At 64.2% G+C, this 115,343-nt stretch carries 100 protein-coding genes and 4 tRNA genes (2 of these 104 running past the window's edge); 40 read left to right on the top strand and 64 right to left on the bottom strand.

Going from position 1 to position 115,343, the window contains the following annotated elements:
* The 5 genes from tig to TZ53_RS19705 form a co-directional block, all read left to right on the top strand.
* Positions 1-494: the 3' portion of a trigger factor gene (gene tig, locus TZ53_RS19725; protein WP_044662443.1), read on the top strand. 1,120 nt of this gene lie to the left of the window's left edge; the window shows 494 of its 1,614 coding nt (coding positions 1,121-1,614); its start codon lies beyond the left edge, outside the window; the stop codon is at positions 492-494.
* A gap of 247 nt (positions 495-741) precedes the next feature.
* Positions 742-1,719 carry a glycosyltransferase family 2 protein gene (locus TZ53_RS19720; RefSeq protein WP_044662442.1) on the top strand — a complete coding sequence of 326 codons (978 nt, stop codon included), beginning with the start codon at positions 742-744 and terminating at the stop codon, positions 1,717-1,719.
* Positions 1,720-1,832: 113 nt separating this feature from the next.
* A complete protein-coding gene (gene clpP / locus TZ53_RS19715) occupies positions 1,833-2,468 on the top strand; it encodes an ATP-dependent Clp endopeptidase proteolytic subunit ClpP (protein ID WP_007685070.1) in 636 nt (211 codons plus the stop codon).
* A gap of 135 nt (positions 2,469-2,603) precedes the next feature.
* Entirely contained in the window at positions 2,604-3,872 is a 1,269-nt protein-coding gene (gene clpX, locus TZ53_RS19710) for an ATP-dependent Clp protease ATP-binding subunit ClpX (protein WP_007685071.1), read from the top strand.
* Between the two features lie 364 nt (positions 3,873-4,236).
* Positions 4,237-6,723, top strand: coding sequence for a TonB-dependent receptor (locus TZ53_RS19705; protein WP_044662441.1), 2,487 nt, complete (start codon positions 4,237-4,239; stop codon positions 6,721-6,723).
* Between the two features lie 48 nt (positions 6,724-6,771).
* Here TZ53_RS19705 and mtgA read toward each other — a convergent pair whose 3' ends face one another.
* From mtgA to TZ53_RS19690, 3 genes are all read right to left on the bottom strand, one after another.
* The gene (gene mtgA / locus TZ53_RS19700) at positions 6,772-7,467 is read right to left on the bottom strand and encodes a monofunctional biosynthetic peptidoglycan transglycosylase (protein WP_044662440.1); all 696 of its coding nucleotides are present in this window, start codon (positions 7,465-7,467) and stop codon (positions 6,772-6,774) included.
* A gap of 203 nt (positions 7,468-7,670) precedes the next feature.
* Positions 7,671-8,585, bottom strand: a complete 915-nt coding sequence (gene rpoH, locus TZ53_RS19695; RefSeq protein ID WP_044662439.1) for an RNA polymerase sigma factor RpoH — start codon at positions 8,583-8,585, stop codon at positions 7,671-7,673.
* Positions 8,586-8,660: 75 nt separating this feature from the next.
* The gene (locus TZ53_RS19690; protein WP_044662438.1) at positions 8,661-9,626 is read right to left on the bottom strand and encodes an RluA family pseudouridine synthase; all 966 of its coding nucleotides are present in this window, start codon (positions 9,624-9,626) and stop codon (positions 8,661-8,663) included.
* Positions 9,627-9,643: 17 nt separating this feature from the next.
* On the opposite strand from TZ53_RS19690, the gene TZ53_RS19685 reads away from it, so the two are divergent.
* Positions 9,644-10,045, top strand: coding sequence for a Mov34/MPN/PAD-1 family protein (locus TZ53_RS19685; RefSeq protein WP_044662437.1), 402 nt, complete (start codon positions 9,644-9,646; stop codon positions 10,043-10,045).
* 81 nt (positions 10,046-10,126) lie between these two features.
* Positions 10,127-10,780 carry a histidine phosphotransferase family protein gene (locus tag TZ53_RS19680; protein WP_044662436.1) on the top strand — a complete coding sequence of 218 codons (654 nt, stop codon included), beginning with the start codon at positions 10,127-10,129 and terminating at the stop codon, positions 10,778-10,780.
* On the opposite strand, the gene TZ53_RS19675 is transcribed toward TZ53_RS19680, so the two are convergent.
* The 4 genes from TZ53_RS19675 to map form a co-directional block, all read right to left on the bottom strand.
* A complete protein-coding gene (locus TZ53_RS19675; RefSeq protein WP_044662435.1) occupies positions 10,777-11,829 on the bottom strand; it encodes an NAD(P)H-dependent flavin oxidoreductase in 1,053 nt (350 codons plus the stop codon). The genes TZ53_RS19680 and TZ53_RS19675 overlap by 4 nt on opposite strands.
* 295 nt (positions 11,830-12,124) lie before the next feature.
* Positions 12,125-13,537, bottom strand: coding sequence for a type I glutamate--ammonia ligase (gene glnA / locus TZ53_RS19670; protein ID WP_025548834.1), 1,413 nt, complete (start codon positions 13,535-13,537; stop codon positions 12,125-12,127).
* Between the two features lie 96 nt (positions 13,538-13,633).
* The gene (locus tag TZ53_RS19665; RefSeq protein ID WP_007685085.1) at positions 13,634-13,972 is read right to left on the bottom strand and encodes a P-II family nitrogen regulator; all 339 of its coding nucleotides are present in this window, start codon (positions 13,970-13,972) and stop codon (positions 13,634-13,636) included.
* 242 nt (positions 13,973-14,214) lie between these two features.
* A complete protein-coding gene (gene map / locus TZ53_RS19660; RefSeq protein ID WP_025548831.1) occupies positions 14,215-15,045 on the bottom strand; it encodes a type I methionyl aminopeptidase in 831 nt (276 codons plus the stop codon).
* Positions 15,046-15,125: 80 nt separating this feature from the next.
* Between map and TZ53_RS19655 the strand changes: the two genes are divergently transcribed.
* Positions 15,126-15,887: a competence/damage-inducible protein A gene (locus TZ53_RS19655; RefSeq protein WP_025548830.1), complete on the top strand. Its 762-nt coding sequence runs from the start codon at positions 15,126-15,128 to the stop codon at positions 15,885-15,887.
* Between the two features lie 71 nt (positions 15,888-15,958).
* Here the strand turns inward: TZ53_RS19655 and TZ53_RS19650 are convergent, their stop codons facing one another.
* From TZ53_RS19650 to TZ53_RS19620, 7 genes are read right to left on the bottom strand one after another with little or no spacing between them, the layout of a single operon-like run.
* Positions 15,959-17,155 carry an acetyl-CoA C-acetyltransferase gene (locus tag TZ53_RS19650; RefSeq protein ID WP_044662434.1) on the bottom strand — a complete coding sequence of 399 codons (1,197 nt, stop codon included), beginning with the start codon at positions 17,153-17,155 and terminating at the stop codon, positions 15,959-15,961.
* A 25-nt stretch (positions 17,156-17,180) separates the two neighbouring features.
* Positions 17,181-18,335, bottom strand: coding sequence for an acyl-CoA dehydrogenase family protein (locus TZ53_RS19645; protein WP_044662433.1), 1,155 nt, complete (start codon positions 18,333-18,335; stop codon positions 17,181-17,183).
* Positions 18,336-18,360: 25 nt separating this feature from the next.
* Positions 18,361-19,185 carry a hypothetical protein gene (locus TZ53_RS19640; protein ID WP_044662432.1) on the bottom strand — a complete coding sequence of 275 codons (825 nt, stop codon included), beginning with the start codon at positions 19,183-19,185 and terminating at the stop codon, positions 18,361-18,363.
* Positions 19,182-20,390 (bottom strand): CoA transferase, encoded by a 1,209-nt coding sequence (locus tag TZ53_RS19635; RefSeq protein ID WP_044662431.1) that lies wholly within the window; start codon positions 20,388-20,390, stop codon positions 19,182-19,184. The genes TZ53_RS19640 and TZ53_RS19635 overlap by 4 nt, the downstream gene beginning before the upstream one ends.
* A 6-nt stretch (positions 20,391-20,396) precedes the next feature.
* Positions 20,397-21,413, bottom strand: a complete 1,017-nt coding sequence (locus tag TZ53_RS19630; protein ID WP_044662430.1) for an NADP-dependent oxidoreductase — start codon at positions 21,411-21,413, stop codon at positions 20,397-20,399.
* Positions 21,414-21,423: 10 nt separating this feature from the next.
* Positions 21,424-22,569 carry an acyl-CoA dehydrogenase family protein gene (locus tag TZ53_RS19625; RefSeq protein ID WP_044662429.1) on the bottom strand — a complete coding sequence of 382 codons (1,146 nt, stop codon included), beginning with the start codon at positions 22,567-22,569 and terminating at the stop codon, positions 21,424-21,426.
* Positions 22,570-22,601: 32 nt separating this feature from the next.
* Positions 22,602-23,783 carry an acyl-CoA dehydrogenase family protein gene (locus TZ53_RS19620; protein ID WP_044662428.1) on the bottom strand — a complete coding sequence of 394 codons (1,182 nt, stop codon included), beginning with the start codon at positions 23,781-23,783 and terminating at the stop codon, positions 22,602-22,604.
* Between the two features lie 267 nt (positions 23,784-24,050).
* On the opposite strand from TZ53_RS19620, the gene TZ53_RS19615 reads away from it, so the two are divergent.
* Both TZ53_RS19615 and TZ53_RS19610 read left to right on the top strand, forming a co-directional pair.
* The gene (locus TZ53_RS19615) at positions 24,051-25,277 is read left to right on the top strand and encodes a cytochrome P450 (RefSeq protein WP_044662427.1); all 1,227 of its coding nucleotides are present in this window, start codon (positions 24,051-24,053) and stop codon (positions 25,275-25,277) included.
* A 13-nt stretch (positions 25,278-25,290) separates the two neighbouring features.
* Positions 25,291-25,482, top strand: coding sequence for a ferredoxin (locus tag TZ53_RS19610; protein WP_025548817.1), 192 nt, complete (start codon positions 25,291-25,293; stop codon positions 25,480-25,482).
* Positions 25,483-25,604: 122 nt separating this feature from the next.
* Here TZ53_RS19610 and TZ53_RS19605 read toward each other — a convergent pair whose 3' ends face one another.
* On the bottom strand, positions 25,605-27,080 hold the full coding sequence (locus TZ53_RS19605; RefSeq protein WP_044663166.1) for an aldehyde dehydrogenase family protein: 1,476 nt from the start codon (positions 27,078-27,080) through the stop codon (positions 25,605-25,607).
* 10 nt (positions 27,081-27,090) lie between these two features.
* Positions 27,091-28,476 (bottom strand): MFS transporter, encoded by a 1,386-nt coding sequence (locus TZ53_RS19600; protein WP_044663165.1) that lies wholly within the window; start codon positions 28,474-28,476, stop codon positions 27,091-27,093.
* A 390-nt stretch (positions 28,477-28,866) separates the two neighbouring features.
* Between TZ53_RS19600 and TZ53_RS19595 the strand changes: the two genes are divergently transcribed.
* From TZ53_RS19595 to TZ53_RS19585, 4 genes are all read left to right on the top strand, one after another.
* Positions 28,867-31,920 (top strand): TonB-dependent receptor domain-containing protein, encoded by a 3,054-nt coding sequence (locus tag TZ53_RS19595; RefSeq protein WP_044662426.1) that lies wholly within the window; start codon positions 28,867-28,869, stop codon positions 31,918-31,920.
* Positions 31,921-32,238: 318 nt separating this feature from the next.
* Positions 32,239-33,582, top strand: a complete 1,344-nt coding sequence (locus TZ53_RS19590) for a UDP-glucose dehydrogenase family protein (RefSeq protein WP_025548811.1) — start codon at positions 32,239-32,241, stop codon at positions 33,580-33,582.
* 306 nt (positions 33,583-33,888) lie between these two features.
* On the top strand, positions 33,889-34,053 hold the full coding sequence (locus TZ53_RS27615) for a hypothetical protein (RefSeq protein ID WP_157009833.1): 165 nt from the start codon (positions 33,889-33,891) through the stop codon (positions 34,051-34,053).
* A 34-nt stretch (positions 34,054-34,087) separates the two neighbouring features.
* Entirely contained in the window at positions 34,088-35,233 is a 1,146-nt protein-coding gene (locus TZ53_RS19585; protein ID WP_044663164.1) for a glycoside hydrolase family 16 protein, read from the top strand.
* Here the strand turns inward: TZ53_RS19585 and TZ53_RS19580 are convergent.
* The 17 genes from TZ53_RS19580 to TZ53_RS19505 form a co-directional block, all read right to left on the bottom strand.
* A complete protein-coding gene (locus tag TZ53_RS19580) occupies positions 35,218-36,153 on the bottom strand; it encodes a glycosyltransferase family 2 protein (protein ID WP_044662425.1) in 936 nt (311 codons plus the stop codon). The two genes, TZ53_RS19585 and TZ53_RS19580, sit on opposite strands and share 16 nt — an antisense overlap.
* Positions 36,153-37,238, bottom strand: a complete 1,086-nt coding sequence (locus TZ53_RS19575; protein ID WP_044662424.1) for an acyltransferase family protein — start codon at positions 37,236-37,238, stop codon at positions 36,153-36,155. Before TZ53_RS19575 ends, TZ53_RS19580 begins: the two co-directional genes overlap by 1 nt.
* Positions 37,235-38,362: an endo-1,4-beta-xylanase gene (locus TZ53_RS19570; RefSeq protein ID WP_044662423.1), complete on the bottom strand. Its 1,128-nt coding sequence runs from the start codon at positions 38,360-38,362 to the stop codon at positions 37,235-37,237. Before TZ53_RS19570 ends, TZ53_RS19575 begins: the two co-directional genes overlap by 4 nt.
* A complete protein-coding gene (locus TZ53_RS19565; protein ID WP_025548804.1) occupies positions 38,359-39,327 on the bottom strand; it encodes a glycosyltransferase family 2 protein in 969 nt (322 codons plus the stop codon). The genes TZ53_RS19570 and TZ53_RS19565 overlap by 4 nt, the downstream gene beginning before the upstream one ends.
* Positions 39,327-40,283, bottom strand: coding sequence for a glycosyltransferase family 2 protein (locus tag TZ53_RS19560; protein WP_044662422.1), 957 nt, complete (start codon positions 40,281-40,283; stop codon positions 39,327-39,329). The genes TZ53_RS19565 and TZ53_RS19560 overlap by 1 nt, the downstream gene beginning before the upstream one ends.
* Positions 40,280-41,209, bottom strand: coding sequence for a glycosyltransferase family 2 protein (locus TZ53_RS19555; RefSeq protein ID WP_044662421.1), 930 nt, complete (start codon positions 41,207-41,209; stop codon positions 40,280-40,282). The genes TZ53_RS19560 and TZ53_RS19555 overlap by 4 nt, the downstream gene beginning before the upstream one ends.
* Positions 41,202-42,599 (bottom strand): O-antigen ligase family protein, encoded by a 1,398-nt coding sequence (locus TZ53_RS19550; protein WP_044662420.1) that lies wholly within the window; start codon positions 42,597-42,599, stop codon positions 41,202-41,204. The genes TZ53_RS19555 and TZ53_RS19550 overlap by 8 nt, the downstream gene beginning before the upstream one ends.
* Positions 42,569-43,858 (bottom strand): polysaccharide biosynthesis protein, encoded by a 1,290-nt coding sequence (locus TZ53_RS19545; RefSeq protein WP_044662419.1) that lies wholly within the window; start codon positions 43,856-43,858, stop codon positions 42,569-42,571. The genes TZ53_RS19550 and TZ53_RS19545 overlap by 31 nt, the downstream gene beginning before the upstream one ends.
* Complete coding sequence (locus TZ53_RS19540) at positions 43,851-44,675, bottom strand: WecB/TagA/CpsF family glycosyltransferase (RefSeq protein WP_025548798.1); 825 nt, start codon at positions 44,673-44,675, stop codon at positions 43,851-43,853. The genes TZ53_RS19545 and TZ53_RS19540 overlap by 8 nt, the downstream gene beginning before the upstream one ends.
* Positions 44,672-45,589 (bottom strand): capsular biosynthesis protein, encoded by a 918-nt coding sequence (locus TZ53_RS19535; RefSeq protein ID WP_037511814.1) that lies wholly within the window; start codon positions 45,587-45,589, stop codon positions 44,672-44,674. The genes TZ53_RS19540 and TZ53_RS19535 overlap by 4 nt, the downstream gene beginning before the upstream one ends.
* Positions 45,586-46,944 carry a GNVR domain-containing protein gene (locus TZ53_RS19530; RefSeq protein WP_007685675.1) on the bottom strand — a complete coding sequence of 453 codons (1,359 nt, stop codon included), beginning with the start codon at positions 46,942-46,944 and terminating at the stop codon, positions 45,586-45,588. The genes TZ53_RS19535 and TZ53_RS19530 overlap by 4 nt, the downstream gene beginning before the upstream one ends.
* Positions 46,941-48,368: an ATP-binding protein gene (locus TZ53_RS19525; protein WP_044662418.1), complete on the bottom strand. Its 1,428-nt coding sequence runs from the start codon at positions 48,366-48,368 to the stop codon at positions 46,941-46,943. Before TZ53_RS19525 ends, TZ53_RS19530 begins: the two co-directional genes overlap by 4 nt.
* Positions 48,365-49,180 (bottom strand): polysaccharide biosynthesis/export family protein, encoded by an 816-nt coding sequence (locus TZ53_RS19520; protein ID WP_025548792.1) that lies wholly within the window; start codon positions 49,178-49,180, stop codon positions 48,365-48,367. Before TZ53_RS19520 ends, TZ53_RS19525 begins: the two co-directional genes overlap by 4 nt.
* Positions 49,181-49,207: 27 nt before the next feature.
* On the bottom strand, positions 49,208-50,383 hold the full coding sequence (locus TZ53_RS19515) for a hypothetical protein (RefSeq protein ID WP_044662417.1): 1,176 nt from the start codon (positions 50,381-50,383) through the stop codon (positions 49,208-49,210).
* 301 nt (positions 50,384-50,684) lie between these two features.
* Positions 50,685-50,882 (bottom strand): hypothetical protein, encoded by a 198-nt coding sequence (locus TZ53_RS26900; protein ID WP_130029976.1) that lies wholly within the window; start codon positions 50,880-50,882, stop codon positions 50,685-50,687.
* 269 nt (positions 50,883-51,151) lie between these two features.
* Complete coding sequence (locus TZ53_RS27610; RefSeq protein WP_025548789.1) at positions 51,152-52,543, bottom strand: sugar transferase; 1,392 nt, start codon at positions 52,541-52,543, stop codon at positions 51,152-51,154.
* A gap of 281 nt (positions 52,544-52,824) precedes the next feature.
* Positions 52,825-53,058 carry a hypothetical protein gene (locus TZ53_RS19505; RefSeq protein WP_025548787.1) on the bottom strand — a complete coding sequence of 78 codons (234 nt, stop codon included), beginning with the start codon at positions 53,056-53,058 and terminating at the stop codon, positions 52,825-52,827.
* Between the two features lie 161 nt (positions 53,059-53,219).
* On the opposite strand from TZ53_RS19505, the gene TZ53_RS19500 reads away from it, so the two are divergent.
* The gene (locus TZ53_RS19500; protein WP_044663163.1) at positions 53,220-53,690 is read left to right on the top strand and encodes an Lrp/AsnC family transcriptional regulator; all 471 of its coding nucleotides are present in this window, start codon (positions 53,220-53,222) and stop codon (positions 53,688-53,690) included.
* Positions 53,691-53,761: 71 nt separating this feature from the next.
* Here the strand turns inward: TZ53_RS19500 and TZ53_RS19495 are convergent.
* The 7 genes from TZ53_RS19495 to TZ53_RS19465 all read right to left on the bottom strand — a co-directional run bounded on the left by TZ53_RS19495 (position 53,762) and on the right by TZ53_RS19465 (position 59,748).
* Positions 53,762-53,837 (bottom strand) — tRNA-Lys (locus TZ53_RS19495).
* Between the two features lie 38 nt (positions 53,838-53,875).
* A tRNA-Lys gene (locus tag TZ53_RS19490) sits at positions 53,876-53,951 on the bottom strand.
* A 124-nt stretch (positions 53,952-54,075) separates the two neighbouring features.
* A complete protein-coding gene (rodA, locus tag TZ53_RS19485) occupies positions 54,076-55,188 on the bottom strand; it encodes a rod shape-determining protein RodA (RefSeq protein ID WP_044662416.1) in 1,113 nt (370 codons plus the stop codon).
* A complete protein-coding gene (gene mrdA / locus TZ53_RS19480) occupies positions 55,185-57,254 on the bottom strand; it encodes a penicillin-binding protein 2 (RefSeq protein WP_044662415.1) in 2,070 nt (689 codons plus the stop codon). The genes rodA and mrdA overlap by 4 nt, the downstream gene beginning before the upstream one ends.
* Positions 57,251-57,778 carry a hypothetical protein gene (locus TZ53_RS19475; RefSeq protein ID WP_025550149.1) on the bottom strand — a complete coding sequence of 176 codons (528 nt, stop codon included), beginning with the start codon at positions 57,776-57,778 and terminating at the stop codon, positions 57,251-57,253. Before TZ53_RS19475 ends, mrdA begins: the two co-directional genes overlap by 4 nt.
* On the bottom strand, positions 57,775-58,692 hold the full coding sequence (mreC, locus tag TZ53_RS19470) for a rod shape-determining protein MreC (RefSeq protein ID WP_025550150.1): 918 nt from the start codon (positions 58,690-58,692) through the stop codon (positions 57,775-57,777). The genes TZ53_RS19475 and mreC overlap by 4 nt, the downstream gene beginning before the upstream one ends.
* Before the next feature lie 9 nt (positions 58,693-58,701).
* The gene (locus TZ53_RS19465; protein WP_007685698.1) at positions 58,702-59,748 is read right to left on the bottom strand and encodes a rod shape-determining protein; all 1,047 of its coding nucleotides are present in this window, start codon (positions 59,746-59,748) and stop codon (positions 58,702-58,704) included.
* A 146-nt stretch (positions 59,749-59,894) separates the two neighbouring features.
* Here TZ53_RS19465 and mutL point away from each other — a divergent pair, with 146 nt between their 5' ends.
* On the top strand, positions 59,895-61,667 hold the full coding sequence (gene mutL / locus TZ53_RS19460) for a DNA mismatch repair endonuclease MutL (protein WP_044662414.1): 1,773 nt from the start codon (positions 59,895-59,897) through the stop codon (positions 61,665-61,667).
* An 87-nt stretch (positions 61,668-61,754) separates the two neighbouring features.
* A complete protein-coding gene (locus tag TZ53_RS19455; protein ID WP_044662413.1) occupies positions 61,755-62,261 on the top strand; it encodes a hypothetical protein in 507 nt (168 codons plus the stop codon).
* 1 nt (position 62,262) lies between these two features.
* Here the strand turns inward: TZ53_RS19455 and TZ53_RS19450 are convergent, their stop codons facing one another.
* The 10 genes from TZ53_RS19450 to TZ53_RS19405 form a co-directional block, all read right to left on the bottom strand.
* Positions 62,263-62,727 carry a MaoC family dehydratase gene (locus TZ53_RS19450; RefSeq protein WP_044662412.1) on the bottom strand — a complete coding sequence of 155 codons (465 nt, stop codon included), beginning with the start codon at positions 62,725-62,727 and terminating at the stop codon, positions 62,263-62,265.
* Between the two features lie 51 nt (positions 62,728-62,778).
* Entirely contained in the window at positions 62,779-64,053 is a 1,275-nt protein-coding gene (locus TZ53_RS19445) for an alkaline phosphatase family protein (RefSeq protein ID WP_044662411.1), read from the bottom strand.
* A 46-nt stretch (positions 64,054-64,099) separates the two neighbouring features.
* Positions 64,100-64,624, bottom strand: a complete 525-nt coding sequence (locus tag TZ53_RS19440; RefSeq protein ID WP_025550154.1) for a DNA-deoxyinosine glycosylase — start codon at positions 64,622-64,624, stop codon at positions 64,100-64,102.
* A 6-nt stretch (positions 64,625-64,630) separates the two neighbouring features.
* Positions 64,631-65,731 carry a redox-regulated ATPase YchF gene (gene ychF / locus TZ53_RS19435; protein WP_025550155.1) on the bottom strand — a complete coding sequence of 367 codons (1,101 nt, stop codon included), beginning with the start codon at positions 65,729-65,731 and terminating at the stop codon, positions 64,631-64,633.
* A gap of 76 nt (positions 65,732-65,807) precedes the next feature.
* The gene (locus tag TZ53_RS19430; RefSeq protein ID WP_044662410.1) at positions 65,808-66,485 is read right to left on the bottom strand and encodes a DUF2490 domain-containing protein; all 678 of its coding nucleotides are present in this window, start codon (positions 66,483-66,485) and stop codon (positions 65,808-65,810) included.
* Positions 66,486-66,689: 204 nt separating this feature from the next.
* Entirely contained in the window at positions 66,690-68,318 is a 1,629-nt protein-coding gene (locus tag TZ53_RS19425) for an alpha-D-glucose phosphate-specific phosphoglucomutase (protein WP_044662409.1), read from the bottom strand.
* 122 nt (positions 68,319-68,440) lie between these two features.
* On the bottom strand, positions 68,441-69,010 hold the full coding sequence (gene pth / locus TZ53_RS19420; RefSeq protein ID WP_044662408.1) for an aminoacyl-tRNA hydrolase: 570 nt from the start codon (positions 69,008-69,010) through the stop codon (positions 68,441-68,443).
* A gap of 144 nt (positions 69,011-69,154) precedes the next feature.
* Positions 69,155-69,769, bottom strand: a complete 615-nt coding sequence (locus TZ53_RS19415; RefSeq protein WP_025550158.1) for a 50S ribosomal protein L25/general stress protein Ctc — start codon at positions 69,767-69,769, stop codon at positions 69,155-69,157.
* A gap of 122 nt (positions 69,770-69,891) precedes the next feature.
* Complete coding sequence (locus tag TZ53_RS19410; protein ID WP_044662407.1) at positions 69,892-70,776, bottom strand: TraB/GumN family protein; 885 nt, start codon at positions 70,774-70,776, stop codon at positions 69,892-69,894.
* A 1-nt stretch (position 70,777) separates the two neighbouring features.
* The gene (locus TZ53_RS19405; RefSeq protein WP_044662406.1) at positions 70,778-71,692 is read right to left on the bottom strand and encodes a TraB/GumN family protein; all 915 of its coding nucleotides are present in this window, start codon (positions 71,690-71,692) and stop codon (positions 70,778-70,780) included.
* Between the two features lie 179 nt (positions 71,693-71,871).
* Here TZ53_RS19405 and TZ53_RS19400 point away from each other — a divergent pair, with 179 nt between their 5' ends.
* The 3 genes from TZ53_RS19400 (at position 71,872) to ppdK (ending at position 77,682) form a co-directional block, all read left to right on the top strand.
* Positions 71,872-72,744: a glycine--tRNA ligase subunit alpha gene (locus tag TZ53_RS19400; protein ID WP_044662405.1), complete on the top strand. Its 873-nt coding sequence runs from the start codon at positions 71,872-71,874 to the stop codon at positions 72,742-72,744.
* A complete protein-coding gene (gene glyS, locus TZ53_RS19395) occupies positions 72,744-74,834 on the top strand; it encodes a glycine--tRNA ligase subunit beta (RefSeq protein WP_044662404.1) in 2,091 nt (696 codons plus the stop codon). The genes TZ53_RS19400 and glyS overlap by 1 nt, the downstream gene beginning before the upstream one ends.
* Before the next feature lie 145 nt (positions 74,835-74,979).
* A complete protein-coding gene (gene ppdK, locus TZ53_RS19390) occupies positions 74,980-77,682 on the top strand; it encodes a pyruvate, phosphate dikinase (protein WP_044662403.1) in 2,703 nt (900 codons plus the stop codon).
* A gap of 38 nt (positions 77,683-77,720) precedes the next feature.
* On the opposite strand, the gene TZ53_RS19385 is transcribed toward ppdK, so the two are convergent.
* Positions 77,721-78,218, bottom strand: coding sequence for a hypothetical protein (locus tag TZ53_RS19385; protein WP_044662402.1), 498 nt, complete (start codon positions 78,216-78,218; stop codon positions 77,721-77,723).
* A 139-nt stretch (positions 78,219-78,357) separates the two neighbouring features.
* On the opposite strand from TZ53_RS19385, the gene TZ53_RS19380 reads away from it, so the two are divergent.
* Both TZ53_RS19380 and TZ53_RS19375 read left to right on the top strand, forming a co-directional pair.
* Positions 78,358-78,434 (top strand) — tRNA-Arg (locus tag TZ53_RS19380).
* 145 nt (positions 78,435-78,579) lie between these two features.
* Positions 78,580-78,656, top strand: a tRNA-Arg gene (locus TZ53_RS19375).
* 28 nt (positions 78,657-78,684) lie between these two features.
* Here TZ53_RS19375 and TZ53_RS19370 read toward each other — a convergent pair.
* Positions 78,685-79,539, bottom strand: coding sequence for an endo alpha-1,4 polygalactosaminidase (locus TZ53_RS19370; RefSeq protein ID WP_262857313.1), 855 nt, complete (start codon positions 79,537-79,539; stop codon positions 78,685-78,687).
* A 620-nt stretch (positions 79,540-80,159) separates the two neighbouring features.
* Here TZ53_RS19370 and TZ53_RS19365 point away from each other — a divergent pair.
* From TZ53_RS19365 to pelF, 8 genes are read left to right on the top strand one after another with little or no spacing between them, the layout of a single operon-like run.
* The gene (locus tag TZ53_RS19365) at positions 80,160-84,455 is read left to right on the top strand and encodes a cadherin domain-containing protein (RefSeq protein ID WP_044662400.1); all 4,296 of its coding nucleotides are present in this window, start codon (positions 80,160-80,162) and stop codon (positions 84,453-84,455) included.
* Positions 84,456-84,471: 16 nt separating this feature from the next.
* Complete coding sequence (gene pelG / locus TZ53_RS19360) at positions 84,472-85,881, top strand: exopolysaccharide Pel transporter PelG (protein WP_025550062.1); 1,410 nt, start codon at positions 84,472-84,474, stop codon at positions 85,879-85,881.
* Positions 85,878-86,741 carry an endo alpha-1,4 polygalactosaminidase gene (locus TZ53_RS19355; RefSeq protein ID WP_170825558.1) on the top strand — a complete coding sequence of 288 codons (864 nt, stop codon included), beginning with the start codon at positions 85,878-85,880 and terminating at the stop codon, positions 86,739-86,741. The genes pelG and TZ53_RS19355 overlap by 4 nt, the downstream gene beginning before the upstream one ends.
* Complete coding sequence (locus TZ53_RS19350; RefSeq protein ID WP_044662398.1) at positions 86,738-88,477, top strand: hypothetical protein; 1,740 nt, start codon at positions 86,738-86,740, stop codon at positions 88,475-88,477. Before TZ53_RS19355 ends, TZ53_RS19350 begins: the two co-directional genes overlap by 4 nt.
* Positions 88,474-89,994 (top strand): hypothetical protein, encoded by a 1,521-nt coding sequence (locus TZ53_RS19345; RefSeq protein ID WP_044662397.1) that lies wholly within the window; start codon positions 88,474-88,476, stop codon positions 89,992-89,994. The genes TZ53_RS19350 and TZ53_RS19345 overlap by 4 nt, the downstream gene beginning before the upstream one ends.
* The gene (locus TZ53_RS19340; protein WP_044662396.1) at positions 89,994-90,941 is read left to right on the top strand and encodes a hypothetical protein; all 948 of its coding nucleotides are present in this window, start codon (positions 89,994-89,996) and stop codon (positions 90,939-90,941) included. The genes TZ53_RS19345 and TZ53_RS19340 overlap by 1 nt, the downstream gene beginning before the upstream one ends.
* A complete protein-coding gene (locus TZ53_RS19335) occupies positions 90,938-91,807 on the top strand; it encodes a hypothetical protein (RefSeq protein WP_044662395.1) in 870 nt (289 codons plus the stop codon). The genes TZ53_RS19340 and TZ53_RS19335 overlap by 4 nt, the downstream gene beginning before the upstream one ends.
* Entirely contained in the window at positions 91,804-93,297 is a 1,494-nt protein-coding gene (gene pelF / locus TZ53_RS19330) for a GT4 family glycosyltransferase PelF (protein ID WP_044662394.1), read from the top strand. The genes TZ53_RS19335 and pelF overlap by 4 nt, the downstream gene beginning before the upstream one ends.
* 9 nt (positions 93,298-93,306) lie before the next feature.
* On the opposite strand, the gene TZ53_RS19325 is transcribed toward pelF, so the two are convergent.
* From TZ53_RS19325 to TZ53_RS19285, 9 genes are all read right to left on the bottom strand, one after another.
* The gene (locus TZ53_RS19325) at positions 93,307-94,689 is read right to left on the bottom strand and encodes an HlyD family type I secretion periplasmic adaptor subunit (RefSeq protein ID WP_044662393.1); all 1,383 of its coding nucleotides are present in this window, start codon (positions 94,687-94,689) and stop codon (positions 93,307-93,309) included.
* A gap of 6 nt (positions 94,690-94,695) precedes the next feature.
* A complete protein-coding gene (locus TZ53_RS19320; RefSeq protein WP_083198865.1) occupies positions 94,696-96,408 on the bottom strand; it encodes a type I secretion system permease/ATPase in 1,713 nt (570 codons plus the stop codon).
* A gap of 187 nt (positions 96,409-96,595) precedes the next feature.
* Positions 96,596-98,047, bottom strand: coding sequence for a cobyric acid synthase (locus tag TZ53_RS19315; RefSeq protein WP_044662391.1), 1,452 nt, complete (start codon positions 98,045-98,047; stop codon positions 96,596-96,598).
* Positions 98,048-98,084: 37 nt separating this feature from the next.
* Positions 98,085-98,303: a hypothetical protein gene (locus tag TZ53_RS19310; RefSeq protein WP_025550071.1), complete on the bottom strand. Its 219-nt coding sequence runs from the start codon at positions 98,301-98,303 to the stop codon at positions 98,085-98,087.
* Positions 98,304-98,328: 25 nt separating this feature from the next.
* On the bottom strand, positions 98,329-99,612 hold the full coding sequence (locus TZ53_RS19305) for an N-succinylarginine dihydrolase (protein ID WP_044662390.1): 1,284 nt from the start codon (positions 99,610-99,612) through the stop codon (positions 98,329-98,331).
* Positions 99,609-100,628: an arginine N-succinyltransferase gene (locus TZ53_RS19300; protein ID WP_044662389.1), complete on the bottom strand. Its 1,020-nt coding sequence runs from the start codon at positions 100,626-100,628 to the stop codon at positions 99,609-99,611. The genes TZ53_RS19305 and TZ53_RS19300 overlap by 4 nt, the downstream gene beginning before the upstream one ends.
* Entirely contained in the window at positions 100,625-101,848 is a 1,224-nt protein-coding gene (locus TZ53_RS19295; protein WP_044662388.1) for a hydrolase, read from the bottom strand. The genes TZ53_RS19300 and TZ53_RS19295 overlap by 4 nt, the downstream gene beginning before the upstream one ends.
* Positions 101,849-101,911: 63 nt before the next feature.
* Complete coding sequence (locus TZ53_RS19290) at positions 101,912-102,811, bottom strand: DUF481 domain-containing protein (protein ID WP_025550074.1); 900 nt, start codon at positions 102,809-102,811, stop codon at positions 101,912-101,914.
* A gap of 44 nt (positions 102,812-102,855) precedes the next feature.
* A complete protein-coding gene (locus TZ53_RS19285; protein WP_044663162.1) occupies positions 102,856-103,341 on the bottom strand; it encodes an RNA pyrophosphohydrolase in 486 nt (161 codons plus the stop codon).
* Positions 103,342-103,535: 194 nt separating this feature from the next.
* Between TZ53_RS19285 and TZ53_RS19280 the strand changes: the two genes are divergently transcribed.
* Together TZ53_RS19280 and TZ53_RS19275 are read left to right on the top strand one after the other, a co-directional pair.
* Positions 103,536-104,912 carry a cryptochrome/photolyase family protein gene (locus TZ53_RS19280; protein WP_044663161.1) on the top strand — a complete coding sequence of 459 codons (1,377 nt, stop codon included), beginning with the start codon at positions 103,536-103,538 and terminating at the stop codon, positions 104,910-104,912.
* Between the two features lie 35 nt (positions 104,913-104,947).
* Positions 104,948-106,213, top strand: coding sequence for an SAM-dependent methyltransferase (locus tag TZ53_RS19275; RefSeq protein WP_044662387.1), 1,266 nt, complete (start codon positions 104,948-104,950; stop codon positions 106,211-106,213).
* A gap of 39 nt (positions 106,214-106,252) precedes the next feature.
* On the opposite strand, the gene TZ53_RS19270 is transcribed toward TZ53_RS19275, so the two are convergent.
* The 3 genes from TZ53_RS19270 to purF form a co-directional block, all read right to left on the bottom strand.
* Positions 106,253-107,194 (bottom strand): IS110 family transposase, encoded by a 942-nt coding sequence (locus tag TZ53_RS19270; RefSeq protein WP_044663073.1) that lies wholly within the window; start codon positions 107,192-107,194, stop codon positions 106,253-106,255.
* Positions 107,195-107,576: 382 nt separating this feature from the next.
* The gene (locus TZ53_RS19265; RefSeq protein WP_044662386.1) at positions 107,577-108,302 is read right to left on the bottom strand and encodes an SDR family NAD(P)-dependent oxidoreductase; all 726 of its coding nucleotides are present in this window, start codon (positions 108,300-108,302) and stop codon (positions 107,577-107,579) included.
* A gap of 81 nt (positions 108,303-108,383) precedes the next feature.
* Positions 108,384-109,844 (bottom strand): amidophosphoribosyltransferase, encoded by a 1,461-nt coding sequence (gene purF / locus TZ53_RS19260; protein WP_044662385.1) that lies wholly within the window; start codon positions 109,842-109,844, stop codon positions 108,384-108,386.
* A 200-nt stretch (positions 109,845-110,044) separates the two neighbouring features.
* Here purF and ccmC point away from each other — a divergent pair, with 200 nt between their 5' ends.
* The 8 genes from ccmC to TZ53_RS19225 all read left to right on the top strand — a co-directional run.
* The gene (gene ccmC / locus TZ53_RS19255; protein ID WP_044662384.1) at positions 110,045-110,767 is read left to right on the top strand and encodes a heme ABC transporter permease CcmC; all 723 of its coding nucleotides are present in this window, start codon (positions 110,045-110,047) and stop codon (positions 110,765-110,767) included.
* A 4-nt stretch (positions 110,768-110,771) separates the two neighbouring features.
* Complete coding sequence (locus TZ53_RS27215; protein ID WP_165363354.1) at positions 110,772-110,912, top strand: hypothetical protein; 141 nt, start codon at positions 110,772-110,774, stop codon at positions 110,910-110,912.
* Positions 110,909-111,355 (top strand): cytochrome c maturation protein CcmE, encoded by a 447-nt coding sequence (gene ccmE, locus TZ53_RS19250; RefSeq protein ID WP_044662383.1) that lies wholly within the window; start codon positions 110,909-110,911, stop codon positions 111,353-111,355. Before TZ53_RS27215 ends, ccmE begins: the two co-directional genes overlap by 4 nt.
* A 139-nt stretch (positions 111,356-111,494) precedes the next feature.
* Positions 111,495-113,435, top strand: a complete 1,941-nt coding sequence (locus TZ53_RS19245; RefSeq protein WP_044662382.1) for a heme lyase CcmF/NrfE family subunit — start codon at positions 111,495-111,497, stop codon at positions 113,433-113,435.
* Entirely contained in the window at positions 113,432-113,959 is a 528-nt protein-coding gene (locus tag TZ53_RS19240) for a redoxin family protein (RefSeq protein WP_025547425.1), read from the top strand. The genes TZ53_RS19245 and TZ53_RS19240 overlap by 4 nt, the downstream gene beginning before the upstream one ends.
* A complete protein-coding gene (locus tag TZ53_RS19235) occupies positions 113,956-114,366 on the top strand; it encodes a cytochrome c-type biogenesis protein (protein WP_025547423.1) in 411 nt (136 codons plus the stop codon). Before TZ53_RS19240 ends, TZ53_RS19235 begins: the two co-directional genes overlap by 4 nt.
* Complete coding sequence (locus TZ53_RS19230) at positions 114,363-114,998, top strand: tetratricopeptide repeat protein (RefSeq protein WP_044662380.1); 636 nt, start codon at positions 114,363-114,365, stop codon at positions 114,996-114,998. Before TZ53_RS19235 ends, TZ53_RS19230 begins: the two co-directional genes overlap by 4 nt.
* A gap of 142 nt (positions 114,999-115,140) precedes the next feature.
* Positions 115,141-115,343, top strand: the beginning of a protein-coding gene (locus tag TZ53_RS19225; RefSeq protein WP_044662379.1) for a potassium transporter Kup. 1,726 nt of this gene lie beyond the right edge of the window; only the first 203 of its 1,929 coding nucleotides appear in the window; the start codon lies at positions 115,141-115,143; its stop codon lies off the right edge, out of view.

Below are 115,343 nucleotides of genomic sequence, written 5' to 3'. Positions count from 1 at the left end.
ACCGCCTGATCATGCAGGCAGCCCAGCAGTACAGCCCGCAGGACCGCGAGCGCTTCGTGCAATATGTGCGTCAGGACCCGATGGCGGCCGCGCAGCTCCGTGCGCCGCTCTATGAGGACAAGGTGGTGGACTTCCTGTTCGAGAAGGCGGAGATCACCGACCGGGCCGTCAGCCGGGAAGAGCTGGAAGCCGCGATCGAGGCTGAGGACGGCGATCTGAAGCCGCACGTCCATGGTCCGGGCTGTGGCCATGATCATGACCATGATCATGACGAAAAGCCCAAGGCGAAGAAGGCTGCGCCGAAGAAGAAGGCTGCCGAGGCCGAGGAAGCGGCTCCGGCCGAGGCTTCCGCCGAAGAGGCCCCAGCCAAGAAGGCTCCGGCCAAGAAGGCCGCCGCCAAGAAGGATGAGGCCGTGGCTGAGGAAGCCGCTGCCGAGGAGAAGCCCAAGGCCAAGAAAGCTCCGGCCAAGAAGGCTGCCGCCAAGGCTGAATAAGGCCTTTTCGGTCTGACTGGACAAGCGCCCGGCTTCGCAAGGAAGCCCGGGCGCTTTTCATTTCGGGCGCGGCATGGCAGACGAAATGTTAATGAGGTCCGTTCATGTCGAGAGGGGGCAGGATCGGGGGAGTCGAACTCCTGCCAAGGCAGGATTCCAGTCCCGCCGTTTGAATTTGGGTCCTGCCTTCGCAGGAACATGCCGTGTTTCCGAGGTGATGCGGCGGCGCTAAAAAGGTTTCAGGTCGATGAAGGAATTTCCGGCAGTGGAAAGCGGGGAGGGCGTTGCCACGCCGAGGATCGCCGTCATCCTGCCCTGCTATAATGAGGCCGGCGCGATCGTTCGGACGGTGGGGGATTTCCGCCGGGCGCTCCCCTCCGCCGAAATTTACGTGTTCGACAACAACAGCACGGACGGCAGCCGCGAACTGGCAGCTGGGGCTGGGGCAATCGTCCGCCGCGTGGCGCAGCAGGGCAAGGGTCATGTGGTGCGCCGCATGTTCGCGGACGTGGATGCCGACATCTACATCATGGCGGATGGCGATGCGACCTATGAGGCTGCGGCCGCTCCAAAGATGGTGGCGGCAATGCTGGAAGACAATCTCGACATGGTCGTGGGCGCAAGGCGGAGCGAGATTGAGGAGGCCTATCGGCGCGGGCATCGCTTCGGCAATTGGGCGCTGACCAGCCTGCTCAAGCGGCTGTTCGGACGCAGCTTCACGGACATACTCTCCGGATACCGTGTCTTCTCCCGACGGTTCGTCAAGAGCTTCCCCGTCCTTTCCGCCGGGTTCGAGATCGAGACGGAGATCAGCGTCCACGCGCTGGAACTCGCCATGCCCGTGTCGGAGGTGGTCACCGCCTATGGCGCGCGGCCGGAAGGATCGGTCAGCAAGCTCAGCACCTATCGCGACGGCTGGCGCATCCTGCGGACGATCATCACCCTTTATCGCATCGAACGGCCGATCCTCTTCTTCGGCATCATCGCTGCCCTGCTGGCATTGACGGGACTGGTCCTGGCGGCGCCGCTGATCCTCACCTATATGAAAACGGGGCTTGTGCCGCGCTTTCCGACCGCCATATTGGTGACGGGCCTCATGATCCTCGCCACGCTTTCGGGCATGTGCGGCCTTATATTGGACACCGTGGTGCGCGGGCGGCGGGAGGTTCGCCGGCTTGCCTATCTCGCCTTCAAGGCGCCATCCGACTTCGCCCGGCGCGACTGATTGCGCCCCGTTCGGCCGGGCAAACAGACCGCGTTTCACGCGACCCCTTGAACAGTCCGCTTTTTGTGCCGATGTAGAGAACGGGCAAAAGCAACACACCCTGAAAGAGCAAAATGACCGATATCATGTCCGATCCCATGGCCGCTCTGGTCCCTATCGTCATCGAACAGTCGAACCGGGGCGAGCGCAGCTTCGACATCTATTCGCGCCTGCTGCGGGAGCGGATCATCTTCGTCACCGGCCAGGTCGAGGATCATATGGCCTCGCTGATCGTCGCCCAGTTGCTGTTCCTTGAGTCGGAAAATCCGAAGAAGGACATCTGGATGTACATCAACTCGCCCGGCGGGGTGGTGACGTCCGGCATGGCGATCCACGATACGATGAAATATATCCGTCCACAGGTGGGCACCGTGTGCATCGGCCAGGCGGCCTCCATGGGCAGCTTCCTGCTCGCGGCGGGCGAGCCGGGCAAGCGCATCGCGCTCAGCAACGCGCGCATCATGGTGCACCAGCCATCGGGCGGCGCGCAGGGCATGGCGTCGGACATCGAAATCCAGGCCAAGGAAATCCTGCGCATCCGCAGCCGCCTCAACAACCTCTACGTCCAATATACCGGGCGTTCGCTGGAGGAAGTGGAGCGTGCCATGGACCGCGATACCTTCCTGGAGGCGGAGGAAGCCAAGGCCTTCGGTCTGGTCGACGAAGTGTTCGACCGCCGGCCGGCCATGGCGGAAACCCCCGAGGGCTAAAACCTATGTTTACCGCACGCGCCCTTTTCTCCCCTTGTGAAACGGGCGCGTCGCGGTCTAGGATGATCCTAGGACCAGAATATCCCTCGGCATGGGGCGGCTGTTCGCCTCAAAAGAGGGAAGAGAGATTGGCGAATGACTAAGCTTACGGGCTCCGATTCTAAAAGCACGCTTTACTGCTCCTTCTGCGGCAAGTCGCAGCATGAGGTGCGTAAGCTGATCGCGGGGCCGACCGTGTTCATCTGCGACGAGTGCGTGGAACTGTGCAACGACATCATCCGGGAGGAGACCAAGGGCGGTCTCGTCGGCAAGAAGGATGGCGGCGTGCCGACCCCGCAGGAAATCTGCGATGTGCTGGACGATTATGTGATCGGCCAGAACCGGGCGAAGCGCGTCCTGTCGGTTGCCGTCCACAACCATTACAAGCGCCTCAACCACGGCACCAAGCCGGGCGAGGTGGAACTGGCCAAGTCCAACATCCTGCTGGTCGGTCCGACCGGCTGCGGCAAGACGCTGCTGGCGCAGACGCTGGCCAAGACGTTCGACGTGCCCTTCACCATGGCCGACGCGACCACGCTGACCGAGGCGGGTTATGTGGGCGAGGATGTGGAGAACATCATCCTCAAGCTGCTCCAGGCGTCGGACTATAATGTCGAGAAGGCGCAGCGCGGCATCGTCTATATCGACGAGATCGACAAGATCAGCCGCAAGGCCGAAAATCCGTCGATCACGCGCGACGTGTCGGGTGAGGGCGTGCAGCAGGCGCTTCTGAAGCTGATGGAAGGTACGACGGCTTCGGTTCCGCCGCAGGGCGGGCGCAAGCATCCGCAGCAGGAGTTCCTCCAGGTCGATACGACCAACATCCTTTTCATCTGCGGTGGCGCGTTCGCAGGCCTGGAAAAGATCATCGGCGACCGTCTGGAGGCCAAGTCGATCGGCTTCGGTGCTCATGTCGCCGCGCCCGAGGAGCGAAAGACCGGCGAACTGCTGCGCCAGAGCGAGCCGGAGGATCTGCTGAAATTCGGGCTCATTCCTGAGTTCGTCGGCCGTCTGCCGGTGATAGCGACGCTGGAAGATCTGGACGTGGCTGCGCTGGTCAAGATCCTGGTTGAGCCGAAGAACGCACTGGTGAAGCAATATGCCAAGCTGTTCGACATGGAGAATGTCGAACTCAGCTTCACCGACGATGCCCTGACCGCCATTGCCAAGAAGGCCATCGAGCGGAAGACGGGCGCGCGCGGGCTTCGCTCGATCCTGGAGGCCATCCTGCTCGACACCATGTTCGACCTGCCTTCGATGGAGGGCGTGGGAGAAGTGGTGGTCGACAAGGATGTGGTCGCCGGCAGCAAGGAGCCGATTCGCGTGTTCAGCGAAAAGGACAAGCGGGCCGAAGACGCGGCCTGACTTTCGCGCGCTGCAACAGCTTAAATCAGGGAGAGGCCAGCGAGTTTCGCTGGCCTTTTTCGCGTCTTAATATTGGCTCGGTAAAAATTCTTGCTGCGTTGCAAAATTGCACCACTGTCAAATAGCTGCTTCGAGAGCTCGATAAGTCTATATAAATCAATAGCTTGATATCATCTTGCAACGTCCCTTGTAAGCATTGTCCATGCTGCATGCGCGGCCGTCACGTGAATGCTGTTATATTGTAGTAAAATTGCAATCAGAGCATCACAGGGCCGTCGCCATCGGCCGCCACAGGCGGCGCCAGCTCCACAGAGCAAAATAAAGCAGGCGCGACGCGCCAAACTTTCAAAGGGACAAAAATCAGATGAAACAGCTTCTTATGTGTAGCGCTGCGCTTGTCGCCGTGGCTGCGCCCATTGCCGCGTTTGCGCAGTCGACGGGGTCGATCGACTTTGAAAATGAAATCGTTGTGACTGGCGCTAGTGTTGACAAGGGCCTAGGCGGCGTAATCGTACCTGATACCAGCAAGGCCAAGGCCGTGCTCGGCGCTGAGTTCATCCAAGCCCAGACACCCGGCCAGTCGATCAACGAGGTGATCAACCAGCTTCCGGGCGTTAGCTTCCAGAATAACGATCCCTTTGGTTCTGCTGGCGGCACCATGACAATCCGCGGCTTCGACGACAGCCGTATTTCCCAAACCTTCGACGGTCTTCCCCTCAACGACACGGGCGGTTACTCGATCTATTCGAACCAGCAGCTCGATCCTGAAATCATCGACCAAGTGAACGTGAACTTAGGTTCTACCGATGTGGACAGCCCAACGGCTGCTGCCAGCGGTTCAACGGTAAATTACCGTTCGATCACGCCAAGCGAAGATTTTGGCGCGAAGATGGTCGCTTCCGTTGGGGATTTCAGCTTCTTTCGTCTGTTTGGCATGGTTCAGACGGGCAATCTCACGCCGTGGGGCACTCGTGCATTCGTTTCTGCCAGCCGTGCGACAAACAATGCCATCTACGGCGGTATAGGTGAAATCGACAAGCAGCAATATAACGCCAAAATTTACCAGCCGATCGGCAGCAATGGCGACTTCATCTCCCTCGCCGGGCACTATAATGAAAATCGGAACAATTTTTTTGGCTCAGTTCCCTTGCGGGTAGACGGCGGGCGAGTGGCTGGCAGCGCGAGCGCCAACCGTTTTCCAATCACGAAGGATGAAAGCTTTTACGAAACCGCTCGTTGTACCATTCCGGCCGGAGTTACTGGTGCAGTCGATACCGCCAGTTCCTGTGGTTCCGATTATGAGTATCGATACAACCCGTCCAATACAGGCAACATCCGCATCAATTCACGCTTTACGTTGGCGGACGGACTGATCCTTACCGTCGATCCCAGCTACCAATATACAAAGGCGAACGGCGGCGGTACCAGCATCGCTTCTGAAGGTCTTACCCCGGCAAGCTCGGGCATTGCAGGCGCGGTCGGCTTCATTCAGGGTTCGTCGAGCTCAACCCAATATTATTTCGGGCGTGACCTGAATGGCGATGGTGATATGCGCGACACCGTTCGTGTTCATTCGCCCAGCCAGACGCAGACCCATCGCTATGGGTTGATCGCTTCGCTGCGCTACGATCTGGATGACAACAACACGTTGCGCGTGGCCTACAGCTATGATCGTGGCCGGCATCGGCAGACCGGCGAAGCGGGCTATCTTCAGACGATCGGCTTCGGCGCCGAACCTTTTCCCGTCAATCATCCGATCAAGGACGTAAACGGTGCGGCGGTGGAGAAGCGCAATCGCTTGTCCTATGCCATCCTGCATCAGGTTTCGGGTGAATATCGCGGCAAATTCAATGCCTTCACTGTCAATGTCGGGTTGCGGGCGCCTTTCTTCAAGCGCGACCTTAACAACTACTGCTTCACTCAGAGTGCGTCGGGCAACCTTCGCTGTTTCGAGCCGGGATCGTCGATCGAGGCTGCCTATGCGGTTGCGAACCCAACAGTGCAGGGACCGCAGCAGCGCATCTTCAAATATGACAAACTGCTGCCGAACGCTGGTTTCGTTTTCAACGCCAACCAGGCGCTGGACATTTTCGGCAACTATTCAAAGGGCCTCCAGGTCCCGGGGACCGACAACCTCTATCAGTCCTTCTATTACGATCCGGCAAATCCCAACGCCAATCCTTCGCCTGAAACAACGGACAATTTCGACCTTGGCATTCGTTATCGGACGGCTACGCTACAGGCGCAGCTGTCGGGTTGGTACACGATCTATAAGGATCGCCTCGCATCGGCTTATGATCGCGATCTGGACACCACCATCTATCGCAACCTGGGTCGTGTCGATAAATATGGCATAGATGGCAGCATTACATATCAGCCGATGCCGGAGCTGATGTTCTATGTCTTCGGTTCCTACCTAAAGTCGAAGATCAAGGATGATGTCGAACTGACGGCGACCACCCAGGCGCAAACCTCGGGGAAGCGTGAATCGGGTGCTCCCATCTATACGCTTGGCGGCCGCATTCAGGGCGAGATCGAAGGAGTTCGTCTGGGTGTTCAGGCGAAGCGCACCGGCTCACGTTATGTGAACGACCAGAACCTGCCGGTATTCCAGAACGGAGCGCAGGTCTATGGTGCCAAGGCGCCCGGCTATACGCTCGTCGATCTCGACGCGCGCTATTCGTTGGAGAAATTCGGTGCGCCCGGCGTCGCGGTTCAGTTGAACGTGACCAATGTGTTCGACAAGCTCTATGTGGGCGGTTTCGATGGCACCCTGTCGAATACGAGCATCACCTTCGCGCAGATTGGCGCGCCGCGGACCTTCGTGGGATCGCTGGTCGTCAGCTTCTAAGGTTTGGTACCTTATGGAAGAAAGGGCGCGGAGAGATCCGCGCCCTTTTCATTTCAGGCAGCTATCCAGCCCGTCGCGCTGGACAATACCGATGCGGGCGGTGATGCTGTTGCCATAGCGGCGGGTGAAGCCATGGGGGTCGATGGCTTCGCGCTTCTTGGGAAGAGGCAGGACTGCGGCGATGCGGGCGGCCTCTGCACGGGTCAGTCGCTGGGCGCCGTGGTGGAAATAGCGGATCGCGCCAGCCTGCGCGCCATAAGTGCCGATGCCGGTTTCCGCGACATTCAGATACACCTCCATGATCCGGCGCTTGCCCCAGATCGCTTCGATCAGGAGCGTGAACCAGGCCTCCAGCCCCTTGCGGACGAAACCGCCGCCCTGGAACAGGAAAACATTCTTTGCGGTCTGCTGGCTGATGGTCGATCCGCCGCGGATGCGGCCGCCGCTCGCATTGTGCCGCATGGCCTGAGCGATGGCGACGGCGTCGAAGCCATGATGGCTGCAAAAGCGGCTATCCTCCGCAGCGATGGCGGCGCGCGCCATGTCCGGGTCCATCTTGTCCAGGCTCATCCAATCCTTGGTGATGCCGTTGTGGTCCAGCAACATCGTCCATGTCACGGGCGGCGGCACGAAGCGATAAATCACCACCATCAACAGAGAGAGGGCAAGGAAACCACCGATGATCTTGAGGATGATCCCGATCCAGCGGGAGCGGCGGCGAGGGAAAGCGGACTTGGCGTTCATACTGCCGTGGTAGCGCGGATGCCGGGCGGTTCAAGATGGGAGAAGGCCACTCTTCGTGCCGACGAAAGCCGGGCTCATGACGCCAGGTGCACTTTTGCTGCCTGAGATCCCGGTTTCGCGCGGATCACGAATGATTATTGAGTGGGTAAGCGAAAAAAAGCCCCGGATTTCACTCCGGGGCTCCTTTGCGTTTTGCCATCCGGTCAGACAGCGGCGAGGCGGGAGATTTTGCCCAGCTTGTCGCCTGCAATCCGCATCATCGCCTTTTGCAGCTTCTCGAAAGCGCGGACCTCGATCTGGCGGACGCGCTCGCGGCTGACGCCATAGACCTGCGAGAGTTCCTCGAGCGTCTTGGGTTCCTCCGCCAGGCGCCGTTCGGCCAGGATATGCTTCTCCCGATCGTTGAGGTCGTCCATCGCCTCCACCAGCATGTCGTGGCGCAGTTCGCTCTCCTGCCGGTCGGCGACGCGTTCGTCCTGGAGCGGATCGGTGTCAGCCAACCAATCCTGCCATTGGCCCTCGCCATCCTCGCGCATCGGCACGTTGAGCGACGTGTCGCCGCCCATCGCCATGCGGCGGTTCATGGAGATGACATCCTCCTCCGTAACGCCCAGATCGGTCGCGATCTTCCTGACGTCGTCGGGGTGTAGGTCTCCATCTTCGAACGCTTCGATATTGTTCTTCATCCGGCGCAGGTTGAAGAACAGCTTCTTCTGCGCAGCGGTGGTGCCCATCTTCACGAGGCTCCAGGACCGCAGGATGAATTCCTGGATTGATGCGCGAATCCACCACATGGCATAGGTCGCCAGACGGAAGCCGCGATCCGGCTCGAACTTCTTCACGCCCTGCATCAAGCCGATATTGCCTTCGCTGATCAGCTCGCTGACCGGCAGGCCATAGCCGCGATAGCCCATGGCGATCTTCGCCACGAGACGCAGATGCGAGGTCACGAGCTGGGCAGCGGCCTCGGAATCCGCATGCTCGGCATAGCGCTTCGCGAGCATATATTCCTGCTCGGGCGTCAGAATCGGAAATTTGCGGATTTCCGACAGATAGCGGTTGAGGCTGGCTTCACCGCCCAGCGCCGGAACCGCGGGGACATTGCTTTTATCAGCCATGTCGTCACCTTTCCCTTTCATGCGCGGCGGGACCCAGAAGAGGCGTCCAAGGCGCCGTCGCAAACTTGTCCAAAACTATACGTGAAGCTCGCTTAACAGTTCCTGCATATCGACAGGGAGTTTGCTGTCGAAGCTGAGCGCCTCACCCGTTAACGGATGTATGAACCCCAGCCTTTTCGCGTGCAATGCCTGCCTTTCGAAACCCAGCGTTTCCAGTATCGATTTGAAACCTTTTCTCTCTCTACCGTAAACCGGGTCGCCGATCAAGGGGTGTCCCAGATGCGCCATATGGACGCGGACCTGATGGGTTCGTCCGGTTTCCAGCCTGCATTCAACCATGGCCGCGCTGCGCAGCCTTTCCATCGTCCGGTAATGCGTCACGGCATGTTTGCCGCGCCCTTCCCGATGAACCGCCATCTTCTTTCGATCGGCGTCGGACCGGCCGATCCATGTGTCGATGGTGCCCGTCGCCGGCTGCGGCACGCCATAGACGATCGCGGCGTAGAGCCGATCGATCGAATGTGCCTTGAACTGCTGCGCGAGCCCTTCATGCGCGCGGTCGGATTTGGCAACGACCAACAGCCCCGAAGTATCCTTGTCGATGCGATGGACGATGCCTGGCCGCGCCACCCCGCCGATGCCGGAAAGCTGGCCCTGGCAATGATGGAGCAGCGCGTTGACAAGCGTGCCGTCCAGATTGCCCGCCGCCGGGTGGACGACCAGGCCCGCCGGCTTGTCGATGACGATCAGGTCTGCGTCTTCATACACCACGACCAGCGGGATGTCCTGCGCCACGGCCTCGGCTTCGACGGGTGGCGGAAGGGCGATGGCGAAAGCCTGTCCCGCGGCGACCTTCATGGAAGGATTGGGAGATCGCGCACCCCCCTTGCCCGGGTCTTCCGTCACTTGGCCCTCGACGATCAGCGCCTTCAGCCGCTCGCGCGAAAGATCGGGAACCAGCTCGGCAAGCGCCTTGTCTAGCCGCATGCCAGCCTGCGCCTCACCGATTGTCGCTTCAATGATGGAAACCCCCGAACCCATTGGGTAGGAATGTAGGAATGAGGGTTGGGATTTCAAGAGGGCTACTGGAACAAATCATGTCCGAAGCGGCGGCGCACAGGCATGAGGTCTGCGGGCTGCTGCTGGGGAAGACGGGCCGGATCGAGGCGGTTCGGCCCGCCGCCAATGTCGCCGGCGATCCGGCGCGGCATTTCGAACTGGACCCGGTCGAACTGATCGCCGCCCATCGCGCGGCGCGGGCGGGCGGGGCGGCGATCGTCGGCCATTATCATTCGCATCCGGGCGGTCAGGCGGTGCCATCCGAAACCGACGCGGCCTGCGCGACGCCCGACGGCAGCCTCTGGCTGATCGTCGGGGGCGGCGCGGCCCGCCTGTGGCTTGCCAAGGCGGGGAGAGACGGACAGGTGCAATTTGTCGAGGCTTTGCTCGACATCATGTGAGTGAGGGTTGCATCGCGATGCAGGGCAGCGCATTAGCCGTTCATTCCTTCCTGTTCATTTCTCCGGCGGCAGCGAACCTTCATGACCAATCCGATCGACAGCATCGATTTTGCCAGCCTGCTCTGCTCGCGCCTTTGTCATGACCTTTTGAGCCCGGTCGGCGCGCTCAACAACGGGCTCGAGCTGATGGCGGACGAAACGGACCCGGAAATGCGGCAGCGTTGTCTGGACCTGCTGGCGGACAGCGCGAAGACCTCTGCGAACAAGCTGAAATTCTTCCGCCTGGCCTTCGGTTCGGCGGGCGGCTTTGGCGATGCCGTGCCGACGCATGAGGCGCGGGTCGCGATCGAGGGTATGTTCGCGGCTTCGGGCCGGGTGAAGATCGGCTGGCTGGTCGAGGACGACATGCTGGAAAAGCTGCCGGTGAAGGTGTTGCTGAACCTGGCGCTGATCGCGGGCGATGCGCTCGTGCGGGGCGGCCAGCTCGACATCGGGGCGGAAAAGCGGCCGGGCGTGACGGAGATCGTCGTGCGGGCGGAAGGGCCGAAACTGGTGCTTGATCCCGACCTGCGGGCCGCGCTGGCGGGGACTTTGCCGCCGGAGGGGCTGGCTTCGCGCACGTCGGCGGCTTGGATGGTGCGCACCCTGGTGACGAGCGTCGGCGGGGAGATTGCGCTGTCGCCTGCTGGCGAGCCGATCCTGCTGTTCGGGGCGTCCATTCCCGACGCGCGCTAAGCGCTTTCCTGCATTTCCCTCGCCAGAAGGCTGATCAGCTCGGCGGCGGGCAGGGCGCGAGCCAGCGGTGCACCCTGGCCGGCCCATTGCGCGCCAAAGCCGCCTTCGCCCTTGGCTTTTGCCGCGGCGTTCAGCGCTTTGCCCGCATCATAGGCGATGGGGTAGGCGGGCGGCTGCAATGCTGCCTCGGCGCCCCAGGCGGTGAAGCGATTGGCAAGGCAGCGGGCCAGGCGACCTGAAATGGCGCGGGTCATCGCGGTGTGATGGGCAGCGGGGCTCGTGAGGGCGGCGCGATAGGCTGCGTCGGCGCTGCTTTCCGTGCAGGCGATGAAGGTTGTGCCCAGTTGTGCTGCGACCGCGCCGAGGGCGAGTGCGGCACGAATGCCTTGCCCGTCCATGATGCCGCCCGCTGCGATCACGGGCAGGTCGCATTGGACTGCAAGCAGGCGAGTGAGGGCGAAGGTGCCGAGCTGGTCGTCAGGCGCTTCGGGATTAAAGGCGCCTCGATGGCCTCCTGCCTCATATCCCTGTGCGACTATGGCGTCGATTCCTGCTTCCCGCGCAGCCCGCGCTTCGGCCGGACTGGTGGCGGTTGCGAGGAGGAGGCATCCGGCTCGCTTGAGCGCTGCGATGCTGGTTGGATCGGGCAATCCGAAATGGAAGCTGACGACCGGCGGCGCAAGTTCGACCAAGGTGGCGAGCATTGCGTCGTCCTCCACGAAGCTGCGGTAGATTTCGCGCAGGCCGGTCGGAGGCTGGGCATCATAGGCCTGGAACAGTGGCGTCAGTGCAGCGAGCCAGGCCCCTTCCCTGACGGGGTCGCTGCGCGCGGGCCGATGGGTGAAAAGGTTGACGTTGAAGGGACCGCTGGTCTGGGCGCGGACGGCTTCTATCATGGCGCGGGCACCCGCCGCGTCGGTGGCGCCCACGGCAATGGAGCCAAGCGCTCCTGCATTGGAGACGGCTGCCGCCATGGCGGGCGTAGAGACACCGGCCATCGGCGCCTGGATGATGGGATGGGACAGGCCCAGCGATTCGATGATCGACATGGGATCGATTGTCGGAGTTTTGCGGCGGGCGGGCAATGGGCGGATCTGGGCTGAAGCTGAATTCGCTAATTGTCGCCATCAAGCGCATCATGCTTCTGCAAAGGCAGCGGAATGAGGCAAGTGGCTCATGAGGGCCCTGTCCGGCGCTTGAACACCGTTTGAGCTGTGCGTCGGCCTTCGGAGGAGCATGGCCCGGTTGGATCGGATAATGGCGTTCTGATTCCGTCCACATCCCAAATGAAAAGGGCCCGGTCGCCTGTGCGACCGAGCCCCTTTTTCAACAGTCCCGAATGGATCAGGCGCTGTAGTACATGTCGAATTCCACCGGCGAGGGAGCCATTTCCCAGCGGTACACTTCGGGCCACTTCAGTTCGAGATAGGCCTCGATCTGGTCCTTGGTGAACACGTCGCCCTTCAGCAGGAAGTCGTAGTCGGCGGCCAGCGAGTTCAGCGCTTCACGCAGCGAACCGCAAACGGTCGGCACCTGGCTCAGTTCTTCCGGCGGCAGGTCGTACAGGTTCTTGTCCATCGCGGCGCCGGGATGAATCTTGTTCTCGATGCCGTCAAGGCCGGCCATCAGCAGCGCCGAATAGCACAGATAGGGGTTGGCCATCGCGTCGGGGAAGCGGAATTCGACGCGCTTCGCCTTGGCGCCCGCGCCGTAGGGAATACGGCAGGAGGCCGAGCGGTTGCGGGCCGAATAGGCCAGCAGAACCGGGGCTTCGAAGCCGGGCACCAGACGCTTGTAGCTGTTGGTGGTCGGGTTGGTGAAGGCATTCAGGGCCTTGGCGTGCTTGATGACGCCGCCGATGAAGTAGAGGCAGGTTTCCGAAAGACCGGCATAGCCTTCGCCCGCGAAGAGCGGCTTGCCGCCTTCCCAGATCGACATGTGGGTGTGCATGCCGGAACCGTTGTCCTGCGCGATCGGCTTCGGCATGAAGGTCGCCGTCTTGCCATAGGCCTGGGCGACCATCTGCACGACATATTTGTAAATCTGCATGCGGTCGGCGGTCTGGACCAGCGTACCGAAGGTCAGGCCGAGTTCGTGCTGGGCAGCGGCCACTTCATGGTGGTGCTTGTCGCAGGGCAGGCCCATTTCCAGCATGGTCGACACCATCTCGGCGCGGATGTCGGTGCAGGGATCGACCGGCGCGACGGGGAAATAGCCGCCCTTGGCGCGCGGACGGTGGGCAAGGTTGCCGCCTTCATATTCCTTGCCGGTGTTCGTCGGCAACTCGACATCGTCGATCTTGAAGAAGGATTCATTATAGTCCGAGTTGAAGCGGACATCGTCGAACATGAAGAATTCGGCTTCCGGGCCGACATAGACGGTGTCGCCGAAACCGGCCGACTTGACGAAGGCTTCGGCGCGCTTCGCGGTCGAACGCGGGTCGCGGCTGTAGAGTTCGCCGGTGTCGGGTTCCACGATGTCGCAGAAGATGATGAGCATCGGCGTGGCGCTGAACGGATCGACATAGACGGCGTCCAGGTCGGGCTTCAGGATCATGTCCGACTCGTTGATCGCCTTCCAGCCTTCGATCGACGAACCGTCGAACATCAGGCCCTGGGTCAGTTCATCCTCGCCCAGCACCGAAGACACCATGGTCAGGTGCTGCCACTTGCCCTTGGGATCGGTGAAACGGACATCGACCCATTCGATCTCCTTTTCCTCGATCATCTTCAGGATGTCTTTAGGCGTGTTAGCCATGTGAACCTTGCCCTTCTTTCATGATACCCCCCCGAAGGGGTAAGTTGATGTGGTCAGCCGCCAGACCGCTGAAGCCGGCGAGAAGTTTGGTGAAAATCAGATGGCGTCGCTGTCGCGCTCGCCGGTGCGGATGCGCACCGCACCCTCGATATTGGAAATGAAGATCTTGCCGTCGCCAATGCGGCCGGTCTGCGCCGCGGCAGAGATCGCTTCCACCACCCGTTCGGCGAGCGAATCGTCCACCACGACCTCCAGCTTCACCTTGGGCAGGAAATCCACCACATATTCGGCGCCGCGATAAAGTTCCGTATGGCCCTTCTGGCGGCCGAAACCCTTGGCTTCGGTGACGGTGATGCCCGACACGCCTACTTCGTGCAGCGCTTCCTTCACTTCGTCGAGCTTGAACGGTTTGATGATCGCTTCGATCTTCTTCATCTCTAGATATCCCAACTCAAACGCGCGCCAAGTGGCGGGTATGATCCCGCCCTTCGTCCTGATCGAGCGACGACCGTCATGCCCCCCGAAGGCAAGAGCCGCCTCTCTTCCTAATCAATTACCGTGCCAAATAGCGAATCGCTGGAAACTGCTTTCTGCGATGCAGCAACTTTTGTCCATATTGCCCGGATTTCGGGCAATATCATGATGTGCTGCCCATTTTTTAGGCATGGCTGATATGATCAACGCTGATAGGGCGGCGCGTCGAGACCCGCAGGGCTCCTGGTGAATATCTCGCAACCGGTTTCAGTGATGCCGATGCTGTGTTCGAACTGCGCGGACAGGGTACGGTCGCGCGTGACCGCCGTCCAGCCATCCTCCAGCATCTTCACGCCCGGCTTGCCGATATTGATCATCGGTTCGATGGTGAAGAACATGCCGGGCTTGAGTTCCGGGCCGGTGCCGGGGCGGCCGACATGGACCACCTCCGGGCTGTCATGGAACACGCGGCCCAGGCCGTGGCCGCAGAAATCGCGCACGACGCCATAGCGGTGCTTTTCCGCATGGCGCTGGATGGCATGGCCGATGTCGCCCAGCATATTGCCGGGCTTAGCCTGCTCAATACCCAGCATCAGGCATTCATAGGTGACTTCGACCAGGCGCCGCGCTTTGATCGGGGCTTCGCCGCAAATATACATACGGCTGCTGTCGCCGTGCCAGCCATCGACCAGCGGCGTCACATCGATATTCAATATGTCGCCTTCCTTCAGCTTCTGATCGCCGGGAATGCCGTGGCAGATGACATTGTTGAGCGAGATGCAACAGCTATGGGTGTAGCCGCGATAGCCCAAAGTCGCGGGCACGCCGCCGCCGTCCAGCGTCATGCGGCGGACGATGTCGTCCAGCTCTCCGGTCGTGACGCCCGGCACGACGTGGGGCACCAGCGCGTCCAGTATCTCCGCGGCCAGCCGCCCGGCCTTGCGCATGCCTTCGAAACCGGCCGCGTCATAGAGCTTGATCGCGGTCGAGCGGGAAATCGGCGCGTCCGCCGTCATCGTCATATATTCGGTCATGGACGTGATTATAGGCGGGGATGCCGCATAATGCGAGAGGGCGGCTAGGCAGGGCGCGCGGCAGAAGCTATGGCCAGCCTATGGCCGACCCGACCCGCATATGGACCGCAGCGCTGATCGTGATCGGCGACGAGATTCTCTCGGGCAGGACCCAGGACAAGAATGTGTCGCAGATTGCGACATGGCTGAATGTGCAGGGCATCCGCCTGCGCGAAGTGCGGGTGGTCGCCGATGACAGCGACGCGATCGTGGAAGCGGTGAATGCGCTTCGCGCACGCAACGATTATCTGTTCACGACCGGCGGCATCGGGCCGACCCACGACGATATTACCGTGGACGCCATCGCCGCGGCGCTGGGCGTCGACGTTGAAATCCACCCCGAGGCGCAGGCGATGCTGTCGGCCTATTATGAAACGCGCGGAGGCTTGACCGAGGCGCGTCTGCGCATGGCCCGCGCACCTGCCGGATCAAGCCTGATCGAAAATCGCATGTCGGGCGCTCCGGGCATTCGGCATGGCAATATCTTCATCATGGCCGGCGTGCCGCATATCACCGCCGGGATGCTGGATAGCCTGACGGGGAAGCTGGAGGGGGGGCTGCCGGTGCTGTCCGCCACCATCGGTTGCTGGGTGGCGGAAAGCGAGATCGCCGACCTTCTCGGCGCGACGGAACGGGCGCATGAGGGTTGCCAGATCGGCAGCTATCCCTTCTTCCGCGAGGGGAGGACGGGCGCTAATTTCGTGATCCGCTCAGTCGACGCGGAAGGGCTGGATCGGTGCGTGGCGGACTTGAGCGCCGGGTTGGAGCAGGGCGGCTGGCCGGTGGTGGCCGGGGGAATTTGAGCCGCGCCCCATAGGTGCTTCGGATGGGGAGCGGACATTGACGCTCCCCCTTGGGCGGCCATGCTCCTTTGTCAGGCTCGCTCGAATATGGCGGCCAGACCCTGGCCGCCGCCAATGCACATCGTCTCCAGTCCATAGCGTCCATCGCGTCGCTGCAATTCCCGCAGCAGATTGGCGAGAATCCGTCCGCCCGTAGCCCCGATGGGATGGCCCAGCGAAATGCCCGAGCCATTGACGTTCAGCTTGTCCCGGTCGTCCCAGTTCCAGCCCTTGAGGCAGGCGAGCACCTGTGGCGCGAAGGCTTCGTTGAGTTCGACCAGATCGATGTCTTTCCACCCGAGGCCGGTGCGTGCGAACAGCCGTTCGACCGCCGGAACCGGCCCGATGCCCATGCGCGAGGGGTCGCAGCCCGCCGCCGACCAGCTATGCAGATAGCCCATGGGCGCCAGGCCGAGTTCGCTGAGCTTGTCTTCCGCCACCACGAGGCAGGCCGCCGCCGCGTCATTCTGCTGGCTGGCATTGCCGGCGGTGACGACGCCGTCCTTCTCGATGGGCTTCAGCAGGGCCAGCGATTCCGGCGTGGCGTCGGCGCGGATGCCCTCATCCTTCACGAACATCAGGGGCTCGCCCTTGCGCTGCGGCACTGGGACGGGAACCAGTTCGTCGTCGAACTTGCCCGCTTCCCATGCGGCGGCGGCGCGCTGGTGGCTCATCGCGGCATATTCGTCGCAGGCTTCCCGCGAGATGTCATAATCCCTGGCGAGATTGTTCGCCGTCTCGATCATGCCGCTGATGATGCCATAGCGTTCGATCGGCTGGGACATCACCCGGCCCCGCGTCAGGCGGTCGTGGAACTGGGTCGAGCCGGACCGGGCGCCCCAGCGATGATCGATCGAATAATATTCGACGTTCGACATGCTTTCCACGCCGCCCGCGATCACCATGTCCGCGGCGCCGGTCTGGATACGCATGGCGGCGTCGATCACCGCCTGAAGTCCGGAGCCGCAGCGCCGGTCGAGCTGCACGCCGGGAATGGATTCGGGCAGCCCCGCCGCCAGCGCCGACCAGCGGCCGATGCAGGGCGCCTCGCCATTGCCATAGCCCTGGCTGAACACCACGTCGTCGATCCGCTCGGGGTCGATCCTGGTGCGATCCACCAGCGCCTTGATGATGATGGCGCCCAGATCGCCCGCCGTCATCGACTTGAGCGACCCGCCATATTTGCCGACGGCGGTGCGGATGGGGGCGACGATGGCGGCTCTGCGCATGGGGATAAGTCCTTCGGATGAAAAATCAGCGGGCGGATTCGGCCTGGCGGATCATCTGCCTGGCGATGATGGTCTGCTGGATCTGGCTGGTGCCTTCATAGATGCGCAGCAGACGGACATCGCGATAGAAGCGCTCCACCTTATATTCGGCCATATAGCCGGCGCCGCCATAGATTTGCACGGCGCGGTCCGCGATCCGGCCCACAGCTTCAGATGCATGATATTTGAGCGCGGCGCATTCCAGGCTGACGGGCTCGCCCGCGTCGAACTGCGCCGCGACCGACTGCATCAGCGCTTCGGTGGTCAGCATGTCGACCTTCATGTCGGCCAGCATGCCCTGGACAAGCTGGAAGTCGGCGATGCGCTGGCCGAACTGCTTGCGCTCCAGCGCATAGGAGAGCGCCATGTCGATCAGCCGCTGGCACATGCCGAGCGAGACGGCCGCGATATGGATGCGTCCGCGATCCAGCACCTTCATCGCGGTCTTGAAGCCGCGCCCGGGAACGCCGCCGATGATGGCGCTCGCTGGCACGACCACATCGTCCAGGATGACGTCCGTGGTGATCGACCCCTTCTGCCCCATTTTCTTTTCGGGCTTGCCGAAGCTGATGCCGGGCGTGCTGGCGGGCAGGATGAAGGCGGAGATGCCCGCCGCGCCCTTCACATCGGGCTCCGTGCGCGCCATCAGCGTGAAGACGCTCGCGCGGGGGGCATTGGTGATGTAGCGCTTGGTGCCGCTGATGCGGTAATTGTCGCCGTCCCTGATCGCGACCGTGCGCAGCGAACCCGCGTCGGAACCCGCCTCCGGCTCTGTCAGGCCGAAGCTGGCGATGGCTTCGCCGGTCGCGAATTTGGGCAGCCATTCGCGCTTCTGCTCCTCGGTGCCGTCCATGACGATGCCCTGGCTGCCGATGCCGACCGTGGTGCCGATGACGGAGCGGAACACGACCGAGGCGCGGGTGATCTCCCGGATGATCGCCGCTTCCTCCGCCATGGTGCAGCCAAGGCCGCCAAATTCCTCCGGCACGGAAAGGCCGAACAGGCCCATGTCGCGCATCTGCTGGATGATGCTTTCGGGGACGGCGTCGGCCTCCTCGACCGCATCTTCGGCGGGGATCAGCTTTTCCGCGACGAAGCGCTGGACGGTGGTGCGGAACAGGTCGAACGTCTCGGCGTCCATCTCGAAAAACTCCTCTCTCAGAACTTCAATAAGCGACGTCCGCCACCATGGCGTCCATGCCGTCGCAGCGAATGGCGCGGAAGCGACCGCCCTCATCCTCGCGCAGCAGCACGCTCTGGCCGCAAAAGACCGGGGCGACGGCGCGGAAGGAGAAGCGGCTGGGCATGCGCCCTCCGTTGCGGGCTTGGCCGAACAGCTTGGCGGCGGTGAAGGGACCGTGGATCACCAGCCCCGGATAACCTTCGTCCGCGCAAGCATAGGGCAGGTCGTAATGGATGCGATGGCTGTTGAAGGTCACGGCGGAAAAGCGGAACAGATCGACCGTGGACGGCGTCCAGACAGCGTCCTTCTCCTCCGAGGGGAATGGGGCCGGAACGATGGCGGGAGTCGCGCCGCCTGCATCGCGATAGACGATGGTCTGGGTCTCGCGCACGCATTCATCGCCCCCCTGGACGATGCGATGGTCCACGGTCAGCAGGATCAGCTCGCCGCTGCGTCCCGATTTATGCGCGACATCGCGCACGGTGGAGATGCGGGTCGCCTCCCTGTCGAGCAGCAGAGAGGGACCGAATGCCATGTCCGATGCCGCGAACATGCGGCGGGGCAGGCTGACCGGGGGCAGGAAGCCTCCGCGTCTGGGGTGGCCGTCGGGACCGATCCGGTCCGCTGCGGCGACGGGCAGGAAGAAGGCCCAATGGGCGAGGGACGGCTGGATTTCCCCGACGTTCAGCGGTTCGCCTATGGCGGCTGCAAAGCGGGTGAGCGCCTGACTATCCAGAATTTCAGTGCGGCTTTCTGTCTTGCCGATCCAGCTGCGCCAATGGGCGATGTCGGCTTCGGTCACGGTCATGCCACCAGCCCTTCATCATGCAGCCGTCCGATCGCGCCGCTGTCCAGGCCCAGTACGGTGGCGAGCACTTCGTCGGTATGTTGCCCCAGTTTCGGCGCGATGGCGACGGGACCGCGCGCTTCGTTCGCCAGCGTGCCGGCCGGACCGGATGTCGGATAGCTGAGGCCGCTCGGATGGGTCAGTGTTTCGAACAGCGGATTGGCGGTGAACAGGCGCGCGTCGGTCGTCACCGCCCGATGCAGCGTCTGATATTCGCCCCAGGTGACGCCGCCCGCGTCGAAGGCGGGTTTCAGCGCTTCGGCCGTGCGGCCTGCGAAGGCAACCTCGAACAGCGGGAAGAGGCGGGCGCGGTGGGTGAAGCGGGCGCCTTCATCCCTGGCGAAGCTGGTCCCAAGTTCCGTTTCGATGGCGGCCACCGCATCGCTGAGGTCCAGCGTCTTGAGCAGGCCGCTCCACTGGCGCGGCGTGATGGCGACGACGATCAGCCGCTTGCCGTCAGCCGTGATGAAATCGCGTCCGAAGGCGCCGAACAGGTCATTGCCCATGCGGGGGCGGTCTCCGGCGGACAGCACTTCCGCCACCGAACCCAGATGCGACAGGCTGGACGCCGCCAGATCGGACAGGGGAACGCGGATTTCCGCGCCCTGGCCGCTGGTCCTGCGGCGGAGGAGGGCCGACGTCAGCGCGAAGGCGGCATAGGCTCCGCCCAGCAAATCCCACGCCGGCAGCACATGGTTGACGGGCCGTTCGTCATCGGCCGGCCCCGTCATCTGCGGCACGCCGACCGCCGCGTTGATCGTATAGTCGACCGCTGGCGATCCGTCAGCCCAGCCCATCACCCGGACGGTGATGATGTCGGCGCGCCTCGCCGCCAGCGCTTCGTGGCTGAGGAAACCCTTCACCGGATAGTTGGTGAGGAACAGCCCGGCATTGTCGCCCGGCGCCGTCGCCAGCGCCACGGCCAGTTCGCGGCCTTCGGGACGGCCAAGGTCGATGGCGATGGATTTCTTGCCCTTGTTCAGCCCCTCCCAATAGAGGCTGTCCCCACTGGCCGCGACCGGCCAGCGGCGGTAGTCCGGACCGCCGCCAATGGCGTCGAAGCGGATCACTTCCGCGCCCATCTGAGCGAGGTGCAGGCCACAGGATGGCCCAGCTATGAAGGCGGCGCCTTCGACGACGCGCAGGCCTTTCAGCAAATCATACATGCAGTTTCACCCCAGGAATCCGACAAGGGTCCGACCGATATTCGCGCCGGTGAACAGACCCCAAAAGGCATCCAGCGCCTTGTCGATCCCTTCATAGACCGTTTCCGCCGAAGCCATTTGCCCCGCGGCGTTCCAGGCCGTCATCCGCTCCACCATCTCGCTCTCAAGGTCCATATGGTCGAGTGCGATGAAGCCTTCCATGCGGATGCGCTTGGTCATGATCATGGTCAGGTTGCGCGGTACGGTCGGCGCATCGGTGACGTTATATTGGGAGATCATCCCGCACACCGCGAAACGGGCGAAATTATGAGCCAGCGACAGCGCGGCCTGCAAATGATCGCCGCCGACATTTTCGAAATAAACGTCGATGCCCGTCGCGCCGATCGCCTTGACCTCACGGGCGAGCGCTTTGGTGAGGTTCGGCTCCGCCTTGTAATCGATGGCGGCGTCGACCTTCAGCACATCGCGCAGGAAGGCGGTCTTTTCCGGGCCGCCCGCCGATCCGATTACCTTGCATCCGGTGTTGCGGGCGATCTGGCAGGCTATCGAGCCGACCGCACCGGACGCTGCCGAGACGAATACGACCTCGTCAGGTTGCAGCCGTGCGATCCGCATCAGCCCGGCATAGGCCGTCAGGCCCGGCATCCCGGCGAAACAGAGCCAGGCCTGGGTGGGGAGGGCGCTCCTGTCCCGCTGCTGAAGCGCACTGGCAGGGGCGTTGAAAACCTCCCGCCATCCAAGGCGGGAGAAGACGAGATCGCCCGGCGCGAAGACCGGATCATTGGAAGCGATGACCTCTCCGATCGCCGGCCCCTCCATCGGCGCATCGAGCGCGAAGGGCGGGACATAGCTCTTGGCGTCGCTCATCCGCCCGCGCATGGCGGGATCGACCGCCATCCACAGGTTGCGGACCTGCACTTCGCCCGGACCGGGCGGCGGTGCGTCGACCGTGACCATGGCGAAGTCTTCCGCGACCGGCGTGCCGATCGGGCGGCGCTTCAGGTGGATTTCACGCGATTGCATGCCGGTCGCCTCAATAGCCGTTGAGCCGCGCCCAGCGCTCGCGATGCCAGGCGGTCGAGCCATAGCATTGCGCCGCCACCCGCGCCCGCTTCAGATAAAGTCCCGCATCATGCTCATGGGTCATGCCGATGCCGCCGTGAAGCTGGACCATCTGGGATGAAATACCGTGCAGCGTTTCCCCAACGGTCGCCTTGGCCAGGGAGGCGAGGGCGGGGAGGGCGGGATCGTTCGCGTCCATGGCGTCCAGCGCCGCCTCCACAGCCGATCGGGCGAGCTGCAGTTCCCCGAACATCTCCGCCGCGCGATGCTGCAAGGCCTGGAAGGAGCCGATGACTGCGCCGAACTGCACCCGCGTCTTGAGATAATCGAGCGTGGTGTCGAAGGCCTGGGACGCATTGCCCAGCATTTCCGCCGCTAGGCCGATGGCCGCCCGGTCGAACAAACTGTCGAGCAGGTCGATACCCTTGCCCACTTCGCCCAATACGGCGTCAGCGCTCACCGTCACATTGTCGAAGCTGAAGAGAGCGGGCCGCCGCGCGTCGATCTGGTCCAGCGCTTCCCGCGAGAGGCCGGGCGTATCGCTTTCCACCAGGAACAGGGTGATCCCGTCCCTGTCGCCAGGGAGGCCATGGGTGCGCGCCGCGACGATGGCGAAGGTCGCCGCCATGCCATCCTGCACGGGCCGCTTGATGCCGTTCAGCACCCACCCGTCGCCCACCGCCATGGCGGCGAGCGCGATCTTCTCGCGCTCATGCTGCGACCCTTCCTCCGCCGCGAGCGTGCCTATGGCCGATCCGTCGGCAATGCCCGGCAGCCAGCGCGCCTGTTGCGCCTCCGTCCCGCCCAGCCGCAGCGCCGATGCCGCCACCAGCGCCGAACTCAGCAGCGGCGAAGCGCCTAATGTCCGACCCAGTTCTTCCAGCACCAGTCCCATGCTGCGACAGCCGAAATCGGAGCCGCCCTGCGCCTCCGGCACCAAAATGCCCGTCCAGCCCATCTGGGCCATTTCCGTCCAGGCCGCCGGATCGAAACCCTCCGCATCCGGCCGGCCGCCACCATCATGGCCATAGAGCGACCGCAGCGCCGTCACGGGCAGGCGATCACGCACCCATTCCGCCGCCATGTCCCTCAGCATCTGCTGTTCTTCGTTCAGCATCCTCCCGATCCCATCCTTATTCGTCTCTTTTGTCAGGCCGGCAGATCCAGCGTGCGCTTCGCCGTGATGTTGTTCTGGACTTCATAACTGCCGCCGTAGATCGAGAAGGCCTTGCTATGCAGCCAGGCGCGCGTCGCTTCCCGTTCCGCGTCGGTATAATGTTCGCCCGACCAGCCGAGTCCGTTCGCGCCCATCAGTTCGACCAGAAGTTCCGCCCTTTCCTGGATGATACCGGACCAGAGATTCTTTAGAGCCGAGACCCCATTGCTGGGACCGCCGCTTTTCGCCTCCCGCGTCAGGCGCGCAACCGTCGCCAGATAGGCTTCGTGCCGCATGGCGTTGCGGACCATGCGCACCCTGAGGTCGGGATTGTCGATCCGTCCCATGCTGTCCGTGCCGCAATATTCATGAGCTAGCGGCGCCAGCGGCGTAATCTCCGCCTTCACATCCGACAGGCTGTTGCGTTCGAACTGGAGCAGGCGCTTGGCGATAGCCCAGCCCTGATTGACTTCGCCAACCAGATTGCCCTTGGGCACTTTCACATCGTTGAAGAAGACTTCGCAGAAATGGGTCGATCCGCTGATGAGGACGATAGGGCGGGTTTCGATCCCCTCGGATTTCATGTCGATCAGCAGGAAGCTGATGCCGCCCTGCTTTCGGCTGGTGTCGGTGCGGACGAGGGCGAAGCACCAGTCGGCCTGGTCGGCGCCCGATGTCCAGATCTTCTGCCCGTTGACCAGCCAATGATCGCCCATGTCGATGCATTTGGTCTGGAGCGAAGCAAGGTCGGACCCTGCGCCCGGTTCCGAAAATCCCTGGCACCAGCGCCGTTCATTGGTGGCGATGAAGGGCAGATGCTCCAGCTTCTGTTCCTCGCTGCCATATTCCAGCAGCGTCGGGCCCAGCATCATCGTGCCGTAGCTGCGGATCGGATTGAAACCGCCGATCGCAGCCAGTTCCTGCCCGATGATCTTGGCCTGCGCCTCGCTAAGGCCGGCGCCTCCATAGCGCGGTTCCCAGGTGGGCACGCCCCACCGCTTTTCCGCCATGCGTTCGCGCCACAGGCGCCAGTCGGCATTGGATTCCGCCGCATGCCGGTCGCTGACGAAGTGAATGGATGGAGCATTGGTCAGCGAAGGCGGGAAATTCGCCCGCAGCCATGCGCGCGCTTCCTGCCGGAACGACTGCGCTTCCATTCCATCCCACTCGGCCATGCACCCTGTCCCTGTTTCCCGCAAAAGCCACGCGGCCTTCCGATGGAGCATCCCGCCTCCATGACCGAATCCTTATGCCAATTCTGCACCGCTGGCTAGGTATAAATTGCACAGGTGGGTAAAATTAGTCGCATCTTCATTGATCATGACCGTGATGGTTGACAGCTTTGCCACAGGTCATAAACTATACTCAAATGCAAAATTGATAAGATCAGCCGCAGCCTTGCGATTCGGCGGCGGGCGGCTCGTACATAGGAGAGCGCGCATATGGAGACCTTCGCGGCCCGACCCATTCCGGCGCATGTTCCGCCCGATATGGTCGGCGATTTCAGCCTGTTTTCCTCGCCCGGCATGCAGCCGACGCCCAATGGCGATCCGCAGGCGGCCGCCGCCGTCGTGCATCAGGGTCCGCGCATCTTCTATTCGCCGGTCAACACCCGCGACGGGCGCGGCACATGGGTCATCACCCGCGCGCAGGATCAGCGGAAGGTGTTGCAGGACCCGGAAACCTTCTCCAGCCATCGCAGCATCTTCGCCTCCGCCCTGGGGGAAAGCTGGCCGATGATCCCGCTGGAACTGGACCCCCCGGACCATGGCAAGTTCCGCTCGCTGCTCAACCCGCTGCTCTCGCCCAAGCGGGTGATGGCACTTGAAAGCGCCGTGCGGGAACGGGCGATCTTCCTGATCGACAGGATCGCGGCGGCGGGCACCAGTTGCCATGTCATGGAGGATTTCGCCTTTCCCTTCGCGGTGAACATCTTCCTGCGCTTCCTTGGGCTGTCCGACGATCGGCTGGATGAATTCGTCCGCTGGGCGAACGCACTGCTGCATGGCGACAATGTCCAGCGTCCCGCCGCCGCGCGGACCATCATCGGCTTCATCGACGAATTGTCCGCCGAACGGCGCAGGCGGCCGGTCGATGACTTCATGTCCTTCCTGGTGCAGTCGAAGATCGATGACCGGCCGCTGACCGACATGGAAATTCGCGGTACCGGCGTGCTGCTGTTCATCGCAGGGCTGGATACGGTGGCGGCCGCCATAGGCTTCGACCTCAACTATCTGGCGCGGCATATGGACGACCAGCAATTGCTGCGCAGCGATCCGTCACGGATCGTGCTGGCGGCGGAGGAACTGCTGCGCGCCTATCCCACCGTGCAGATGATCCGCGTGGCGACCCGGGACATCGATTTCGAAGGCGCGCCGATCCGCCGGGGCGACTATGTGTCCTGCGCGACGATGATCGCCAATCGCGACCCGCTGGAATTCCCGCATCCCGAAAGGATCGACCTTGCGCGGGAGGATAATCGCCACACCGCCTTCGCCTATGGCCCGCACCGCTGCCTGGGATCGCATCTCGCCCGGCGGGAGATCGTGGTCGGGCTGGAGGAATGGCTGAAGCGCATTCCGCCCTTCCGCATCAAGCAAGGCACGGCGCCGGTCACTTTCGGCGGGCATGTGTTCGGCATCGAAAATCTGGTCCTCGACTGGTCCTGAGGAGGGACTTTCCATGAAAATCATCGTGCACAATGACAAATGCCAGGGCCATGCGCGTTGCTGGGCCATGGCGCCGAATATCTTCGAGCTGGACGATGAGGGCTATATCAAGCCCGGCGACATCGACGTGGCGGAGGCGGATGAGAAGCTTGCCTGGAAGGGTGCGAAATCCTGCCCGGAAAGGGCGCTGGAAATCGGCAAGTGAACCGGAGGCAGGGAAGGGGGCGCTCCTGCTGAGGCAGGGGGCGGTTCCGGCGACAGGACTGGGCTGCCGCGAGCCCCCCATCTCGCTCCAATGCCTTCGCGGGAGCGGGAAGGGGCTCCAGCTTATGTCCTGATCCACACGCCCTTGGTCTGCAAATAGGCGTCGATATGTTCGGCGCCGCCCTCCCGTCCGAAACCGCTCATCTTGTAGCCGCCAAAGGGGACGGACGGGTCCATCGCGAAATAATGGTTGACCCAGATCGACCCCGCCCGGATGCGCTTCACCGCCGTCATGGCCTTGCCGATGTCCTTCGTCCACACGCCGCCCGCCAGGCCGAAGCGCGTCGCATTGGCGCGAGCGATCACCTCGTCGAAATCGTCGAACGGCATGATGCAGGAGACAGGGCCGAAAATCTCCTCCCGCGCGATCCGCATCTCATCCTTCACATCGGCAAAGATGGTGGGCGCGACCCAATGGCCCTTGTCGAAGGCGCCGCCCGTCACGCGCTCGCCGCCCGTCACGAGCCGCGCGCCTTCCATCGGCCCCAGTTCGAGATAGGAGGAGACGCGGGCATATTGCCTGGCCGACACCAGCGGACCGATCTGGGTGTCGGTGTCGAGGCTGGGGCCGATCTTCAGAGCCTTCGCGAAGGCGGCGATGCGCTGGACCATGTCCTCATAGACAGGACGTTCCACGAACAGTCGCGTGCCGGCCGCACAGACCTGACCCGAATTGTTGAATACCCCCATCGCCGCTGCTGGCGTAGCCATGTCGAGATCGGCATCGGCGAAGATGATGTTGGGCGACTTGCCGCCCAGTTCCATCGTCACCTTTTTCACGGTCCCGGCGGAAGCGGCGATGATCCTCTGGCCGGTCTCGCAGGAGCCGGTGAAGGCGATCTTGTCCACATCGGGATGCGCGGACAGGGCGCCTCCGGTTTCGCCCGCGCCGGTCACGACATTGACGACGCCCGGCGGCACACCCGCCTCCAGGCACAGTTCCCCGAAGCGGAGCGGGCTGAGCGATGCATCTTCTGCGGGTTTCAGGACGATGGCGCAGCCGGTCGCGAGTACAGGCCCGACCTTCCACGCCGCGCTGAACAGCGGGCCGTTCCATGGGATGATCGCACCCACCACGCCCACCGGCTCGCGCAGCGTGTAGGACAGCAGGTCCACCGGGAAGCTGTTGGACAACGTCTCCCCATGGATCGCCGTTGCGGCCCCCGCAAAATGACGCAGCGAACGTTGCAGCATGCCCCGCAATCCACGAGCAGCCGTGATCGGGCGGCCCATTTCGATGCAGTCGAGCAAAGCGAGATCGTCGAACTCCGCATCCACCAGATCGGCCAGCTTCAACAGCACAGCCTGCCGCTCGGCCGGTTTGAAACGGCTCCATGGCCCTTCAAAGGCGGCGCGGGCGGCGCGGACGGCGCGGTCCACATCTTCCGCGCCCGCCAGCGCCAGTTCGGCCACCAGTTCGCCGGTCGATGGGCTGAAACTCTGGAACGTCTCGCCGGACAGGGCGTCGACAGGCCTGCCGTCGATCAGCAGCTTTTTGGGCTTGCCGTCGATGAAGGTGGGGCGGCGTGTCTCTATCATCGGATCATCCTCAAGCAATGGCTTCATGGGCGCGCCGCATCGAGGCGCGACCGAAGGCGAAAAGAAGCGCGGCGGGCAGCAGCACGCAGAACACGCTGATGACGAGCGACAGGCCGACCTTCATCTCGTCGCCCAGCAGCTTGTCGGTGACAAGGCCGATGAAGGCAGGCCCGCCCGCCATGGCGATCAGGCCGGACGCCAGCACATAGAGCGCCGACACGCGCCCGCGCAGATATTGCGGCGTCACCACCTGCACCGTGGCAGGCCCCATGCTGGAGGTGGAGAGGATCAGCGCCATGAAGCACCAGTAGCAGGCGACGGTCGTCCAGGGGCTGCTGACCAGAAAGGCGGCGATGCCGAAGGGCGCCGAGGCCAGCACCGTCAGCAGGCACCAGAACAGATGGGCGTCGCGCTTCCCCCGGCGATAGAGCCGGTCGACTGTCCAGCCATGCAGCGGGATCATCGCCGCCGCCCCGATCTGGGCGAGGCCGATGACCGGCCCGATCCGTCCCGGTTCCCAGCCATGAACCCGCGCAAGATAGACCGGCGTCCACAGCTGGAAACCGATGGTGGCGGCATAGGCCAGGCCGAAGCCGACAAAGGTCGCCAGATAGAGCGGCATATATTCGCGCATGAAGGCCCATGCCTCGCCATAGCCCGCGCCCGCGCTGATCGCCCTGCGCCGGGGCGGTTCGCGAAAGGCGAAGACCAGGAAGGCGAGCGCTATGCCGGGCGCGCCGGTCATGATGAACACCTGTTGCCAGGGTTGCAGCAACCCGAAGACCGGCCAATCGGCGGGGCCGGCCTTCATCGCGGCGGCGACGATCGGGCCGCCGAACAGGAACACGATGCCCGCGCCCATCACCCCGCCCATGATGAAGACGGACATGGCGAGCGAAACCTTGTGCGGCGGGAAGCTGTCCCCGACCACCGAATAGCTGCCGGTGCCGAAGCCCGACTCGCCCGCGCCGACGCCTGCCCGTGCCATGGCGAGCGCCGCGAAGCTGCCGGCAAGGCCGCAACTCGCCGCCGCGATACTCCACACCGTCACCGACAGATAAAGGACGACTCGGCGGCTGAAGCGGTCCAGCGCCATGCCCAGCGGAATCGCGCACAGACAGAAGAGAATGGCGAAGGCCGGTCCTTGCAACAGGCTGATCTGGAGGTCCGACAGGCCCAGGTCCTTTTTGATCGGCCCGACCATGAGGGCCATGATGTTTCGGTCGGTCAGTGATAATATGTACAGCAGGAACAGGATCGCCACGGTCAGCCAGCCCATCAGGGGCGAAGGATAGGCGGCCTGTTCGGGGAGAGGTGAGGCGATGTTGGCTTCGACATCTCCGTGCGCGCCGCCTGATCCTGACGATGACGCCATCGTCGCGGAAATCTGCGTCATGGTTGCGCTGCCCCGTCGCAAATGGCGCTGTCTGACTGACGATCATGCGGCAAGGCCACTCTCCCTATCTCTCGGCCCTGTAGCGCCCGGCACGGTCTGCCGGCGCACTGCCGCTCCAGCCATTATAACGCACATTTCTGCACAGTGGGTCAATATATGTTCGTGGCATGTGCGCGGAAACAGCGGACCGCCGGGGCGGCGCGGGGAAATTATGCCGGGGGATTCCGGTGAAGGGAGTGTGGAATATCTGCAATTAACTTTTCCCACTGGTGCAAAATTTATTGACATCGGCGTTGGCTGGGATAACTATAAAAGTGCACACGGGGATAATAATGATCGCGCCCGGTGACGTTGCCGGACAAAGATCGTGCAGGGAGAGGAAAAGGAAAGATGACGAAGGACAGGCTGTTCATATCGTCGCTGGCCGTCGGCGCCAGCATCATCGCAATGGCAGTGCCCGCCTGGGCGCAGGAAATGGCCGCGGCGGCGCCCGCGCAGGAAGATGCCGTGCCCCAGGCCGCGGCGCCGGCGAGCAATGCCGACATCGTCGTGACGGGGTCGCGCATCGTGCGCGACGGTTATACCGCGCCGACTCCGGTGACGGTCGCATCGACGGAGGAACTGGCCAAGACGACGCCCTCGGGCGTGGCCGACGCGCTCAACAAGCTGCCCCAGTTCAACAATTCGCTGAGCCCATCCAAGTCGGCGAATAATTTCTCCAACCTGCCGATCCACGGCAATGTTCTGAACCTGCGCGGCCTCGGCACGCCCAGCAACAATCCGAAGGGGCCGTTGCGTACGCTGATCCTGTTCGACGGGATGCGGGTTTCGCCCACCGAATATGTCGGCACCATCGATACCAACGTCCTGCCGCAACTGCTGATGCAGCGTGTCGACGTGGTGACGGGGGGCGCTTCGGCCCAATGGGGTTCCGATGCGGTCGCGGGTGTCGTCAACTTCATCCTCGACAAGAAGTTCACGGGCTTCAAGGGCGTGGCCCAGGCAGGCGTGGACCAGCGCGGCAATAACGGCAACCAGCGGCTGGGCGGCGCATTCGGCGCGGATTTCGCCGGCGGCCGCGGCCATGTCCTGCTGAGCGCGGAATATTCCAACAGCGACGGCATGTTGCGGCAGGACCGCGACTTCGCGACGCAGGGCTATAATTTCGTCGGCAGCGTGACATCCACCTGCGCTCTTTCCGCCAACGGCCAGTCGCGCACCTGCACGGCGGCGCCGGGCACGGTTGCCAATCCCTATGTGGTTGCGCCGGACATCCGCATCTCCGCCCTGGCCGCCAACGGCCGTATCGTGGGGTCCAGCGTGGCCGGCAATCCGTTCGTCGGACGGGTCATCAACAATGACGGCTCCACCCGCCCGTTCAACCTGGGGACCGTCGTCGGTACCACCGGCTTCCAGCAGGGCGGCGACGGCTACAAGATTCCCGACGACACCAATGCGATCTCGCCGCTCACCAACTATAACGGTTTCGGCCGGGTCAGCTACGACCTGACGGACGACATCAATTTCTTCGTCCAGGGGCTCTACGCCCGCAGCAAATATCATTATTTCACACAGGGCAATTCGCTGATTCCGGCGACGCAATCGGCGCGCATCTACAAGGGCAATCCCTATCTCTCCACTGCGCTCGACGGCGCGCTGACAGGCGCGAACGATTATTATGTCGTCGGTCAGCAGGATGCAGGCCAGCCCAAGCCGATCGCCTATGAAAAGACCGATTATTGGACGGCGACGACCGGCCTTGCGGGCAAGTTCGACGACTTCAACTGGCAGGTGACCTACAGCCACGGCGATTCGAAGCATTCGATGGACAATGTGGGGCTGTACGACAACCAGAAGCTCTATGCCGCGCTCGACGCCGTGCGCGATCCCTCGACCGGGCAGGTCACCTGCCGCGTGCTGCTGAACCCGACCTATGCCAGCCAATATGCCGGGTGCAAGCCGATCGACGTGATGCATGGCGATCCGTCGAAATCGACGCCGGAGGGCTACGCCTATGCGACCGGCACCTCCAGCTATCGGGCGCGCTTCAAGCAGGATGCGATCGCCGCCAATATCAGCGGCAGCCTGTTCGAACTGCCGGCAGGCCCGGTCGACATCGCGGTGGGCGTGGAATATCGGCGCCAGTCCCTGCGCCTAACCAGCAATGCCGATCCGTCGCTGCTGGACACGGATGCGGAGCGGGAAGCCTATTTCGCCGGCTTGCGCGGCGTCCCTCGGGCGGAATCGGCGACGGTTCCCTATCCCACCGGCTCGATCAACACGCTCTTCTATTGGCTGACCAATGTCGGATCGGCGGCGGGCAAGCTGAACGTCAAGGAAGCCTATGCCGAACTTGCGGTGCCGATCCTGAAGGACACGCCCTTCTTCCGCGAATTGAGCGTGAACGGCGCGATCCGTGTGACCGATTACTCCACCTCCGGCACGGTCAAGACCTGGAAGGTGGGCGGCACCTGGAAGCCAGTGGACGACCTGCTGCTGCGCGGCACCTATTCGCATGACATCCGCGCGCCCAATCTGTTCGAACTTTATGCCGGCGCGCAGAGCGGCATCGGCATCGTCAATGACGTCAGGAGTGCGGACGGGAGCTATGGCAGCGGCCAGAACGTCAATGCCAACACGGTGACGTCGGGCAATCCCAATCTGAAGCCGGAAGTGGCGGACACCTACACCTTCGGCGCGGTGTTCTCGCCCAGCTTCCTGCGCGGTTTCTCGGCCTCGATCGACTATTACAACATCAAGGTCGACAAGCTGATCGACTCCCTGTCGGCGCAGCAGATCCTGACCAACTGCCTCAATGCCGGCGGATCGGGCGTTGCGGAATGCAATCTGATCGAGCGCGCCAGCCCGACCAGCTTCCCGTCGCTGATTCGTCTGACCCCTGCGAACATCGCCTTCCTGAAGACGGCGGGCATCGATTTCGACTTCACCTATCGCACGGCGGTCGGCAATGGCGGGCTGGGCCTGCGGCTCTACCTCAACTATCTCGACAAGTTCGATGCCCAGCAATATGCGGGCGCGCCGATCGCCCATTATGCGGGCGTCAGCGTCGTCACCAGCAACCCGCAGGGTTTTCCGCGCTGGCGCGGCAACCTGACGGTGGACTATACCAATGGCCCCTTCGGCCTCACCATTGGCGAACAATATATCGGCAAGATGCGGCTCGATATTCCGGGCGGCGCGACGCCGATCCAGTTCGTCAATCCCAAGGTGAAGCCGGTCTGGTACACCGACCTGACGATGCGCTACACCATTCCGCATGGCGATGGCGGCAATTTCGAATTCTTCGCGACGGTCAACAACCTGTTCGACAAGAAGCCGCCGCTGATTCCCGGCACCGTGCCGGGCGTCAACCCGCCGACCAATATCGCGGTGTACGATATTGTCGGCCGCGCCTTCACGGCCGGCGTGCGCGTCAAATTCTGACCGGTTCCTCAGGGCGAGGGCGAGGGGCGGGAGCAGCGATGCTCCCGCCCTTTTCCATGGGCTAAGCGCCTGATCCGCGCCCATATGTGTGCGAAGAGCGGCAGGCTGCGTTGCATCCAGCCCGCGCAGGACGGTATGCTGCGCTGCGTCAATCGCCGGCTGGTTCCGGCCAATTGGGCATCGGGCTCGGTCGCCTGGCGCCCAACCCATGATGAGGGATGAGGGTCCGTGCATCCGGGGTTTCCCGGAATGGATTCCTGCGTCCTTTCATGATCGGTTGGCCGTCGGTCGAAAGCCGTTTGAAGAAGGAGAATAGTGATGCGGATCGTTATGACCGGCTCGGGCTATGTCGGCCTGGTATCCGGCGCGTGTCTCGCGGATTTCGGCCATGATGTCATCTGCGTGGACAAGGACGCGCGCAAGATCGAGTTGTTGCAGGGCGGCGGCGTTCCGATCTACGAGCCGGGCCTTGCCGATCTGATCGCGCGCAATGTGAAGGCGGGTCGCCTGACATTCACCACCGATCTTGCCGGATCGGTTAGCCAGGCCGATGTGGTGTTCATCGCCGTCGGCACCCCCGCGCGGCGAGGCGATGGGCATGCGGACCTGAGCTATGTCTATGCCGCCGCGCAGGAGATCGCTTCCAACCTGAGCGGGTTCACCGTCATCGTCACCAAGTCCACCGTTCCGGTCGGTACGGGGGACGAGGTCGACCGCATTGTCCGCGAAACCAATCCCGATGCGCAGTTCGCCGTCGCCTCCAACCCCGAATTCCTCCGCGAGGGTGCGGCGATCCAGGATTTCAAGCGCCCTGACCGCATCGTCGTCGGCATAGAGGATGAGCGCGCCCGCCCCGTGATGGAGGAGGTCTATCGCCCCCTCTACCTCAACCAGGCGCCGATCCAGTTCACCGGCCGCCGGACAAGCGAACTCATCAAATATGCCGCCAACGCCTTCCTGGCGATGAAGATCACCTATATCAACGAAATTGCCGAACTGTGCGAGAATGTCGGCGCGGACGTCCAGCAGGTGGCGCGCGGCATCGGTCTCGATAACCGGATCGGTTCGAAATTCCTTCATGCCGGGCCGGGCTATGGCGGCTCCTGCTTCCCGAAGGATACGCTGGCGCTGGTCAAGACGGCCGAAGACGCCGGCGCGCCGATCCGCCTGATCGAAACGACCGTGGCGATCAACGAAAGCCGCAAGCGGGCCATGGCGCGGAAGGTGGTCGCGGTCTGCAACGGGTCGGTGCGCGGCAAGACCATCGCCGTGCTGGGCTTGACCTTCAAGCCCAATACCGACGACATGCGCGATGCACCGTCGATCGCCATCATCCAGGCCCTGCAGGACGGAGGCGCGCAGGTGCGGGCCTATGATCCGGAGGGGATGGATGCCGCCCGTACGATGATGGCGAATGTCGAATTCTGCGATAATCCCTATGTCGCGGCGCAGGGGGCTGCGGCGGTCGTCATCGTCACGGAATGGGATGCGCTGCGGGCGCTCGATCTGCCGCGCCTCAAGGGCATCATGAGCGGCGACGGTCTGGTCGACCTGCGCAACATCTATCGTCCGGCCGATGCCGAGGCGGCCGGCTTCGCCTATGTCAGCGTCGGCCGCGGCGCCACGCCCGAGATAGAAGAGTTGGTTCAGGCGGCGGAATAAGCCGCGACCGAAATCCCTTCCCTCGCGGTAAGGGCTGGAACAGGCGCGCTCCCGGCCTTGTGTCGGGAGCGCTTTTCATTTCCGGCGTGGAAATCCCGGGTCATATCGATTCTGAAAACATGGCCAGGTTCAGCCAGTTTTCAGCATGTCCACCAACAACTCGTCGCAAATTCCGAAAGGATACGACGAGTCGTCGTTGACCCGAAGTTTTTGTTAACCTTCTTGGGGGACCCTATTGGGGTTAACTGCGGGGGTCGCAACCATGCCTGTCAAAATGACTGGCTCCATTTTTGGAGCCGGAATGCTTTGTATTTTCGCAGCGGGAGCCGCTACGATCATGACTGGGGGGTCGACATCGAATATGACGTCGACTGCAACCAGTACCAGTTCGCAGCTTCTTTCCGCCACGAACTCCACAACGATAACGTCGTCGACGATCAGCGGTTCCACGACGATGAACATTGTCTCTGATTTTTCCGATTTCGACTTCGCCAATGGGACGAAGCTGCCGGCAAAGGCGACGCTGTCGCTGGGCAATGCGAGCTTTCGTCCGGGCAGCAGCGTGGCCTATGTGCCGGTGACGCTGGATCGGCCGACGCCCAATACGGTGATCGCGCGGATCATCACGGTCAACGGATCGGGCACCTATCGCGCACTGTCGGGCTATAATTACCAGACGGTCGACACGGTGGTGATCTTCCGCCCCGGCGATCCGCTGGTGCAGACCGTCGCGGTGCCGATCATCGGCGCCACGGAAGGCCAGCAGTTCCAGGTCAAGCTGCGGGAGGCGCCCTGGGGCGGCCTTCAGGGTCAATCGACCGCGACGATCATGGCCAGCAGCACGGCCATCGCAACCGCTAGGGCGACGGGTATGTTTCGCGAGCCGCGAAGCTTCGCGGCGACCGGCACGCTTCAGTTCGAACTGCTCAAGGACACGCATAGGCGGTCCCCCGATGGCGGTTGGGACCGCTGGGCGACTTCGCTTGCCCATGGCCGGACGCAGATCGCCAATGGGGAAACCGGCCTCTATCTCGATTCCAGCATTTTCCCCGGCATCGAAGGGCCGGTCTATTGGGGGACGAACGGACTAGTCCTGCATACGCAAAAGCTGAAGACGCCGATCAGCTATGGCGGCCAGACATGGTATTATGGGTCGTCGGTGCTCGACGGGCGCAATTTCCTGGCGACGCAGATCGGCTATGGCCAATATGAATGGGAAGCCAAAATGCCCAGCCGGCGCGGGTCATGGCCTGCCTTCTGGCTGGTGTCGACCAGCGGCTGGCCGCCCGAGATCGATATTTATGAAGGGTTCGGCTATCAAAGCTATTGGGGTTTCGACCGCCATGTCGCCCATACCCTGCATATCGGGGCCAACGGCACCCGTTACGATCAGCGGGGCGTCACGATCCAGACGCAGCAGGCCTATGGCCTCAGCGGCTATTCCCAGGGTTTCCATCGTTTCGCCGTGGACATCCAGCGCGATTACATCACCTGGTTCGTGGATGGGGTGGAAACCTATCAGTCGGTCAATCCCTTCCGGGGCTTCCGCTTCTATCCCATCATGGACGTCGCGGTGAAGACCGATGGCGCTTATGATGACGGGTCGGGCGACATGGTCGTCAAGAGCTTCAAAATCTACAGCGCGCCATAATGGCTCGCCCCGTAATAGCTGCGCGCGCCTCCTGCCAGGGCATAGAGGCGCGCCCAGCTCTTGACCCACTGTCCGGCGATGTCCACCCGACGCGCGCCGGGCAGCAACAGGGCCGCCAGTCCCGCGGTCCGCAGTCCCAATATCGCAATCGACCGGGCCAGCAGCTTCGCGCCGCCGATGCGGCCGGGCAGGGCCTTGCGCCGCGCCATGGTTTCAGTGCAGCCGATGCGCCACATGCGTTTCAGCACCCATGAAAGGCGCGCCCGCTCCGCCGGCACCCATTCGCTGACCCGTGCATCGGGCGACCAGCCGAAGCGGGCGCCTGCCTCATGCAGCCGGGCCAGGAAATCCAGATCCTCTCCGCCGCTGCGGTTGAAGCGCGGATCGAAGAAGGGCGCGCCGATCATTGCAAAGGCGCGCCGGCCGACCAGCAGGTTGTTGCTTGCCCAGAGCATGCCGGTCGCCCCCCATGGGCGTTCCTCCGCGCGGAAGACCAGCGTTTCGCGCGCCCATCGCGGCGGCTGCCCCACGAAGCAACTGCCCACCGGCCCGGCAACGACATCCGCGCCCACCTGCGCCTGACAGATCAGCAGCGCGTCCAGCCAGCCGGGTTGCGGCCACTCATCATCGTCGATCATCGCCAGGAAACGCATCGCCGGGTCGTCCAGAGCGGCGGCGGCGATGGCATTGCGAACTGCGCAGAGCCCCGGCTGCGTCACCGTCAGCAGCGTCACGGGCAGGCCATATCCCTCCGCCAGCAGGGACCGGACCACGGCTGCTCCCTCCTGCCGGACCGGATCATTGTCCGCCACCAGCACCATCACATCATGGCGGTCGGTTACGCCGGGCAGGGCCTCCAACAGGTGGCGGAGCTGTTCGGGCCGGCGGAAGGTGGGAATGGCGATCCAGACCGCGGGCATCAGGCGGCCGCCTCGACCACGGGCTTGCGGCTCCGTCCGCCGCGCTGGAGCCATTTGATGAAGCGGTGCCCGCGCACCTCCACCAGCGCATAGCTCGCCCAGCAGAGCAGCCAGGTCGCCACCAGCATGGCGAGGACGATCAGTCCGTCGAAGCCGGTGATTCCATGCCTGTGCGCCACGCCCATGCCGCGGGCGAACACGTCGCGCACCAGCGGATGCCAGAGATAGATGGAATAGCTGATCAGGCCCAGATGGAAGCTGACCGGATTGGCCATCACCGCCCGCGCCGCCGCGCCGTTATAATAGCAGCTCAGCACCAGCGCCGGCATCAGGCAGACCACCAGCAGATCGGCCTTTCCAGGCAGCAGCAGCGCGAGCGCGATGAGCCCGCAGATCATGGCGAATGCGCCCGTCCGGTCGATGAGCCGCCGGCACCACGCCTTCTCTGCGCAGCGATAGCTGAGAACGCCCAGCGAGAAACCGGCGAGGCAGCGCAGCAGCGTCAGCACGCTGTCGCTGTCATTGACGTCCAGCGGACCGCTGGAACCCCGGCCCGACAGCGCCACCAGGCCCAATATTCCGACGCACAGCAACCCCTGCACCCATGCCCATCGCGAGAAGGCGATGATGGCGATCAGCGGGTAGATGAGATAGGCCGCGACCTCCGTGCTGACGGACCAGCTGTTGCCCGCGATCGGCTCCGTTCCCCAACCCCAGCTCTGCACCATCAGCAGGTTGGTGAGGATGTTCGGCGCATCGAGCGCGATCGCCTGGCTGCCGGAGATGTTCAGGACGATGCGCGCCATGAACACCAGCGTCACGATCAGGTGCAGCGGCCATACGCGCGCCATGCGGTTGACGAGGAAGTCGACATAGCTCGCCCACCCCAGATGGTTCACCACCCGGTCGTGATAGCCGAAGGAGATGACGAAGCCGCTCAGGATGAAGAACAGGTCGACCGCCAGATAGGCGCGGGAAAAAAGCGGCAGGCGAAACGCCTCGAACGCCGGATTATGCGGGATGTGGTACAGCAGCACCGACACCGCCGCCACGCCGCGAAGGCCGGTCAGCGAGGAAATTCTCATGCGCCTGCGCTCCTCATGGCGGGGGCCGCGTCGAAGGCGGCGGCTATGGCGTCCCACAGCGGCTTGCGGCGCATCCCGCCGTCCAGAGGCAGGCCGCGCGACAACTGGCCGTCGGGCCACTTGTAATCCTTGAAACTGGACAGCCAGCTATAGCGGTCCGACAGCCCCCAGCAGAGCACCGAACGCATCGCCGGATTGTCCAGCGCCACGTCCAGAAAGGCCTTGGCGACGGAGGCGACCTCCTTGTCCCGCTTGTCCGGATTGGGTGGCCCACCCCGGTCCGCGACGTCGAATTCCGTGATGGAGAGGGCCAGCCCATAGCCGCTGAGCTGCTCCAGAAAGCGCGCGAACAGGGCCTGGTTGAAACCTTCCCTATAGGGCTTCAGATGCCCTTGTATGCCGACCGCGTCCACCGGCACGTTGCGCGCCATCAACCGGTCGAGCAGCTTCAGCAGAGCAGTGCGGCGGCGCTCGCAGCGGGGGGAGTCATGTTCTATCCCGAAATCGGTCAGGAACCGCATGGGCCGGGGATCGACTTCCCGCGCGTGGTGGAAGGCGATGTCGATATAATCCTCGCCCAGCGCATCCATCCACATGCTTTTGGCGCGCATGCCGTCGGCGCGGCCGTCATTGGGCTCGATGGCTTCATTGACGACGTCCCATTCGCGGATTTTGCCTGCGTAACGGCGCATGGCGGTGTCGATATAGCTGGTCATCAGCGTTTCGCGTTCGGCACGGCCGGCGGCCTTCAACGCCGGTTCCAGCCAAGGCGGTTGCGCGGCGTACCAGACCAGCGCATGCCCCCTCGCGCGCATGCCATGCTGCTGTGCGAAGGCGATGATCTGGTCGGCGCCGCTGAAATCATATTTGCCGGGTTTCGGCTCGGTCGTGCCGCGCTTCAGTTCATATTCCTGGACCACCATGTCGCACTCCCGGGCGACGGCGGCGGTGAAATCGGGGTCTTCGCGCAACTGGCGCGACTTGATCGCCGCGCCGAAATAGCGGCCCGACTTGCGGGCATGGGCTGAAAGCCCTGCCGTGCCGCCGACCTGTGCGGCGCTCGGCTGGATGGGGGAGCAGGCGGAAAGCGCCGCCGCGCCCGCCAGGAATTCACGCCGCCTCACAGCCTCTGCCCCTTGCCGGCGAGCATGTGGGACAGGTCGATCCAGCGGTCGGAAATGCGGCGATAGACCGGGTCGGGCATCACGATCTGCAACAGCACGGTCGCCGCCAGGCGGGGACCGAAGGCGCCCCGGCAGACGGCCCCCAGATAGTAGCGCATCGCCTGCCGCCTGCTGGTCGGCCAGATGCTTTTCGCGGCGTGCCAGCCCATATAGGCGGAAAAGGCGCGCGGGCTGATATGGGGGCGCAGGTCCCGCAGCCAGGTCAGGCTGCCGATGCTGCCGCGCACCTGCGAAAGCCGGTCGTCGGCATCGCGGTCGGCCCATATGGTGCCGGGCCGTTCCGTCATCAGGAAGCGCGCCCCGGCCAGCGACAGGCGCAGGGCGAAGTCGGTATCGTCGCCGAATTTCACATCCTCGCGATAGCGCACCTTCTCCGCCAGCGTCCGGCTGAGGGCCATGCTGCTGGTCTGGATGAAGCCGCGATCGCACATCAGATAGCGGTCCATGGTTTCGCCATGGGCGATGGCGCGCGGCGGCTTGAGGAAATTGCGTCCTTCGCCACGGTCGGCCAGCACCTGGCCATAGGCGACGACATCCTCGCTCTCCTGCAACAGGGGCAGCAGGTCGGCAAGATGGTGCGGCAGGAACCGGTCGTCGCAGTCGAGAAAGGCGATATAGCGTCCGCGGGCATGGTCGATGCCCTTGTTCCTCGCGGCCGCCGCACCGCGATTTTCCTGCACGATGACCTTGAGACGCGGATCGTTGATCGCGCCCAGGGCAACTTCCGTCCCGTCCGTCGATCCGTCCACGACCACGATCACCTCGATGATCGCGACCGTCTGTTCAAGGGCGGACATGACGGCGGCCACCGCCGCGTCGCGCCGCTGATAGGTGGGGATCACCACGGAAAACAGCGGCGCGGCGGTGGCAGCCTTCAGGCTGGACGGAGGTTGCCAGGCGGTCATCACGAACCGGCTCCACTTGTGGCGGCCTCGGCCTTGCCGAAGCGCAGGACGAAGCCGTTGACCAGCGATCGGTAGAGCGGCTTGGGCAGATAGGATCGCAGCACCTGCCGGGCGATCACGCGGGGAGGAACGCCGCCCGCCACCATGCCCACCGCCAGATCCTTGATCGCCACCACCGGCCTGATCGGCGCCATATGATAGGCCAGCACGGTTGCGCGATAGCCCCGCCGCGCCCGGTTGGTGAGCATGTGGCCGCAGCGGTCGAGCCAGTCGAGCGAGGTTTCATAGCCCTTCACATAGGATGTCCGGCCCGCCTCCGTCGCGTCGAGCCAGATGGTCAGCGGCTGGTCGATCATCCGGAACCGGGCCCCCGCGCCCTGGAGCCGGACGCAGAAGTCGAGATCCTGTCCCTTCTTCAAAGCCGGGTCGAACAGCACATGCTGCGCCATGCCGGTCGGCACGACCATGGTGCTGGTCTGCATGAACTGATTGGCGCAGAACAGATATTCCCCGACATCCTCGCCCTCGCGAATGCCGCGGTCGGGCCTGATCCAGTAGCGGTCGACGCCCCGGTCCACCTTCATGCGGGAATAGAGCACCGTTCGCCCGTCATCTCCCGCCAGCGCCTTCGCCATGATGGAAAGCTTGCCGGGAAGGAACAGGTCGTCGGAGTCCAGAAAGGCGATATAGCGCCCGTCGGCCGCCATGATGCCGGCATTGCGCGCCGCGCCGCCGCCGGCGTTATCCTGCCGGATATAGCGGACGCGCGGATCGCCTATCGCGTCGATCACGGGGCCGGGATTGTCCCGCGAACCGTCGTCGATCACGACGATCTCGAAATCCTGCCAGTCCTGCGCCAGCACGGACCGGATGGTGTCGCCGACGATTTCCGCCCGGTTGTAGAGCGGGATGACGACGGAGAAAAAGGGTTGCTTGCCCAGCGCGGCATCGCTCATGCGCCATGCACCTTTCGATATTCTTCATAGTGGAATCCGGCGAGCCCGGCGATCTTGCCGGCCGCGCGATAAAGCTTGCCGAGCCGTTCGACCCGCTTGCCCCGGTCGAACGTCGCGACAGCGCCCAGCGATCCGACGAGGAATCCCGCGACGATGCGCGGCGCTTCGCCCAACAGGGCGCGCAGCCGGCCCCTGTGGAAACGCTCCACCATCATGTCGGTCATACCGACGCGATAGCCGCGCATCAGCAGCCATCGGGCGGTGACGCGGCTGGCGGGGATGAGTTCGGTCACGACCGCCTCCTCCGACCAGGCGAAGCGGAAGCCGGCGCGCTGCATGCGGGTGAACAGTTGCTTGTCCGACCCGCCGGTCAGCGCCATGCGCTCGTCAAAGGGGCGCTCCCCCATGGCGCGCAGGGCCGTGGCGGCGATCAGCACATTGGCGGTGCTGTCCACCAGCGCGACCGGGCCGGACTGCCCGCGTTGCTTGGGGGCGAGCAGGGGATGGCGCGCCGCCCAGGGAGCGATGGCGCTGTCCATCTCCCGCAGCACGGCGCCGCCGACCACGTCCGCCTCCCAGCGCTGCGCCGTATCGGCCATGGCGTCGATCCACCCGGGGGAGGCTGCCTCGTCATCGTCCAGCATGGCGACATGGGTCGCGCCGGGCCGCGCCAGCGCGGCGGCGACGAGCGCGTTGCGCACCAGCGGAATGCCGCGTTCCGCAACCAGCAGGGCTTCGATCGGCCAGCGATAGCCTTGGGAAGCGAGCTGCTCGACCACGGCGAGCCCTTCCTGATGGGCCGCGTCATTGTCGGCCACCAGCACTTCCAGATGGTGCCGCGTTTGTTGCGCAGCGAGAGATTCCAGGGTCCGGCGCAATCCCTGTGGCCGGTTGCAGGTGGCGATGCAGACGATGATATTAGCCATGGACGCTCTCCTGCTGGAGATGGTGGCGCCGGGTCCATTGCGGGCGCGGCTTGGCCTTGAAAGTGGCGTGGGCGGCCGCGATGGCCGCGAGGAAGATCACCCAGACCTGGCGATCCTTGTCGAAAAAGCTGGTTTCGAGCAGGTTCTGGTACATGACGAACACCCAGATGGCGAAGGCGGGCACCATCAGCGCCTGGTTCTCCCTGGTCGAGCCGGTCAGGAACCAATAGGCGGGCAAGGCAAGGAAGCTGACCAGCAGCATGATGAGGCCCAGCGGCCCGGTCGTCACCCAGATTTCCAGATAGCCGTCATGCGAATGGGCGGTCAGCATCTGGAATTGCTGGTTCAGATAGTCATGCGCGGGGCTGTTTACGCCCACCTGCCAGAAGCCGCCGAAGCCCGCGCCCAGATAGGGATGATCGGCCAGATAATCGAACACCACCCGCCAGATCGATACCCGCCCGGTGAAGCTGGTCGGATCGGCGAACAGCCGCTCGATGGTCGGTTGATAGGCGATGTAGAGCGCCAGGAAGCCCACCATGCCGAAACCCAGCATCAGCAGCAATATCGCGCGCTTCTGCGTGTTGTCGCTCAGCGCCCGATAGATGTTGCTGATCGCCAGCATGCCGACGCACAGCGCGAGCGAAGTCTTGCTCTTAGTCCCGATCACGAAGACGAACGCCATGACCGCGAACAGCGCATAATACCATTTGCGCCGGTCGATCCATGCATTGCCGCAGACGATGAAGGTCAACGCCATGACGGCCCCGGCGATATTCTTGTGGAAGAAGAAACCGCGCCATGCGCCGATCAGCGCCTTGTCGCTTTCGGTCGGTGGATGGACGGCGGCGGGTGTCAGCGGCAGCGACACCCAGCAGATGATCAGCGAGACGATCAGCGCCGCGCGCAGCGCGTCGAACAGCCGCTGCGGCCCTATCAGGGACAGCGCGCAGAAGGTGATGTAGATCACGATGAGCTGCTGCATCGCCCGCTTGAAGGACACGAACGGGTCCACGCCCCAGGTGCAGGAAATGAAGAACCAGACCAGCATGATCGCCAGCGGCCAGAAGGTGAATCTATATTGCAGCGGATGCTTGCGGATGATCTGCACGCCGGTCAGCAGCAGGGCGAAGCCGATGAACAGCATCTGCTTGAACAGGTCCGACCCGTCATTTTCCTGCGCCATCGCCACCAGCTCGTCCTGCGTGCGGGAGGCGAAGGGTTGCTGGCCGATGAAGACCATCATCAGGAAGACGAAATAGAAGATCTGGGTGATCCAGATCATGCGCATGCTCTGGCCGCCGCCCGTCTGTGCGGGGATGGCGGCGACACCGCCGCGATGCCAGCTTGTCGCCATGGTCAGGCGGCTCCCCGCTGATCGCGCCGCCATTTGCGGTCGAGTTGCCAGATGCCGAGCATCATGACGAGCTGCGACAGCACGACCCCGCCGATGGAGAAGACGGGCGCGGTGCCCAGCACCAGCAGCGTCACGGCGACCAGCCCGACGCCGCAGCTGCGCATGCTCTGCGCGGCGAGTGGGCGGAAGGCCTTGCGCGCCTGGGTCATCACGCTCATCGGCGTCTGCACGCACTGGACGAGGGAGAGGAGGGCGCACAGGCCCACCGCGACCATCACCAGCCGGTGGTCCAGCGTGGGCTTCAGGATCAGGCCTGGAAAGGCATAGAGGGCAATCGCCGCCACGGCGCAGGTCGCCAGCCACAGCATGACCAGCGCGGCCATGAAGACCCGTTCCGACCTGATCGCCGCGTCATGATCGCCGCGCGCCACGGCCCGGGTCATGCGGGGCCGCTCCAACTGTGTGAGGGCGGTGATGCAGACATTGACCGGGCGGAAGAACAGCATCCCCACGGCGATCGGCGCGAAGGCGGTCGGCCCGGCGAGCAGCGTCACGATATAGCTGTGCGAATTGGAGGTCGCCTCCGTCGACAGCACGCCGACCAGCGTCCAGGCCGACTGCTCCTTCCACACCGGGCGATAGGCGCCCATCGCGCGGGCGGGCGCCATGGCGAAGTGCCGCCGCAGATAGGCGAGACCGAAGGGGAGCAGTCCGACCAGGCTGGCCGCCACCAGCATGCCGCCGATGGCGGGCATGTCCGCGCCGGTCCGCATCGCGATCAGCAGTCCGGCGAGGATCGTCCCTGCATAGGCGAGGTCCGATCGTGCAGCCCTTGCCGGAGCATGATGCGCATAGGCATTGGAGCGCCCGAACCAGCGGATCAGCGACAGCATGCCCGCCATCCCGAACAGCAGGGCGGCGGCGGGAGAGGCGGTTGCCCAGGCGATGGCGGCGCAGATCAGTCCCTGGCTGGCCGCCAGCATCAGGTTGACCGGGAAGAAGAAGTCGAAGCTCCGGGCATCGGCATCGTCTCCCTGGTTCACCGCGATGGTGTAGGGCGTCGACACCAGCGCATTGGACAGGCCATAGCCGAACTGGATGATCACCAGCAGGAATGCCAGCGTGCCGATGGCCGCCGTTTCCAGATGGTGGATGGAAAAGAGCTGGACCAGCAGATGGCTGACCGAGACGATCGCCGACGACAGGCTCGCCAGCCCGAAGCGGCCGAACAGGCTGCCAAGGCGCCGGACGCGGCCCGTCGGAAGATTTTCAGCCACCTGGGCTTCAGCCATGGCGATGTTTCCAGATCAGCCAGAGGGCGTGCGGATTGGTGGTGATGTAGCGCCAGGCCAGTTCTTTGGGCCGCGTCGCCATGCGGTGCAGCCATTCGAAACCGGACTTCTGCATCCAGAGCGGCGCGCGCGGATAGTCGCCGGTGATATAGTTGAACAGGCCGCCGCAGGTGACGATCCAGCCGGCCTTGATCCGGTCGCGATTGCGCACGCAAAAGGCCTGCTCGCGCGGCTTGCCGGTGCCGACCCAGAGGACGTCGGGCGCGGCGGCATTGATCGCGTCGATCACCGCATCCTCTTCCTCCGGCTTCCAGAAGCCGTTGCGCCGTCCGGCGAGCTGAAGACCCGGCGCCAGCGCAAGGATCTCCTTCGCGCAGGCGGCGTTCACCTTCTCCTCGCCGCCGAGCAGATAATAGCTGACCTGAGCCTCCGCCGCCGGTTTCAGGCTGTCGATGAACATGTCCGTCGTGCTGGAGCGGTCCGCGATCTGCGGTCCGCCGAACCAGCGGGAGGCCGCGACGATGATCTGTCCGTCGGCATGGATCAGGTCCGCCTGCGCCAGATTGGCGCGGAAGTCCGGATCGGTGGCGTTCATCGACAGGCCCTGGCCGTTGGCGTCGAACACCAGCGACGGCTGCTGTTCCAGGCTACGGCGCAGGGGCGCTTCCACCAGCATCTTCGCGATCAGCGCATCCAGCGACAGGGTGGATACGGGCAGGCCGCCGACATGCGCGACGGGGGCTTCATTCCCTATGCCCGGACCGATTCCGGGAGAAGGAAGGGGCTGGGGACGCGCCAGCGCTTGTTCGGCGCTCATGCAATCACCGTCCCGGCGATCGGTACGCCATGCCGGTCCAGATCGTCGATGACCCGGCGCATGTCGGCAATGGCGGTATCGCCGCGCCGCGCGACGATCACGACGGCGTCGAAGCCCGCCAATATGCTGCCATAGGGCGTCTGGTCGCCCTTCCGCTCCGCAAGGTAGAACAGCATCGACGTGTCGCGCAGGCCCCAGCCATTGGCCGTTTCCGCCAGCGGGCCGCGCGTCACGAGGCTCGCCGCGCTGCCGGATGCGCGACCGGCGGTCATCAGCCACAGGCCCTCCACCGCCGTCCTGGCCGCGGGCAGCAGCGCGGCGCTGCCCATTAATTGTTCGGCCAGTCCTGCCTTGTTCGCGATGCGGAACAGCCGGTCGAGCGAAGGCCGGCCCATGTCGACGTCGATCAACATCGTCTGCCCGTCCATCTGGGCCAGCACGACGGCAAGGTTCGCCGCCATGATCGCAGCCTCGTCGCCTGCCTCTATGGCCAGCACCGCCAGCCGCAGGGCAGCGGGATCGCCCTCCTTGGCCGCGGCGCGCATCTTGGCGCGGATCGTCCGCACCTTGGCGGCATAGGCATTGGCGGGGTCGAAGGCCGCGACCACCAGCGGATCGACCCGCTGGTCGCCCTCCGGCAGCAGGGCGAAGCCGCCCTGCAAGGCCGCGAGCATGCCCGCATCCTCCGGGTTCAGCAGCCCCAGGTCAACCGCCGCGTCATGCAGCGCCAGCCCTTGGGATCGGGCATGCGCCTCGACCTTGTGCACATCGGCTTCGGCCAGGAAACCGTGCTCCACCGCCAGTCGGGCGAAATTATGGCTGTCGCGGGCGCGGGGACGCAGCGCGGCGCCGCCGCCTGCCCTGCCGCCCGAGGCCAGTTGATGCGGGGCGCCCGCCGTGGAACGCAGTCTCATGCGGCCTCCTGTTGCTTGAAGAACTTGGCCTGGCGCGCAGGGACCGGCACCAGTTCGGTGATGACATCGACCTCGGTGGCGCGGGCGACGCCGGCCGCGGAACGAACGCGGGGATGGACGATCTCCATCAGGATGACGGCAGCCACGCCGCCGACCAGGCCAAGCGCGATCCCGCCGATCAGCCACAGCATGATATTGGGCTTGGCAGGCAGCAGGGGCACGGTGGCCTCATCCAGCGGACTGGCATTGGGTTGGGATATCTGGCTCTTCAGCACCGCCTCGTTGAAGCGCTGCCGCACCGTGTCATAGGTCTGCCGCGCGGCATCCACGTCGCGCTGGAGGACCATGAGCTGATCCTGAACGTCCGACATGCGGATCATGCGATCCTCCTGCCCCGCCATGTTGGACTTGAGGTCGCCCTCCCGCCGGCTGGCCGCCACGCTGTTGGCGCTGACCGCGCCGGCCTGGCTGGCGCGCGCCGCCGCCAGCTTGGACTGGAGTTCGGACAGTTGGGCGGCCGCCGCCGCCATGGTCGGATGATTGGGGCCCAGGGTCTTTTGCAGTTCGGATACCCTGGCGGACTGCGCCGCCACCTGTTCCTGCAAATTCTGGACGATCAGCGATCCTTCGATGTCGGAAACGCTGCCCGCACCGGCCTTGGACCGTGCGGCCGCCGCTTCCGCCTGCGCCTGGGTAAGCTGATAGGACAGGTTCTTCAGCTTCTCCGCCTCAAGGTCCATGCGGTTGATGCCGATGATGTCGTGCGCCCGCTGGAAGTCCGACAGCTTCTTTTGCGCGATCTCATAGCGACGGCGCACTTCCTCCGTCTGCTCGTCGAACCATTTGGCCGATCCGCGCGCCGGGGAGGCGCGCAGTTCCACCTGTTCGCGCATGTAGATCCGGGCGATCAGGTTGGCGACCTTTGCGGCGACCTGCGGATCGGCGTCCAGATACTGGATCTGGAGCACGTTGCTCTGCCGGCCGGTGGTGATGGTCATGTTCTTCGCGACCGTGGCGGCTGCCGCCTGCACCCGTGCATCGGCGGGCATGTCCGTCGGCATCGCATTGACGAAGCCCGCTTCCCTTGCCACGGCGTTCATCACCTTGCCGCTGCGGATGATGTCCGTCTGCGTGCCCAGGATGGAATCCGTGTCGGGCTTGGGCCCCTGCGCCGTATTGGTGTCGGTCGGATCGGTCTGCGAAAGGTCGAGCAGCAGCGACGCCGTGCCCATATATTGCCGCGGTTGCAGAAAAGCGGTGATCGCGACGAGCAGGAACAATATGCCCCCGATCATCGCCGCCGTGCGCCAGCGCGCCTGAAGCGCGGCCAGCAAATCCATCGGGTTCATGGTCATAGCCCGTCGACTCCCTTGAGCAGCGCGCGCATCTCCTCCGCGGGCGATTGCACAGGCGGTGCGCTCTGCACCGGCTGCTTCGCCATCAGCAGCAGAAATTGCGGCGCCAGCGTATCCTCGAACATCCAGAGCTCGCCATTGGGCGTCGCCACCAGCGCGGGCTGCAGCCGCATCATCGCGTCGCGTGCCTGGCCTTCGTTCACCGACCCGCCACCCAGCACCTCATGGCCGAGCTTCACGAGCCGCTCATAGCTGATGGCGGACATTTGGGAGGCGACGACGGCGGCAAGAGCGATCATCCGCCGCGTGGAACCCGCTTCCCACAGGATGCGGCGGAACAGCGCATGGGTCTGGCCGCTCATTTCCTGCCAATCCTCCAGCGCGGAGAGCAGCCCCTGCTCGACATCGGACAGCAGCATCCGGTCGCGCGCGGCCGATTCCGTCACCAGCGCGGCCGACATGCCGAACAGCCGCGCATGATAGGGCGATCCCATGGCCGCGCTCGACAATGCGTCGAGCGCATCCTCGTCGATGGAAAGCCGGGCGTTGGAGGCGCAGGACAGCAGCAGCCGCTCCAGCTCCGGCTTGGGGATCGGCGCGACCCGCTGCGGCACCAGATGGCGGCGCAGCGAGGGGTGGGCGGCAATCAGCCCGTCAATGTCGCTGGCGATGCCGACCAGCACGACCTGTACCGGCGAGTGGATGTCGGTCAGCAGCTTCAGCAGCGTCGCGACGTCCTGCTTGGCCGTTTCCGACTGCACCCGGTCATATTCGTCGATGATGAGGATGGAACGCTCCCGCACTTCCTCCACCAGCAGGGCGGAGAGGCGGGACACGTCCAGCGGCTCGCTCATCATCTTGCGCGCCCGTTCCTGTCCCGCGCTGCTCATCGGCAATTCGGTCAGGAAGGGACGGAAGAGGGAGTCGAAATCCGCTTCGCCATTGGCGGATGCATAAAGCGCGACGCATCCCGCCTCGTCCGCCAGATCCCCGAACACGCGGGCGAGCGAGGTCTTGCCCGATCCGCGCGTGCCGAAGATCACGGCATGCTTGCGTTGCACGACGATCGCCTCGACCAGCTTTTCCAGTTCGCTGTTGCGCCCTGCCAGTCCATGGCGGTCGGTCACCGGCATGGCGGTGTTGAACGCCGCATAGATGCTGTCGCGGCGCAGGCTGATGGGTTTGATCGGCGCGGCCATGGCGCTCATGGAGAGCGGCCGGTGCGCCGCTTCCTCCGGCTGCGCTTCCGGCGCGTCATGCCGGAAGCCGGGCAGGGCGGGCACGTCCAGATGCAACGGCACGTCGTCGGGTATGACGCGCTCGTTGCGCTTTTCGCCGCTGCGCGTAAGGGACAGAAACCTGTCGAAAATACCGGATTTCTGGCTGGAGCGTGAGTGCGCGAAGCCTTGATCGAGTGTCGTCAAAACAGCTTCTCCCGGATGATGAGGACGTCTTCAGGCTTGACCGGATCGTCCAGCTTGGCCTGTATTTCCTTCCCCTCCCGCCGGACTTTTATCCTTTTGGTCGAACCCGCCAGCGTCGGTCCGCCCGCCAACGCCAATGCCTGCCGGAAGCTTTGCCCCGGCACATAGGAGAAGGCGCCGGGCTGCTGGACCTGGCCGTAGACATAGACTTTTTCCGCGGGCGGCACGAACAGTGTGTCGCCCGCCTTCAGCGGCCGCATCGCGCCCGCGCCCATATCGGCCAGCGAAATGCGTACTGGCCCGCTGCCGTCCGCAGGCGTCAGGATGACGGCATTGGCGCCGTCCTTGGTCGAACCGCCGGCCTTGGCGAGCATCGACGCCACCGTATAATCCCGGTCGAGCGGATAATTGCCCGCTTCCGGCACATTGCCGAGCACGGTGACGAACCGGCTGACATAATTGCTGACCTCCACGCTGACGGACGGCTTGGTCAGATAGCCGCCGCTGGCATAGCCGGCCGCAATGTCCTGCGCCAGTTGCGAGGTCGTCTTCCCCTTGGCGGAAACCGGCCCGACCAGCGCAAGCAGGACGGTGCCGTCCTCCTTGATGCGCGTGGTCGTCGACAGGTCGGGCTGTCCGAAGACGGAGATTTTCAGCTCGTCATTCGGACCGAGCTGATAGCCTGCGCTTGCCGCCTGCGCGGCAGTTGCAGTCGCCGCCGCGTTTCCGGCGGCGGTCTGGGCAGTCGCGGCCATCGGACCTGCAATGATGAGCAGGGTCGAGATGGATTTCAGGAGAGTATCGGCTTTCACAGCTCATGCTCCCAATATATTGAGGGTCTAGAAATGCAGGGCAGCGCCCAACGTTACTTGCGTGCCGCTATAGTTGGAGACGCTGGTGTCCGTTCTGCGGGTGTAATGCTGGGCATCCAGCGTAAGATCGAAACGATCCGAAAGTTTCCTGGTCAACAGCCCGCCAAAGCGACGATTGCGGTCGGCCGTTATCGAATAGGGACGAAGCGCCGCATCCTGACGGAACTTTCTGCGGTCCCATTCCGCATAAAGGCCGGCGGACGTCAGTTCGGAGATCGAAAATTCGCCCTGGATGCGGTAGCTGGTATCGATGGCGAAACCACTGGCGATCAGGCTGTCGTTAACGATGGCGCGCTCTGTCATGGCCGTCAGCTTCAGGCGCGGAATGGCTTGCGTCGACAGGCTGACTTTCCAGCCCAGCCCGTCATAGCCGCCCACCGCCGCGCTGTCGCTGCTGACGTCGAGCCAACGGACATCCGCGTCGATCTGCGTGATCGGCGTCACCGCGCGCTGGAACCGCAGCCCGTAGCTGTTGATGCGGTTCTCTATGCCCAGCGTGTCGCGTTTGCTGTTCACCCGCTCATAATAAACGGTCAGCGTGCCCAGGCTGGGCATGGCATAGCCGATCCCGCCCATGAACATATCGCTGGTCTGGTCGGCATAGTCGAACTGGTCGGCATTGCGCGTCCTGTCATGCTCATAGCTCGCCACAGGGAACAGCCCCGGGCGCTCGCAGGTGAAATCCGCGCCGACCGTGGCGAACTTCTGGAGGTTTTCGGTCGCGGAATTGATGTCGCCATAATCAGCGCGCTGTTGGCGATAGGAGGCGCGGGGGGTGATCAGGCAGGTCGCGCCGAAGCGGATATTGGCCTTCGCCTCCGTATCCAGACGCAACTTGCTCCGCTGTCCTTCGGAAATGAAACGGTCATAGCCGATCTTCCCCCGCAGCAGGATGTCGTGACGGCCCACCGGCATGCCATAGGTCGCCTCCAGAGAGGGCGTGACGATCAGGTCGTCGGTGGGGTTTTCGACGCGGTCGTCCACGCGATAGACGTTGTCGTCATAGAGTAGATCGAGGCCGGCCGTCAGATGAAGACCGTAATCCCTGATCCGCTTCTGCTCCATGGCATTGTTGATGCGCTTTGGCTCAGTCGTACCGTCATTATCCTGCGCCTGCGAAACTGTCGGCATGGCCGCGACCATTGCGGCACCACTTAGCGCTGCCGCAAAACAGGTGCGCGACCATGAAGTCTGTCGATCGCAGGGCGCAGAAATGCGGCCCCGCAATCGCGGATTATTATATTTGTTCAAAACCAATCGACCCTTATTGCATTGCAGCAATCAGGGCATGCTAGAAGTATTTCTACGTAAAACCACTGCCCGAAAAGCAGCTTGTCGCGTCAAAACAACGGCTCGGTTCATCGCAAACAGGGCGCGGCGGGACCAGTCCCGGCGCACCCTGCAGCTGTTAATCTGGGAGAAAGCTTGAGCCTTGCGAGTCCGGTCAGAAGATCAGCCAGGCGATGGCCGCGACCGCGCCGACAAAGGCCACGATGCCGGCCCAACGCGACAGGAGCTGTACGCCGCTTTCGGCGTGATCGGCAAACGTCATGCCGTCGATGCGAGCGGGAAGCTCACGGCGCACCTCCGCCGTTTCGATCAAAGAGGGTGCCGTCGCAACTGCTGCAAATTCTTCCGCCACGTCGATGTTCCCGCCGCCCGATTGGTGATGGCGTTAATATCCGATTTTGCGGTTAACAAATAGTTGGGAAGGAAGGCCTACTGACATCGATTCGTCGCATATGACCATGCGACGGCGCTCAATTCTTAATCTGGGATAAGATCTTTTGCGACGAAGCGTTTTCAGCAACATTTCGTCGCAAATATCATTTTCTCGGCGGAACCTTTTTCGCTTTCCCGCGTCTTGGCCGCTCCGCCGATTCGCGCTCCAGATTTGGCATTCGGCGGGCGCTAATAAGCGTTCTTGTGGACCAGCACGTTCAGCGTTCCGAACAGGATCGCAATGTCGCGGGTCAGGCTCCAGCCATGCAGATATTCCAGATCCGCCTCGACCCGGTTCAATATGTCGCGGCGCGTTTCCGTCGCACCCCGGAAGCCGCGGATCTGCGCCAGGCCGGTGATCCCCGGCTTCAGTGCATGGCGGTGCCAATATTGCCGGTCCACCTGCCAGAATAGCTGTTCCTCCGCCGTCGATCCCAGGGCGTGGGGGCGGGGGCCGACCAGGCTCATCTCTCCCAGCAATACGTTGATGAGCTGCGGCAGTTCATCGATGCTGGTCTTGCGGATGAATGCGCCGACGCGCGTGATGCGATTGTCGTCCCGCTGCGTCGAAGTCGCGCCCGCGCTGTCGCACTGCTCCACCTTCATGCTGCGGAATTTCAGGATATGGAACAGCATGTTGCCGCGTCCGATCCGTTCCTGCTTGAAGAAGACGGGGCCCGGGGAGTCCAGCTTGATGAGGATCGCCACCACCGCCATCAGCGGCGCGAGAAGGATCAGCACCGGTACGGTCAAAGCGATGTCCAGCAGGCGCTTCTTGGCTCGGTTGGCGAGGTTCAACGGCCCGCGCGACACCACCAGCGTGGGCGTGCCGCGGTAAGACTGGACCGCCAGCGGCGCCATCGGGTCCAGTTCGGGCACGATGATCTCGCCCAATATGTTGCCGCCTTTCAGCATCTGGGCCCAATCCGCCTTGCGTTCGGCTGGGCAGGAGATCACCGCGCGATCATAGTCGCGGAGCAGGGTGCCCAGGCGATGCAGCATATAGGGATCGTCCAGATCGGCCTTCAGCCCGATGGCCGCCGCATCGACGATCACCATGCCGCTGACGTCGTCGGGAATGGCGCCGTCATCGATGATCAGGAGCTGGGCGAACAGGCCGTCGGCAAAGTTGCGGCGCACCATATGCACGATCATCAGCCGCTGTAGGACGAGCAAAGTGCCGCTACACAAGATACCGGCCGAAATGCCAAGCCGCGACAATTGTCCTGTCGCCTTCAGCGAAAAGACAACCAGCAGGAAGATCAGCAATGTTCCTGCGAAAGCCATGGTGGCGCTGCGGCAGGACTGCGTCATGCGCATCAGGCAATGGGGATTATAGGCCTGGTTATGGAAAGCCAGGACCGCGTAAACGATCATGCCGCCCGCCAGCGGCTGCCACTGCCCGTCCGCCAGCCATTGCAGGCCGGCGGCGCGCAGCCCGAAGGCGAAGCCCGTGGCAAGCGCGGCCATATCGGCAACCAGCAGGAGCAGGCACAGCCAAAGCCGCGCATTCCGCTGCCCTGAGGCCGTAGCGGGCTGGCGACTGGGAACACCTTCGATCGCCAGATCAATTTTCGACATCTGCAACCCTTTTTATGTCTTGACGTCAAGCCGGGCACCGCCGCGCGGCAGTGTGTTAACCATCAGACATCCGCAGCGTTTTGATTTATGTTGCGCAGCAGCAGGGCATAAATGCCGTGGACTGACAATCGGGCTTGGGGTGCGCGGACCCGCTTTTCCGATGATCCGTTTGTCCTGGAAGATGCTCTGCCCCAGATTTGCGACGACCTGAAATGGCGAGCGTTGCCATGCGGCGCTTCCGGGGCGCGCAGAACGCCGCCCGATCCGAATCACCAGCAGGATCAGCCTATTATCCACCACCCCAGCAAAAACAGCGTGGCGAGCAGCGCGAAGGGGCCTGCCCAGCGCGACAGGCGCTGGATCGCGCCCTCCATCTGCTCTTGCGGAACATGCCACCATGAAGCGGGATTTCCATCCTCCCGGCTGTTCGTCTGCACAGGATCATGCTGAGGCGCGGCAGGAGCGGCTTTTGCGCCGCTGCCCTTGTCCTGTGGTTGGGGAGAAAGGTCGATCATGTCCGCAGTCCCAACCATCCCTGATGCGACCTGTCGACAGAATAGCCCGGCTGGCCGAAAAGGAAAGCGGATTCAGGCTTTTCGTTTCGGCAAAATCATCCGCGTCGGATCGTTCAACTGGACCCTTGGATGAAAGGGATGCGGCGATTATCCTGCTCCTCATGAAACAGGACCGACAGATCGATGCCGTCGACCGAAAGATCATCGCAGCCCTGCAGGAGGATGCGACGCTCAGCCATGCCGAGCTGGCGGAGCGGGTCGGGGCTTCCAGCGCTTCCTGCTGGCGTCGGATCAAGGCGCTGGAGGCTGCGGGCGTCCTCGCCGGGACGGTCAGGCTGGTCGATCCGGAAAGGGTCGGGCGGGGCGTCAACGTCCTTTGCAACATCCGCATGCGAAGCCACGCGCAGGAGGCCCGCCGCGCCTTCGAGCAGTTTGTCGAGGGTCGCCCGGAAATCGTCGAATGCTTTTCGATGTCGGGGGAATGGGACTATCTGATGCGCATCGTGGTCGCGGATGTCGCGGACTACAATCGCTTCCTGATGATGACCCTTTTGGGGCATCCCTCGGTCGCCGGTGCTGCGTCGCACTTCGCCCTGTCCATGACGAAGTTCACCACCGCCCTGCCGGTCTGACCTTGAGGGCGACGGGAGAAGCCGTGCGGCGATGCATCAAGGGTGGGGAGGATCTGGTGGACGCAGTTTTTTGGTGGACGCACTAGGGCTCGAACCTAGGACCCGCTGATTAAGAGTCAGCTGCTCTACCAACTGAGCTATGCGTCCACGCCCGCTTTCGGCTTGCGCCTCGATCGCCAGGAATTTGGTGGACGCACTAGGGCTCGAACCTAGGACCCGCTGATTAAGAGTCAGCTGCTCTACCAACTGAGCTATGCGTCCACATCCGCTTTCGGCTAGTCCCGGATGGGCCGTCGCTTTGGCGTGGGCGGGCTGTTAGCAGCCGCATCGGACTTTGCAAACAGGAAATCGCGTCTGCCGGCAAATTTTTGCGCTCAGGCCTGTTTCATCCCCAGTTTCCCGGCCTGCTGCGCCGCCGGCCCGAACGCTCAATGGCCATGATGATTCCGACGCACAGCATGACCGTCAGCATGGACGACCCGCCATAGGACATGAAGGGCAGGGGAATGCCGACCACCGGCGCCAGTCCCATGACCATCATCAGGTTGATCGCGACATAGAAGAAGATCGTCGTGGTCAGCCCCGCCGCCACCAGCCGCGCATATTTGTCCTGCGCGCGGAGAGACACGCCGATGCCCCAGCGGAACAGCAGCATGAAGGCCCCGATCAGCAGCACGCCGCCCATCAGCCCCCATTCCTCCGCCATGGTGGCGAAGACGAAATCGGTATGCCCCTCCGGCAGATAGTCCAGATGGCTCTGCGTCCCCTTGAGGAATCCCTTGCCGAAAATGCCTCCGGACCCGATGGCGATCTTCGATTGGCTGATATGATAGCCGGCGCCCAGCGGATCGCTTTCCGGGTCCAGGAAGATGAGGACGCGGTTCTTCTGATAATCGTGCAGGAAGCTGAAGGCGATGGGCACGATGGCGGCCAGCGTCAGTCCCGATCCCACGAACAGCCGCAGCGGCAGACCGGCGAGGAACATCACCGTCACCCCGCCCGCGGCGATCATGGTCGCGGTGCCGAGGTCGGGCTGCACCAGCACCAGCGCCCAGGGAATGCCGATCAGCACCAGCGCCGGCCAGATCGCGTTCCAGCGCCTGATCTCCCCCACCGGAAGCAGCGCGTAGAAGCGCGCGACCGCCAGCACGATCACCGGCTTCATGAACTCGGAAGGCTGCAACTGCATGAAGCCCAGGTTGATCCATCGCTGGCTGCCACCCGCCACCCCGCCGATCAGTTCGACCAGGAACAGAGCGGTCAGCACGACGCCATAGGCCGGGAAGGCAAGGCGCGCGAAGGTCTCCAGCGGTATCCGGCTCAGCACCAGCGCCATGCCCGAAAAGATTACGAAGCGAACGCCCTGGTTGATCGCCCAGGGGGTGATGCTGCCGCCGGCGGCGCTGTAGAGCACCAAGGTCCCGAACCCGGCGATGGCGAGCAATATGCCCAGCACGCGCCAGGGGAATTCGGTCAGGGGTTCGGGAACGATGCTCATGGCGCGCTGTCCGCCGGGGGCGGGGCGTCGTCCGCTTCGGCAGCCGGTGCCGGAGGCGGGGCGGCGGTCGCGGTCGCGCCATTGCCGGCGGATGCGTTCATCGCATTGGCCGCTTCGGGAAGAGGCGCCTCGCCCTTCTCGATCGCCTTCGCCAGCCTGTAGGCCGCCATCTGCCGCGCCAGCCGTTCGGCCGGCGGACCGCCCCAGTCCTTTTCGATGGTCTCCAGCTTCTCGATCGCCTTCGCCTGGTCGAACAGGAAAGTCATGGTGTCCGCCGCGATCATGGGCGCGTCCTCGATGCGGTTGACGTGGCCGCCATGCTCGATGATGCAGGCAATGGCATAGCGGGGATTGTCGAACGGCGCGAAGCCCTGGAACAGCGCATGGTCGCGCAGCTTGAACGGCAGCGATGCGTTGCTGCGCACGCCGCCCCCGCGTTCGGCCATGGTGATACGGCGGACCTGCGCCGTGCCGGTCTTGCCGGCCATCATCACGCCGGGCAGCGGGATGCGGGCCGCGCCGCCCGTGCCGCCGCCGTTCACCACCGCGCTCATCGCGTCGCGGATGGTCACCAGATGCTCCTCATTCACCCCCACGGACGCAGGCGTGGGCCGCTGCGCGCCGAAGATGAAGTTGGGCATCAACTGCCGGCCCGTCGCCAGCCGCGCCGCCATTACAGCCATCTGCAACGGGTTGATGAGCATATAGCCCTGGCCGATGGTCGCGTTGACCGTGTCGTAGACCTGCCATTTCTGGTTGTATTTCTTGAGCTTCCACGCCGGATCGGGAACGGTGCCGAAACTCTGGCTGGGGAAGGGAAGGGCGAATTTCTGCCCCATGCCCACGCGCCGCGCCATGCTGGCGATCCGGTCCATGCCGATCCGCTGCGCCATCTGGTAGAAGTAGATGTCGCAGCTTTGGGCGATGGCGCCCCGCATGTTGAGCCCGCCATGGCCCCGCCGTTTATGGCAGTGGAACAGCGTGTTGCCGACCCGGATCGCACCCGCGCAGTTCACCGTCTCCATGGGTGAAACTCCCGCCTCCAGCAGCGCGAGCGCCACCATCGGCTTCACCGTCGATCCCGGCGGGTACAGCCCCTGCAACGTCTTGTTGCGCAACGGGACATGGTCGTCCTTCGACAGCATGTCCCATTCCAGATGGCTGATGCCATCGGAAAAGCTGTTCGGATCGAAACTAGGCATGGACGCCATGGCCAACACGTCGCCATTATGGCAGTCGATCACCACCACCGACCCGCTCTGCGTCGCCAGCCGCCGCCCGGCATATTCCTGGAGGCCCGCGTCGATGGTCAGCTTGATCGCGTTGCCCGGCGTGTCGGGCCGGGTGGTGAGTTCCCGCACGATCTTGCCCCGCGCCGTCACCTCCACCCGTTTCGCGCCGGGCTTGCCCGTCAGTTCCTTGTCGAAAGACCGCTCCAGCCCATCCTTGCCGACCTTGAAGCCGGGCGTGATCAGCAGCGGGTCCTTGCGCTCCTCATAGTCCTTGGCCGAAGCTGCGCCGACATAGCCGAGCAGGTGCCCGACGGTCGCACCTGCCGGATAATTGCGGGAAAAGCCCTGGCTCGGGGCCACGCCCGGCAGGTCGGGCAGCCGGACGCTGACCGCCGCGAACTGATCGTAGGTCAACTTTTCCGCCACCTGCACCGGGCGGAAACCTGCCGACTTGTCCAGTTCCTCCTTGATCCGATCCACTTCGTCATCGCTGAGCGCCAGCAGATGGGCGAGGCTGCGGATGGTGTTCTCCGCGTCCGTCGCCCGCTCCGGGATCAGGTCGACGCGGAAGTCCGTGCGATTGTTCGCCAGCGGCCGTCCGTTGCGGTCGATGATCCACCCGCGCCGCGGCGGAATCAGCGTCAGGTTGACGCGATTGCTTTCCGACAGCAGATTATATTTCTCATTCTCGGCGACGCTGATCCAGCCCATGCGCCCGACCAGCAGCGCCCCGATCGCCCCTTGCAGGCCCCCCACCACCATCGCCCGGCGCGTGAAGGTGAAGGACAGGGAGGCTTCGGTGACGGTCTTCTTCTTGAGCAGGGGCAGCTTCATGCCATCACGCGCCAACGGTCGATCCGGGCGCATTGCCGGACGACAAAGGGAAAGAGCAGGACCGTCCAGAGAATTTGCGGCGCGACCAACAGCAGCTTGATGTCTCCTCCGCCGGTGATCCGCGCGAAGAAAACGCCGCCGGCGATGCAGAAGATAATCGCGAAGGAGGCGATTAACCAGTCCTGCCGATAGCTGCGCCAGACCATGCGATGTTCGATGGCGTCTATGCCGATCAGCGTGACGGTCCACAGGCACATGGCCGATCCGATGGGTTGGCCGCTGGCGATGTCGTCGAACAGGCCGAGCGGCACGCCGATCCAGGTGCGCCATAATTCGGGGCGCAGCAGCCGCCAGGACAGAAGCAGCAACAGGCCGAAGGGCGGCATGACCGGCGATTGCGCGATCACCGGCAGCGTCGTCACCAGAGATCCCAGCATCACCGTGATGACCGGGGTTCCCGCCAGCCGAAATCGCGAAGGATGACGGCCAAGGCGCGGCACATGCTGCAAATGGGGATCGATCATGGCGTGACCGAATTCTGCGCGGCGCCCGGTTCGACAGGAGCCGGCGGGCCATTGCCCTCCGGCCGGGTCACAGCCTCCTCGAAGGAGCGCTCCACCACAACCGCATCCACTCTGGAGGGGTTGGCGAGCGGCACGCCATAGGCGATCTCGCCCGCGATGCGCACGATCACCGCCACGGGAATATTGGGTTGATAGACCCCGCCGACGCCGGAGGTGACGAGCAGGTCGCCCGGCTTGAACGGATTACGCCCGGCCGCCAGCGCGCGGACCTCCAGCGTGCCGTCGCCAAGTCCCGTCGAAATCGCGGGTACGCTGTCATTGGCCCGCCGCACCGGCACGATATTGCTGGTGTCGGTCAGCAGCAGCACTTCGGCCGTGTTGGGCGTGGTGGTATGGATGCGCCCGATCAGCCCTTCCGGCGCGCGCACCGGCATGCCCGGGCGCACGCCCTGCCAGCGTCCCGCGTTCAGTCGCGCCAGCCGACGCGTGCTGGTGGAGGAGGACGCGATCAGCCGCGCGGTCAGCAATTCGCTGCCGTCATCCTCGACCAGCTTCAGCAGCTTCTTGAGGCGCAGATTTTCCTGCGCCACCGCCTTCGCCTCTATGATGCGGTTGCGGTCGGCCTCCACCTGCCGCCGCAGCGCGACGTTCTGGGAACCGGCACGCCAGTAGCTCGCCAGCACTTCGTCGATGGAGGCGACGCCGCTCACCATATTCTTGAGCGTCACCGACGCGGGGCGCGTAATCTCCGCCGTCGCGATGCGGATCGCGGCGAAGCCGGTGGGATCGAAAATGGCGACGACCACCAGAAGCAGGCCCACGGCGGCGCCCGTCATCGCCACGACATAGCTGGCGAAGAGGCTATATTGCGCCTTCCGGTTATGCCCGGGGCGTCGGCTGGGTGGCCGCGCCATCTTGTCCCCTTAAGCGGTTTGCAGCACGCCCCGGAAGATCGGATCCTCCATTGCGCGGCCGGTGCCGATCGCAACGCAGGTCAACGGATCTTCAGCGATGGTGACGGGCAGGCCGGTCTCGTCGCGCAGCTCGTCGTCCAGCCCCTTGAGCAGCGCGCCGCCGCCGGTCAGAACGATGCCCTGGTCGACAATGTCCGCCGCCAGTTCCGGCGCGGTATTCTCCAGCGCGATGCGCACGCCCTCGACAATGGTGCTGATCGGCTCCGCCAGCGCGTCGGCAATCTGGCCCTGGTTGATCGAGATTTCCTTGGGAACCCCGTTCACCAGGTCGCGGCCCTTGATATGGATCGTCTCGCCCACGCCGTCTTCGGGCGGTTGGGCGACGCCGAACTGCTTCTTGATCCGCTCGGCGGTCGCTTCACCGATGAGCAGATTATGATGACGGCGCACGAAGGAGACGATCGCCTCGTCCATCTTGTCGCCGCCGACGCGAACCGAAGTGGTGTAGGCCAGACCGCGCAGCGACAGCACCGCGACCTCGGTCGTGCCGCCGCCGATGTCGACCACCATCGAACCGATGGGCTCCGTCACCGGCATGTCGGCGCCGATGGCGGCCGCCATGGGTTCCTCGATCAGGAAGACCTGGGATGCGCCGGCATTGCTCGCCGCATCGCGAATCGCGCGGCGCTCGACGCTGGTCGAACCCGAAGGCACGCAGATCACGATCTCCGGGAAGCGCCACGGCCGCGACTTGCCGCCGTGCACCTTGGTGATGAAATGCTTGATCATCTGCTCCGCCACGTCGATGTCCGCGATCACGCCGTCCCGCAGCGGACGGATCGCCTCGATCGAATCGGGGGTCTTGCCCATCATCAGCTTGGCGTCGTCGCCGACCGCCTTCACCCGCTTCACGCCGTTCAGCGTCTCGACCGCCACCACGGACGGTTCGTTGAGCACGATGCCGCGCCCCCGCACATAGACCACGGTGTTGGCCGTGCCGAGGTCGATGGCCATGTCCTGGGAGGAGAGTTTGAAGAGACGCGAGAAGATCGACATGCCTGTTCCTGTTCAGCCCGCATGCCCCGGCGAAGCGAACCGGGACAGTCGGAAAGTTCGCCCCACGTTCCACCCGCCCCCTGGATGTCAATTTTTATAAGGCTTGTGTCTCGCGGAAAGCGCTCGCTTGGGCTAGTCACTAATCAATGTCAATACGCCGTCTGCCCGAACATCTGGTCAATCGCATCGCCGCGGGCGAAGTGGTCGAAAGGCCCGCCAGCGCGCTCAAGGAAATCGTGGAAAATGCGCTGGATGCCGGATCTCTCCGGATCGCCATCCGCATCTCCAATGGCGGGCTCGACCGGATGGAGGTGAGCGACGACGGCTGCGGCATGACCCGGGATGATATGGCGCTGGCGCTGGAACGCCACGCCACGTCCAAACTGCCCGACGACGCCATCGAAAATGTCGCGACGCTGGGTTTCCGGGGCGAAGCGCTGCCCTCCATCGCCAGCGTCGCGCGTCTTTCCATCGACAGCCGGCCGCAGGGGCAGGACGGTTGGAACCGAACAGTCGACAATGGCGTGGTGGTGAGCGAAGGCCCCGCCGCGCTGCCCCCCGGCACGCGCGTCACGGTCGAACAGCTTTTCGCCCGCGTCCCCGCCCGTCGCAAGTTCCTGCGCTCCGCCAAGGCGGAATATGCCGCCTGCCTCGATGTCATCCGTCGCCTTGCCATGGCGCATCCGTCCGTGGCCTTCAGCATGGAGCATGACGGTCGGCGCGTGCTGGGCGTGCAGGCGGGGGAGGCGCGGGAGGATCGCGTCGCCGCGCTCACCGACCGGGCGCTGGCCGACAATCATGTCATCGTGGCGCTGGAAAGAGAGGGGGTGCGCCTGTCTGGCGTGGCCTCGCTGCCGACCTATAATCGGGGGGTGGGCGATCATCAGTTCCTGTTCGTGAACGGCCGTCCGGTGCGCGACCGGCTGCTGGTCGGGGCGGTGAGGGGCGCCTATGCCGACATGCTGGCGCGGGATCGGCATCCGGTGGTGGCGCTGTTCCTTGACGTTCCGCCGCTGGAGGTGGATGTCAACGTCCATCCCGCCAAGACGGAGGTCCGCTTTCGCGATCCGGCGCTGATCCGGGGCATGATCGTCTCCGGTCTGCGCCGCGCGCTGGATGCGGAGGGTTTCCGCGCTGTCCAGCATGCCGACCCCGCCGGCCTTTCGGCGTGGAAGCCCGAACCGGTTTCCCCCACGCCGATCGGCGCCATGCCGATATTCGAAGCCGCCGGCGCGTCCGTTCCGGCCTATTCTGTGGCCGAGCGCCGTCCCGGCTTCCTGACGCCCCCGCCGCAGGCCCGCGCCGAACCTGCCGCCGCACCCGCGCCTGAAGGAACCAGCTTCCCGCTGGGCGTCGCCCGTGGGCAGGTCGCCCGCACCTATATCGTCGCGGAAGCAGAGGATGGGCTGGTCATCGTCGACCAGCATGCCGCGCACGAACGGCTGACCCTCGAACGCATGCGCCGCGCCATGGAAGGGCAGGGCGTCGCCGCCCAAACGCTGTTGCTGCCCGAAGTGGTCGAACTGGACGAGCCCGCCTGCGACCGGCTGGAGGCGCGGATCGAGGAACTGAAGGAATTCGGGCTGGAACTGGAGCGCTTCGGTCCCGCCGCCATGCTGGTGCGCGCAACGCCCGCGATGCTGGGGCAGGGAGATGTGCAGGGACTGGTGTCCGATCTGGCCGACGATCTCGCCGCCTATGACAGTGCGCTCTCCCTGAAGGAACGGCTGGATCTGGTAGCTGCCACCATGGCGTGTCATGGCTCCGTCCGCGCCGGGCGGGTGCTGAGCGTCACGGAGATGAACGCCCTGCTCCGCGAGATGGAGATCACCCCCCGCAGCGGCCAATGCAATCATGGCCGCCCGACCTGGGTGAAGCTGGGCCATGGCGACATAGAAAAGCTGTTCGGGAGGAAATAGGATGACGGGGATCGACCATTCAGCGCAATGCGTGCGCGCGATAAATCCGGTCCGGACGCCATCCCATCGCCTGTGAAGGAAGCACCGATGAAGCGGCTTCTCCTCCTTCTTGCCCTCGCCCCGCTACACGCCCAAGCCGCGGCTGATCCCTGCGCCGGTGCGCCATCCCTGCCCGAACCCTGGACAAGCTGGACCCAGAGCGGCACCGTGACCGCGGGCGCGACGGCATCCACCGCGCCGCGCATCATCCTGGGCAAGCCTGTCGTCGCAGAGTTGCGACCCGGTCCGCAGGTTCAGTTCATCGTCCCGCCCGGCAAGTCCCTTCCGAAAAGCCATGCGGGCCTCTTCACCCTGGCCGTGAAGGATACGGCGCGCATCGGCATCGCTCTGTCGGAAGGCGCCTGGGTGGACGCCGCCACCGGCACGACCGCGCTGACCTCCGTCGCCCATGAGCATGGGCCGTCCTGTTCCGGCATCCGCAAGATCCTGTGGTTCGACCTGTCGCCGGGCCTTCACACCATCCAGATCGCCAGCGCCTTAAAGCCTTCGATCCGCATCATGGCCGCCGACGCCCGCGCCAACCAGCCCCGTTGACTCAAGCCGGGCGCGTCCGGAACATGGCGATGGGCTTCATCGACAGCACCGGTTCGTCGCGTTGGTTGAAGAGCGTGATGTGGGTCTTCACGATCCCCATTTCGGGGCGGCTGCGCGACGCCTTGACCTCTATCACCTCGGAAACGCCGCGCAGCGTGTCGCCCGGACGAACCGGCTGCAACCAGCGCAGTTCATCCACGCCCATCGCACCCAGGCTGGCGGCCTGAATGCCCGGATTGCGCTGCCATTCCGCCACCATCATCTTCATCGACAGAGCCGTGGTATGCCACCCGCTGGAGGCCAGGCTGCCGAAATGCGTGCCCGCCGCGGCCTCGTCGGACAGATGGAAGGGCTGAGGGTCGAATTCGCTGGCAAAGGCGACGATCTCCTCCCGGCTGATGGTGAGCGGACCGAATTCGTTCCTGTCACCTACCTGCACATCTTCGAAATAGACGATCTCGCTCATACCCGTTTCCTTCCGCAACGGGTGAAGGAGTAGTTTCCGTTTACGCGAACGTCAATGCCTGACAAGACCTGCCAATGTGGCGGAATTGCCGTCGCCCGGGCGGGGCGCGATTCCCAGCAGCGTTGCGAGCAGCGGATAGATGTCGACATTGTCGAAACCCGAAGGTGGCGTGAACCCTCTGTCGAAAGCCGGGCCATTGGCGATGAACAGGGCCTGCATTTCCGGCGCCTGATTGTCCCAGCCATGATCGCCGCCGACGAACGGTTTGACGGGACCGCTCGGCTGTATCATCCAGCCGGTTTCGGCAAGGCAGAAATAAGGCGGGATGCGCGGATGCGCGCCATAATGGAAACGCGCTGGGATCGCGCTTTTCCGCCAGCATTGCATATGCGCATGGGGCTTCAGCAGGTCCGTCTCCAGCGCCGCTTCATGCCCCGGTTGCGCAGCCAGGCTGGCATAAGGTCCGCTTTCGACGATGCGGTAGTCAGCCGGGTCCGCCACCTTGTCCAGCGCGACCACCCGCTCGCTCGATTTCTGCGCCATGCCATGGTCGGACAGGATCACGAGATTGGCCGGCTGGCCCATGGCCTCCAACCCGTCGACCAGCATGCCGATCTCGCCATCGATCTCCGCCGCCGCCTGCGTCGTCTCGGCCGCTTCCGGTCCGGCTGCATGGCCCGCCGTGTCCACCGCATCGAAATAGAGCGTCAGGAAGCGCGGGCGGATCGCCGCCGGCCGCCGCAACAGGTCCAGCACGCCGTTCACCCGCTGCGTCCCCGAAATCTCCTGGTTGAACTGTGCCCAGTCGCCCGGCCGGGTGCCGCCGCTGATCCTGTGCGGCCACTCCGCCGCTTCCGTCCCGCCCCAGGCCACGTTGGACCCGGGCCAGAACAATGTCCCCGTCCGTACGCCGGCCTTCTCCGCCGTCACCCAGATCGGCTCGGCCCCGTTCCACCAGAAGGGATCGTCGGTCGCCATGGTGAAGGTCTCACCGGGGCGCGCCGTATCCTCCATCCTGTTGGCGACGATGCCGCTGCGGTCGGGACGCTGGCCGGTCACTATGGCCCAATGATTGGGGAAGGTCTTGGTGGGGAAGGAGGGGCGCATCGCTGCCTCGACCCCGCTCGCGGCCAGCGCGGATAAATGCGGCGTCACGCCTCGTTTCAGATAATCCGGGCGGAAGCCGTCGATGGATATCAATATCGTGACCGGTTCGCGCCGCTCGGCCGGTGCGGAACTGGACACCGGCCGCTCGTCCGGTCGCGCGCAGCCGCCGAGCACCTGAAGAAGGAGAAGGCCGGCGAAGGAAAAGCGGCGGAAAAACATGCCCCTGCCTTAGCAGAAGGACCATGACGGTAAAGTGACGAGCGCCCTATGCCCCGCTCACATAGGGCATCATCGCCATCCAGGCGTTCCGCTTCGCCTCCCGCGACATGCTGGCGAAAGCGCCGCTGGAGGAGGGGAGGTCGATCAGAGCCAGTCCCGGCCGCGCCCCGATCTGGCGCCGCCCATGCAGCGCGGCGGTCTTGCCGTTGAAGGCCACAGCCTCCAGCGCGGGAAGCCGATCCACGAAGGCCGACAGGTCGCGCAACTCCGCGCCCCGGATCGCGCTGTCCAGGCTGCCCTCCCGATCGGCGCTTTCGATCACGTCCCAAAGGCCCACTGCCCTTGCCTTCAGCCGCTTCAACCGCATCGCATAGGGCTGGCCGCGCAGATCCTCGCCCAGCACATCGCCCATCAGCGCCCAGAAGGCGTTGCCCCGATGCGCATAATATTCGCCCTGCCTGATCGATACGTCACCCGGCAGGCTGCCCAGGATCAGCAGCCGCGTCGCTTCGTCTACGCTGGGGGGAAAGGCCGCCTTGCGTCGCGCAGCCATCTGTCCCGGACGCAGCATCGGCCCTCAGACGTTGAACCGGAACAGCATGATGTCGCCATCCTGCGTCACATATTCCTTGCCTTCGGAACGCCACTTGCCCGCTTCCTTGGCCCCGGCCTCGCCATTATACTGGACGTAATCCGCATAGGCCATGGTTTCCGCCCGGATGAAGCCCTTTTCGAAATCGGTATGGATCGCCCCTGCCGCCTGGGGCGCCTTCGATCCCTTGGCCACTGTCCAGGCGCGCGCCTCCTTCGGTCCAACGGTGAAGAAGGTGATGAGGCCAAGCAGTTCATAACCGGCGCGGATGATGCGGGCGAGGCCGGCTTCCTCCAGCCCCAGAGCCTCCAGATATTCAGCCCGCTCCTCGACCGGCATGGTGATGAGTTCGGCTTCGATCGCGGCTGAGACGATCACTGCCTTCGCACCTTCCGCCGCCGCCTTTTCGAACACGCGGGCCGAATGGGCGTTGCCTTGTGCCGCGCTTTCTTCCTCGACATTGCAGACGTAGAGCACAGGCTTGGCCGTCAGCAGTTGCGCCTGGCGGAAGATGCGTTCCTCCTCATCGTCGCCCGGCCGGGTCAGCCGCGCCGGCTTGCCCTCGCGCAGCAGGTCCAGCGCCTTGCCCAGCACGGACGCCGCGGCCTTCGCCTCCTTGTCGCCCTGCGCCGCCTTCTTGGCGAAGTTCGGCACGCGCTTTTCAAGGGATTCGAGGTCCGCCAGCATCAACTCGGTCTCGACCGTCTCGGCGTCGGCAATGGGGTCCACCTTGCCCTCGACATGGGTGATGTCGTCATCCTCGAAGCAGCGCAGCACATGGACGATGGCGTCCACCTCGCGGATGTTCGCCAGGAACTGGTTGCCCAGGCCTTCGCCCTTGGACGCGCCGCGCACCAGCCCTGCAATGTCGACGAAGGCAAGCTGCGTCTCGATGATCTTGGCCGAACCGCCGATCTTCGCGATCGTCTGCAGGCGCTGGTCGGGCACGGCGACCTGCCCGACATTGGGCTCGATCGTGCAGAAGGGATAGTTCGCCGCCTGCGCCGCCTGCGTCTCCGTCAGCGCATTGAACAGGGTGGACTTGCCCACATTGGGAAGCCCGACGATACCGCAACGAAAACCCATGATACTGCCTTCACGTCAAATCCGATGGCCGCGCCGATAGCGCTTTCCCGGCGGCTTGGCCAGAGTCCGTGCGGCCTCAATGACGGAAGAAGAGCGTGACGGAAGCGACATGGTTCACGCGCGCATTGCCGCCGCGCCGGTCGATCCACTGGTTGAGATAGCCGATCTCGGCCGTCGATGCGCCGCCCAGCGCGATCTCGGCCCCGATGAAGCTGCGCAACTGATCGAACCCGCCCTTCGCGCCCCAGTCGGTGCTGTTGAGCGCCACGAAGCCCTCGCCATAGACGAGAGCGCTCACCGCCTTGCTGCCCAGCGGCTTTTCGTAGCGCAGCATCTCCCGCAGTCGCCAGCCCATGTCGTCGCCGTCGGAACGCCAGCGCTGCTCCAGCCGGGTCCGCGACGAAAGCTCGCCGCCCCAGGGCTTGCCGATGGTCCAGTTGACCTGCTGGAAGCTTCGCTCCTCATTCACGTCGCGCCCATTGTCGACCGGCAGCACGACATGGGCATAGCCCTGATAGACGGTCACGCTGGGGGACAGTTTCCAGCCCAGGCCACCGCGCAGGATGGTCTGGTCGACCCCTGAAACGCCATCCCCGAAGCGTGGCTGAATCTCCGCGAAATAGACGAGATCGCCGGAGATCGGGCCCATGGCGGTGAGGTTCAGCCAGAATTGCTCATCTTCCGCCGTCCGGGCCTGGGCAGGGGCGGCCATGGCGATCAGCGCGCAGGAGAGGGCAGGCAACAGGCGACGCATCACGTCCTCGCAAACAAAAGCGCCGCTCTTGATGATGCTGCTCCTGTGGAGGCAGGAGCCCAGTTCAGACGTTTATTCGTCTTCCAAATGGCCGGACTGGGCTACTGCCTTCGCAGAAGCACGAAGAGCGTCGGTCGATTGCCCGCCCTTTAGCGTGCCCTCATTTCCGGTCCATTTCCCCATGGTAAGCTTTGGCGACTGTCCTCAGGTAATCACGCTCGGCCGTTCCATCCCGGTAAAGCCCGAAATGTCCGCAATTTCCTGCGCCGCCTTCACCAGCGGTGCGAGCGCCTCGCTCGTCTCCAGCGCCAGATCGCCATCCGCGCCCACATAGCGCTCGATATAGACGCGCAGGGTCGCGCCCTCCGTACCCGTCCCCGAAAGCCGGAACACCACCCGTGAACCATCCTCGAACAGCACGCGCACGCCCTGGTTGCGGCTGACGGATTGGTCGGTCGGATCGCTATAGGCGAAATCGTCGGCGCTCTGCACCGTGCCGCCGCTGTTTGTCGTGCCCGGCAGCGCCTCCAGTCGGTCCCGCAACGCCGCCATCAGCGCATCGGCCCTGTCCTTGGCAATCGCTTCATAATCATGCCGCGCATAATAGTTGCGGCCATAGGTCGCCCAATGTTCGGCCATGATCTGCGCCACGCTTTGCCGCCGGACGGCCAGGATGTTGAGCCACAGCAGCACCGCCCAGATGCCGTCCTTTTCCCGCACATGGTCGGACCCGGTGCCGGCGCTTTCCTCCCCGCAGATGGTTGCCATGCCGGCATCCAGCAGATTGCCGAAGAATTTCCATCCCGTCGGCGTTTCATAGAGTGGAATGCCCAGCTTTTCCGCGACGCGATCGGCCGCGCCGCTGGTCGGCATCGAGCGCGCAATGCCCTTGAGGCCCGCCGCATAGCCCGGCGCCAGATGCGCATTGGCCGCCAGCACGGCGAGCGAATCCGAAGGGGTGACGTAACAATGTCGCCCGATGATCAGGTTGCGGTCGCCATCGCCATCCGAAGCGGCGCCGAAATCCGGCGCGTCCGGCGCCATCATCCGGTCGTACAGCTCCCTGGCGTGAACCAGATTGGGATCGGGATGATGATGGCCGAAGTCGGTCAGCGGGGTGGCGTTGCGCACGGTTCCCGCAGGCGCGCCCAGCCGCTTTTCGAAAATCTCGACGGCATAGGGGCCCGTCACCGCGCTCATCGAATCGAAGGAAAGGCTGAAGCCGTCCGCGATCATCGCCCGGATCGCGGTAAAGTCGAACAGCTTCTCCATCAGTTCGGCATAGCCCGCGACCGGATCGACCACCTCGACGGTCATGTCGCCCAGGGTCGTGCTGCCCAGCGTGTCGATGTCGACATCGTTCGCCTCGAAAAAGCGATAGCTGTCGATGGCCAGGGTCCGCGCATGAATGGCGTCGGTCACCTTCTCCGGCGCCGGGCCGCCGTTCGAGACATTATATTTGATCCCGAAATCCTCGTCCGGCCCGCCCGGATTGTGGCTGGCGGACAGAACCAGTCCGCCAAAGGCCCCCGACGACCGGATCAGATGCGAGGCCGCCGGAGTGGAGAGAATTCCGCCCCGCCCCACCAGAACACGGCCGAAACCATTGGCCGCCGCCATCTTCAAAACGGTCTGGATAACCTCCCGATTGAGGTAGCGGCCATCGCCGCCGACCACCAGCGTCTGGTCCTCGAACCCTTCAAGGCTGTCGAAGACCGACTGGACGAAATTTTCGGCATAATGGGGCTGCTGGAAGACCCGCACCTTCTTGCGCAGGCCGGACGTGCCCGGCTTCTGGTCGTCGAAAGGCTGCGTCGCGAAGGTCTGTATCACCCGGATCCCCTTGGTCAGTGGAAAGTCAGGCCTACTCTATGGCGTGGGACTGCGACAGTCCGCAATCCACCCTGGCCATTTCACCGTGAGGGCAGGGCGGACGGACGCGCAATTCGCCCGTCTCAGTCCGCCAGCCGCAGCGCCACCTCATTCATGAACCGCGCATCCTCTCCCTTGGCGAGCCACTCCGCTTCCGCTCCGATCGCGCCCAGCATGTCGGCCAGCGCGTCCATCTCGCTCTTGTGATAATTGCCCAGCACATAGCCGTGCACCCGGTCCTTGTGCCCCGGATGGCCGATGCCGATCCTCACCCGGCGAAACTCCGCCCCTATATGCGCATCGGTCGAACGCAGGCCGTTATGTCCCGCATTGCCGCCGCCGCGCTTCACCTTGACCTTCATGGGCGCAAGGTCCAGTTCGTCGTGAAAGACCGTCACATCCTGCGGCGTCAGTTTGTAGAAGCGCATGGCTTCCCCAACCGAGCGTCCGCTCTCGTTCATGAAGGTTGCCGGTTTCAGCAGGACGATCTTCTCAGGACCGATGCGTCCTTCCTGCACCCAGCCCTGGAACTGCTTCTTCGGCGGAGAGAAGCGATGCATGTCCGCGATCAGGTCGACCGCCATGAAACCGACATTATGCCGGTTCATCGCATATTGGGTTCCGGGATTGCCCAGGCCCACCCAGATCTGCATCGCGTCGATACTCCCGATAAGACAAACCCCCGTTCGTCCTGAACCTGTCGAACGGCCTCACTTCTTCGAAAAGAACGGGGCTTCGACAAGCTCAGCCCGAACGGGGGTTGAGCGAACCGATAAACGGCCAGCCAGACTAGGGGCTTATTCGCCCTGAGCCGGCGTCTCATTGTCGCCTTCGGCGCTCTTCAGAGCCGAGGGGGCAACGATGGTCGCGACGGTGAAGTCGGTTTCGTCATGGGCGGCCTTGGCGCCCTTGGGCAGCTTCACGGCGCCAATGTGGATCGACTCACCGACATCCAGGCCGGTCAGGTCGACGACGACATCGTCCGGAATCTCGGCCGCATCGACGATCAGTTCGATCTCGTGCGCGACGATGTTGAGCACGCCGCCCTTCTTCAGGCCGGGCGAAGCGTCTTCATTGCTGAAGACAACCGGCACGTTGACGTGGACGGTGGCATGTTCCGAAACGCGCAGGAAATCGGCGTGCAGCGGACGGTCGGTCACGGGGTGGAAAGCCACATCCTTGGCGAGGGTGCGGACCTTCTTGCCGCCCACTTCGACGAAGACGACCGAATTGAAGAAATGGCCGGTGCCGAGCAGCTTGTTGAGAAGCTTTTCCTCGACGTGGATCGACTGCGGTTCTTCATTGTTACCATAGATGACGGCGGGTACGCGGCCCTCACGGCGGAGAGCGCGGGAGGCTCCCTTGCCTGCCCGATCGCGTGCCTCTGCCGACAGCGTAAGCTGCTCGCTCATTGCGTGTCTCCAAAAGCAAATTGATGTAGGTGCCCGCCACGCCTCCAGGGATGACCATGTCGGGACCGCGGCCCAATAGCAGAAAGGCGCTGGAAAGCAAGGGCCGGGAAGCGGGATGGGTGCTACTGCATCCGCGTCACCCTGTATCCACCGGCCCGAAGCAGGTCGACCAGATTGTCCTTGCCCGCCAGATGTCCCGCGCCCACCGCGATGAAGGGCCGCCCCTCGAGCGTCTCCACCGACTTCACCCAGTCACGGTTCCGGTCCACCAGCACCGCCTGTTCCACCACCGGATCGGGCGTCTCGCCCAACCTGCCGTCCCGCGCAAGGGTGGCGAGATCGCCCCTGATCCAGGCGTTGAGGATATGGTCGTAAAGCCGCCGCATCTCCTTCGCCTCGCGCACCGTATCGACCAGCAGCCGCCGCTGCGCATCCGGGGGGAGCGTATCGAAGGCCCGAAACTGCCGCTCCACAGTCTCCAGCCCGCTTATGGGCTTGCCCGCCTTTCCGAATGTCGCGATCAGCGCGGGTTCGACGCCATGATCCTGGCTGACATGCAGGGCCTGTTGCGCCGCCGCCGAAAGCAGCATCGCCGCCGCCCAATCCTTATAAGCGGAGAGAGTTTGCGTATTGGTGCCGCCATTCTCGACGATCTCCTCCAGCGCCGCCTTGTCTCCCGCCGGAACGCGCGTCTCCAGCAGGGGCAGCCCCGGACTGCGCCCCATCCTCTCGAACTGCGCCAAAGTGCCCGCCTGATCCTGTATCCCGGCCGATTCCAGCACCAGCCTGTCCGCTCGTCCGATCGCCTCCTTGATCGGCCCGGTCCGCCATTCCACGCCGTCCGGCAATATATGGATGGTGCCGAACAGCCAGCCGTCGACGCCCTTGCCCTCCACCCGCCAAAGCGCGGGCCCTCCACCGGGCGGTGGGGCAGGGGGATTCTCCCCGCAAGCGGCAATCAGGCATAGGACGGCCAGCCCCAGCCAGCGCGCCAGAAGGCCGATCATCCTATTGTTTCACCCGTGCCGACGCGATGCCCAGCGCCGCCAACTGGTCCTGCACGCTGCCCTTGCCCGCCAGATGCCCGGCGCCGACGGCAATGAACAGCGTGCCCGGCTGGTTGAGCCGCCGCTTGATCCATTTCGCCCAGTTGGCGTTGCGCTGGATCAGCAGCACCTGGGCCAGTTCCGGCGTCGCCTCCAGCGATTCGTTCATCTCCGCCGCCAGCTTGTCCGGCTCCCCGCCCTGCCAGTGCGCGACCAAGCTGGCGAACTCCCGGTCCATGTCCGGCAGGCCCTCTATGGTCGCGGTCAGGAAGTTCACCTGCTGCTCCATCGGCAGGCCGGCGAAATAGCCGAGCTGCTGCTCCACCGTCTCCAGCGCGCCGACCTTCTTGCCCGAAGCCCTGGCCGCCGCCGTCAGCACCTTCTCCGCGCCCAGGTCCGACTTGTAGCCCAGCGCTTCCAGGGGCTTCACCGACAGCGCCATGCCCGCCATCCAGGGATTGAACATCTCGAAGGCCTGCCAGGGAAGCCCGTTCGTGCTCATCGCCGCCTGATATTTGGCGCGGTCGTCCGCGCCCAGGCGGTCCGACAGCTTCACGCCGTCCCGCGCAAGCGCCGCGCCCGCCATGGTGGACGCCAGCCCATTGGGATCTTCCGGCTCGACGATCTCCAGCACCAGCTCGTCCGACTGATCGAAGGCCGATCTGACCCAGCCCTTGAACCAGTCGACCCCCGGCTTCATCACATGGACGGTGCCGAACAGATAGATGGTGGTGTCGGCGTCCTTCACCTCCCACAGGGCCGGCGTCACATAGGCGGAGCGCGTCGCCGCACCGCGGGCGGCGGCGGGCTGTTCCAGCGCGCATCCGCCAAGCAGCATTATGGCGGGGGCCAGCCAGCGGAAAGAGGGCCATCTCATCTGAATTGCGGGTCCGTTTCCTTAAGGGTTTTCCCTTCCATGCGGGCCACCGGCCGCCAGAGCAAGCGGATTTACGGTTAAGCCCGCCCTCTTTCCCTTGACCCTGCGCCCTCGCTGCGCCAAGGCGCGCCGCAATCGATCCGTCATTTTCTTAAAGCCGTGATTTCTGGGGACCACCGGTGGCGACAAGTAAAGCGCTTTCCTTTCAGGACCTGATCCTGACCCTGCATGCCTATTGGGGACGGCAGGGCTGCGTGATCCTGCAGCCCTATGACATGGAAATGGGCGCCGGGACATTTCATACTGCGACGACCTTGCGCGCGCTTGGTCCGGACAATTGGAACGCCGCCTTCGTACAACCGAGCAGGCGGCCGACCGATGGTCGCTATGGCCAAAACCCCAACAGGCTTCAGCATTATTATCAATATCAGGTTATCATGAAGCCCAGTCCTGCCAATTTACAGGAACTGTACTTGGGCAGCTTGGCGGCGATCGGCATCGATCCGCTGGTTCACGACATACGCTTCGTCGAGGATGATTGGGAAAGTCCGACGCTGGGCGCATGGGGATTGGGTTGGGAAGTTTGGTGCGACGGCATGGAGATCAGCCAGTTTACCTATTTCCAGCAAATGGGTGGTTTCGACTGCAAGCCGGTCTCAGGCGAACTGACTTATGGGTTGGAACGCCTCGCCCTTTATATTCAGGGTAAAGACAGCATTTACGATCTGGCGTTCAACGATGCCGGTGTCACCTATGGCGACGTCTTTTTGGAAAACGAACGACAGATGTCGGTTTGGAACTTTGAAGTGGCCAATACCGACAGCCTTTTCGATGCTTTCCGAAAGGCTGTCGCGGAATGCGAAAACTGCCTTGTAGCGGAATTACCGATCCCCGCTTATGAACAGGCCATCAAAGCTTCACACATCTTCAACCTGTTGCAAGCGCGGGGCGTGATCTCAGTGCAGGAGCGCGCCAGTTACATCGGCCGCGTTCGCGATCTTGCTAAGGGAAGCTGCGAAGCATGGATGGCGAAGAACCGGTGGGTCGCATAATGACTGATTTCCTCCTCGAACTGCGCTGCGAGGAAATCCCCGCGCGCATGCAGATCAAGGCATCGGAAGACCTTGCCCGCCTCTTCACCGAGGAACTGGCAAGGTCCGGCCTGCAGCCCGAAAGCATCGACAGCTTCGTCACCCCCCGCCGCCTGGCCCTGATAGCCCGCAACCTGCCGCTGGAAACCGCCGCTGTCAGCGAAGAATTCAAGGGGCCCCGCACTTCGGCGCCCGCGCAGGCGCTGGAGGGCTTCCTTCGCAAGACCGGCCTGACCCAGGATCAGCTTGAGGAACGTGACGGCGTCTGGTTCGCCACGGTGAACAAGCCCGGCCGCGCCACTGCCGAGGTTCTGGCCGAAGCCGTCCCTGCCATTATCCGCAGCTTCCCCTGGCCCAAGTCGATGCGCTGGGGCGCCGCATCGCAGACCACGGAAAGCCTGCGCTGGGTTCGCCCGCTGCAAGGCATCGTCGCGATCCTGGGCGAAGACCTGGTCGACATCGAAATCGAAGGCATCCGCAGCGGTTACGCAACGCTGGGGCACCGCTTCCACCATCCCGGCGAGATCACCATCGGCGGCGCGCATGACTATGCCGAAAAGCTGCGCGCATGCCATGTGATCGCCAGCCACCAGGAACGCCAGTCGATCATCGAGGCAAAGGCTGCCGAAGCCGCGGCAGCCCGCGGCTACGCGGTGATCGAGGACAAGGGCCTCATCGCGGAGAATGCGGGGCTGACAGAGTGGCCGGTCCCGCTCTTGGGCGATTTCGACCCGGCCTTCCTTGAGGTGCCGCCTGAAGTCATTCAGCTAACCCTGCGCATCAACCAGAAATATTTCGTCCTGCGCGACGCGAACGGCAAGCTGGCCCCCGCCTTCATCTGCACCGCCAATATCGAGGCGAAGGATGGCGGCGCGGCGATCGTGGCGGGCAACCGCAAGGTTCTCGCCGCCCGCCTGTCGGATGCCCGCTTCTTCTGGGAGCAGGATCGCAGGACGAAGCTGGAGGATCACGCAAAGAAGCTGGAACGCATCACCTTCCACGAAAAGCTCGGCACCGTGGCCGATAAGGTGGAGCGTGTCGCAAAGCTGGCGCGCCGGTTGGTGGAAGAAGGCATCGTCGCCCCTGCGAAGGCAGGACCCCATCCCCAGATCTCTCACCCGGACGCAACATCGGCGATGGATTCCCGCTATGGGAATGACGAGGGGAAAAAGGCGCTGGCGGACTTGGCCGAACAGGCTGCCCGTCTCGCCAAGGCCGACCTCGTCACCGAAATGGTAGGCGAGTTCCCCGAGCTTCAAGGCATCATGGGCGGCTACTATGCCCGGGCTGAAGGCCTGCCCGATGGCGTGGCGGATGCCATCCGCGATCATTACAAGCCGGTCGGGCAGGGAGATGAGGTCCCGACCGCGCCGCTGACCGTGGCGCTATCGCTGGCCGACAAACTGGATACGCTCCGCTCCTTCTTCGGCATCGATGAGAAGCCTACCGGCTCGCGCGATCCTTTCGCCCTCCGCAGGGCAGCGCTGGGCGTCATCCAGATCGTCACCGCCAATAATTTGCGTCTGTCCGTGGCGGAGGGTGAATTGCTCGACTTCTTCGCGGACCGTCTGAAGGTCCAGCAGCGTGAAGCCGGCGTCCGCCATGACCTGATCGACGCCATATTCGCGCTGGGCGGGGAAGACGATCTGGTCCGCCTGCTCGCCCGCGTGAAGGCGCTCCAGTCCTTCATCGCCACCGACGATGGCGCCAACCTCCTCGCCGGCTACAAGCGCGCGGCAAACATCCTCAAGAAGGAAGGCGCCGAAACAGCCGGGCAGGTCGAACTCTCCCATGCCCCCGAACAGGCGGAGGCGGACCTGATCGCCGCGCTGGACGCCGCGGAGCCTCGCGCTGACGCCTCTCTGGCGGCGGAAGATTTCGAAGGGGCCATGGCAGCACTTGCAACATTGCGGGCGCCGATCGACGCCTTTTTCGAAACCGTCACCGTCAACGATGCCGATCCGGCGAAACGTTCCGCTCGCCTCGCGCTGCTTGCGCGGGTGCGGAACGCCGTCCACGCGGTGGCCGACTTCTCGAAAATTACGGGCTAATACCAAAACATACCCGCACAAGCGGGAAAATCAGTGGAATCGGAGAGCAATCGTCGTAAAAGCGGGTGCGTTTGTCGCCCGCCTGTTGTTTAAGTTTTGTTGCATCGCACAAATACACGGCAATCAGTGCAGGAGAGCCGCGATTATGTTGACAATGGAAGAGGCCAGCATGAGCACGACCGCAACCCGTTATGTTTATCGTTTCGGCGGCGGCGTCGATGATGGCGGCAAAGGGGACAAGAATCTTCTCGGCGGCAAGGGTGCGAATCTGGACGGCATGGCTGCGATCGGCCTGCCGGTGCCCCCGGGCTTCACCATCACCACGGAGATGTGCACCCGCTATTATCAGGACGGCGGGGTCTATCCTGAAAGCCTGAAAGCGGAAGTCGCCAACGGCATCGCCCATATCGAGGGCATCACCGGCAAGAAGTTCGGTGACAAGGCCGACCCGCTGCTGGTTTCCGTTCGTTCCGGCGCGCGTATCTCGATGCCCGGCATGATGGACACGGTCTTGAACCTCGGCCTCAACGACGAAACCGTGCTGGGTCTGGCTGCCGCTTCCGGCGACGAACGTTTCGCCTGGGACAGCTATCGCCGTTTCATCCAGATGTATTCGGACGTGGTGCTGGAACTCGACCATGGCGCGTTCGAGGAAGCGCTGGAAGTCGCCAAGGAAGACCAGGGCTACACGCTCGACACGGAAATGACCGCCGACGACTGGAAGGCGCTCGTCACCGAATATAAGGGCCTTGTTTCAAAACTTTGGAACAAGCCCTTCCCGCAGGATGTGAACGACCAGCTCTGGGGCGCGATCAGCGCCGTCTTCGGCAGCTGGCAGGCTGACCGCGCCAAGGTCTATCGCCGCCTGAACTCGATTCCCCATGATTGGGGCACGGCCGTCAACGTGCAGGCAATGGTGTTCGGCAATATGGGCGATACTTCCGCCACCGGCGTCGCTTTCACCCGCGACCCGGCGACCGGCGAGAATGCCTATTATGGCGAATATCTGATCAATGCGCAGGGCGAGGATGTGGTTGCGGGCATTCGCACGCCGCAATACCTTACCAGGCAGGCGCGCGAGCGGGCAGGGGCCAAGCCGCTGTCGATGGAAGAGGCGATGCCGGAAACCTATGCCGAACTGGCGCGGGTGTTCCAGATCCTCGAAACCCATTATCGCGACATGCAGGACATCGAGTTCACGGTGCAGCAGGGCAAGCTCTGGATGCTCCAGACCCGTTCGGGCAAGCGCACCGCCAAGGCCGCGCTCAAGATCGCGGTCGACATGGCGAATGAGGGCCTGATCACCGAGGAAGAAGCCGTCGCCCGCGTCGATCCCGCCGCGCTCGACCAGCTTCTGCATCCGACGCTCGATCCCAAGGCGCCGCGCGACGTGCTGACCAAGGGCCTGCCCGCCTCTCCGGGCGCGGCTTCGGGCGCCATCGTGTTCGACGCCGACACTGCGGAGCGCCGCAACGAACTGGGCGATTCGGTGATCCTCGTTCGCGTGGAAACCTCTCCCGAGGACATTCACGGCATGCATGCGGCCAAGGGCATCCTGACCGCGCGCGGCGGCATGACCAGCCACGCGGCCGTGGTGGCGCGCGGCATGGGCCGTCCCTGCGTTTCCGGCGCGGGCAGCCTGTCGATCGACAACGCCGCCAAGACGCTGCGCATCGAAGGCCGCACGCTCAAGGAAGGCGACATCCTCACCATCGACGGTTCGACCGGCGAGGTGATGGCGGGCGAAGTGCCGACCGTGCAGCCGGAACTGGCGGGGGACTTCGGCACGCTGATGGGCTGGGCCGACAAGGTCCGCCGCCTCAAGGTCCGGGCCAATGCCGAAACGCCGCTGGATTGCCAGACCGCCCGCGATTTCGGCGCTGAAGGCGTGGGCCTCTGCCGTACCGAGCATATGTTCTTCGACGCGGCCCGCATCACCGCCGTGCGCGAGATGATCCTCGCGGACACGGAAAAGGGCCGCCGCATCGCGCTCGACAAGCTGCTGCCGGAACAGCGCGACGACTTCGCGCAGATCTTCATGGTGATGGCGGGCCTGCCCGTCACCATTCGCCTGCTCGATCCGCCGCTGCACGAATTCCTGCCGCATGGCGAAGCGGAGTTCGAGGAAGTGGCCAAGGCTGCGGGCGTCGGCGTGGAAGCATTGAAGCGCCGCGCTGCCGAACTGCACGAATTCAACCCGATGCTCGGCCATCGCGGTTGCCGTCTGGGCGTCACCTATCCTGAAATCTACGAGATGCAGGCCCGCGCCATCTTCGAAGCCGCGCTGATCATCAAGCAGCGCAGCGGCGAGGCGCCGATCCCCGAAATCATGATCCCGCTCGTTGCGACGAAGAAAGAGCTGGAACTGATGAAGGCGATCGTCGACAGCGTGGCCAAGCAGGTTTTCGAGGAGCAGGGCGCCAGCGTCGACTATCTGGTCGGCACGATGATCGAACTGCCGCGCGCCGCGCTGAAGGCGGGCGAGATCGCGGAAGTGGGCGAATTCTTCTCCTTCGGCACCAACGACCTGACGCAGACCACCATCGGCATCAGCCGCGACGATGCCGGGCGCTTCCTGACGCAATATGTGGACAAGGGCATCTTCGCCCGCGACCCGTTCGTCAGCATCGACGTGGAAGGCGTTGGCGAACTGATCGAACTGGCCGCCGAACGCGGTCGAGCGACCCGCGAGGGCATCAAGCTCGGCATTTGCGGGGAACATGGCGGCGACCCGGCCTCCATCGCCTTCTGCGAGAAGACCGGCCTCGATTATGTGTCGGCCTCGCCCTATCGCGTGCCGATCGCGCGACTGGCGGCGGCTCAGGCGGCGCTGGCGAACCGGAAATGACAGGAAGGGGGCGGGAGATTATCCCGCCCCCTTCCTTTTCAGACAGGCGTGGCGCGCTGGTCGTAGAGCCGCGCATGTTCATGATCCTGACGCGCATCCAGCAGGCGGGCCTGTTTCCGCCATTCCTCCCGGGAAATCACGCCGCTTCGCAGGCCGAGGCGCGTTTCAAGCGCTGCCTCCTGCTCGCTGCTGATCGCCGCGATCTGATCGTAGCGATGATAGCCCGCCTGATTGAGCGCGATCTCGTCCTGAGGGGTGATGCCCCGGATGCGGCTGAAATCATCCCGTTCATGCGTGCTTTCGGCGGTCCCAAGGGTGGCGGAGCGTGGAGGAACCGACTGACGTTCCAGTTCGGCAATCCGCTCCTGCGCCGCCGTCAGGCGGGCGTCGCGGTCCTTAACCGCCTGGGCGTGGGCAAGCTGCTCATCACGCCAGTAGCGCTTATATTTGCCGCGTCCGCTCATGATGAGGCCCAGAAGCAGCCCGATCAGCAGCGCGATCACCAGCAGCGCGATTTCGTTGGGAGTGAAGGTCATCTCAGCATCCTTTCCTGCCTCTCGAACGACCGGAGCGGGACAAGGTTGCGGTACGGCGCCTTCGATCAGGCAGTCCGCCAAAAAAGTGCAAAAAGGGCTTGCCCAAATGTCTGGCCGCTTCTATCTGCGCCACTCCAACGCACCCGTAGCTCAGCTGGATAGAGCATCAGACTACGAATCTGAGGGTCGGACGTTCGAATCGTTCCGGGTGCGCCATTTCCCCAAATTCCGTTTTCCCTTGCTTGCACGGGCGTGAAGCCGCTTGTCCTCAGGCTCGGTCGCACGGCATCTTTTAAATTCAAGATTGTCCAGTTTAGGGGTTGCCAGACTGCCCGCCCCCTTCTATCTGCCCCTCCACAACGCACCCGTAGCTCAGCTGGATAGAGCATCAGACTACGAATCTGAGGGTCGGACGTTCGAATCGTTCCGGGTGCGCCATTCCCTTCACATTCCTGCGAAGCCCGTTTCAAGGAACGCAGCGGTCCGGTGCGGGCCTGTCCAGGTCCACGACGGTGATGATCGTGGAGACGGTGGCGCTGGCGGACACGCTGCATGTTCTGGCGCGGTCGAAGGTTCCGGCGGGCCATTCCTCCGGATATTCGGCATTGAACGCCGGCTTGCCCGCCGTAACATAGGGCGCGCTGTCGGCACAGAAATCGCCCAGCACGCATCCTTCGAACAATATGGCATCGAACAGCGGCACCAGCGCCGCGGACGAACCGCTGGCGTTCTTCTGCACCGGTTTCAGTCCATAGCCGCGCGCCCGGGCGGACAGGGCGGTCACATAGGCGATCATGTCCTGTTCGGTCAGGTTGAACCCCGTCGTCGCGGCTCCATCCTCGAACGCATCCATCACGTCGAATTCGACATAGTCGAAACCCTTGTCCCGGCACATGCGCAGCCGGTCGTCCATGATCTGGATGAATTCGGGGTAGCGGCGAATGTCGATATAACGTTCGCCCGCAAAGCCGGGATAGCTGTTGCCCAATAGTCCGGATATGGCCGAGAGGCTGGCATAGTCGGGCCGGTTGCTCTCCGCCGATCCGACATCGAGATAGCAGATCGTCCTGGTTCCACGGGATTTGGCCAGCGCCACATAGGATGCGGCCGTGTCGAACCCGTCGACGTCGAGATAGGCAACGGGAGGCGGCGCCGGGGGTAGGCCCTGGCTCTGCAATATCCAGTCCCAACTGGAAAGCGTCGCGGGTGCCGGAGTGGGGGTGGGGGAAGGGCTGGGGGAGGGTGATGGTGTCGGGACCGGGGTCGGCGTGGGTGCGGGGGTTGGCGAACCTTCATCTCCGCCTCCACATGCAGCCAGCATCAGCGTTGCGACGGCAAGAAGGCCGATCGACGATAGTTTTTCGCACGCCCCAAGCACAATCCCAGTCCCTTCTCGCGGAACATCGATCCCGATCTGATGAACGGCCTCCGGCGGGACAGGTGGTCGAAGCGGAAGCGGTATAAAGTAAAATAAAGAAGGTAGGGATATGGCTATGGATATAAACCGTCAGCTATACTTAACGAAATGACATCGTTAATTGTCGGCATATTTGCCGTTATTTTGGATTTTTCGGGAGATTCTGTTCATTGAAGTTGACATTGGAACATGCCTAACCGCAAATTAACCATGGGTAAAAACTTCAAAAACCGAGTCGCCCCAGATAGATGCGCGGTGTGACTGTAGCCTTGGGCGGAATCCCGGTCATGGGAACTGCTACGGGCATGAGAAGATGACTTCTATACCCTGATACAGCCTCATCGACATGGATAATGGCTGGGCATGTCCCGGAACGGCATCCTTTGTCTTCGGTGTCGGGCAAAAGCGTTGTGCTTCATGGCCCAATATGCAGGACGTGACTGGTTTTTACTTGGAAAAACCAAAAGATATTCGGTCGCAAACTTATGAAATGATTTCGGCATCCATAAGTTTGGGGGTTTGCCATGACCTATGGCCACAGCGTCACCATCGACGGCTCTCTGAATGACTGGCTCGCAACCGACCGGATCGACGACAACAGCGCCCCCGGCTATCAGGTTTATGCGACCCTGGACAATGACGCCTTCGTCTTCGCCCTGACGGCCCCGGTCGCCATAGGCGCGGACACCACCGTCTGGCTGAACACGGACGGCAGGACCGCCACGGGCTATCAGATTTTCGGCTTTGCCGGCGGCGCCGAATATAATGTGAACTTCGCGGCGGACGGCACGGTGAACCTCTACACCGGCGCAGCGGGGGAGACGCTGGTGCTGTCCGGGCTGCAGACGGCCTGGTCGGCTGACCGGACCACGGTCGAATTCCGCCTCCCCACTTCGGCGGTGGGCAATCCGGCGGCGATGTACACCTATTACGACATCAACAACCTGTCGAACAGCTTCATGCCGTCCAATTATCTGTCGGCGCCGTTCACGGTCTTCAACCAGACGATCGCAACCCAGGCGCCTGACATGCGGATCGGCATCGTCTTTTCCGAGACGACAGCCGACGCCTATTTCAGCCCCACAGCCTATTCGCAGCTTTTCATGTCGGTTCAGGCGCAGGCGATCCAGGCCGGCATCCCCTTCGACATATTGACGGAAGCGGACCTGACCGACCTTGCCAAGCTGTCCCATTACGATGCGCTGGTGTTCCCGTCCTTCCGCAACGTGCCCGTCGACAAGGTGGAGGCGATTTCCCACACGCTGGAAATGGCGAGCAAACAACTGGGCATCGGCCTGGTCACGGCGGGCGAGTTCATGACGAACCAGCCCCATGTGCAGGGCGGTACGATCGGCGGCGATCCGCTGCCCGGCGATCCCTATGCGCAGATGAAGCTGCTGTTCGACGCAACCCGCGTCACCGGGGGCACCGGCAATGTGGTGGTGAACGCGACCGACGCGACGGGCCTCGTCCTCGACCATTATGCCAATGGCCAGCAGGTGAACAGCTACACCGGCGTCGGCTGGAACGCCTTTACCAGCGTCAGCGGCACGGGCCACCAGATCGCGACCGAGACCATCGATGGCGGCTCCGTCTATTCGGCCGCGCTGGCGACGCAGACCGGGGCGGCGCGCAACATTCTGTTCTCCAGCGAAGGCATCATGGCCGACGCCAATATGCTGCAGCAGGCGATCTCCTATGCGGCGAACGGCACCGGCCTGTCGGTCGGCCTGCACCTGTCGCGAGATTCCGGCATCGTCGCGGCCCGCGTCGACATGGACCAGAGCCAGGAACTGGAAGACGTCAATCCCGCGGGCAGCACGCCCGGCATCTACGACAAGCTGTTGCCCATCCTGACGCAGTGGAAGGCGGATTATAATTTCGTCGGCAGCTTTTATCTGAACGTCGGCGACGGCACGAACGGCACCGGTACCGACTGGGCGGTGTCCCTGCCTTATTACAAGGCGCTGCTGGACCTTGGCAATGAGATCGGCACGCACAGCCTGACGCATCCGGAAAACACCAACCTGCTCAGCGCGCAGCAGATCCAGACCGAATTCCAGAACAGCATCACGATCCTCAACCAGCAGATCGGCGCCTATCTGAACCAGCCGTTCCAGATCACGGGCGCGGCCGTGCCGGGCGCGCCGGAACTGCTGCCGACCTCGCAGGAGATCATGAAATATGTGTCGGACTATTTGACCGGCGGCTATGCGGCGCAGGGGGCGGGCTATCCCAATGCCTTCGGCTATCTGACGCCGGACAATCAGAACCAGATCTATTTCGCGCCCAACACCTCCTTCGACTACACACTCATCGAATTTCAGAAGAAGACCGTGGCGGAGGCGACAGCCGCCTGGATCGGGGAGTTCGACAAGCTGGTCGCCAATGCGCAGACGCCGGTGATCGTCTGGCCCTGGCATGATTATGGCGCTGCGGATTTCCTGTCGGGCAGCCCGACGGTGGACAGTCCCTATGATATTTCGATGTTCACGAGCTGGTTGCAGCATGCGGTGGCGGCGAACATGGAGTTCGTCACCCTGGACGATCTGGCCGCGCGCATGACGGCGGTCAGGAATGCGACGATCACGACCACGGTGGCGGGCAACAGCATCACCGCCAGCGTCGGCGGCGCCAATGTCGGCAATCTGTCGCTGGACGTCGACCGCCAAGGCGCTCTGGTCATCCAGAATGTGGCCGGCTGGTACGCCTATGACAGCGACAGCGTCTTCCTTCCCCAGAGCGGCGGAACCTTCAGGATCAATCTGGGAGCAGCGGCGGACGATGTGACGCACATCACCGACCTGCCGATGCGGGCCGTGCTGCTGAGCGTCGCCGGCGACGGTCACAATCTTGCCTTTTCCGTTCAGGGGGAGGGGAAGGTCGTCATCGACATCGCCAATCCGGGCACGGACGGGATCGTCGTCACCGGAGCCTTGGGCTATAGCCGGGTCGGGGAGATCGTGACGGTCGATCTGGGCGGCTATGGCCTGCACAATGTCACGCTGGAATATAAGAATCCGCCGGTGATCGTCTCCGGTGGCGGCGGTCCGACAGCGGCGCTTTCCATGGCAGAGAACGGCACCGCGGTGACGACCGTTGTCGCGACCGACGCGGATGTCGGAACGGTGATCGGCTATTCCATCTCCGGCGGAGCGGACGCCGCGAAATTCAAGATCGACAGCGCGACGGGCGCCTTGGCTTTCCTCACCGCGCCGAATTTCGAGGCGGCTACCGACGCCGGGACGAACAATGTCTATGACGTCGTGGTGCGTGCGTCCGACGGCACGCTGTACGATGATCAGGCGATCGCAGTCACGATCACCAATGTGAACGAGGCGCCGGTCATAACCTCCAACGGCGGCGGCGCGTCCGCGGCTATTTCCGTCGCCGAAAACACAACCGCCGTGACCAGCGTGACCGCGACCGATCCCGATGCGGCTACGGTTCTCGCCTATTCTATCGTCGGCGGACCCGATCGCGCGCTTTTCTCTATCGATGCATCGACCGGCGCGCTCGCCTTCCTCAGCCCGCCCAATTACGACCTGCCCGGCGATGCGAACGCGAACAATGTCTATAGCCTGACGGTAAGGGTGTCCGACGGAGCGCTGTTCGACGATCAGGCCATCAACGTCACCGTCACCAATGCGAACGAGCATGCGCCGGTGATCACTTCCGGCGGCGGCGGCGATACGGCTGCCGTTTCCGTCTCCACCGGCACGCGGCCGGTGATGAAGGTGACGGCGGTCGATCCGGATGCCAACACGACGCTGGCCTATTCCATTGCGGGCGGCGTGGATGCGAGCAAATTCACGATCAACGCTTCGACAGGGCAGCTCAACTTCGTCAACACGCCCAATTATCTGCTGCCGACGGACACGGGCAAGGACAATGTCTATGACGTCATCGTCCGCGCGTCCGACGGAACATTCTATGACGACCAGGCCATCGCCGTCACCGTCACCATCCTCAACGCCGCGCCGATCATCATCTCGAATGGCGGGGGGGCTTCCGCAACCATCCGAATGGCCGAAAATGGTACGGCCGTGACGAAGGTCGTGGCGACGGACGTCAATCTGGGCCAGACAATCACCTATTCGCTGGGGTCAGCCGTTGATGGCGCGCTCTTTTCCATCGATCCTCAGACCGGCGTCCTGACCTTCAAGAGCGCTCCGGATTTCGAGGCGCCCGCAGATTCCAACCTGGACAATCGCTATCAGGTGCAGGTGCTGGCCACGGACAGCCTGGGCGCGCAGGATTTCCAGAACCTGACGGTCGTCGTCAACAATGTGTCCGGCCTGTCGCTGACGGCGGCAAGCGGTGGATCGACACTCATCGGTCAGGGAGAGGAAGACACGCTGAGGGGCGCCGGCGGCAACGACACGCTGATCGGCAATGGCGGGTCCGACACGCTGAACGGCGCGGGCGGCAACGACATCATCGATGGAGGGGCAGGCGCCGACCGCATCACAGGAGGGGCGGGCGCGGACATATTGACCGGCGGCGCCGATGCCGACCTGTTCATCTATAACGCCACAGGCAACAGCACGCCCGCGATCATGGACCGGATCATGGATTTCCAGCAGGGGATCGACCGGATCGACCTGTCCGCAATCGACGCCATGCCGGCGCTGTCGGGAAACCAGGCCTTCAGCTTCATCGGCAATGCGGCCTTTTCCGGGCCGGGCCAGCTTCATGTCTATTCCAACGGTACGGACAGCTTTGTCGAGGCGAATGTCGACAATAATCCGGCGACGGTGGATTTCGCGATCAGGCTGATCGGGGTGCACAACCTGACCGCGAGTGACTTCCTGCTTTAGCGACGGGGCCGGGGGAATGGCTGGCATCGGCTTCAGACTGGACCGGATAGCCCGGGAGGACGGCTTGGGCGGGATCGCCAATGCCGCCTTCCACGGGGCCGTGGTCAGTTCCGGCCCGTGGCTGATGACCGCGCTCGCGGTCTTCCTGCTACAGGGCTGGACGCGGTCCACCATGGTTGCGGCCGACCATGCGATCATCCAGACCAGCCTGGTCTATGCCTTCGGCGTTTCGACGGTGATCACCGCGCCATTGGCGATGATCGCGACCCGCATGGCGTCCGATCGCTTCTACCTGGGGGAACGCGACGCGATCCCCGCCATCCTGCTGGCGGCGCTGGTCTGGGCGACGCTGGCGTCGCTGATCGCGGGGGGCCTGCTGTTCGGCCTTGCCGGCGGGATGCGGCCGGACCTGTTCCTGCTGGCCACCGCGATCCTGACGCTGTTCTCGCAAATCTGGATCGCCAGTCCCTTCCTGCACGCGACATGGCGGCACCGGCCGATATTCCTGGCCTATCTTTGCGGGATCGCGATGGTGGCCCTGTGCCTGGCGCTGGTCCGGCCGACCGCGCCCGCCGCTGTTCTTGCGGCGATCGCGGCGGGTCTGATCGTGACGCTGGCGCTGCTGATCGCCGCGATCCGGGATGATTTTCCCAACAGTCCCGAATGGCGGCCGGGCTGGATCGGCAGGACGCCCGGCGTCCTGGCGCTGGGCGCGGCGGGGTTGACCAACGCGCTGGCGATCTGGATCGACAAATGGCTGCTCTGGTGGGCGCCGGGCAGCGTTCAGGCCGTTGGCGCCCTGCGGGTCAATCCGGTCAACGATCAGGCCAGCTTCCTCGGCCTGCTCACGATGATTCCCGGCCTGACGCTGATCCTCGTCACGACGGAGACGCGGTTCGACCGGGCCTTTGCGGCGCTGATGAGCCATTGCATGGGCACGGCCAACCGGCGCCGGATCGAAAAGGCGCGGCAGAAGGTCGGCATGACGATCCGGCTGGACTTGCGCCTGCTGATGGTCGAGCAGGCGATCCTGGCCGGCTTCTGCTGGGTTCTCGCGCCGGAGATCATCCGCCTGCTCGACATGAACGCGCGCGGCATATTCGGCTTTCGGCTGACGGCGGTGGGCGTCGTCTTCCACCTCGTCGCGATCCAGATGAGCATCATCCTGTCCTATTATGACCTTGCCGGCCGGATTGTGGCGGTCTGGGGCAGCTTCCTGCTGGCGAGCGCGGCGGGCACGCTGCTGTTTCGCGACAGCGGCTTCGCGGGCTTCGGCTTCGGCTATCTGGCGGGCGCGGTGACGGCAGCCTCGCTCGCCGTCGCGCTGGTGGCGGAGGCGACGGGCAAGCTCACCTATCTGCTCTTCGTCGGCAATAATCCGGCGGTGGCGGGCAATAGCGGCCTGTGGGCGAGGTTCTGGCCATGAGCGTTCTTCCCTTCCGCCGCCGCGATCTGCTGGCGCTGTCCCTCATGGTGTTCGGCCTTTCGGCCCGCGCCCTGCCCGAAATCGGCGGGGCCAACGCCTGGGGGGTGGATTATGGCGAAGCGACCGATCCCGCCATCGCCCGCCGCTTCGGCCTTCTGGTGCTGGAACCCGACTTCGCCCGCCCGCTTGCCCCGCTGCGTGGCCCCGGCAGCCGCCTGCTGGGCTATATCAGCCTGGGGGAGGTCCATGACGGTCGTCCCTTCGCCGCAGAACTGGAAAAGGCGGGCGCGCTGCGGCAGGCCAATCCGAACTGGCCGCAGGCGCGGCTTGTCGACCTGCGCGATCCGGCCTGGACCGCCCTTGTGGTCGATCGCCTGATCCCCGCCATATTGCGCAAGGGCTATGACGGCATCTTCATGGACACGCTCGACAATGCGGAGGCATTGGAGCGGCAGGATGCCGACCGCAACAAGGGCATGGTGGCCGGCGCCGCGCGGCTGGTGCAGGCCATTCGCACGCGCTTTCCGGACATGGCGATCATGATAAACCGGGGCTATGCCCTGCTGCCGCAGGTCGCGGGTCAGATCGACCTCGTGCTGGCGGAAGCCATGGCTTCGCGCTGGAACTTCGCGGAGGGGCGCTATGAGATGACCTCCGCCGACGACTGGCAATGGCAGGCGGACCATCTTTTCGCGGCCCGGCGGATCAATCCCCGTCTGGGGCTTGCCACGCTCGACTATTGGGACCCGCGCGACAAGGCCACCATCGCCAGCCTCTATGCGCGGGAGCGCGCCGCCGGATTCCAGCCCTATGTGTCCACCCTGGCTCTCGACCGGCTCATACCGGAGCCCCTGTCATGAAGATCGAAGCGCTGCGCCACCCGAACATGGCGGTCATCGGACCGATCGCGGGGGGTGGGTTGCTGCTCGCCGCTGCGGTGCTGTTGATGCCCAGCCACTGGCAGATTGCCGATGCGATCCGGCGAGCGACATTCGCGCCGCCGCCGGTCGCCATCCCCTTGCCTCCACCCGATGCGGCCATGCTGATGCAGCGCTTCGCGCAAGGGAAAAGGCTTTCTCCTCCGGACCTTCAACGGTTGTTGAACGCTTCCGTGACGACGGCCGACGCTAAGGTTCTGGGGCAGCTTGCGGATGCGCTGGCGGGGAAGGGCGCGCCGGTTCCGAGCGCAAGGCTGACCTATGACATCATGGCGGGCGGCCGTCCGGAGGTCGCGCTTGCCTTTCTGGAGGGCCGTCCGGATCACGCCGCCCCCGCCCATTGGCGCCTCCGCCTCGACCTGCGTCGCAAGGCCGGCGACGCGCAGGGTGCCGCCGACATGGTTCGGGCGGCGGCCATGAATCCCGGAACGGCTCCGGCCAAGGATCTGGTCGAGGCCAGCTATGCGCTCGGCCAGCCCGATCTGCTGATCCTGGCCGCGGAGCATGGCGCCATAGCGCCGCTCGACCCGGCACAGTCGCTCGATCTGGCGTCCTGGGCGAGTGGGGCGGGGCGCTATGACCTCATTGCTCGGATCGACCGGTCCGGGACGCCGGGCTGGCGCGACCGGAACCCCTGGCTTGCCATGACGCTGGCGCAGCGGTCCGGCGACATCCGTTCGGCGCTTCGCTATGCCGCCATGCTGCCGACGGGGCGCGATGCTGTGCGGGAAAGCATCATCATGGGGTCCGGAAACAGGGATGCAATACGGCAATGGCTGCTGGGTCGGGCGGCCGAGACAGGCGCCGACCGCCCCGCCATCGCGCAACGCCTGCTGGAAAGGGGTTTCCGGTCGGACGCTATCGCGCTGCTTCGGCAGCAATCGACGGTTAAAAGCGATGACCCGTCCGACGCGCGCATGCTGTACCTCATGGGGCCGCGCCCTGTCGCGCAGGACCTTGCCTGGTTGAAGGCGCGGGCATTGGCCGATCCGAAATGGGCGCAGGCCTATGTCGAGCGGGCAAGGCCTGCGGACGCGCTGGCGTTTCTGGAAGCGACTGACGCCGCCGACAGCAGCGACATGCTGGTCCAGCGCATCGCACTGGCCAATGCGGCGCGCGACAGGGCGGCGGCGGCGCGGGCGCTCGACCGGCTGCTGGACGGCCGCACCCTTTCCGCCCTGCAGTTGAAGGCGGCAGCCGGCGCGCAGGTTCCGCCCGATAGAGCGGCCTATTATGATCTGGCGCTTGCGAACGCCCGCGTCGCCAATAGCGCCGCCGAGCCGTCGGATCACCTTCGCCTTGCCTGGGACGGCTGGAACAGGGGGGATGCGCGGGCTACCGCCGACCAGTTGAATTTCTATCTTCGCGAACGTCCCGACGACCGGGCAGCGCTGAGCCTGATGGCCGATGCGCAGAAGAAGCTGAAGGGCGAAGCCGGGGCCCGTCCCTGGATCGAAAGATCGCTGGCGCTCACCTCGCCGCTTTCGGTGGAGCGGGCGGAACTGCTGACCCGGCTGGGCCGGATGTCGGAGGCGACGGCCATGGTCGAGGCACTGCGCCGGGCCACTCCGGCAGACCGCAAGCTCGACATCATGCTGGCCCGCTTGCTTATCGCCTCGGGTGATCCGGGACGTGCGCGCAAGGTGTTGCGGCCATGACGCCACTGGCCGCCGCCTTGCTGCTGATGGGGCCGCCGCCGCTCATGGTCGCGGCATTGCCGCCCGACACGGATGTGACGGCATCGGAAGTCAGGACGGTGGACCTGCAATGGAGCGGGGACGTGCATCTCGAACTGGAAGACAGCGGCTATGAGCTGGTCGTCCGGTTCGACCGGCCGATTGCCGATGCCGTCCTCAAGGACTTTGCCGCCGCCGCCGGGGCGGACCTGGCGGATTTGCGCTGGAATGACGAGAGTCTGGTTCTGCGCGCCGCCGAGGGGCGGAAGCTGGAGGCGGTGGCGGACAAGCATGGGCTGCACGTCCGTTTCCTGCCCGATGGAGAGCCGGCGCCTGCCCCCCCCATCGCAGGCGAACCGCAAACGTCGGATCTGGGCGTCGAACTCGCCATCGCCCGGGCGCAAGCCGATGCCGCCGCCGGCTATCCCGATCTGGCGCGGCGGCGGCTTGCTCCGCTGGCGGCGGCATATCCCGGCGACAAGCGAATCCAGCGCCTGCTGGGCGACATGGAGGTTGCGGAGGGCGCGCTGGCCCTTGGCGCGGCCCGTTATCGCAATCTCGCCGCGGACGATCCCTTTGCCCGGCAGACATTGGCCGAATCGGGCGGCAATGTCGCCGGGGCCGTGACGGCGCGCGGCGGCAAGGTCTTCTGGCAGGCGGAGGCGGGCCTCAATGCGCTGGTGCCGTTCAACAACCGCCTCTCGCTCGGCGCTGGCGTCCGCTGGTTCCGCTCCGAAGCGGACACCGTCCATGGCGCCAACGGCATTCTTGCCAACCGCACGTCCCGCTCCGCCATCGGGGACCTGTTCGCGACCGTCGATCTCGGCGCGGTTTCCCGCATCGAGTTTCAGGGCAGTGCCCAGTTGGACCAAAAGGTGGCGGGCGCCGGCCTTCGGCTGTTCGCCGGTCCTCCCGAAAAGCAGGGAAGGCTGGTCCTCGCCTACCGCCTGCCGGATCTCGCCACGCCTGAGCAATCGACCTTCGGCGGTCATATCAGCCGCGCGGGGATCGGGGGGACGATCCGCCTGACGCCGGAACTGGCGGTGCAGGCGGATGGCGGCTGGAATGGCTATGGATTGACCGGCACCGGTGTTCGGACGCGCAGCATCACCGTGGCGGGCGGCCTCGATTATCTGCTCCGCCGCGGATCGCCATCGCTGGCGGTCAGCTACCGGCTGGATGCGGAATATGTCGGCCGCAGGGCGCTGCGGCCCAATGGCCTTGCCTATATCCCTCTCAGCGACCGGGAAAATCACAGCTTCCAACTGCTGTCCGGCATGTCCTGGACAGGTTGGCAGCTCAGCGGCGCGGCAGGCTGGACCTTCGACCGCAAGGGCAAGACCGACGGCCCCACCGCGAACGTCAGCGCGACCGGGCGGCTGAGCGAGGGCTGGCGCCTTCAGGCGAGCGGCGGGATCAGTTCGATCAGCCGGCCGGGCATTTCGGGACGCCAACTCTATCTGCGCGTGGCGCTCACTCGCTTTCTTGGGAGGCATTGATGCTGAAGAAGCGGCCCATCCTGCTGCAATGCGCGGAAATGCTGATCCTGTTCGCTACGCTGATGGCGATCGACCAGGGATTGATGAGCGGCAATGCCTTTTGCGACATCAACCCCAATCCCTATTGGCTGCCGGTGCTGGTCATGGCGACGACCTATGGCACCGGATCGGGGCTGGCCGCCGCCGCAATCGCCTCCGCCATCTGGTTCCGCTGGTCGAACCCATGGTCGGGCGCGACGGATCATATCGAACAGCAGCTGCGCCTCTCCATCCAGCCCATGCTGTGGATGGTGACGGCCCTGGTGACGGGCGAGGTGACCGCCAGCCGCAGGAACCGCATTGCCGATCAGGAACGGCAGCATCAGGCGATGGATCGCAACTGGAAGAAGCTGGCGGAAATCATCGCCCGTCTCACCGACACCAACCGCAAGCTGCAGGTCCGGATCGCCACCGGGCAGCGCACGATCGTACAGGCCATGGCTGCCGGCCTCGACCTTTCCAAACCCGATCCGGAAAGCCAGGCCGACGCGGTCGCCCGCCTGATCGCGCTCGCCGCGCAGACGGAGGATTTCACCTTCTACGATGTGCGCGGCGCCCAGGTGACGGCGCGCTTCGGCGGCAAGACGGCCCAGGGGCAGGCCCCGGACCTTTCGCGCTCGCCGATGGCGCAGGCGATGCTGGCGACGCCCAGGCCGTTGCGGGCCGATCGTGCCGCCGACCGGCCGCTGCTGTCGGAATGGGGTCTTCTGGCCGTGCCGGTCGCGGGGGCGGAGGAAGGATTGGCGGCCATCATTCTCGTCCACAGCGCCGCCGGGATCAGGATCACGGAGGCCTATGTGGCGCAACTGCTACAGGTTGCGGACCTGCTCGGCAAATGCCCGGCGCTGTTCGGCCGCGAACAGGCCTTTGCGCCGAAATGGCTGGTCCCGGAAGGAAAAGTGGCTTGATCGCCCTGCTCATCCTGTTTTCGGCTGCCGATCTGTTCCTGCTGTTCACCGGTTTGGCGGTGGGAGAGGGGAGCATCCTCTGGTTCGCGCCCATCCATCTGGCGCTCTCCTGCGCCGCGCTGCTGGTCATGATGAAAGGGCTGGATGGGCTGGGCGTGCGCCAGCGTTTCGCCCTGCCGATCGGTGCCGCCATTGGGCCTGCCGGGATGCTGGTCTGCCTGATTCTGGCGCCGCTGGTCCGGCCGTCGAGGCGGAAAAGGCAGATCGCCTATCGGGACGTCCGAACGGGCAAGCGGCGGGACGTCAACGACCTGTCGCCGGTAGAGCGGCTTGGCCGGATACTCGACGATCGTGTGCGTTATCCCGAAAGCGACGAGATCGGTTCACTGGCCACCATGCTCCGCTACGGAAATCTGCAGGCCCGCTACCGGGCCCTGGAAACCGCCGTGATCTCTTTCGAGCCGCGATTGTCCCCCCTCATCGTCATGGCCCTGTCGGACGAGGACCAGACCATCCGGGCGCTCGCCGCCGCTGCGGCCGCGCAGGTCAGCTATAATCTGGCGCAGCAACGCAGCGAATTGCAGGCGAGGATCGCCCCCGCCCAGCATCTGGACGATCGCTATGCCCTTGCCATGCTGCTGGCCGATCATGGCTGCTTCAACCAGTTGCTGCCGCAGGGGCAGAGGCTTCGGCTCTGTCAGGACGCGAACAGGAAGCTGGATGAGATTGCCGGCTTGCTGAAGAGCGGTGACATAAGGCGCCGGTCATTGCAGGCGGCGCGCGCCCGGATAAGGCGCGCGCTGGAACGGCATCCGGCAGGCAAGGCCCGGCCCACGCGCAGGGGGGACGTGGAGCCGGCGTCATGATGTCCGACGGGCAGGACAGCGACATATGCCTGATCGTCGAAGGCGCTTATCCGTTTGTGGTCGGGGGCGTTTCCAGCTGGTTGCAGGACCTGATCCTCAGCATGCCCGACCTGCGATTTTCGCTCGTCGCCATCAAGGCGGGCAATGGCGCGCAGCCCTGGCGCATGGCGCCGCCGCCCAATGTCGTGGAGGTGGTGGAAATCCCGCTGCTGATCGAACCCTGCCTGCCGCGCCGCTATCCGGCGTCGCAGATGAAGCGGATCGGCCGCCTGCTGCTCGCCTTCCTGTCGACGGGCGGCAGGGATGAACTGATCCGTCTGCGGCAGGCGCTGGAAGGATTGAAGCCGTGCCCCGGCGCAGGCGATCTCCTCTCCAATCCGGAGATATTTGACCTCTTCACCCATTATTACGACACGGCTTTCCGCTCGGCCTCCTTCCATCATTTCTTCTGGGCGATGCGGGTGCTGCTGGGCGGGCTGCTCAAGATGCTGCTCGCGCCCTTGCCGAAAGCGCGTGTCTATCACACCATATCCACCGGCTTTGCGGGCCTGCTGGCTGCACGGGCCGCTTATGAGACCGGCCATCCCGCCTTCATCACCGAACATGGAATCTACATGCTGGAACGGCAGATAGAGATCATGATGGCCGACTGGATCGGGGACCAGATCGAAACCGGGCTGACGCTCGACCGGGAAGGGCATGATCTGCGCGACCTGTGGCTGGCGGTCTTCCAGACCTATACCCGCGCCTGCTACGACGCCTGCGACCCGATCATCGCGCTGTACGGGGCCAACAACCAGACGCAGCGCCGCCTGGGCGCCCGGCAGGAACGGCTGCGCGTCATTCCCAACGGCATCGATGCGGAGCGCTTCGCGTCGATGGAGCGCGCCTGCGATCCCGCCCGGCCGCTGGTGACGCTGATCGGCCGGGTGGTGCCGATCAAGGACGTCAAGACCTTCATCAGGGCGGCGGCGCTGGTCCTGACGGACATGCCCGAAGTCCGCTTCGCCATATTGGGGCCGCTCGATGAGGATGCGGACTATGCCGCGGATTGCGAGGCGCTGGTCGCTGAACTGGGCATCGGCAATGCGGTGCAATTTGCCGGGCGGGTCAATGTCGCGGAATGGCTGCCCCGGATCGACCTGATCGTCCTCACCAGCCTGTCGGAAGCCCAGCCGCTCGTCATATTGGAAGGGGGCGCGTGCGGGGTGCCGGTGGTCGCGCCAGATGTCGGCAGTTGCCGGGAAATGATCGAGGGGCGGGCGCCTGGGATCGACCGGCCGGGCGGCATCGTCACCGAACTGGTCAACCCGGAGGGCACGGCGGCGGCGATCCTGCACCTGCTGCGCTCGCCTTCCTTGCGCCGGGCGATGGGCGAAGCGCTGTGCGAGCGTGTCGTGCGGGATTATGACCGCAGCGCCATCATCGCGGAATATCGGCACATCTACGAGGCGCTGGGCGCGCGGGTCCGCTTTTCCGAACTGCAATGACCGTCTGGCTCAATGCTCCCGGAAGGACAGCCAGAGCGACTGGGTCAGCGGTTCCAGCGCATATTGGAGCGCAGTCCGCCGCCGCAGCGGCACCAGGACCTGCACCGGCATCCCTGCCTTCAGGCTGAAATCCTTCCCCCGCACGCTCCTGATCCTGTCCAGTTCCTTCGGCGGCACCATCACCTCTGCGGTGTAGAAGGAGACCCCCGCCTTTTCATCCTGGAAGCTGTCGGCCGAAAGCCGCGTGATCCGGCCGTCCATGATCGGCAGGTCGCGTTCATGCAGGCTGCTGAACTTGATCTGCGCCTGCTGCCCCACTTTCAGGTCGTCAATGTCTTCGGGCGAAATCCGCGCCTCTATGACGAGACCCGCCCGGTCGGGAACGATGTCCATCAGCTTCTGGCCGGCGGAAATGACGCCGCCGACAGTGAAGACGTTGAGGCCGACGATGGTGCCGGTGGCGGGTGCGCGGATTTGCAGCCGGGCAAGCTGATCCCTGGCGGCGCGATATTTGGGCAGCACTTCGTTGAGCGAGAATTCGACGTCGCGCAATTCCGATGAGGCGCGTTCCTTATAGGCCTTTTCCGCTTCGAGCGCCTTCAGCCGGTTTTCCCCCGCTTCCGCCCCGGACCGGGCGATGCTGGCGGAAAATTGCCCCTCCTGTCCCTGAAGATCGGCCCTTGCGCGTTCCAGGGCCCTGATCCGGGATTGGGACACAAACCCCTTTTCCGCCACGCCGCGCAGGCTCTCCAGTTCCTCTCCGATCAGGCGGGCCTGCTCTGAAGAGGCCGCCAGTTGCGAACGATAGCCGCGCGCCGTCTGCTGCACCTGACTGGCCTGCTGGCGCAGCACGCCGGTCTGCGCCGCCAGTACGGAGCTACGCGCGTTGAACTGGGTCAGCTGAAGGCGGATCGCCTCCTCCGCATCCGCCTTCTCCCGCCCCTTCAGCATCGCAAATTCGGCAGGCCACAGGACATGGCTTGCGCCAAGCTGCTCGGCAATCAGCCTTGCCCGCTGCGCCTTCAACTCGATATATTGCGCGCCGAAGATGCGCGCCTGCGCCCGCACCTCGGCGGAGGCCAGTTCCATCAGCGGCTGGCCTTGGCTGACATGCTGGCCTTCCTTCACGAAGATCGCGCCCACCACGCCGCCGTCGCGATGCTGCACCGATTGCCGCTGGCCTGACACGGTGAGCCGCCCTGGCGCATAGGCGGCCGCATCGAGCCGCGCAAAGGCCGCCCAGCCGAGAAACAGGACGAAGAACAGCGCCGCGATGATCATGCCGGCGCGCATGTCGCGCTCAGGCCGGTCGTCGATGATCTCCGCGCCGCTTCCGGCGGGATAGTAAAGCTCGACGGCGCCGGCCGCATCCCTGATCTGAATAGTTCCCATGGCGCCTTACCCCTCCGCCGTCTGGGGAGCGGGACGTTCTTCCGACCGGATCGCCTTCAAACGGCCCAGCACGTCGTCGCGTGCGCCAAAGGCCTCGACCCTTCCGTCGCGCATCACCATGATCTTGTCGACCACGCCCAATATCCCCATGCGATGGGCGACGATGATGACGGAGGCATTCCTCTTCTTGAGGTCGGCCAGCGTCGCGACCAGCCGCACCTCTCCCTCAGCGTCGAGATGCGCATTGGGTTCGTCCAGAAAGACCAGCGGCGGCGCACCGTAGAGCGCCCGCGCAAGACCGACGCGCTGCGCCTGCCCGGCGGAAAGGCCACGTCCGCCCCAACCGAGCGTCAGATTATAGCCGCCCGGCAGATGCTGGATCATGTCATGCGCGCCGCTCAGCCGGGCGGCTTCGATGGCGGCATTGTCTATCGCTTCCTCATCGTCCGACAGGAAATTGCCGAAGCGGGCGATATTCTCCTTGATCGTCCCGGCGAACAGGGACGTGTCCTGCGGCAGATAGCCGACGAAGCTCGCCAGTCGTTCCGATTCCCAGTCCTGGATGTCCGCGCCGTCATAGCGGATCGATCCGCGCAGCGGCCGCGCCGCGCCGGACAGCATGCTCAGCAGGGTCGATTTGCCCGCGCCGCTGGGTCCGACAATGGCGATGACCTCCCCCGGCTCCACCGTGAAGCTGATGTCGGCCAGCACAGGTCTTTCCTGGCCTGGGTTGAAACAGGTCAGATGTTCGACCGCGATATGGCCGTTCGGCGCAGGCAACCGGGTGAGGGCGATGTCGGCATCCCTCGCGGCCAGCAGATCGTTGAGCGTCGCATAGCTCGCCCGCGCATGGACGACGCTGCGCCACGCGCCCAGCAATTGGTCGATCGGCGCCAGCGCCCTTCCGACCAGAAAGGAGGAAGCGAAGATCGCGCCCGCCGAAATCTGGTCGTTGATCGCCAGCCACGCGCCCAGGCCCAGCGCCAGCGATTGCAGGGCGAGGCGGATGAACTTGCTGATGGCGACATAATGCCCGCCCGCGAAGCTGGCATGGGCCTGGAGGTTCAGCATCGCCCGGCGTTCGAGCAGGTGCCGCCGAACCAGCGCGTTCCGCATGCCGAGCGCGCGGATCACCTCCGCGCCCGCGATCGTCTGTTCCTGGCTGACATAGGCCTTGTTGGCGGCGTCATTGGCCTGCTTCAGCGGCGCATTTGTCCGCCTTTCATTGCAAAGCGCGATGAAGAGGAGCGCGCCGCCGCCGGCCATCGCCATGGCCGCAATGGCCGGATGGATCAGGAAGCAGACGACGACATAGATGGGGCTCCAGGGAAAATCGAAGATCGACAGGATCGTCGGCCCGGTCAGCGTCTGGCGGAGCGTGTCGAACTCCCGAAGGGCCTGTCGGTTCATCGCCTCGCCCGTCGAGCCGCGTCCACTGAGCGTCGTATCGAGCAGCAGCCCCGAAAGCTGCCGGTCGAAGCGGATGCTGGCCCGCACCAGCAGGCGGGAGCGCACCTGCTCCAGCAGCGCGAGCGTGCCGATCACGAAGATGATGATGATTGTCAGGAAGAACAGGGTAAGTCTGCCCTGTCCCGTCACGACCCGGTCATAGATTTGCAGCATGTAGAGAACGGGTCCGATATAAAGGACGTTCATCAATGCGCTGAATATCAAGGAAGAAAGAAAGTGGCGCCTGCACGATGACAGGGCAGCCTTCATCGGAGCGGATGGTTTATGAAGGTCACGCAACATAAGTTCCGCCTCGCCCCCATGTCGCGCCATGCTGTCGGCGCTATGTCCTATGCTTTGCTTATACTATCCTGCTGATTTTCGGTAAATATAACCAATAGCATAGGTGCGCATGCGTGCCGTAATGGCCCGGCCCGCCGGCAAGGCTCCAACCGGGTCAGGCGGTGGCGATCCGGATCAGCGCCTGCACATCGACATGCTCTTCCAACTGCATTGCGATCTGGTCCAGCGCTTCATGCACCGAAGCCTGATAATCCTCCGATGCGGCTTCATGCCCCAGGCGGGACAGAAAGGCGGCGCGCAGCGCGGTGCTGGCGAACAGGCCGTGGACATAGGTGCCCATCACCGTGCCGTCTCCGCTCGATGCGCCATCGGGACGACCGCCCTCCAGCATGGCGAACGGGCGCGCGCAATCGGCGCCGTCCGTCCGTCCGACATGCATCTCATAGCCGGAAAAGGCCTGGCCCATTGCGGTTCCGCCGGTTCTTTCCAATGTCTTGACCTGCGTCAGCCGGGTTTCCACGTCCAGCAGGCCAAGCCCCTCGATGCCGCCGGGCGGCCCCTCGATCCCGTCCGGATCGTCTATCCTGCGGCCCAGCATCTGGTAACCGCCGCATATCCCCAATATCGGCCGCCCGCGCCGGCGATGGGCGAGAATGTCGATGTCCCATCCCTGATCGCGGACCGCCTGCAGGTCGGCGATCGTCGCCTTGGAACCCGGCAGGATGATGAGCGCGGCCTCCGCCGGAATGGGCTGGCCCGGCGGCACCATCATGACTTCGACGCCCGGCTCCAGTTTCAGGGGGTCCAGATCGTCGAAATTGGCGATCCGGGGCAGGATGGGGCAGGCGATCAGCAGCTTTTCGTGGCCGACGCCCTGCCGGCGTTCGAGCACCACGGCATCCTCGCTGGGTAAGCGGCTGGCCTGGCCGAGCCAGGGGATGACGCCAAAGCCCTTCCAGCCGGTCAACTGCTCGATATGGCGATAACCATCCTCGAACAGCGCGGGGTCGCCCCGGAACTTGTTGATCAGGAATCCACGGATCATCGCCGCATCGGCGGGATCGATGACTGCCCTTGTTCCGGCGACGGCCGCAATCACGCCGCCGCGATCGATGTCGCCCACCAGGATCACCGGCACATTCGCGGCCCGCGCAAAGCCCATATTGGCGATGTCGCCGGCGCGCAGGTTCACCTCTGCGGGCGATCCGGCGCCCTCCACCACGACAATGTCGCATTGCGCCTGCAAGCGGCGGTAGCTGGTCAGTACGGCCTCCAGCAATTCGCCGCGCGCGGACCGGAAATTTTCGCTGCCCAGCTTGCCGCGCACCTGGCCATGGACGACAAGCTGGGACGTGCGGTCGGCCTGCGGCTTCAGCAGCACCGGGTTCATGTCCGTATGCGGCTCGATTCCTGCCGCCATGGCCTGAAGAGCCTGCGCCCGCCCGATTTCTCCGCCATCGGCGGTGACGGCGGCATTGTTGGACATGTTCTGCGGCTTGAAGGGCCGGACGCTGTATCCGCGCCGCACCAGCGCGCGGCAAAGGCCCGCCACCAGCAAGGATTTGCCGACGTCCGAACCCGTTCCCTGAAGCATGATCGCAGCCATGACGCCGCTCCTGCATGGAGCGGGCGGCAGATACAAGTTAAATGGCGCTGTGCCGCATCTCCACGGCGTCCAGGATCATGCCGCCGGCCATGAAGACGCTGCCGGTGCAGGCCAGCGCCAGCAAATGCCCCCCGGTGCCGGGATATTGCTGCATGTAGACGAAGCCGCGCTCGGTCGCGCCAAGGGCCAGGGCGTAAATCACCAGAAACGCCTCGAACTTGGTCTTGATCGTGAAGAGGCGCTTGATCCGTTCCATCCGGTCCCACTCGGCTTGCCCGCCGTCAGGGGATTAGATCGCCTGAAAGTTGCAAATGGTCAACAACCGTTAACCATGATTGTTCGATGCGGGCGATCAGCCGGGTATCGGCCAGATCCTCTGGCGCTATGGCTTCTGGCCAATAGTTGCGGACGATGTCGGCAATGCCGTCCAGCTTCGCCTCGTCCACCAGGAAGCGGGGATCGATATTGGCAGGATCGGCCACCACGCGCAGGCGCAGGCAGGCAGGACCGCCGCCATTGGCCATGGACTGGCGCACGTCGACAGGCACGAGCTTGCGAATGGGGCCGTTGCCCGCGACCATCTCCTCCAGCCAGTTCCAGATGGCGGGCATATCCCGCGCCTCCGTCGGCAGGATCAGCGCCATGCCTGTCCCGGGCGAATTCGAAGGGTCGCCCGTGGGCAAGGTGACGAGCTGCGCATTGAAGATATAGCTGCGGATCGCGTCTGACAGGCTGATGGCGCTGGCGGGAACCTCCACGATCTCCACCGACGGCAGCCTGGCGCGGAGAGCGGCGTAGAAGCGCTCCTTGTCCGCAAAGGCATGTTCATGCGTGAAGAGCACGCGTTCGTTGGCGACGGCGACCACGTCATTGTGGAAGGCGCCCGCCGCGATCGCTTCCTCCGACTGCATGACGAACAGCGTCCGATCCGGATCGAGCCGGTGCAGCCGGGCGACGGCCTTGCTCGCCTCGACATGCTGGCGGGCGGGAAAGGGGCCGCCGGACTGGCCATAGACGAACACCTCGACGCCTGCCTCGCCATGGCTGTCGCACAGGCGCATGTGATTGGCCGCGCCCTCGTCGCCGAAGGGGGCGGGGACAGGGCCATGCACGGCGAAGGCGTTCCGGTCGGAAAAGGCAAGGCGCAACTGGGCGAGCGTCTGCGGCCATTCATGGCTGCGATGCGGCATGGTGACGAGATTGGCGACGGTCAGGTGCGTGCGCCCATCGGCCGTATCGGCGGCCGGCGAAACGGTCGCGGCATTGGCGGCCCACATGGAGGAGGCCGACATGGCGGCGGCGCGGATATGCGCCTCCGCATTGCCGACATCGGTCCCGAGGGCTGACAGCCAGGCGCCATCCGGCCGCCACTGGGGCAGGAACAGCCCCTGCGGCAGCCCGAGGCGAAGGTTGGACCGCATCTTCTCTATCCCCTGAAGCGCCGCCGCGCGGGGATAGGAGATGGCGCCCGCGTTGCGCGCGGAGGCAAGGTTGCCCAGGCTGAGGCCCGCATAATTGTGGCTGGGACCCACCAGGCCGTCGAAATTGATCTCCCTTGCCGTCATGCCCGTTCCGCCATGGTGAATGTCTGTCCCGGTTCCACCCCCAGCAGTTCCGCGGAAGCCCGGTCGAGCGATATGCCGCCATCCTCCCGTTCCGTCACCAAGGCATAGGTGCAGCGGAAATCCGCGAGCCGTCCGGTGGTCACCAGCATCTTGTCTCCGCCCTTTTCGTGCACCGCGCCCAGCACCGCGTCGGAGGCATGGGCGATGGTGCGCAGCGAATTGATTTGCCCCACCATCGTCGGTCCGCCGTCGAATATGTCGACATAGCCGGGATTGGTGAAGCCCTCCGTCTCCAGCATGCGCATGGCCGCGCGGCCATTGGGGTGGGGCATGCCGATGACGCCGCGCGCGGTGTCGGTCAGCATGGCGGTGTAGATCGGCGTCTTTGGCATCAGGTCGGCGATGAACTGGTTGCCGTTCACCGCGTTGAACTCGTCCGCCTCCTGAAAGCTCATGCCGAAGAAGCGCCCCGCGAGGCCGTCCCAGAAGGGGGAACCGCCCGCCTCGTCGATCACGCCCCGCAGTTCCGCGATGATCCGCTCTCCGAAGCGGGCGCGATGGTTGCGGATATAGAGATAGCGGCTGCGCGCCAGCAGCAGACCCAGCCCCTCCGCGCGCTCGCGGGGGTGAAGGAACAGGCCGCCCACTTCCGTCGACCCTTCCAGATCGGTGACGAGCGAAAGCATCTCCGCCCTGAAGGTGCGCGAAAGCTCCCGGCTATGTTGGGTGAGAACGCCCAGCCGATAGGAATAGAAGGGCCAGCTTTGCCCGACCTTGCTGAATATCTGGCAGGTGCCGCGGACCTGACCCGTCTGGCTGTTTTCCAGCACCATGACGATCAGTTCGTCCTCGACCCCTTCGCCTTGCCGGGCCAGCGCCTGTCCCGTCCGCTCCAGCTTGGCGGCAAGCGACTTCCGGTCCGGCGGCAGGTTGGTGAACCCGCCCCCGGTCAGCTTCGCCATTTCATAAAGGGTCTGCAAATCGTCGGCGCGCGCCGTGCGCATGAAAAAACTCACGCCTTCATCCCCCCGGTGAAATGCCCCTGGGCGATGCGGAGCAGCGCCAGGGCCGATAGTTGCGCCCGTTCGGCCAGGCTGTCGACGATCAGATATTCCGAATCGCTGTGGATATTGCCGCCCCGCACGCCCATGGTGTCGACCACGGGCACGCCGCAGGCCGCGATATTATTGCCGTCGCACACCCCGCCGGTATCCCGCCAGGCGATGGAAAGGCCCAGGTCCGCGCCGCATTGCCGGACGAGCCCGAACAAGGCTTCCGCCCGCCCATCCATCGGCTTGGGCGGCCGGCCGAAGCCGCCATGCCGGTGAAGCGTCACCTCATGCTCCAGGGCGATCCGCGCCATGGCGTCCTTCAGCAGTTCGTCCGCGGCCTGCTCGTCGGCAGGCGTCTTCGGCCGGAAATTGACGTGCAGAACCGCATGGTCCGGCACGACATTATTGGGACTGCCGCCCTCGATCCGCGCGGGATTGCAGGAAAAGCCGCCGCCGCTCGCCGCCTTCAGCCGCAACGCCAGGTCGGCGGCCGCCAGCAATGCGTTGCGGCCATCCTGCGGATTGCGCCCGGCATGCGCGCTTCGTCCGGTGACGACGATGGCGAAGTTGCCGCTGCCGGCGCGCGCCCCGGCCAGTGTGCCGTCGGGCAGGGCCGGTTCATAGGTGAAGGCCGCGATCTTGCCCGTCGCGACCTGCCGCAACAGCGCCGCCGAGGAAGGGCTGCCGACCTCCTCATCGCTGTTGATGATGACGTCATAGCCCAGCCGCCTTGCATCCGGTGCGGTTTCCACCGCGCGCAAGGCGGCGAGCATGACAGCGATCCCGCCCTTCATGTCCGCGACGCCCGGTCCGTTCAGCGTCGACGGATCGACCCACCGCAGCGCCTGAAAGCCATGGTCGGCGGGGAAGACCGTATCCATGTGCCCGGTGAGCAGGATTTGCACCGGAGCCTCCGGCCTGACCGAGAGGCGCAGGTGGCTGCCATGCGCGACCATCGCCAGACGACCGTCGGGGCGCACGGTTTCAACCGGCTCTGGATCGACAAGGGACATCGCGCCCGGCAGGCCGGCGAAGGCATCGGCAAGCATGGCCGCCATGGCCGCAAGGCCGGGAAGATTGCGCGACCCGCTGTTCACCGCCGCCCATTTTTCAGTCTGGGCGAGCATGGGCGCGTCGGCGGCGCTTTCCATGACGCTCCGTTCGAACGACGAAATGCCTCTCATCCTGACGACCCTATCAGAGCGGAGGGCGCGCCTCCACCCCTGGTCCTGAAAGTCGGCGACCGCCTAGAAATCATAGGTGAGGGTCAGGCGACTCATCGTGTCCGAATCCCGCGCCGAAAGCAGCGTCTCCGATTCATATTGCACATTGTAGGAAAAGGCGGCCGACCAGCGTGTTCCCACTTTCGTCACCAGCGAGGTCAGCGAATTCAGCGTATAGACGTCGCTTTCGGCATAGCCGGAGGCTGTCTGCCTGAAGGTCAGCGCAGGGGTCAGGCGCCAGGCGAAGTCCATGGAGGCACGGGCGCCCAATTTGGTCTCCCGCTCTCCGGTCACATATTTGGCATGGCGGATCGAAGGACCGGCATCCAGCGAGAGGTCGACCGGATCGCTGACGATCAGCTTGTAGCCGATGCCGGCCGAGGCGGTGTAGCGCGCGTCATAGCCGATCGACGTATCCCGCTCGAACTGCGTCAATCCATAGGCGAAGCCCCGTGGATCGAATTCATAGCGCGGCTCATAGCTGGCGGTATAGCGTTCGCGCGAGGTCACGCCGTTGGCGCGCCGGTAATCGACGCTGGCGGCCAGCTTGTGCGACCATTGGATACCGGTGCGCTTGACCGCTGCGCTGGCGCTGATGCCGATTTCGCTGGTGGAACCGGTGGAGCGGAAGCCGCCCGCTTCGATCTTGCCCGTCCACAATTCCGTGAAGCGCGCCTCGCGGATCACGGTTTCCTGCGTCGCCCTGGTCCGTTCCTTCCAACTGTTGACCATGCGCTGAATCTCGTCGGCGGAACCGGGATTGGTCTGCTTGGCGATCTTCGCGACGGTCGCGATCTCGGTCTCATTGCCGTTGGCGATGGCCGCCTCCAGCATTTCCCGCACCGATGGCGGCAGGAGCACGGGGTAATCGGCGAGCGCCGGGGTGGAGAGGAAGAGGGGCAGAACGGCCAGCCAGTAACGCATGCGCCTTCTCATACCGGCATGGCGGCGGATTTTAACCCTTGTTTTCAGATCAAATCCCTGAATTCCTGGAGAATATCCCGATACAGCTTGCGCTTGAACGGCACGATCAGGTCAGGCAGGCTCTCCGGCTCCGTCCATTTCCATTCGCGGAATTCAGGATGCGCCGTCTGGATGTCGATGTCCTCATCCGACCCCAGGAAACGCGCAAGGAACCAATATTGCCGCTGGCCGCGATATTTGCCGCCCCACAGCTTGCCGATCAGTTCCGGCGGCAGGTCGTAGAAATGCTCTTCGCGCGCCTTGGCGATGATCTCCACATGCTCGCGAACGATGCCGGTCTCCTCGTTCAGCTCCCGAAGGGCGGCCGCCTTCATATCTTCGCCGTCGTCGATGCCCCCCTGTGGCATTTGCCAGGCTTCCACCGCATTATCGATCCGCTGACCGACGAAAACCTTGCCATCCATGTTGACGAGCATGACACCGACGCATGGCCGGTAGGCGAGTTCTGAATCATTCGGCATCGAAGCCATCATAGTCCCTGGTCGTTAATCCCGACAAGCCATCCGGAGGCTCCAGCCCGCCCGTCGCTTTGTGCAGTGCAGAATAAGCGGGGCGGGGCGGCGCGTCCATGCCGGAAAAATCCTGACGCGGCGATTTGTGCTGTGCATCGCTTCAAATGGGCGGGGGCTTGGAACATCGGGCGGCCCATGGCATGCCCGATCGCATGTCAGACCCCGTAATTCTCTGGTTTCGTCAGGACCTGCGCCTTGCCGATCAGGCCGCACTGGCAGCCGCCGTGCAGGAAGGGCCGGTGATTCCCGTCTATGTGCTGGACGATCAGGCGCCGCGCCAATGGAAGATGGGCGGAGCGTCGCGCTGGTGGCTGCACCATAGCCTGAAGAGCCTGGACGAAAATCTTCGGGAGAAGGGATCGCGCCTGATCCTGAGGCAGGGAAACTGCATCGATCAGATCGTCCAGATCGCTGAGGAAACGGGCGCCCGGCGCGTGCATGCCCTGCATCATTACGAACCCTGGTGGCGCAATGCGGAGAAGTCGCTCGTCAAAAGGCTGGAGCTGTGCCTGCATGACGGCGCATTGCTGCTGCCGCCCGGCGCGGTGCGGACGGGCGAAGGAAACAGCTATCGGATCTATACCCCCTTCGCCCGCGCCGTGATGGAGCATATGCCGCCGGCCGAACCGGTTCGCGCGCCTTCGCGCATCGATGCGCCAGGACGTTGGCCGAAAAGCGATTCGCTGGACCGATGGGGCCTTTTGCCGACCAAGCCGGATTGGGCCAGGGCCTTTTCACGCGACTGGACTCCTGGGGAAGCGGGGGCGCGGGCCAATGTCGCCGCCTTTCTCGACCAGGTGGCGGATTATGACAGGGCCAGGAACCTGCCCTCGCAGGAGGGGAGCTCTCGCCTGTCGCCGCACCTCCATTTCGGGGAGGTCTCCCCCGCCTATGTCTGGCGCCGGGTTGCCGGAGCGCCCGGCGATGCGACGACCTTCCTCAAGGAACTGATCTGGCGCGACTATGCCCATACGCAGATATGGGCCATGCCCGCCTATGGATCGGAAAATGCGCGGCCAGCCTTCGACGCGATGCCCTGGCGCGATCTTCGCGAGGCTGGTGCCGATTTCAAGGCGTGGAAGACAGGGCGCACGGGCTATCCCATTGTCGATGCCGGCATGCGGCAGCTCTGGACGACGGGCTGGATGCATAATCGGGTGCGCATGATCGCGGCCAGCTTCCTGATCAAGCATCTGCTGATCGACTGGCGGCATGGGGCGCGCTGGTTCTGGGATACGCTGGTCGATGCGAGCTACGCCAATAATAGCGTCAACTGGCAATGGGTTGCAGGCAGCGGCGTCGATGCCAATATCTTCTCGCGGATCATGGCGCCCCTGACCCAGTCGGGAAAGTTCGACGCCGCAGACTATATCAGGGCCTGGGTGCCGGAACTGGCGCATCTGAACGATGACATCATTCACGACCCCGAAGCGCATGACGCGCGTTCGTCCGATTATCCGGCCAAGTGCATCGGTCATCGGGAGGGGCGTGAACGGGCTCTCGCCGCATGGCGCGGGATCAGGCCATGATTGCGACGCGTTAAACCATCGGGCAGAGTGGAAGCATGAACGCCATTGAACCCCGTCGTGGCCGGGCCGCAGTGCCGGTCAGGCGACCGCTGGAGCGCCGGAGCCATGGCTGGCCGGATCGTCTCGCCGCCCGGCAGTTCCACAAATTGCTCGACCGCATCGACCTTGGGCTCGAACAGGGTTCTTTGCTCGCCATTCTGCCGGACGGCAGCCGGCGCCTGCTCGGCGGCCGCGCAGCGGGACCGGAATGCGAGGTTCATCTGCTGCGCTGGCGGGCGCTGATTCGCCTGATCGCCGGGGGATCGGCCGGCTGGTACAGGGCCTGGGCGCGTGGAGAGTGGACCAGTCCCGATCCGGTTCCGCTCTTCGCCCTGTTCATGGCCAATGCCGCCAACCTGGGCAATGTCGCCCGGCCGCATGGGCCGGCACGCTGGATCGGGCGCGCGTTCCATTGGGCGCGCCGCAACAGCCGCAAGGGTTCGCGGCGCAACATCGCCTATCATTATGATCTGGGGAATGATTTCTACCAGCCATGGCTCGACAAGGGCATGCATTATTCCAGCGGCCTGTTCCGCGACCCGGACGACCGGATCGAAAGCCTGGAGCGGGCGCAGCAGCGGAAGGTCGACGCCATTCTCGACCGGCTCGACATCGGCGATGGCGATTCGCTGCTGGAAATCGGCTGCGGCTGGGGCGGCTTGGCCGAACAGGCGATGGCGCGTTGCCCGATCCGTTATGACGGGCTGACCCTGTCTGTGGAACAGGCGCATTTCGCACGTGACCGCCTGGGGTCGGGAGCGAACATCATATTGCGCGACTATCGCGACGCGCAGGGGCAATATGACGCCATTGCCAGCGTGGAAATGGTGGAGGCAGTCGGGCAACGTTACTGGCCGGCCTATGTCGGGGCGATCGAGCGTCTGCTCAGGCCCGGTGGGCGGGCAGCCATACAATATATATTGATCGATGATGCGATCTTCGAAGGCTACGCCCGGGGCGCGGATTTCATCCAGACCTATATCTTCCCCGGTGGCATGCTGATTTCGGAAAGCCGTTTCCGGGCCTTGGCCGAAGCAAACGGTTTGGAGTGGCGTGATGTACGCCGCTTCGGTCTGCACTATGCCGAAACGCTGCGGCGGTGGCGCGAACGCTTCGACCGGGCGGTCGACAGGGGATGGTTGCCGGCCGGTTTCGACCAGCATTTCGTCGATCTATGGCGCTATTATCTGATGTATTGCGAAGGCGGCTTTCGCGGCGGCACCATCGATGTCGCGCAGGTCACGCTGGTGAAGCCGGCTTAGGGCGGGAGGAATTCGGTTCGGCTAGAGTATCCGTGATGATCAAGCCGGAGATTGCGTCCAGCATCGATCGGCTTTGAGCAGGGCATTCGCGGTGACGACGAGCTTTCGCATGACGGCGGTGATGGCGATCTTGGCGGGCTTCCCGGCAGTAACGAGCTGCTGATATTTTGCCTTGAGATCGGGATTGTACCGGGCGGCGACGAGGGCCGGCATATAGAGAGCCTGCCGCACGTTGGCGCGTCCGCCACGGATGAAGCTCTTGCCTTTCCATTGTCCGGACTGTCGAGCGACGGGGGCGAGACCGGCGAGGGATGCGGCCTGCTTGTTCTCGAGGCTGCCGAGTTCGGGCATGGTGGCGATGAGCTGGTTGGCGGTCAGCGTTCCGACGCCGGCGATGCTGGTGAGGATCTCATGCCGGCGGGCGAGCGCGGCATCGGCGGCGATCAGGTTGGCGATCTCGGTATCGAGCGCCTCGATATGCCGATCGATCTGCTCTAGCCGCTGCCGGCACTGGCGCTTGAGGAAGGCGATGGTGAGGTTCTTCTCGCGATTCTTGAGCGCGGTGCGATCGCGCACGAGACCGTCTCGGGCATTGATGAGCTCCGCCATCTGCGCCTGCTGTGCGCTTCGAGCGGGTCTGACCGGCGGCTGCAAGGTGGCCGCCATACGGGCCAGCAACATGGCATCGATGCGATCGGTCTTGGCCAGAGTGCCAGTCGCCTGGGCGAAGCGCCGGGCGCGCTCCGGGTTGAGCTTCACGCAGGGCCAGTCGGTCAGAGCCGCCTCCAGCGCCCGATGGTAGGTTGCGGTTGCCTCATAGGCGATCCGCTCGACCGGCCATTGTCGCAGCCAGGCGATCAGCGACTTGTGGCCCTTGGCGGTGTTGGCGAACTGGCGCTCGGCGCCGGCAGGGTGGACATGGCAGTCGAGGCTCGCTTTGGAGATGTCGATGCCGATCGTCTGTGGTAGATTGTCGCTCATCTTTTCCGCTGTCCCATGCTTGTCATCCGGGTCCAAAACCCCGGTATCCGTTCGGGTCTGATGGAAAAGAAAGGGGCGATCCTACTCTAACCCGGTCCCACAACGACCGGCGCTTTCACGATCCGTCCCCTTCCGCCCGGGCCGGGGTGGCCACCCCGGCCCGGGCAATCCAGCATGACCCAAACGGACCGCAATGTCATAAGACAAGCGTTTTCCAAGCAGATGGAATCATCTGCTGACTCGGAAAACGCGACAAAACAAAAATTTAGAGCAGTCGAGCCGATGCAATCGGATCGGAATCTGCTCTAGCGGCCTTGGCGGGTGGATAGGGGAAGTGCCATGCCCGCAACCGGCCAGTCCAGTCATCCCCAAGGCTCAGCCTCTAATCGATACGCGTCCGGTATCCGTCGGGCGTGTCCGCAATCACCAGATCGAGAATCGCCTGGCCCACGGCAGCCGGTTCCTTGAGCGTCGCCGGGTCTTCACCCGGAAAGGCCCGCGCCCGCATCGCTGTACGGGTGGCGCCCGGATCGACGATATGGGTTCGGATGGCGGAGATGTTCTTCACTTCCTCGCCATAGGCGCCGACCAGGGTTTCGAGCGCCGCCTTCGAAGCGCCATAGGCGCCCCAATAAGCGCGCGGCGTCGCGCTGACCGAAGAGGTGATCGCCACCACGCGCGCATCGCCGCTCGCCCGCAGCATGCCGTCGAACGCCGCGATCAGCGCCTGGGGCGCGGCGACGTTGAGCGTCAGCAACCGGGCGAATTCCTTGGCGTCGATGGCTGGAACCGAAGCCAGGCTGCCCAGCGTCGCCGCGTTCAGGACCAATATGTCCAGCGCCTGCCAGCGACCCGAAATGGCATGCGCCAATCGTCCGATGCTTTCGCCGTCGATGAGGTCCAGCGGCGCGATGGTCGCATTGCCGCCGCCCTCGTGAATGCGATCCTCCACCTCTTCCAGCCCGCCCGTGGTGCGGGCGGTCAGGATGACATGGGCGCCGGCGGCGGCGAGCGCTTCCGCCGTGGCGGCGCCGATGCCGCGGCTCGCTCCGGTGACGAGGGCGAGCTTACCGGAAAGGGGTTGGCTGGAAAGGGGTTGGATCGACATGAATATCCCTCATGGGGTCAGGAAGGAACAAGCCCGAGGCCGCATAGCGTCGGGCTGTCCGTCCAGCGGTAGGAAAGGCGTTCAGACCACTCGTTCGGCCAGCAGTTCGAGCTGGTTCTGAACCACGGCTTCGTCCTGGTCGGTCAGAGTGGTGGGATAGTCGCCGGTGAAGCAGGCGTCGCAATATTGCGGCCGTATGTCGGCGCGCTTCGCCTCGCCCAAGGCCTTGTACAGGCCGTCGATCGAGATGAAGGACAGGCTGTCGGCATGAATGAAGTCCTGCATCCCGCCAATGTCCAGACGGTGCGCCAGCAGCTTGGTCCGTTCTGGCGTGTCGACGCCATAGAAGCAGCTATGCTTGGTCGGCGGACTGGCGATGCGCATGTGCACTTCCTTGGCGCCTGCCTCGCGCATCATCTGCACGATCTTGAGCGAAGTGGTGCCGCGCACGATCGAATCGTCGATCAGGACGATCCGCTTGCCCTCGATCAGGGCGCGATTGGCGTTATGCTTCAGCTTCACGCCCAGATGGCGGACCTTGTCGCCCGGCTGGATGAAGGTGCGCCCGATATAGTGCGAGCGGATGATGCCCAGCTCGAAGGGAATGCCCGATTGCTGGGCATAGCCGATTGCTGCCGGAACGCCGCTGTCGGGCACGGGGATGACGAAGTCCGCCTCGACCGGATTTTCGATGGCCAGTTGCGCGCCGATCGCCTTGCGGACCGAATAGACGCTGGAGCCGTCCACGACCGAATCGGGACGGCTGAAATAGACATGTTCGAAGATGCAGGGCCGGGCATGGGTGTCGCCGAAGGGACGGTGGCTGCGCACCTCGCCGTCATGGGTGACGATGACCAGTTCGCCCGGTTCGATGGAGCGGACATGCTCCGCGCCCACCACGTCGAAGGCGACGGTTTCCGAAGCGAAGATGATCGAATCGCCCAGCTTGCCCATGACCAGCGGCCGGATGCCCAGCGGGTCGCGGCAGGCGACCATGCCTTCGGGCGTCATGACGATCAGCGAATACGCGCCCTCGACCTGCTTCAGCGCATCGATGAACTTGTCGAGCAGCGTGCGATAGGTGGACGTGGCGACCAGATGGATGATGACTTCCGTGTCCGACGTCGACTGGAAGATGGAACCGCGGCGGATCAGTTCCCGCCGCAGCTTCATGGCGTTGGAGATGTTGCCGTTATGCGCGACGGCGAAACCGCCCGAACTCAGTTCCGCATAAAGCGGCTGGACATTGCGGAGCGATGTCTCGCCGGTGGTGGAATAGCGGACATGGCCGCAGGCGGCGGTGCCGGGAAGGCCCCGAATCACTTCGTCGCGGTCGAAATTCCCGGCCACATGCCCCATCGCCCGATGGGTGTGGAAATCATGGCCGTCCCAACTGGTGATGCCCGCGGCTTCCTGGCCGCGATGCTGGAGCGCGTGAAGGCCAAGTGCCACCATGGCGGAGGCGGTTTCAGCGTTGAAGACGCCGAAAATGCCGCATTCCTCACGCAATTTGTCGTCGTCGAACGGGTTGGTCGTAAACATGGGTTTTTGATGGTCCACTGCCGATCCTGTGCGCCCTCATCGGGACGGCTTTCGCGCGCATATAGTGCGTTGAGGACGATTTGTCGCCTGCCTGTCACAAAAAAGGGATGCAATACCTACCGGCCGCTATTTTCCAGCGATGAAATTGGGAAAAAGGCCTACTGGCCTTGAGCCATTGGGGAGGCTAATAGCCTCTTCTCATGCATCGTTTCGCCAATCCTGCACGCTTCCTCAAAATTGCCCGGCCGTTGACCGCCTGGCTGTTCTGGCCGGGGCTGATCCTGCTGCTGGCCGGCGCCGGCTGCGGCCTGTTCGTGACCCCGGCGGACTATCTTCAGGGGGATACGGTGCGCATCCTATACATCCATGTGCCGGCCGCGTGGCTGGGCATGGGCGGATGGACCGGGATCGCCGTCGCTGCCCTCATGCAGCTCGTCTGGCGCCATCCGCTCGCGGCCGTCGCGGGCCGGGCCATCGCCATGCCGGGCGCTTTCTTCACGGCGATCTGCCTTGTCACCGGATCGATCTGGGGCCGGCCGACCTGGGGTACATGGTGGGAATGGGACGGACGCATGACCTCCATGCTGGTGCTGTTCTTCCTCTATCTCGGCTACATCGCGCTCGCCAATGCCAGCGCGCGGCAGGGCAGCGGCGGGGTGAGCCCGGTGACAGCCATTTTCGGGCTGGTGGGCGCGATCAACATCCCGATCATCAACCGCTCCGTCGTCTGGTGGAACAGCCTGCATCAGGGGCCCAGCATCACGCTGCGCGGGTCCAGCATCGATACCGCGCTGCTTTGGCCGCTCGGCTTCACCCTCGCCGGATTTACCTTGCTTTTCGCCGCGATCGTGCTGATGCGCATGCGCGCCATATTGGCGCAGAACAAGATCGAAGCGCGCATGCAAAGGCTGGCGCGGGGGTGAGGATATGAACCAGTGGGCTTTCGTCATCGGCGCCTATGCGCTGACCTTGTCGGGCACCGGCCTCATCAGCCTGTTCAGTTGGCGCGCGATGCGCAACGCTGAACGCAGGGCGTCGGCGGACAGGGTATCGGCGGACAGGGCATGAAGGCAAAGCATCAAAGGCTGATCCTGGCCGTGGTGGCCCTGCTCGCGCTGATCGGCGCGGGATTGCTGGCCGCTTCCGCGCTGAAGGACGAGGCGGCTTATTTCTACGCGCCCAATGACGTTAAGACCAAGGGCGTCGAGCCGGGCAAGGCGATCCGGCTGGGCGGCATGGTGGTCAAGGGCAGCCTGAAGCGCGCCAGCGACGGCGTCACCATCCATTTCGACGTCACCGACGGCAAGGCGACCGTTCCGGCGAGCTTCAAGGGCATCACGCCCGACCTTTTCCGCGAAGGTTCAGGTGTGGTGGCAGAAGGTGCTTTCGATGCGGGCGGCACATTCCAGGCCACCAACCTGTTGGCCAAGCACGACGAACGCTACATGCCGCGTGAACTGGAAGGCATGAGCTATGATGAAAAAACCCACAAGATGAAGGCCGAAAGGTGAGCGAGAGCCAGCTTCATTGGCAAGGTCATGCTGGGGTTGGTTCAGTATCCATCAGGCCCCGCGCTCCGCAACTCGAAGGGGCGGAGCAGGCCCGGCATCTGGTTCATGGCCATGAAGCATTCGGGAGGAAAGCGGCAGCATGATCGCTGAGGCCGGCCTTGCCGCATTATGGCTCGCCGCGTCCTTGGCGCTGCTCCAATTGGCGCTGGCCGCTGTCGGCCTGGCGGGCGGCAAGAGCGAGCTGCTGGGCGCCGTCCGTCCGGTGGCGGTCGCGCAGGGGGTGCTGACCGCGACGGCCTTCGCCTTGCTGATCATGCTGTTCCTGCGATCCGACATGTCGGTCCTGCTCGTCGCCACCAACAGCCATTCGATGAAGCCGTGGCTCTACAAATTCGCTGGAACCTGGGGCAATCATGAAGGGTCGATGCTGCTTTGGGTGACGGTGATGGGCGTCGCCGGATCGGCCGTCGCCTTATTCGAGCGGGCCTTGCGGCGTGAAACCCATATGGCGACGCTGGGCGGACAGGCGGCGATCAGCCTTGGTTTTTACGCTTTCCTGCTTTTCGCCTCCAATCCCTTCGCGCGGATCGACCCGCCGGCCCCGGACGGGCAGGGTCTCAATCCGCTGCTGCAGGACCCTGGGCTCGCCTTCCATCCGCCGACCCTCTATCTCGGCTATGTCGGCCTGTCCGTCGCCTTTTCCTTTGCCGTGGGGGCGCTTTTGACCCGGCAGGTCGACGCAGCCTTTGCGCGCGCCATGCGGCCCTGGGTATTGGGGGCGTGGATATTGCTGACGCTCGGCATCACGGCGGGCAGCTATTGGGCCTATTATGAGCTGGGCTGGGGCGGCTGGTGGTTCTGGGACCCGGTGGAGAACGCCTCGCTCATGCCGTGGCTGGCGGCGACGGCGCTGCTGCATAGCGTGACCGTGCTGGCCACCCGCGACGCCCTGCGCGCCTGGACGGTGATGCTGGCGGTCGTCGCCTTCTCCATGTCGATGGTCGGCACTTTCCTCGTCCGGTCGGGCATCCTGACCAGCGTCCATGCCTTTGCCGTCGATCCGGAGCGCGGAACCTTCATCCTGGCGTTGCTCGGCATCTATATCGGCGGGGCGCTGGCGCTGTTCGGCTGGCGCGTGGGCGCGGTCCGCGAGGGCGCGCCGTTCGAGCTGGTCAGCCGGGAAACCATGCTGGTCGTCAACAATCTGCTGCTGTCGGTCATATTGGGGCTGGTGCTGATCGGCACGCTTTATCCGCTGCTGACCGAGGCCTTCGGCCATAAGGTGTCGGTCGGCGCGCCCTATTTCGACCGCATCGCCGGGCCTGTCGCACTTGCCTTGATGATCGTCATGGTCCTTGGGCCGCTGACCCGCTGGCGGCGCGACCGGATGCGGGAGGTGAGCCGGCGCATAGCCGTCCCGCTGATAATGGCGGGATTGGTTTTCCTCGCCTTATCGGCATTCGCCTGGGGACGGATCGGCATATTGCCTTTCCTCGGCCTGGTGATCGCCCTGGCCGTCGCTGTGGGGAGTGTCGCGCCGCTCTGGAAGCGCAATCTGCGTCGCACGCCGCTTTTCACCTGGGGCATGGTGATCGCGCATCTGGGCTGCGCGGTCAGCCTGGCGGGCATGGCCTACGATTCGGCCTTCACGGTGGAAAAGCTGGTGGCCGCCCGCCCCGGCGATACTGTGGAGACGGCGGGCTGGACGATCCGGTTCAAGCAGATTCTGCCGATAGCGGGCGATAACTGGACCGCGCTCCAGGCGGATATGGAAGCCAGCCGGGGCGGTGGGGAGCCGGTCCTGATCCACCCGCAGTCCCGCTTCTTCGCCTCGCCGCCCACGACGACGACGGAGGCCGCTCTGCTGACCCGCTGGAATGGCCAGCTCTATGTCGTGCTGGGGCAGGAGGCGGATGAAGGCCGCTGGCAGCTCCGCATCTGGTGGAAGCCTTTCGTGACGCTGATCTGGCTGGGCGGTTTCCTGATCGCTGTGGGCGGCGCACTGGCGCTGGTCGGGCGGGAACGGCGCGGATGGCTGCTCAAATGGCGGGCGCGCAGGGCCGTGGAGGCCGGCGCATGAGGAAGCTGCTGATCTGGCTGCCGCTGGCGCTGTTCCTTGGTTTTTTCGGGCTGTTTGCCAGCGGGCTGCTGCGTCCGGACGACCGGATCATCAATTCGAAACTGGTGGGCAAGGCGCTGCCTGCCTTTGTCCTGCCTGCCGCCGCGAGCGACCGGCCGCCGCTGGCAAGTTCGGAACTCGCGACCGGCAAGCCGCGCCTGCTCAATATCTTCGCGAGCTGGTGCGTGCCCTGCGCGGCCGAGGCGCCGCAGTTGCTGGCGCTCAGGCAGGCGGGCGTGGAGATCGACGCCATCGCCATCCGCGATGCCCGGCCCGATGTCGACGCCTTCCTCAAGCGCTATGGCAATCCCTATTCCCGCATCGGCCTGGATGCGCGGAGCGAGGTGCAGATCGCCATGGGTTCGTCGGGCGTGCCCGAAAGCTTCATCATCGATGGAAGGGGCCGCATCGCCTATCAGCATGTCGGCGACATCCGTCAGGATGATGTGCCGATGATCCTGGACCGGCTGAGGAATGCGCAATGAGGATGCTGGTCGCCCTGCTGGCGCTGATGCTGAGCGTGCCGGTCTTCGCGCAGTCCGCGCTGCCGCCGGCGCCCTATGCCGACCGCCAGATCGAAGACCCGGCCCTGGAGAAGAAGGCGCGGACGCTGATGGAGACGATCCGCTGCCTCACCTGCCAGAGTCAGTCGATTGCCGACAGCAATGCCAGCATGGCCGGCGACATGCGCTCCCAGATTCGCGAACGCATCATGGCGGGGGAAGAGCCCGAGCATATCCGCGCCTGGCTGATCGAGCGCTATGGCGACTGGGTCAGCTATGAGCCGACAGCCGATCCGATCCTCTGGCCGCTCTGGGCCGCGCCCCTGATCCTGCTGGGATTGGGGCTGCTGCTGCTGCGCGGTCGGATCAAGCGGGGGAGGCGGGCATGACCGGCTGGATCATTGCCGGCGCCCAGCTGGTCCTGGTGAGCGTGGCGCTCGTCCTTGTCGGGCGGGTGCCGAGGTCGGCCTGGGAAATCACGGCCGCTGCGCTGTTGCTGGGTTTGGCCGGCTATGCGTGGCAGGGCCGTCCCGGACTGGCTGGCTCGCCCCGGCAGGCGGCCGACAGGGGCGGCGCCGCGTTCGACGAGAAGCTGGCCGAGCAACGCCGGGGCCTTGCCGAGCGCTATGGCAAGGCGGGCCAATGGCTGATGCTTTCGGACGGCCTTGGCCGACAGGGGAAGACGAAGGAAGCGGCGAACGTCCTTTTGTCCGGACTTCGCGAGACTCCGGACGATCCCAATTTGTGGCTGGGCTTCGGCAATGCGCTGGTCGCGCATGCAGGCGGAGTGCTGTCTCCCGCCGCCGATTTCGCCTATCGCCGGTCGATGGCGATCGATCCCGAAGGTCCGGCGCCCCGCTATTTCTACGGACTGGCCCTCGCCCGGGCGGGGCAACTCAAGGAAGCACGCGCCCTTTGGGGCCCGCTGGCCGCCAGCGCCCCCGAAGGCAGCGAGGTCAAGAAGGAACTCGAAGGCAATATCGCGCGTATCGATGCCATGCTCGGGTCCGAAGGCCGATAGACGGTCGAAGCCGCAGCGGCATCATTGCCACCACCCGGGAGCCGTGATAGGGCGCGGCGGTTTGCGGGGGCTTATGGAATGACAAGACGGGCCGCTTCCCCGTTCGGGTGTCCAAAGATCATGACAATTCGGCATTTTCTTCATGGCTGACGAGATCACCAACGGCGCCGTGCGCGTCGATGACGAGAGCGCCCATGATCACGGTCATGCCGGACAGAAGGCCACGCTGAAGCTGGTCGTCGGTGCGATCGGCATCGTCTTCGGGGACATCGGCACCAGCCCGCTTTATGCCTTCCGCGAAACATTCGCCGGACATCATCATCTGGACCTCGATCCGGATCATAT

The organism is Sphingobium sp. YBL2 (assembly GCF_000943805.1).
GTDB lineage: Bacteria > Pseudomonadota > Alphaproteobacteria > Sphingomonadales > Sphingomonadaceae > Sphingobium > Sphingobium fuliginis.
This window is presented reverse-complemented; position numbering and strand designations above follow the sequence as displayed.

Bases quoted from the DNA above. Each gene is read 5' to 3' on its own strand.
- TZ53_RS19720 (WP_044662442.1), top strand. From the start codon at position 742: ATGAAGGAATTTCCGGCAGTGGAAAGCGGGGAGGGCGTTGCCACGCCG.
- clpP (WP_007685070.1), top strand. From the start codon at position 1,833: ATGACCGATATCATGTCCGATCCCATGGCCGCTCTGGTCCCTATCGTC.
- clpX (WP_007685071.1), top strand. From the start codon at position 2,604: ATGACTAAGCTTACGGGCTCCGATTCTAAAAGCACGCTTTACTGCTCC.
- TZ53_RS19705 (WP_044662441.1), top strand. From the start codon at position 4,237: ATGAAACAGCTTCTTATGTGTAGCGCTGCGCTTGTCGCCGTGGCTGCG.
- mtgA (WP_044662440.1), bottom strand. From the start codon at position 7,467: ATGAACGCCAAGTCCGCTTTCCCTCGCCGCCGCTCCCGCTGGATCGGG.
- rpoH (WP_044662439.1), bottom strand. From the start codon at position 8,585: ATGGCTGATAAAAGCAATGTCCCCGCGGTTCCGGCGCTGGGCGGTGAA.
- TZ53_RS19690 (WP_044662438.1), bottom strand. From the start codon at position 9,626: ATGGGTTCGGGGGTTTCCATCATTGAAGCGACAATCGGTGAGGCGCAG.
- TZ53_RS19685 (WP_044662437.1), top strand. From the start codon at position 9,644: ATGAGGGTTGGGATTTCAAGAGGGCTACTGGAACAAATCATGTCCGAA.
- TZ53_RS19680 (WP_044662436.1), top strand. From the start codon at position 10,127: ATGACCAATCCGATCGACAGCATCGATTTTGCCAGCCTGCTCTGCTCG.
- TZ53_RS19675 (WP_044662435.1), bottom strand. From the start codon at position 11,829: ATGTCGATCATCGAATCGCTGGGCCTGTCCCATCCCATCATCCAGGCG.
- glnA (WP_025548834.1), bottom strand. From the start codon at position 13,537: ATGGCTAACACGCCTAAAGACATCCTGAAGATGATCGAGGAAAAGGAG.
- TZ53_RS19665 (WP_007685085.1), bottom strand. From the start codon at position 13,972: ATGAAGAAGATCGAAGCGATCATCAAACCGTTCAAGCTCGACGAAGTG.
- map (WP_025548831.1), bottom strand. From the start codon at position 15,045: ATGACCGAATATATGACGATGACGGCGGACGCGCCGATTTCCCGCTCG.
- TZ53_RS19655 (WP_025548830.1), top strand. From the start codon at position 15,126: ATGGCCGACCCGACCCGCATATGGACCGCAGCGCTGATCGTGATCGGC.
- TZ53_RS19650 (WP_044662434.1), bottom strand. From the start codon at position 17,155: ATGCGCAGAGCCGCCATCGTCGCCCCCATCCGCACCGCCGTCGGCAAA.
- TZ53_RS19645 (WP_044662433.1), bottom strand. From the start codon at position 18,335: ATGGACGCCGAGACGTTCGACCTGTTCCGCACCACCGTCCAGCGCTTC.
- TZ53_RS19640 (WP_044662432.1), bottom strand. From the start codon at position 19,185: ATGACCGTGACCGAAGCCGACATCGCCCATTGGCGCAGCTGGATCGGC.
- TZ53_RS19635 (WP_044662431.1), bottom strand. From the start codon at position 20,390: ATGTATGATTTGCTGAAAGGCCTGCGCGTCGTCGAAGGCGCCGCCTTC.
- TZ53_RS19630 (WP_044662430.1), bottom strand. From the start codon at position 21,413: ATGCAATCGCGTGAAATCCACCTGAAGCGCCGCCCGATCGGCACGCCG.
- TZ53_RS19625 (WP_044662429.1), bottom strand. From the start codon at position 22,569: ATGCTGAACGAAGAACAGCAGATGCTGAGGGACATGGCGGCGGAATGG.
- TZ53_RS19620 (WP_044662428.1), bottom strand. From the start codon at position 23,783: ATGGCCGAGTGGGATGGAATGGAAGCGCAGTCGTTCCGGCAGGAAGCG.
- TZ53_RS19615 (WP_044662427.1), top strand. From the start codon at position 24,051: ATGGAGACCTTCGCGGCCCGACCCATTCCGGCGCATGTTCCGCCCGAT.
- TZ53_RS19610 (WP_025548817.1), top strand. From the start codon at position 25,291: ATGAAAATCATCGTGCACAATGACAAATGCCAGGGCCATGCGCGTTGC.
- TZ53_RS19605 (WP_044663166.1), bottom strand. From the start codon at position 27,080: ATGATAGAGACACGCCGCCCCACCTTCATCGACGGCAAGCCCAAAAAG.
- TZ53_RS19600 (WP_044663165.1), bottom strand. From the start codon at position 28,476: ATGACGCAGATTTCCGCGACGATGGCGTCATCGTCAGGATCAGGCGGC.
- TZ53_RS19595 (WP_044662426.1), top strand. From the start codon at position 28,867: ATGACGAAGGACAGGCTGTTCATATCGTCGCTGGCCGTCGGCGCCAGC.
- TZ53_RS19590 (WP_025548811.1), top strand. From the start codon at position 32,239: ATGCGGATCGTTATGACCGGCTCGGGCTATGTCGGCCTGGTATCCGGC.
- TZ53_RS19580 (WP_044662425.1), bottom strand. From the start codon at position 36,153: ATGCCCGCGGTCTGGATCGCCATTCCCACCTTCCGCCGGCCCGAACAG.
- TZ53_RS19575 (WP_044662424.1), bottom strand. From the start codon at position 37,238: ATGAGAATTTCCTCGCTGACCGGCCTTCGCGGCGTGGCGGCGGTGTCG.
- TZ53_RS19565 (WP_025548804.1), bottom strand. From the start codon at position 39,327: ATGACCGCCTGGCAACCTCCGTCCAGCCTGAAGGCTGCCACCGCCGCG.
- TZ53_RS19560 (WP_044662422.1), bottom strand. From the start codon at position 40,283: ATGAGCGATGCCGCGCTGGGCAAGCAACCCTTTTTCTCCGTCGTCATC.
- TZ53_RS19555 (WP_044662421.1), bottom strand. From the start codon at position 41,209: ATGGCTAATATCATCGTCTGCATCGCCACCTGCAACCGGCCACAGGGA.
- TZ53_RS19550 (WP_044662420.1), bottom strand. From the start codon at position 42,599: ATGGCGGCGCGATCAGCGGGGAGCCGCCTGACCATGGCGACAAGCTGG.
- TZ53_RS19545 (WP_044662419.1), bottom strand. From the start codon at position 43,858: ATGGCTGAAGCCCAGGTGGCTGAAAATCTTCCGACGGGCCGCGTCCGG.
- TZ53_RS19540 (WP_025548798.1), bottom strand. From the start codon at position 44,675: ATGAGCGCCGAACAAGCGCTGGCGCGTCCCCAGCCCCTTCCTTCTCCC.
- TZ53_RS19535 (WP_037511814.1), bottom strand. From the start codon at position 45,589: ATGAGACTGCGTTCCACGGCGGGCGCCCCGCATCAACTGGCCTCGGGC.
- TZ53_RS19530 (WP_007685675.1), bottom strand. From the start codon at position 46,944: ATGACCATGAACCCGATGGATTTGCTGGCCGCGCTTCAGGCGCGCTGG.
- TZ53_RS19515 (WP_044662417.1), bottom strand. From the start codon at position 50,383: ATGGTCGCGGCCATGCCGACAGTTTCGCAGGCGCAGGATAATGACGGT.
- TZ53_RS27610 (WP_025548789.1), bottom strand. From the start codon at position 52,543: ATGTCGAAAATTGATCTGGCGATCGAAGGTGTTCCCAGTCGCCAGCCC.
- TZ53_RS19505 (WP_025548787.1), bottom strand. From the start codon at position 53,058: ATGATCGACCTTTCTCCCCAACCACAGGACAAGGGCAGCGGCGCAAAA.
- TZ53_RS19500 (WP_044663163.1), top strand. From the start codon at position 53,220: ATGAAACAGGACCGACAGATCGATGCCGTCGACCGAAAGATCATCGCA.
- rodA (WP_044662416.1), bottom strand. From the start codon at position 55,188: ATGAGCATCGTTCCCGAACCCCTGACCGAATTCCCCTGGCGCGTGCTG.
- mrdA (WP_044662415.1), bottom strand. From the start codon at position 57,254: ATGAAGCTGCCCCTGCTCAAGAAGAAGACCGTCACCGAAGCCTCCCTG.
- TZ53_RS19475 (WP_025550149.1), bottom strand. From the start codon at position 57,778: ATGATCGATCCCCATTTGCAGCATGTGCCGCGCCTTGGCCGTCATCCT.
- mreC (WP_025550150.1), bottom strand. From the start codon at position 58,692: ATGGCGCGGCCACCCAGCCGACGCCCCGGGCATAACCGGAAGGCGCAA.
- TZ53_RS19465 (WP_007685698.1), bottom strand. From the start codon at position 59,748: ATGTCGATCTTCTCGCGTCTCTTCAAACTCTCCTCCCAGGACATGGCC.
- mutL (WP_044662414.1), top strand. From the start codon at position 59,895: ATGTCAATACGCCGTCTGCCCGAACATCTGGTCAATCGCATCGCCGCG.
- TZ53_RS19455 (WP_044662413.1), top strand. From the start codon at position 61,755: ATGAAGCGGCTTCTCCTCCTTCTTGCCCTCGCCCCGCTACACGCCCAA.
- TZ53_RS19450 (WP_044662412.1), bottom strand. From the start codon at position 62,727: ATGAGCGAGATCGTCTATTTCGAAGATGTGCAGGTAGGTGACAGGAAC.
- TZ53_RS19445 (WP_044662411.1), bottom strand. From the start codon at position 64,053: ATGTTTTTCCGCCGCTTTTCCTTCGCCGGCCTTCTCCTTCTTCAGGTG.
- TZ53_RS19440 (WP_025550154.1), bottom strand. From the start codon at position 64,624: ATGCTGCGTCCGGGACAGATGGCTGCGCGACGCAAGGCGGCCTTTCCC.
- ychF (WP_025550155.1), bottom strand. From the start codon at position 65,731: ATGGGTTTTCGTTGCGGTATCGTCGGGCTTCCCAATGTGGGCAAGTCC.
- TZ53_RS19430 (WP_044662410.1), bottom strand. From the start codon at position 66,485: ATGCGTCGCCTGTTGCCTGCCCTCTCCTGCGCGCTGATCGCCATGGCC.
- pth (WP_044662408.1), bottom strand. From the start codon at position 69,010: ATGCAGATCTGGGTGGGCCTGGGCAATCCCGGAACCCAATATGCGATG.
- TZ53_RS19415 (WP_025550158.1), bottom strand. From the start codon at position 69,769: ATGAGCGAGCAGCTTACGCTGTCGGCAGAGGCACGCGATCGGGCAGGC.
- TZ53_RS19410 (WP_044662407.1), bottom strand. From the start codon at position 70,776: ATGATCGGCCTTCTGGCGCGCTGGCTGGGGCTGGCCGTCCTATGCCTG.
- TZ53_RS19405 (WP_044662406.1), bottom strand. From the start codon at position 71,692: ATGAGATGGCCCTCTTTCCGCTGGCTGGCCCCCGCCATAATGCTGCTT.
- glyS (WP_044662404.1), top strand. From the start codon at position 72,744: ATGACTGATTTCCTCCTCGAACTGCGCTGCGAGGAAATCCCCGCGCGC.
- ppdK (WP_044662403.1), top strand. From the start codon at position 74,980: ATGTTGACAATGGAAGAGGCCAGCATGAGCACGACCGCAACCCGTTAT.
- TZ53_RS19385 (WP_044662402.1), bottom strand. From the start codon at position 78,218: ATGACCTTCACTCCCAACGAAATCGCGCTGCTGGTGATCGCGCTGCTG.
- TZ53_RS19370 (WP_262857313.1), bottom strand. From the start codon at position 79,539: ATGCTGGCTGCATGTGGAGGCGGAGATGAAGGTTCGCCAACCCCCGCA.
- TZ53_RS19365 (WP_044662400.1), top strand. From the start codon at position 80,160: ATGACCTATGGCCACAGCGTCACCATCGACGGCTCTCTGAATGACTGG.
- pelG (WP_025550062.1), top strand. From the start codon at position 84,472: ATGGCTGGCATCGGCTTCAGACTGGACCGGATAGCCCGGGAGGACGGC.
- TZ53_RS19355 (WP_170825558.1), top strand. From the start codon at position 85,878: ATGAGCGTTCTTCCCTTCCGCCGCCGCGATCTGCTGGCGCTGTCCCTC.
- TZ53_RS19350 (WP_044662398.1), top strand. From the start codon at position 86,738: ATGAAGATCGAAGCGCTGCGCCACCCGAACATGGCGGTCATCGGACCG.
- TZ53_RS19345 (WP_044662397.1), top strand. From the start codon at position 88,474: ATGACGCCACTGGCCGCCGCCTTGCTGCTGATGGGGCCGCCGCCGCTC.
- TZ53_RS19340 (WP_044662396.1), top strand. From the start codon at position 89,994: ATGCTGAAGAAGCGGCCCATCCTGCTGCAATGCGCGGAAATGCTGATC.
- pelF (WP_044662394.1), top strand. From the start codon at position 91,804: ATGATGTCCGACGGGCAGGACAGCGACATATGCCTGATCGTCGAAGGC.
- TZ53_RS19325 (WP_044662393.1), bottom strand. From the start codon at position 94,689: ATGGGAACTATTCAGATCAGGGATGCGGCCGGCGCCGTCGAGCTTTAC.
- TZ53_RS19320 (WP_083198865.1), bottom strand. From the start codon at position 96,408: ATGAAGGCTGCCCTGTCATCGTGCAGGCGCCACTTTCTTTCTTCCTTG.
- TZ53_RS19315 (WP_044662391.1), bottom strand. From the start codon at position 98,047: ATGGCTGCGATCATGCTTCAGGGAACGGGTTCGGACGTCGGCAAATCC.
- TZ53_RS19310 (WP_025550071.1), bottom strand. From the start codon at position 98,303: ATGGAACGGATCAAGCGCCTCTTCACGATCAAGACCAAGTTCGAGGCG.
- TZ53_RS19305 (WP_044662390.1), bottom strand. From the start codon at position 99,612: ATGACGGCAAGGGAGATCAATTTCGACGGCCTGGTGGGTCCCAGCCAC.
- TZ53_RS19295 (WP_044662388.1), bottom strand. From the start codon at position 101,848: ATGAGAGGCATTTCGTCGTTCGAACGGAGCGTCATGGAAAGCGCCGCC.
- TZ53_RS19290 (WP_025550074.1), bottom strand. From the start codon at position 102,811: ATGCGTTACTGGCTGGCCGTTCTGCCCCTCTTCCTCTCCACCCCGGCG.
- TZ53_RS19285 (WP_044663162.1), bottom strand. From the start codon at position 103,341: ATGGCTTCGATGCCGAATGATTCAGAACTCGCCTACCGGCCATGCGTC.
- TZ53_RS19280 (WP_044663161.1), top strand. From the start codon at position 103,536: ATGTCAGACCCCGTAATTCTCTGGTTTCGTCAGGACCTGCGCCTTGCC.
- TZ53_RS19275 (WP_044662387.1), top strand. From the start codon at position 104,948: ATGAACGCCATTGAACCCCGTCGTGGCCGGGCCGCAGTGCCGGTCAGG.
- TZ53_RS19270 (WP_044663073.1), bottom strand. From the start codon at position 107,194: ATGAGCGACAATCTACCACAGACGATCGGCATCGACATCTCCAAAGCG.
- TZ53_RS19265 (WP_044662386.1), bottom strand. From the start codon at position 108,302: ATGTCGATCCAACCCCTTTCCAGCCAACCCCTTTCCGGTAAGCTCGCC.
- purF (WP_044662385.1), bottom strand. From the start codon at position 109,844: ATGTTTACGACCAACCCGTTCGACGACGACAAATTGCGTGAGGAATGC.
- ccmC (WP_044662384.1), top strand. From the start codon at position 110,045: ATGCATCGTTTCGCCAATCCTGCACGCTTCCTCAAAATTGCCCGGCCG.
- TZ53_RS27215 (WP_165363354.1), top strand. From the start codon at position 110,772: ATGAACCAGTGGGCTTTCGTCATCGGCGCCTATGCGCTGACCTTGTCG.
- ccmE (WP_044662383.1), top strand. From the start codon at position 110,909: ATGAAGGCAAAGCATCAAAGGCTGATCCTGGCCGTGGTGGCCCTGCTC.
- TZ53_RS19245 (WP_044662382.1), top strand. From the start codon at position 111,495: ATGATCGCTGAGGCCGGCCTTGCCGCATTATGGCTCGCCGCGTCCTTG.
- TZ53_RS19240 (WP_025547425.1), top strand. From the start codon at position 113,432: ATGAGGAAGCTGCTGATCTGGCTGCCGCTGGCGCTGTTCCTTGGTTTT.
- TZ53_RS19235 (WP_025547423.1), top strand. From the start codon at position 113,956: ATGAGGATGCTGGTCGCCCTGCTGGCGCTGATGCTGAGCGTGCCGGTC.
- TZ53_RS19230 (WP_044662380.1), top strand. From the start codon at position 114,363: ATGACCGGCTGGATCATTGCCGGCGCCCAGCTGGTCCTGGTGAGCGTG.